Origin of the sequence: Klebsiella sp. X1-16S-Nf21 (assembly GCF_002837615.1) — a bacterium.
Taxonomy (GTDB): domain Bacteria; phylum Pseudomonadota; class Gammaproteobacteria; order Enterobacterales; family Enterobacteriaceae; genus Klebsiella; species Klebsiella variicola.
The window spans coordinates 1-112,113 of record NZ_PJDK01000001.1 but is presented as its reverse complement, the minus strand read 5'-3'; the positions used below and the strand labels follow the sequence as shown (position 1 = coordinate 112,113).

Below are 112,113 nucleotides of genomic sequence, written 5' to 3'. Positions count from 1 at the left end.
TTCTACCTGCTACGACAAAAACGATCCCCGTCTGGACGGTGCATTCACCATGTACTACATGTCCATCAACATCGGTTCGTTCTTCTCGATGCTGGCAACCCCGTGGCTGGCTGCTCGCTTCGGCTGGAGCGTGGCGTTTGCCCTCAGCGTGGTGGGGATGGTGATCACGATTATTAACTTTGCCTTCTGCCAGAAATGGGTAAAACAGTACGGTTCGAAACCGGACTTTGCCCCAGTGCACATGGGCAAACTGCTGGCGACCATCGCTGGCGTGGTGGTGCTGGTCGCCATCGCCACCTGGCTGCTGCACAACCAGGGCATCGCACGTATGGTGCTGGGCGTCGTCGCACTGGGTATCGTCGTGATTTTCGCCAAAGAAACCATCGGTCTGAAAGGTGCCGCGCGTCGTAAAATGATCGTCGCCTTCCTGCTGATGGTAGAAGCGATTGTCTTCTTCGTACTGTACAGCCAGATGCCGACCTCTCTGAACTTCTTCGCGATTCGTAACGTTGAGCACTCGATCCTCGGTATCGCCTTCGAACCGGAACAGTATCAGGCGCTGAACCCGTTCTGGATCATGATTGGTAGCCCTATTCTGGCAGCCATTTATAACAAGATGGGCGACCGCCTGCCGATGCCGCACAAGTTCGCTATCGGCATGGTACTGTGCTCCGGCGCGTTCCTCGTCCTGCCTTTAGGGGCGAAGTTCGCCAGCGACGCCGGCATCGTCTCGGTTAACTGGCTCATTCTGAGCTACGCGCTGCAGTCTATTGGTGAGCTGATGATTTCCGGCCTCGGCCTGGCGATGGTCGCTCAGCTGGTTCCGCAGCGTCTGATGGGCTTCATTATGGGCAGCTGGTTCCTCACTACCGCCGGCGCGGCGATCATCGCCGGGAAAATCGCCAACCTGATGGCGGTGCCGGAAAACGTCACCGATCCGCTGGTGTCGCTGGAAGTGTACGGCCACGTGTTCCTGCAGATTGGTATCGTCACCGCGGTTATCGCCGCCCTGATGCTGCTCACGGCGCCGAAGCTGAACCGTATGACTCAGGACGACAGCGCGGACCTGAAAGCACGCGAAACCGCGGCAGCCTGACGCCGCAGGGAAAACCAATTATTTTTAAGCCGCTAACGTTAGGTTAGCGGCTTTTTTTTTACCCCTGGCGGGACTAACATACAGAAAACTGCAGCCACGAGGAGTTACGCATGAAACTGTTCTACAAACCCGGCGCCTGTTCCCTGGCCTCGCATATCGCCCTGCGCGAAAGCGGCCTGGATTTCACGTTGCAGAGCGTGGACCTGGCCAAAAAACGGCTGGAAAACGGGGATGATTATCTGCTGATCAACCCGAAAGGTCAGGTGCCCGCGTTGCTGCTGGATGATGACATCCTGCTCACTGAGGGCGTGGCTATTATGCAGTACATCGCCGATCAGGTGCCGGACCGCCATCTGCTGGCGCCAGTGGGCTCCATTGCCCGCTACCAGACCCTGGAGTGGCTGAATTACGTGGCCACCGAGCTGCATAAAGGCTTTACCCCGCTGTTCCGCCCGGATACCCCGGAAGACTATAAGCCTGTCGCGCGGGCGTTGCTCGAGAAGAAACTGCAGTATGTTGATACGTCGCTGGAAGATAAACAGTGGCTGACCGGCCATCGCTTTACTATCGCCGATGGCTATCTGTTCACCGTGCTGCGCTGGGGCTATGGCATAAAACTGGATATGGCTGCCTATGGTCATATCGACAGCTGGATGGCGCAGGTGGCAGCGCGTCCGGCGGTGGCGGCCGCACTGGCGGCTGAAGGCTTAAAATAAGGCCTGAACCTGCCCGGCGGACCGTCGGGCAGGCCCGGGGAGTTACAGCCGGGTGGCGCTGAAGCAGTGCTCCGGTACGGCAATGCGATCCTGCGCCGCCACCACCTGCAGTTCATACTCTTGCATGTTTTTGGTGGTGAGCATGATCTCGTACACCGCGGCGGTAACGTGCTCAAGCGCATCGCGCAGGCTGGCACCCTGCAGCAGTTTCACCAGCAGCAGTCCACTGGTCACATCGCCGACGCCAACCGGCTGACGCAGGCCAAAATCCACCAGCGGCCGACTGATATGCCAGGCTTCTTCGGCCGTCACCAGCAGCATCTCAAAACGATCCATGCTCAGACCGGCGCGGGAAAGATGTTTAACCAACACCACCTCCGGCCCCTGGGCAATCAGCTCCCGCGCAGCAGCTACCGCTTCGCTGACGCTGGCGACCGGATGACCGCACAGGATCTCCAGCTCAACCAGATTCGGCGCAATAATATCGCTGGCCGGCAGCGCATAGCGCACGTGGAATTCCGCCACGCCGGGCGCGACGATACACCCTTTCTCCGGATGGCCCATCACCGGGTCACAAAAGTACTTCGCCGCCGGATTGGCCGCTTTCACCTGACGCACGATACCGAGGATATGCTCGCCCTGTTCAGCGGAACCGAGGTAGCCGCTCAGAACCGCATCGCAGGTCTGCAGCTTGTCGATGTCGGCAATGCCCTGGACGATCTCCGTCAGGTGTGAAGGCGGCATCACGCAACCGGTCCATTTACCGTATTGCGTATGGTTGGAGAACTGAACGGTATTCAGGGGCCAGACATTGGCGCCCAGACGGCGCATCGGAAACTCGGCGGCACTGTTGCCGGCGTGGCCAAACACAACGTGAGACTGAATGGCGAGGATGTTCTTCATTTTCTTACCACAACCCTAAAAAGAAAAAGGGCGTGGTTTCCCACGCCCTGGTTTTATTTTTTATTTCCAGCAGACCAGGCAGTAATTCTTTTTACCGCGACGCAGTAAGGTGTAGCGGCCGAACAGACGGTCGCTGTCGCTGAATACATATTCCGGGTCGGCCTGTTTTTCACCGTTGATGGTCACCGCGTTCGAGGCAACGGTTTTACGCGCCTGACCGCGGGACGGCTGCAGCTCGGAATCCACCAACGCCTGCAGGAGATCGGCGCCTTTTTCCATTTCGATCATCGGCACGCCATCCTGCGCCAGCTGTTCGAAATCTGCTTCGCTCAGGTCGCTCAGGTTACCGTTGAACAGGCTTTCGGTAATGCGCTTCGCCGCTTCCAGGCCTTCTTCGCCGTGGACCAGGCGCGTCACCTGCTCTGCCAGCACGTACTGGGCGCGCGGCGCTTTACCGCTGTTTTTGTCTTCTTCTTCCAGAGCATTGATCTCCGCCATGTCCATAAAGGTGAAGAACTTGAGGAAGCGATAGACATCAGCATCCGCGGTGTTGATCCAGAACTGGTAGAATTTGTACGGACTGGTTTTCTTCGGATCCAGCCACACGGCGCCGCCTTCGGTTTTACCGAATTTGGTGCCGTCTGCTTTGGTGATCAGCGGAACCGTCAGGCCAAACACCTGGTTCTGGTGCAGGCGACGGGTCAGATCGATACCGGAGGTGATGTTGCCCCACTGGTCGGAGCCGCCGATCTGCAGCGCTACGCCGTGCAGCTTGTTCAGGCAGGCAAAGTCGTACCCTTGCAGCAGGTTGTAGGAGAACTCGGTAAAGGAGATACCCTGATCGTCACGATTCAGACGCTGCTTCACCGCTTCTTTGTTGATCATCTGGTTAACAGAGAAGTGTTTGCCGATATCGCGCAGGAAGGTCAGCACGTTCATGCTGCCAAACCAGTCATAGTTGTTCGCCGCGATCGCCGAGTTGTCGCCACAGTCAAAATCAAGGAACGGGGCCACCTGTTTGCGGATTTTATCCACCCACTCCTGCACGGTATCCTCGGTATTTAGCTTACGCTCAGCGGCTTTAAAGCTTGGGTCGCCAATCAGACCGGTTGCGCCGCCCACCAGCGCTACAGGTTTATGACCTGCCTGCTGGAAGCGTTTCAGGCATAACAATGGAACAAGATGCCCCAAATGCAAGCTGTCAGCGGTAGGATCGAAGCCGCAATAGAGCGCGATCGGGCCTTGCGCCAGTCGCTCTGCTAACGCTTCCTCGTCCGTCACCTGGGCTACCAGCCCCCGCTCTTGCAATTGTTTAATCAAGTTACTGCTTGCCATCAAATTCTCCATGTATAAACGACTGCACCTCTGCCGGTACACGACTTTTCGCCAGATGCGAAAAGTACATAGAATAAAGCGCCGGCCCTTTCAGCGCCAGCGCTTCGATAACTAATTTCGGCGTTTACGGTGCCAGGCGGTCTATTTTCCAGGCGCCATTATCACGCTGGTATAAAAAGCGGTCATGCAGCCGATGTTCGCCCCCCTGCCAGAACTCCATCTGCTCGACGCTGACGCGGAATCCGCCCCAGAAACTCGGCAGCGGCACTTCCCCCTGCTGGAATTTCTGCTTCAGCTCGAGGAATTTGCTCTCCAGGATCCCGCGGGCGGAAATGCGACTGGACTGCTGGGAGACCCAGGCGCCGATTTGGCTATCGCGCGGGCGGCTGTGGAAATATTTGACCACCTCCAGCGTCGACAAGCGCTCCGCTTTGCCGATCACCATCACCTGGCGCTCCAGCATATGCCACGGAAACAGCAGGCTCACCTGGGGATTTTTTTCAATCTGATGGGCTTTGCGGCTGCCAAGGTTGGTATAAAACACCAGCCCTTTTTCATCGTAATGCTTCAGCAGCACAATACGCTGGTAAGGTTGGCCGCGCTCATCAACGGTAGCAACCACCATCGCGGTCGGGTCTGCGAGTTTCGCGTCACAGGCCTGACGCAGCCAGCGTTCAAACAGCGGCAGGGGTTCAGCAGGAAGATCGTGGCGACGCAAACCGCCACGGGTATATTCACGGCGCAAGTGCGCGATTTGCTGGAGTTCGTCGTTATCAGACATGGCCATTGAGGATGTAGTCATAAGGTGGCGTTATTGTGCGCCCCCCCGACAGAAATCTCAACGTTTGGCCGTCTGCAGCTGACAGTTATCGAGGATGATGCGATCGCGTTTATAGACGGTAGCGGTATCGCCCTTCGACCAGAAGACGTAGACGCCGTCGGTGTAGCGCGCCCCCGAAGCCGACAGCCCCTCAGCCAGGTTCAGTTGCTGATTATCATAGATAAAACTCACCTGCTGGCGGGTGTTATTGCGATGGACCGTTAACGGTTTCTGGTCGCATTGATACTCCAGCGTGTCCGTCTGCATCCGCTCGACAAACTGGTTGTAGTAGCTACAGCCCGCCAGCATAAAAGGTACAACTGCGATAAGAATTTTTTTCATTCGTTTGCCTTCGACTTTCCCGGTCACGGAGGGCACTCCGCCCTCCGCTTAATTTGTCCAGTTTACCGGTCGCGCCGTGTTTAAGATTTCAGTTAACTCCGATTCTGCGGCGGGTTAGCCGGGAAAATGGCGCCCAGCACCGTGGCTTCGCTGGCGCCGGTCACTGAGGGAAGATTACCCGGCAGCCCAGCCAGCGTGCGCCAGGCCAGCCAGGCAAAGGCCAGCGCCTCCATATCATCGCCGCTGATCCCCGCCTCATCGGTGGTGGAGACTTCGGTTCCCGGCAGCAGTGCCGCCAGGCGCGCCATTAACAAGGGGTTACGCGCGCCGCCGCCGCACACTAACAAACGCTCGCAGCCGCCGCTTAACAATACCTGCTCACTGATGGTCACAGCGGTTAATTCCGCCAGCGTGGCCTGCACATCCTGCCCACGCAGTCCCGAATAACGGGCCAGATGTTTTTCCAGCCAACCGTAATTGAAATATTCACGACCGGTGCTTTTCGGCGCCGGTAAAGCAAACCACGGATCGCTCAGCATGTCCTGCAGCAGCGGCAGCAGCACTTTACCTTCGCTGGCCCACTGGGCATCCTTATCATACGGTTTACCCTGCTGACGCCAGATCCAGGCGTCCAGCAACATATTTCCCGGCCCGGTATCATAGCCGCGCACCGGCTGCCCCGGCACCAGCAGCGACACGTTGGCGATGCCACCGATATTCAGCACCATCCGCCGTTCAATGGGATGCGCCAGCAGCGCATGATGAAATGCCGGGACCAACGGCGCCCCCTGCCCGCCAAGCGCCATATCACGCCGGCGAAAATCCCCCACCACCGTGACTCCGGTATGCGCGGCGATCTGGTTGTTGTCGCCGATTTGCAGCGTGTGCGGCGCGTCGCCTTGCGGTTCATGCCATACGGTCTGTCCATGGCAGCCGATAGCGATAACGTCGGTGGGCTTGAGATTTTCCTGGCGCATCAGCGCCAGTACGGCATCGGCAAACAGCCGCCCCAGACGAGTGTCCAGACGCCCCAGTTGTGAGAGGGTCAACGACTGGCCCTGGCAAATCGCGAGGATCTCTTCTTTTATTGGGTGTGGTATGGGCCAGGTGAGACTGGCCTGCTGCGCTACGATGTTTTCGTTGATGGCGGCCAATACGACATCGATACCATCAAGGCTGGTACCGGACATAACGCCAATAAAGCGACCCGATCTCATACGTTTTTCCTTCATTCCATGACCCTCGTATACGCCTCACTCCACCATAAAGCGCCCGCTAATGCTATGTTGTTATAATACTTTTTAACAATAGAGCGACATTTCAGAGAACACCGTAAAGAACCGGCGTTTAGTTTAGGTTGAAGCATCATTAATTATTATTTTTTGTATAGTCAGGGCGGAAGCTATGCCCGCCGGCGACTAAATGCCATATAATTAACCGTATGGACGTTCAATTGAACACCTTCGGTGAACAGGAGATTCATAAATGATTTTACGTGTTTTGGCTGTATCGATGATTGGTTTTACGCTCGCAGGCTGCGTGAGCAGCAGCGGCCTGTCCGGCGACGTTTATTCCGCATCTGAAGCCAAACAGGTGCAGAGCGTAACTTACGGTACGATTGTGCATACGCGCGCCGTGCAGATCCAGAGCGGCGACGACAGCAATGCCATCGGCGCCATTGGCGGTGCAGTGCTCGGCGGGTTCCTCGGCAACACCATCGGCGGCGGTACCGGACGCTCTCTTGCCACCGCGGCTGGCGCAGTCGCGGGCGGCGTCGCAGGCCAGGGCGTTCAGGGTGCAATGAACAAAACCCAGGGCGTAGAACTGGAAATCCGTAAGGATGATGGCAACACCATTCTGGTGGTGCAGAAACAGGGCAGCACGCCGTTCTCTGTGGGTCAGCGCGTCGCCATTGCCGGCAGCGGCAGCCAGGTCACCGTTTCTCCTCGATAACCCCCCTTGCGATGCGGCCCGTTGCGCCGCATCGTATTTTTCAGCCGCGGTTATTCCACCGTAATAGATTCGTATTAGCAATCAGATATATTATATTCAAGTAGTTCATCAATCATTGCGCCTGCGCAATATCTTATCTCACCGCCCCCACTACTCTCAGATTGTCATAATACTTTGTCGACTGAACGTCGCTGTTGCTTTTCTCTCTGGGATCTTGCCTATGCTCAAACATGTCAATCATGTTGCTAAACGTTTTATTATATATGTTTTTATTTGCTTACTGGCCGGGTTCGGCATTGCCGGAGTGACCGCTTTTTTTCATACCAGTTTCAGCACTACCTCATCAATATTATTTCCTCTACTGACCAGCTTTCTGATGGTCTTTCATATTACTATTGCCTGTTTTATGGGCATGAAATACTGGAGCAGCAAGCGCCGCCTGTACCTTACACCTGTTGCTTTCGGCTTTGCCTGTTCAGCGCTGCTGATGCTGGGCACCCTCAGCAGCTATCCGGACTGGCTTACCTGCAGCACGACCCCGGTCATTAATCAAAATGACGCCGTTATCTATTATTTCTTTCGCAATATAATGATGGCTGTATTATTCATGTCATCTATTGTTTTGTATTACTTCCGCCAGCGCATCATGCACTCGCTGAAAGCACACATAATTACATTCGCGGCATGTATCGTTTTTACATTAACAATTATTTTTTTATCGTGGGTGTACTCCAGCCACTCGCCGTGGCTGAGCGTCAATTTTATCGACGATCTTAGCCATACCTTCACGCCACTGTGGCAAAGTATTATCGGCTGGCTGCTGATGGCTATCTGGTTTATCACGCTTATTTTATTAATTAGCCTGAGTAAATTACGCAATATTTTCTGGTTTAGCGGCGCTTTTTTTTGCAGCGCTTATCTTTACACCCTCTTCCAGCTAGTCTCCACCGCCGGGGACCTCGATCAGACCTGGTACCAGGCGCGTTTTTTCGAAACGCTTTGTACCCTGTTCCTGATTCTGGTGCTGCTGGTCGACGTCTTTATGCTCTACCGTGAGTCTAACCATAAGTATATCAACTCGTACCAGAACTCGATTCGCGACCCGTTGACCCGGCTTTATAACCGCAGCTTCTTCTACGACACCCTGAACCAGCAGCTGGCGAAGGTAAACCCCCAGCATCCGCTGTCAGTGATTATCAGTGACCTCGATCATTTCAAACGCATCAATGATAACTATGGCCACGTCGCCGGCGACAAGGTGATCCAGTTTGCCGCCTCGGTACTGGAGAACCATTCGCGCGCGGATGACGCTGCTGCCCGCATTGGCGGTGAGGAGTTTGCCCTGCTGCTGGTCAACACCGCCGAGAAAGACGCCCTGGCGATCGCCGAGCGTATCCGCCAGGCCGTCAACGCTGAGCAAAACCATCTGCCGGAGCGAATGACCATCAGTATGGGGTTGTATACGACGCGCGATAGAAGCGTGAGCGCAGAAACGTGCGTCGAGCGCGCAGATGCGGCCATGTATGAAGCGAAAAACAGCGGGCGTAATCGGGTGGTGGTCTGGCGTCACCCTGGCGACTAAAAAAAACGGCCCGGGGCAACCCGGGCCGCAAAGGATTAATCTTTTGCCTGGAGATCGAGGATATTTTGTTCAAGTTTACGAATTAAGTGGAGCAACGTTTCCACTTCCTGCTTTGACACCCCCGACAGGATTTCATCGCGGGTCTTGCCTATCACCTCTTCCATCTCATTGATCAACGGTTCAGCTTTTTCAGTGAGCTTGATGCGTTTGGCCCGCCGGTCGCTTGAACAGGTCTGGCGAGAAATAAGCCCTTTCTCCTCCAGCTGATCGAGCGTGCGCACCAGCGACGGCTGTTCAATGCCGATGGCTTTCGCCAGCTGGATCTGCGACTGCTCAGGCGGCAGCTGATGGATGTTATGCAGCGTGACCCAGTGAGTCTGCGTTAACTCCAGAGGTTTCAGGCGATGGTCGATTAGCGCGCGCCAAACGCGGACTAAACGTGCCAGATCAGAACCAAGTGGCGATTCCAATTTCATCTCCTTATAATTAGCTTGCTAAGTTATTATACTGATTTTAGAATAGTGTGCAGCATTTGAATTATCAAAACAAATGAATTACTTGATTCAACAAAAACCAAAACAATGATTTACACTGTTATAGCGTAGCACGCTCTGAGGTTACCCCTGTAATGGCAAAGGATTTTTGCTTGTGAAACTGAGTCTTAACACATCCGGATTGCCGCTGCAGGACCTGGTGTTCGGCGCGTCCGTCTATTTCCCTCCGCTGTTCAAAGCCGTCTTATTAGGTTTTTTTATCTGGTTGTTTTTACATCGTCAGCTGCGTGACTGGATGTATGCCGGCGACATCTGGCATCCCCTGCTGATGGATCTCTCCCTGTTCGCGCTCTCGGTCTGTCTGGCCCTGGTGTTACTGATTGCCTGGTGATCTCCTTGCTATGAAAAAACTAAAATATCTGTCAACGCTGTTGGTTGCGGCCATCGCCCTGATCGCCGCATGGCTGTTATGGAATTTCTACACCCAGTCCCCCTGGACCCGCGACGGCAAAGTGCGTGCAGAGCAGGTCGGGATCACCCCTCAGGTCTCCGGTAGCATTCTGCAGTTGAACGTGACGGACAACCAACGGGTCAACGCCGGGGATGTTCTGTTCACTATCGACGACACCCCCTACCGTATCGCCGTGCTGAACGCCCAGGCGCAGCAGGCGAAAGCGCAAGCCGAGGTGGCGAAAGCGCAGGCTGAGCAAACGAAGGCCGCCAGCGAGGCACGTCGTCGTCACAACCTGTCGCAGAATGCGATCTCGGCTGAAGATCTTGAGAACGTCAACACCGCGCTGAATACGGCCACCACCAACCTGGCGGCCGCCAGAGCGGGACTGGGCGTCAGCGAAGCGATGCTGAAACATGCGCAATGGCAGCTAAGCCAAACAACGGTCAAAGCGCCAGTGGACGGCTGGGTGACCAACCTCTCCACCCGCGTCGGCGATTACGCCACTACCGGCCACCCGGTCTTTGCTCTGGTAGACAGCCACTCGTTTTACGTGCTGGGCTACTTTGAAGAGACCAAACTGCGTCATATCCGCATCGGCGATCCGGCGCAGATTATTCTCTACAGTAATCAGCAGACGCTGCACGGGCATGTCGCCAGCATCGGCCGGGCAATTGTCGATCAGAGCGTGGAACAGGGAACCGGGCTGGTGGCCAACATCAAACCGAATATCCCCTGGGTACGCCTCGCGCAGCGCGTTCCGGTGCGGATTGCCTTTAATGAGCTACCGGCGGACGTCACTCTGGTCTCCGGCACCACCTGCACTGTCTCGATCGGCGGGCAGTAATGAATCTGCAGGCCCTGTCGTGGCGCACACTGCCCTGGGTTAAAGCCACCCGTCCACAGTGGCGATACGCGTTGCGTAACGGCATCGCTATGTGTCTCGCGTTAAGCATCGCCTACGCGCTGGATCTCGATGAGCCGTACTGGGCGATGACCTCCGCGGCAGTGGTCAACTTTCCCACCGTCGGCGGCGTGATCAGTAAAAGCTTTGGCCGCATCGCCGGCAGCCTGCTCGGCGCCTGCGCCGCCCTGCTGCTGGCGGGCCATACGCTGAACGATCCCTGGCTGTTTCTGTTCAGTATTTCCGGCTGGCTGGCGCTGTGCACCTGGGCCTGCGCGCTGTTCACCAACAACGTGGCCTACGCCTTTCAGCTTGCCGGCTATACCTGCGCCATCATCGCGTTTCCGGTGATTAACATCAGCGACAGCTACGAACTTTGGGTGATCGCTCAGTCGCGCGTCTGCGAAGTCATCGTTGGGATCCTCTGCGGCGGACTCATGATGATGATCCTGCCCAGCACCTCCGACGGCAGCAACCTGCTGACGGCCCTGAAAACCATGCACGCCCGGCTGCTGGAGCACGCCAGCCTGCTGTGGGTGCCGGAGACGACGGATGCCATCCGCACCGCTCACGAAAGCGTGATTGGTCAGATCCTCACCATGAACCTGCTGCGCATCCAGGCCTTCTGGAGTCACTACCGCTTCCGTCGGCAGAATCCCCTGCTGAACTACCTGCTGCATCAGCAGCTCCGAATGACCAGCGTCATTTCCAGTCTGCGACGTATGTTGCTGAACTGGCCGGACGCGCCGGCGAACACTCGTCAGGTGCTGGAGTCGCTGCTTGCTGAACTCGCTGCTCCCCATGCTGACAGCTATCATGTCGCCCGCATTCTGGCGCCTCTGGCGCCGCCGCCGGATGCCGATTACCGTCATATCGCCTTTTGGGCGCGACTGCGCTATTTCTGTCGCATTTATCTGGAAAGCAGTCGCTGGATCCGCCGGGTAGAGAATGCGTCGGCGATCGCCGAGTTCAACGTACCTTCGGCGCCAGCCCTGGCCCGCCACACCGACCAGGCAGAGGCCTTGCTCAATGGCATCCGTACTTTTTGCGCGCTGGTGGCGATTGGCGCATGGGGGATCAGCACCCAGTGGACCAGCTGCGCGGCTGCCCTGACCCTGGCCTCCATCTGCTGCGTGCTCTATTCGGTCTCGGCTTCGCCGTTTCGATCGCTGACGCTGCTAATGCAGACCCTGGTGCTGCTGTCGCTGTTCAGTTTTGTGGTGAAGTTCGGCCTGATGGTGCAGATAACCGACCTGTGGCAGTTTCTGCTATTTCTGTTCCCGCTGCTGACCACCATGCAGTTGCTCAAGCTACAGTGGCCCAAATATGCCGGCCTGTGGGGACAGCTTATCGTGTTTATGGGCTCGTTTATCTCCGTCACCAATCCGCCGGTGTACGACTATGCGGCTTTTTTCAATGATAACTTAAGCAAGATTGTCGGCGTGGGCTTTGCCTGGCTGGCTTTTGCGGTGCTCAGTCCGGGATCGGATGCCCGCAAAGGGCGACGCCATATCAGAGCGTTACGGCGTCACTTTGTCGATCAGCTCAGCCGACATCCCCAGCACAGCGAACATGAATTTGAATCGCTGGTGTACCACCATGTCAGCCAGCTCAGTCAGAGTAAAGATGCCCTGGCACGGCGCTGGCTACTACGTTGGGGGGTGGTGCTGCTCAACTGCTCGCACGTCGTCTGGCAGCTTCGGGAATGGGAAACCCGCTCCGATCCCCTCGCCCAGGTGCGCGACCTGTGCATCAATTTGCTGCGCGATGTGATGAGCGAGCGCGGCGTGCAGCAGCGCCCGCTGGCCTCCACCCTGCAGGAGCTGCTGCGGATCTGCGACGTCCTGAACCACCATCATCAGCCAGCGGCCCGGGAGCTGGCCGCCGCAATCTGGCGACTGTATTGCGCCCTGTCACAGCTGGAACAGGCCCCGATCGCCGGCACGATTGGCGAAAAGACTACTTAATCACCCCGCAGGCAAACCGCTCGCCGCCGCCGCCCAGCGGCTGCGGGTTGTCGGCCATATTATCGCCGCCCACGTGGACCATCAGCGCTTTCCCCTTCACCTCATCCAGCGTTTTCAGACGTGGGGCAATAATTGGCTGGTCGGCCACGCCCGCGTCGTTGACCACCAGCAGAGGCAAATCGCCAAGATGCCCGGTGCCCAGCGGCCCTTCGTGTTTCCCGGTATGTTGCGGGTCATAATGTCCGCCCGCCGCCCCGGCGGCCACCGCTTTGCCCTCTTTCATCGCCGGCTGGCAGCTGCCTTCGGCATGAATATGAAAGCCGTGCTTGCCCGGCGGCAATGCCCGCAGTTCGGGGGCGAACTCTAGGCCGCGGTCGGTTTCGGTGATTTTTACACTGCCGATGGACTGCCCGACGCCCTGGGGGGTCACGAGATTAAGTTGAACATCTTCACTGACGGCCTGTGCGCCAGCGCAAAATGCGAGGGATAAGATCGCGAGAATACATCGTTGCATAACACCTCCGGATGGCTGTCTCCCTGTTAAGTGTAAACCAGGAACGCCTTTCCGGAGGCGAAATGCCCGTTACGGTACGTCGTAACCGAGCGCGGCTTTGCGGATACGGAACCACTGCTGACGGGTCATGCTAAGTTTTTCGGCCACGATCGCGGAACGCACGCGTTCGATTTTGCCCGAGCCGATAATCGGCAGCGGCTGCGAGGGCAGACGCAATATCCAGGCGTAGACCACCTGCTCGATGCTGTCGGCATTGAGCTCATGCGCTACCTGCGCCAGCTCATCGCGCAGCGGCTGGAAGCCCTCTTCATTGAACAGGCGTCCGCCGCCAAGGCAGGACCACGCCATCGGACGAATACGCAGCTGCTGCAGCTGATCGAGCGTGCCGTCGAGCAACAGCGGCTGATGCACCGGCGAGATTTCGACCTGATTGGTGGCCAGGGTAAACGGCAGGCGCGACTGCAGAAGAGTGAACTGGGCTGGGGTAAAGTTAGATACGCCAAAGTGGCGCACTTTTCCGCTGTGATGCAGCGCGAGGAACGCCTCAGCCACTTCATCGGCATTCATTAGCGGATCCGGCCGATGGATCAGCAGCAGATCGAGATGGTCCGTCGCCAGATTACGCAGCGATTGCTCAGCGCTCAGCACGATGTGGTCGCGGTCGGTGATATAGTGGCCGATGGTGTTTTCAGCCCGCGCCCGGGTGGCGATGCCGCATTTGCTGACAATTTCCATGCGATTACGCAGATGCGGCGCCAGCTTCAGCGCTTCGCCAAAGGCAGCCTCACACTGATAATCGCCATAGATATCGGCGTGATCGACAGTGGTTACGCCTAAATCAAGATGCTGTTCAATAAAGCTGACCAGCTCGCCTGGCGACATTTTCCAGTCCATCAGACGCCAGTAGCCCATCACAAAACGCGAAAATTCCGGCCCCTGGGGAGCCATAGCAATACGCTGAACCATAACCGCTTCCTCAATAAAAAAGTGTACTGAGTATACGTACTTTTTGGTTTAAAACAGTGAGGGTTGCTGCGGTTCTTCCGCCGGTTCCGGCTTGTTCGCGCGTATTTTGCGCAGCAGCCGTTGGCGGCAGAGACGCAACACCTCCTGTTTCTGCGCATCACTCATCGTTTGCCAGTTAAAACGTTCCTCACGGCTGCGGAAACAGCCGCGACAGTAGCCGCGCTCGTCGGTCTGACATATTCCCCGGCACGGGCTCTGCACCGGGAAAAACTCTAACTGCTCTGCCACCACACGTCTCCTGTCCCCTCGTCTCCTTTCATTGAAGACGTTTCCCCGCGCCGACGCAAATTTTGTTCACTACGTGCTGCGCCAGCTAACATTTTTCCGCCGACGCTTGCATTAGACCAATCGGTCTACTACAGTGTGCTCCATGAACAGACACAGCGAATGCGATACCCGAGAACATATCCTGGTCACCGGCGAGCAGCTCTGCATGCATCGCGGTTTTACCGGAATGGGCTTGAGCGAACTTCTGAAGACGGCGGAAGTGCCTAAGGGCTCTTTCTACCATTACTTTCGCTCTAAAGAAGCCTTCGGCGTCGCGCTGCTCGAACATCACTACACCGGATATCTGCAGCGCCTGGTCGACCACTTCGATCATGGCGACGGCAACTATCGTGACCGCCTGCTGGCTTATTATCAGCACACGCTGAATCAGTTCTGCCAGCAGGGGATTATTAGCGGCTGTCTTACCGTCAAGTTGTCGGCAGAGGTTTGCGACCTGTCGGAAGATATGCGTACCGCCATGGACCATGGTGCCAGTCAGATTATCGCCCTGCTGGGCGACGCGCTGGAGAAAGGACGTCAGGAAGGCAGTCTGGCGTTTGACGGCGAGGCCATGACCCTGTCGCAGGTGCTGTATTCCCTGTGGCTCGGGGCCAACCTGCAGGCCAAAATTACGCGTAGCGCAAGGCCGCTGGAAAGCGCCCTTGCCCACGCCAAACAGATTATTGCGGCGCCTGCGGTATAACAGGCGTTTTTATTTCATCAGTTACTAGACGACCGGTCTACTCAGGAGTCACTATGTCGGAAGCAAAATTATTCAGCCCGTTGAAAGTCGGTGCGGTCACCGTCCCTAATCGCGTATTTATGGCGCCGTTGACGCGTCTGCGCAGCATCGAGCCGGGCGATATCCCTACCCCGCTGATGGGCGAATACTACCGCCAGCGCGCCAGCTCCGGCCTGATCATCACCGAAGCGACGCAGATTTCTGCCCAGGCCAAAGGCTATGCCGGCGCGCCGGGCCTGCACAGCCCGGAGCAGATTGCCGCCTGGCAGAAAATCACCGCCGGTGTTCATGCGGAAAATGGCCGTATCGCCGTCCAGCTGTGGCACACCGGGCGTATTTCCCATAGCAGCCTGCAACCTGGCGGCGGCGCGCCGGTAGCGCCTTCCGCGCTGAGCGCCGGTACTCGCACCTCCCTGCGCGATGAAAACGGCCATGCTATTCGCGCCGACACCTCGATGCCGCGTGCCCTGGAAACCGAAGAGATCCCGGGGATCGTCGACGATTTCCGTCAGGCGGTCGGCAATGCCCGTGACGCTGGCTTCGATCTGGTTGAGTTGCACTCGGCCCACGGCTATCTGCTGCACCAGTTCCTCTCGCCGTCGGCGAACCAGCGTACCGATCAGTACGGCGGCAGCGTTGAGAACCGTGCCCGTCTGGTACTGGAAGTGGTCGACGCCGTGAGCAAAGAGTGGAGCGCTGACCGGATCGGCATCCGCGTGTCGCCGATTGGCAGCTTCCAGAATGTGGATAATGGCCCGAACGAAGAAGAAGACGCGCTGTATCTGATTAGCGAACTGGCAAAACGCGGTATCGCCTATCTGCACATGTCCGAGCCGGACTGGGCGGGCGGCAAGCCGTACAGCGAAGCCTTCCGTCAGAAAGTTCGCGACCGCTTCCCGGGCGTGATCATTGGCGCTGGCGCCTACACGGTAGAAAAAGCCAACGATCTTATCAATAAAGGGCTCATTGATGCTGTGGCCTTTGGCCGCGATTACATCGCCAACCCGGATCTGGTGGCCCGTCTGCAGAAAAAAGCGGCGCTCAACCCCCAGCGCCCGGAAACTTTCTATGGCGGCGGCGCGGAAGGCTACACCGACTACCCTACGCTGTAATCCCTCCATTGATAGCGGCGACGTATCGCCGCTATACTCAAGGTTCTGATCTATCAAATAAACTGCATAGGGGACATTATGCGCTTACTCCACACCATGCTGCGCGTTGGCGACCTGCAACGTTCTATCGACTTCTATACCAACGTGTTGGGCATGAAGCTGCTGCGCACCAGCGAAAACCCGGAGTACAAGTACTCCCTCGCCTTTGTCGGCTACGGCGAAGAGAGCGAAACCGCGGTGATCGAACTGACCTACAACTGGGGCGTGGACAGCTATGAGCTGGGCACCGCCTACGGCCATATCGCGCTGAGCGTCGACAACGCCGCCGAAGCCTGCGAACGGATCCGCCAGAACGGGGGCAACGTCACCCGTGAAGCCGGCCCGGTAAAAGGCGGCACCACCGTCATCGCCTTCGTGGAAGATCCGGACGGTTACAAAATCGAGCTCATTGAAGAGAAAGATGCCGGCAAAGGTCTGGGCAACTAACGCTTCCCGAGCCAGGCCTCTTTAATGCCATGGCTCGCCCGGGCGCTGCGGCGCCCGTTGTTTTCACCCCTGCCTGCTGCAAGCCGCGGCAAAATTTGCCATAATGCGCGCTACTTTTTTCCAGCTAAGAGAATCTGATGTCCGAGAATGCTCAACTGAATGGTCTGTGCGACCGTTTCCGCGGTTTTTATCCGGTGGTGATTGATGTTGAAACCGCAGGATTTAATGCCAAAACCGACGCTCTGCTGGAGATCGCCGCCATTACGTTGAAGATGGATGAGCAAGGCTGGCTGATGCCCGATGAAACGCTGCATTTTCATGTTGAACCTTTCGAGGGCGCCAATCTGCAGCCCGAAGCGCTGGCCTTTAACGGAATTAACCCGCACGACCCGGAGCGCGGCGCCGTCAGCGAATACGATGCCCTGCATGCCATCTTCAAAATGGTACGCAAAGGGATGAAAGAGAGCGACTGCAGCCGGGCGATCATGGTGGCGCACAATGCGACCTTTGACCACAGCTTCACCATGACCGCCGCCGAACGCGCGGGGCTTAAACGCAATCCGTTCCATCCGTTTGTTACCTTCGACACCGCCGCGCTGAGCGGGCTGGCGCTGGGCCAGACGGTGCTGTCGAAAGCCTGTATCGCCGCGGGTATGGCGTTCGATGGCGCGCAGGCCCACTCCGCCCTGTACGATACCGAGCAGACGGCGCAGCTGTTTTGTGAGATTGTGAACCGCTGGAAGCGTCTGGGCGGCTGGCCGCTGCCCGTGGCCACCCCGGAGTAATAAAAAAAGCGACTTCCAGGAAGTCGCTTTTTTACGGATGGCGGGAATTACTCCGCTTTCGGCTCGTCGGTGTGGTACTTCGCCGCCGTCTCTTTGATCAGCTGCTGCAGTTCACCGCGCTGGTACATTTCGATGACGATATCGCAGCCGCCCACCAGTTCACCGTCTACCCACAGCTGCGGGAAAGTCGGCCAGTTGGCGTATTTAGGCAGCTCGGCGCGGATATCCGGGTTCTGCAGGATATCAACGTAAGCAAAACGTTCGCCACAGGCGGACAGCGCCTGAACGGCCTGGGCAGAGAAACCGCAGCTTGGCAGCTTCGGCGACCCTTTCATGTACAACAGGATCGGGTTTTCAGCGATTTGGCGTTGGATCTTTTCTAAAGTCGAGCTCATTGTCGTGCTTCCTTAAACTTCTTTCTACGGCAGTAACTTGTCATTGTAGCGTCCTGTAGGCAGGACGGATAATAACATTTTTTTCACTATTCATATTTTATCTTCTGTTGCGCGAAGTTGCCTTAAAAATATCATTTTGCCGTCGCAGGCGGGCGCTCATTGCGCATTTTCTGTGCGAGACGGTCAATGTCTGACGCGTTTTCTTGCAATCGTTAACCAATCGACATTTTTGATACAAAAGAATATTAACTTTCCGGGTTTTTATGCTTTAGAATCATTCCGGTTTGTCATTCATCGTCAGGCATTTGTACATGTCTGTAATTAATCAGGGGATTGCTCAGTGGCGCGGCTAAACAAAATCGCGATATCGCTCTGTGCATTACTGTTCACATCTATCTCATTCACGCCACTGGCTCAGGCGTCAGGGCATACGCACGCCTCCGCTTCGCCAAAGGCGTTGCCCGCGAAAAGTGGCTCAGAGCGCAAGAAAAAAGCTACCAGTCAAAAAAGTAAAACCACCGCTAAAACCACCAGTAAAAAGTCCTCGAGCACCCGGCTCCCTTCCCGCACTACCGCAGCAAGCCAAACCGCACTTCATCGTCAGGCCGCCGGCGCGACGAAAAAATGCGTGCTGCGTAAAGGTTATAAAAAGCAGTGCGCGAAAACGGTCGCCGCCAGCGCCGAGCCGACCCTGGCGCTGAACAGCGTCAAAAGCAAATGCGTGGTGCGTAAGGGCTATAAAAAACGCTGTAAACCTGAGGCCAGCGATGCGAATTTAACGATCGCTGACGCCCATAAAGTCCGGGTGCAGAAAGCGCAAAGTACCGCCATGAACAAATTGATGGGCCAGTTGGGTAAACCCTATCGCTGGGGCGGCACCTCGCCACGTACCGGTTTTGACTGCAGCGGACTGGTTTATTACGCCTATAAGGACCTGGTCAAAATTCACATCCCGCGTACGGCTAATGAAATGTACCACCTGCGCGATGCGCGTCCGGTGGATCGTGATGAACTGCAGAGCGGCGATTTGGTCTTCTTCCGCACCCGCGGACGCGGTACTGCCGACCACGTTGGCGTCTACGTCGGCAACGGGAAATTTATTCAATCACCACGCACAGGTCGTGATATACAAATCACCTCCCTGAGCGAGGATTACTGGGTTCGCCATTATGTTGGCGCTCGTCGCGTCATGACGCCGAAAACCATTCGCTGATCCTGGTCTGCCGCTACGGCGGCAGACCGCCTCACCTGCGCGTCTTTCCCTTCTACCGTCAAAGGATACTGCATATTCATCTCCTTGCCCGGCGCTTCCCGACGATAGCGGGTGGGCGACATACCAAAGTGACGGTGAAAGGTCCGGCAGAAAGCGGCCTGTCCGTCGTATCCCAGGCACTGAGAAATACTCTGTATCGACGCTTGCGTCTGCGTTAAATAGATTGTCGCAATGGTCATTTTTCGCCGACTGACGTAGTTCGCCAGCGTGCAGCCGGTCACCATGGCGAACTGCCGCTGGAAATACCAGTGCGAATAACCGGACTTTTTCGCAATCGTGCTGACCGGCAGGGTGTCTAAAATATGGGCTTCGATCCAGTCAACGATCCCCTGCACAACCGGGATCATCTTCGGGCTCACCGCCTCACCTGTTTTTGCCATCGTAGCCATCCTGTGGGAAATTCATGTCGGCGGTCATATTTGTCATACAAATAGCAAAATAGACAATGAATTATTGGCATAGCGGCGATTGCCTGGGCGCATATTTTAATTAAACCATTAATTTTAAAGACATATCACCCTCAACCATGATGCGCGGCTGCGATCGTCAGAGAAAAACAGAAGACGTTAAACCTTCCCTGCGAGAGTCGGAAAAGCGCAGACGGCGTCTCCTTATACATTTTTGCAACATCTGCGAGCGGTTTGACGCCTCGCCCCGTAGAAAACGGTTAAGCCTTCATCAGTTGCGCCTGCGGCAATAGCCTTTATCGTTGTAAGGCTTTTCACTGCTTGCGGCAAATGTTAACATTCTCAATACAATAACAGCCCGTGACGCGACAGCGTCGGGTGGCCAGAACACGATTCAGGCGAAAGCCTCATCTTGTCAATGTGAGCTAAAACAAAAAGTTATAAGGAGAGTAGCAATGTCGTTTGAATTACCTGCATTACCATATGCAAAAGACGCCCTGGCGCCGCACATTTCCGCAGAAACCCTGGAATATCACTACGGTAAACACCACCAGGCGTATGTCACTAACCTCAACAACCTGATCAAAGGCACTGCGTTCGAAGGCAAATCTCTCGAAGAGATCGTCCGCACTTCTGAAGGCGGCGTATTCAACAACGCAGCCCAGGTCTGGAACCACACCTTCTACTGGAACTGCCTGGCGCCGAACGCCGGCGGCGAACCGGAAGGCGAGTTAGCGGCCGCGATTGCCAAATCCTTCGGCAGCTTTGCGGATTTTAAAGCCAAATTTACCGATGCCGCAGCGAAAAACTTCGGCGCGGGCTGGACCTGGCTGGTCAAAAATGCCGACGGCAGCCTGGCTATCGTCTCCACCAGCAACGCCGGTACCCCGCTGACCACCGACGCGAAGCCGCTGCTGACCGTTGACGTCTGGGAACACGCCTACTACATCGACTACCGCAATGCCCGTCCAAGCTACCTGGACCATTTCTGGGCGCTGGTTAACTGGAAGTTTGTTGCGGCCAACCTGGCGGCATAAACGACAAACCGCAGCAGGGTCTCCCCGGCTGCGGTTTTTTTTAGCCCTTCCCTACACTCGCGTTACTGGCGGGCAAAGGCCTCTTCCGGCTGCGCTCGTCCGCTGAACCAGACCAGCAGCAGCGCCAGACCGGCGATAATCGCCCCCATCACCGGCACAAACGCATAGCCCAGTCCGCCAGAGATCACCGCCCCACCGGCGGCGGCGCCCAGCGCGTTGCCGAGGTTGAACGCGCCGATATTCACCGAAGAAGAGAGCCCCGGCGCTTCATGCGCCACGCGCATGACCCGCATCTGCAGCGGCGGAACCACCGCAAAGGTGGCTGCGCCCCAGACAATCATGCTGATGGCCGCTCCGGCCTGGGATTGCGCCAGCAGCGGGATCGCCAACATGATCGCCATCAGCAGCAGCAGAAAGCCTTTCAGCGTGCCAGAGACCGACCGGTCGGCGAATTTGCCGCCCAGATAGTTGCCCAGCGAAAAACCAACGCCAATCAGCACCAGCATCGCGGTAATAAACAGCGATGAAGCGTGGGTCAGCGTATTGAGCACTGGCGAGATATAGGTATACAGCGTAAACATTGCCCCGGCACCGAGCACGGTAGTCAGCAAGGCGGAGAGTACCTGCGGGCGTAGCAGGACTGAAAGCTCTTTTTTGACATCCGGGCGCTCACCGGCGCTGCCCTTCGGCAGAGAGAACCACAGACTGACCATCGCCAGCAGGCCTAACCCTGCGGTGGCCAGGAAGGACATCCGCCAGCCGATGGTTTCGCCAAGCCAGGTCGCCGCCGGTACACCGCCGATGTTGGCGATAGTGAGCCCCATAAACATCGTGGCTACCGCGCTGGCCTGCTTATGCTTTGGCACGACGCTGGCTGCGACCACTGATCCCAGGCCAAAGAAAGCACCGTGGTTAAGGCTGGTAATAATGCGCGACAGCAGCAAGGTGGTGTAATCCGGCGCAATGGATGACAACAGGTTGCCGACGGTGAAGATCCCCATCAGAAAAATCAGCGCATTGCGCCGCGCGCGATGTGACAACAGCAGGGTCATCAACGGCGCGCCGACCATGACGCCGATGGCATACGCACTGATCAGCATTCCCGCCACTGGGATTGAGACGTCCACACCTTTCGCAATCACCGGCAGCAATCCCATTGGGGAGAACTCGGTGGTACCGATGCCAAAGGCGCCGATCGCCAGCGCAAGTAAAGGAAAGTTGATTTTCATTCAATGACTCCATCAGACCGTCAGAGAGGACGGCGTAACATCAGAAGTCAAAAGCATGACATCAATCACAAAAAAACAAAAGTGAACGAAATGACAAAAGATTTTTGCAGAATTGATAATAATGGCGGGATACGGGGAGGAGGCCGCGCTCCTCCCTCACTGGAACATTAGTGCAGTATGGCGGTCAGGCTGAAAGCGACGATCACGCCGAGGGCAATAACCGTGGTGATCAGCGAAAACTTTAAATTGGTATCCATCATTTTTCCCTCTTGTTATCCCCACACCAAAAGTGAGCTTGCTCATTTTTGCACAAAAAATCGCAAAAATCTTCCGGGATTTAGGGCGATGCACATTTTTGCTCTTCCACTTTGCCCCAAGATCGGACAAAATCCCACGCTAATTTAAAAGCGTATCGGCCATTGACCCCTTCCTGTCGTTCTGTGTCGTTTTCCCGACGTGATGCAATGTTGAAAATTGTATTCAGGGTGTGTGTAGGCAAACGTTTACGTATCGATGATCAGGCGATCAGGTCAAGGCATGGAGTGAGATGTAATGGCAACTATTAAAGATGTAGCGAAGCGCGCAAACGTTTCCACTACAACTGTATCACATGTAATTAACAAAACCCGTTTCGTTGCCGAAGAGACGCGCAATGCGGTGTGGGCGGCGATCAAAGAGCTGCACTACTCGCCGAGCGCCGTGGCCCGCAGCCTGAAAGTCAATCATACAAAATCGATTGGTCTGCTGGCGACCAGTAGCGAAGCCGCCTATTTTGCTGAAATTATTGAGTCTGTTGAAAAGAGCTGCTTCCAGAAGGGCTACACCCTGATCCTCGGCAACGCATGGAACGATCCGGAAAAACAGCGCGCCTATTTGTCGATGATGGCGCAGAAGCGTGTCGACGGCCTGCTGGTGATGTGTTCCGAATATCCGGATTCGGTATTGAGCATGCTGGAAGAGTATCGCCATATCCCGATGGTGGTGATGGACTGGGGCGAAGCAAAAGCCGACTTCACCGATGCGGTGATCGATAACGCCTTCCAGGGCGGCTATATCGCCGGACGCTACCTGATTGAACGTGGCCATCGTGAAATCGGCGTGATCCCGGGTCCGCTGGAGCGCAACACCGGCGCAGGCCGCCTGGCCGGCTTTATGCAGGCGATGAAAGAGGCGCATATCAGCGTGCCGGAAAACTGGATTGTGCAGGGCGACTTCGAGCCGGAGTCCGGCTACCGCGCTATGCAGCAGATCTTAAGCCAGCAGCACCGTCCGACGGCGGTGTTCTGCGGCGGCGATATCATGGCGATGGGCGCTATCTGCGCGGCGGATGAAATGGGGCTGCGGGTGCCGCAGGACATTTCGCTGATCGGTTATGATAATGTGCGTAACGCCCGCTATTTCAGCCCGGCGTTAACCACTATTCATCAGCCGAAAGATTCCCTGGGCGAAGCCGCATTTAACATGCTGTTGGATCGTATCGTTAATAAGCGTGAAGAGTCGCAGTCTATCGAAGTGCATCCTCGTCTGGTCGAACGCCGCTCCGTGGCGGATGGCCCGTTTGTCGATTATCGTCGGTAAGGCATCTGGCGGGCGCGGATCACTCCGGCGCCCGCAGCCATTCCCGATTCAGCGTGTCGCTGTCCCCCAGATAGTCGAGCATCCAGTTCAGCGCCGGTGAGGCATCACTCTGCTGCCAGGTCAGACAGCAGGCGGCATCCGGGAACGGATTCTCCAGCGCCAGCGCGGTCCACACGCCGCGATCTACCCATGGTCGGGCGAAATGGCTCGGCACCATGCCGACGCAGAGGCCCGCCGACAGACAGGTGGCCGACGATTCCCAGTCGGGGACCACCACCCTCTTCTGGTTATCCAGCAGCCAGGTTGTTCGTTTGGGCAGTGAACGTGACGTATCCTCCCGCACCAGCGACGGCCAGTTACGCAGGACATCATCGCTCAGGGGTCCCTCCATCTTCGCCAGCGGGTGATCGCTCGCCACCACGCAGTCCCAGCTCAGCATCCCCATATCGCGAAACGCATAGCGGCCCCCGACCGGAATAGATCGCGTTGCGCCAATCGCCAGTTCTACACGGCCGTCGGCCAGCGCATCCCATACGCCGTTGAACACTTCCTGGAAAACGATGAGCTCGACGTCGGGAAAATGGCGATAGAAATCGACGATCATCTGGCGCATCCGCGCCGGTTTCACAATATCATCCACCGCGATCGACAGCTGCCCGCGCCAGCCGTTGGCGATTTGCTGGCACTGCTGGCGGGTGATCTGCATTTTTTTGATAACAGAGCGCCCTTCCTGTAAGAACCAGACCCCTGCGGGCGTCAGCTCCACATCACGATGGCGGCGCTCAAACAAGGGAACGGCCAGCCACTCTTCAAGCTGACGCACGGTATAGCTGATGGCGGAGGGCACCCGGTGCAGCTCCTGCGCGGCCGCGCTGAAGCTGCCGTTGCGGGCTACGGCATCAACCACTTCCAGAGAGTATTCAGACCACATTTTCTGCCTGCAAAATTTTTGAATGCATGTGACAAATATTAGCGTTTCACAAGCCACAATGCACTCCCTACACTCTGCGGCATCGTACCTGTACTCCAAAAATGAGAACGTTATGTCACAACCTGGGAAAGGATTTTTAGTCTGGCTGGCCGGCCTGAGCGTGCTGGGCTTTCTGGCCACCGATATGTACCTGCCGGCGTTTGCCGCCATGCAGCAGGATCTCAATACCTCCGCTGCCTCCATCAGCGCCAGCCTGAGCCTGTTCCTCGCCGGCTTCGCGCTGGGGCAGCTGTTCTGGGGGCCGCTGTCGGACCGCTATGGGCGCAAACCGGTGCTGTTGAGCGGCCTGGCAATTTTCGCGGCCGGCTGTCTGGGGATGCTGTGGGTGCACAACGCTACCCTGATGCTGGCGCTGCGCTTTTTGCAGGCGATTGGCGTCTGTGCCGCGGCCGTTACCTGGCAGGCGATGGTCACCGATTACTATCCTGCCCAGCGCACGAACCGCATCTTCGCCACCATTATGCCGCTGGTAGGACTGTCGCCAGCGCTGGCCCCGCTGCTGGGTAGCTGGCTACTGGTGCACTTCGAGTGGCAAGCCATCTTCGCAACCCTGTTTGCCATCACTCTGCTGCTGATGCTGCCTGCCCTGCGCCTGAAGGCAGCCGCAAAGTCGGTAGCAGTGACGCAGCAGAAGATCACCTTTCTCGCGCTGCTGCGCTCCCGGGAATACAGCGGCAACGTCCTGATCTACGCCGCCTGCTCCGCCAGCTTCTTCGCCTGGCTTACCGGTTCACCTTTTATCCTGCACGAAATGGGCTATGGCCCAACCGCTATCGGCCTGAGCTATATCCCACAGACCATCGCCTTTCTGGTGGGCGGCTATGGTTGTCGCGCGCTGCTGCAAAAATGGTCAGGACAACAGATGCTGCCGTGGCTGCTGGTGGTCTTCGCCGTCAGCGTTGCCGCCACCTGGCTGGTCGGCCTGCAAACGCATGCCTCGCTGGTGGCGTTAATGATCCCGTTCTGCATGATGGCGGTGGTCAACGGCGGGATCTATCCCATTGTGGTCGCCCAGGCGCTGAAACCCTTCCCGCAGGCAACGGGCCGCGCGGCGGCGCTGCAGAATACGCTGCAGCTGGGATTGTGCTTCCTGACCAGTTTGCTGGTATCGGCGCTGATCGCCACGCCGCTGCTGACCACCACCAGCGTGATGCTGGTCTCGATTGGCTTAGCCGGAATCGGCTATCGCCTGCAGCAAACGCCGGAGCTGACCCCCCACTCTTCCCACGCGTAACGCCCATCGCCGTTGCCCGGACCAGTCGTTAGCATGCTAAGAAAATTTTATTGAAAGCCAGTACTTAGCGTCCTATACTGGATCCGGGTTCACATAAATAGAAAATAGTTAAATATTAACGGATGCAGGATGCCTCCGTTTCACCATGGAAGGCCTTTCGGCAAGGGTTATCTCCCTTCCTCTGTTCTACGTCGGATAGCGACTTCACGGATTATCCGTGAGATTTCTCACAAAGCCAAAAAAGCGTCTACGCTGTTTTAAGGTTCTGATCACTTGGGCGTGATGGAGAAGCTATGAGTTCATCGTGTATAGAAGAAGTAAGTGTACCAAATGATGACTGGTACCGGATTGCAGCTGAATTATTGGGCCGTGCGGGAATAGAAATCAATGGCTCCGCGCCGTCAGACCTGCGAATTAAAAACCCTCTTTTCTTTAAACGTGTCCTGCAGGAGGGGTCGCTGGGGTTAGGCGAAAGCTATATGGACGGCTGGTGGGACTGCGAGCGTCTGGATATATTCTTCCACAAAGTGCTTCGCGCCGGACTGGAAAAACAGCTCCCTCACCATTTCAAAGATACACTCCGCATCGCAGGCGCTCGCCTGTTCAATCTGCAAAGTAAAAAACGCGCCTGGATTGTTGGCAAAGAGCATTACGATCTCGGCAACGATCTCTTCAGCCGAATGCTTGACCCCTACATGCAGTATTCCTGCGGATACTGGAAAGAGGCGCAAACCCTCGAAGCGGCGCAGCAGGCTAAACTGGACCTCATCTGTCGTAAGCTGGAGCTTGAGCCGGGGATGCGGGTACTGGATATCGGCTGTGGATGGGGCGGGCTCGCCGAGTATATGGCGCGAAATTACCAGGTCAGCGTTGTCGGCGTGACCATCTCCGCCGAGCAGCAAAAGATGGCCCAGGCGCGCTGCGCTGATCTTGACGTGGAGATTCGGCTCCAGGACTATCGCGATCTGCACGACAGCTTTGACCGTATCGTCTCCGTCGGTATGTTCGAGCACGTGGGACCGAAAAATTACGCCACCTACTTTGAGGTCGCGGATCGTAATTTGAAACCCAACGGCCGTTTCTTACTGCACACCATCGGTTCCAAAGTCACCGACCATAACGTCGACCCGTGGATCGATAAATATATCTTCCCCAACGGCTGTCTGCCGTCGGTTCGGCAGATCGCCGATGCCAGCGAGAAGCACTTTGTGATGGAAGACTGGCATAACTTCGGCGCCGATTATGACACCACCCTGATGGCCTGGTATGAGCGTTTTCTCGCCAGCTGGCCGGAAATTGCCGATAACTATTCTGAACGTTTCAAACGGATGTTCAGCTATTATCTGAACGCCTGCGCCGGCGCCTTCCGCGCCCGTGACATTCAGCTCTGGCAGGTAGTGTTCTCGCGCGGCATTGAACATGGGCTACGCATCGCCCGCTAACAAAATCTCCCCCGCTCACCGGCGGGGGATTTTTTTCAGGCTTCATTCACCTTAGACGCAACGTCTTTCGCGGCCAGCACGCGTTCAACCGTATCGACAACCGCCTGAGTTTGCGGGTCAATCTCAATATTGACGCGGTCACCCAGCTTTTTCGCGCCCAGCGTGGTCCGCTGCAGCGTTTCCGGGATAAGATGCACGCAGAAGCGGGTTGCCGTCACCTCGCCCACCGTCAGGCTAATGCCATCAATACCGATGAAACCTTTATAAAGGATATATTTCATCAGCGTCGGATCCTGCACTTTAAACCAGATCTGACGGTTATTTTCGGAAGTGAGGATCTTCACGATTTCCGCGGTGGTCATAATATGGCCGGACATCAGATGCCCGCCGATTTCATCACTGAATTTCGCCGCCCGCTCGACGTTCACTTCATCCCCGATCTGAATATCGCCGAGGTTGGTAATCCGCAGCGTCTCTTTCATCAGATCGAAGCTGATGTGCGCGCCGTTTATTTCGGTCACCGTCAGGCAACAGCCGTTATTGGCTACCGAGGCGCCGGTTTCCAGCCCCTCCAGCATATGCGCCGGTAGCTCCACCACATGGGTGCGAAAATTGGGTTTATCATCAATGGATACCACTTTCGCGGTTCCCTGAACAATACCAGTAAACATGTTAGGCTCCTGTTGAAAATCATGACGGTATCATTACCGTTTTCGCTATCGGGAACAATAACAGGAGGGCAAAGCGGTTGCCAGCGCGCTTCGTGCCTCGACTCTTTTTTCACTGGCTTAATGGCTAATCCTCGCTACAATAGACTGGAAATTCCTCATTTTTATCCCCTTGCTGCCAGTTACGGCGGCTTTTTTAGTCTCAAAATAACAACAAAATAAAGGTGTTCACGTGCAGAAGTATTTCGTTGAAGCGCGTCAGTTATTAGCTCTGGCTATACCCGTCATCCTTGCGCAGGTGGCGCAGACAGCGATGGGTTTTGTCGATACCGTGATGGCGGGTGGCTACAGCGCCACGGATATGGCCGCCGTGGCCATCGGGACCTCCATCTGGCTGCCGGCGATCCTCTTTGGCCACGGGCTGCTGCTGGCGCTGACCCCGGTGGTGGCGCAGCTTAACGGCTCCGGACGGCGGGATCGCATCGCACAGCAGGTGCGTCAGGGCTTCTGGCTGGCCGGCTTTGTCTCGGTGCTGATTATGGTCGTGCTGTGGAACGCCGGCTATATCATCAGCTCCATGCATAATATCGACCCGCTGTTGGCTGAGAAGGCGGTTGGCTATCTGCGCGCGCTGCTGTGGGGCGCGCCGGGCTATCTGTTCTTCCAGGTTGCCCGTAATCAGTGTGAAGGGCTGGCGAAAACCAAACCCGGGATGGTCATGGGCTTTATCGGCTTACTGGTCAACATTCCGGTGAACTATATCTTTATCTATGGTCATTTCGGCATGCCCGAGCTGGGCGGTGTCGGCTGCGGGGTAGCGACTGCTTCGGTTTACTGGGTGATGTTCGCCAGCATGCTGTGGTGGGTGCGTCGGGCGCGTTCGATGCGGGATATCCGCTGCGCCGAGCACTTCAGCCGCCCCGATTTCGCCGTCCTGTTACGGCTGGTGCAGCTGGGGCTGCCCATTGCTCTGGCGCTGTTCTTTGAAGTCACGCTGTTTGCCGTCGTCGCGCTGCTGGTCTCCCCGCTGGGGATCATTGACGTCGCCGGTCACCAGATCGCGCTTAACTTCAGCTCATTGATGTTCGTTCTGCCGCTATCGCTGGCGGCGGCGGTCACCATTCGCGTCGGCTTCCGTCTCGGACAAGGTTCAACGATCGATGCCCAGGTTTCGGCCCGCACCGGCGTGGGCGTGGGCGTCTGTCTGGCGGTATTTACCGCTATCTTTACCGTGCTGATGCGTGAACAGATTGCCCTGCTGTATAACGATAATCCCGAGGTGGTGCTGCTGGCCTCACACCTGATGCTGCTGGCGGCTATCTATCAGATCTCCGACTCCATCCAGGTGATCGGCAGCGGCATTCTGCGCGGCTATAAAGATACCCGGTCTATCTTTTTTATTACCTTTACCGCGTACTGGGTGCTGGGTTTGCCGAGCGGCTATCTGCTGGCGTTGACCGATATGGTTGTGCCACGCATGGGGCCCGCCGGTTTCTGGTGTGGATTTATCATCGGCCTGACCTCCGCCGCCATCATGATGATGCTGCGGATGCGTTTTCTACAGCGCCAGCCCTCCAGCATCATCTTACAGCGCGCCGCGCGCTAGTCCCTGCAAAGCCCGCCCCTCCGGCGGGCTTTTTCGTTCTCCGGCATTGCGACCACGTTGTACATTCCGTTACTCCCCGACACCAAAGACTCACTGATGGCACTCCCCGAGACGCATATAGTGTGGTCAACAGCCCCGCAGTGGGGTTACTCAAGAAACCAATTCGAGGATTTCAGAATGAAAAAAGTATTAGCTCTGGTTGTTGCCGCTGCTATGGGTCTGTCATCAGTTGCTTTCGCTTCCGATGCCGCAAGCGCCACCCCGGCCGCAGCTGCCAGCCATACCACCGTTCACCATAAGAAACATCACAAAGCGGCCGCGAAACCGGCAGCCGAGCAGAAAGCCCAGGCGGCGAAGAAACACCACAAAGCCGCTGCAAAACCGGCTGCTGAGCAAAAAGCCCAGGCGGCGAAGAAACACCATAAAGCCGCTGCGAAACCGGCAGTAGCGCAGAAAGCCCAGGCGGCGAAGAAACACCATAAAGCCGCTGCGAAACCGGCAGTCGCGCAGAAAGCCCAGGCGGCGAAGAAACACCATAAAGCCGCTGCGAAACCGGCAGTCGCGCAGAAAGCGCAGGCTGCAAAGAAACATCATAAAGCGGCACACCACGCAGCTAAACCGGCGGTTAAACCGGCGGCATAATGGTCAGGGCGTTAAGGTGATAAACCGGCGCTGAACAGCGCCGGTTTTTTTTCAGGAGGACATCATGCTGCAACGCTATCGCTTCGAATTGCTGCTGTTACTGCTCATCGTCTGCGCGCTGTTTACCCTGCGCTTGATGTTTAAATAGCGGGCTGCTGAACCCATTTACGGGCCGGCGGCGTATAGTCGCGAAAACCGGCGATAATCTCGTCTGCCGAGGTAGCAAACGGCAGCATCTCCGCGTAGCGCGGGTGCATAAATCCTTCCCGTACCATGTTGTCGACCATCGCCTGAAGCGGATCGTAATAACCCTTGATATTCAGGAACGCGCACGGTTTCTCATGGATCCCCAGTTGCGCCCAGGTCCATTGTTCGAAAATCTCTTCGAGCGTCCCCGCCCCGCCCGGCAGGGCAATAAAGCCATCCGCCAGCGCCGCCATTTTGGTTTTCCGCTCGTGCATATCCTCGACCACATGCAGCTCCGTCAAGCCGCGGTGGGCAATTTCCCGCTCCACCAGGCCGCGCGGCATCACGCCGATCACCACACCACCGGCCTCCAGCGCCGCATCGGCGACCGCCCCCATCAGACCGACTTTGCCGCCGCCATAGACAAGCGCCAGCCCCTGCTGCGCCAGCGTACGTCCGACCAGACGGGCGGTGTCGAGATACAGCGGATGTTCGCCAGCTGAAGAACCGCAAAAAATACCAATCGATTTCATCTTCGTTATGACTCCTTCTCTTCTGGTGGCCGATAATTTAACACAACGGCAACCCTACCGCGCAGAGTTAGACGGGCAGAAAAAAGCGAGTCATGACGCTCGCTGGCGAAGAAATATCCTTGTGGTTCAGTAAAATATATCCGGAATGGGTAAAAGTTCCGCAATCGCATGCAATGTGCAAGAAAAGTGACGTTTACCTCTTGCCACATCCTCTCCCTGCCGCTAATATGCGTCCCCGTTGTCACCACAACATTGCGTTCGTAGCTCAGTTGGTTAGAGCACCACCTTGACATGGTGGGGGTCGTTGGTTCGAGTCCAATCGAACGCACCATAATGCGTTTATAGCTCAGTTGGTTAGAGCACCACCTTGACATGGTGGGGGTCGTTGGTTCGAGTCCAATTAAACGCACCATAATGCGTCTGTAGCTCAGTTGGTTAGAGCACCACCTTGACATGGTGGGGGTCGATGGTTCGAGTCCATTCAGACGCACCAATCAGTTATCCTTCTGTAATTTCTGTGTTTTATCACCTGCCCCCCGATGGTATTGCTGACTTAAAATGTTGTGTATTGGCAAAGATTTTTCCTTGCATATTCCACACTCGTGCAGGGGAAGCCAACCCTTTTAAGTACATTTTTGAGCACATCGAAATGGCGCTTTAAGCCACAAACGGTGGGGAATGTGTCATTGCAACAAGGCATTTTTTCCCGGCGGAAAACATTTCAGGCTTTAAAACTCCGGGCACTGACGTGACAGAATACTGCAGACAAAACAAAGGTGACGACTATGCCATTAACCGACACGGCCATTCGTAATGGCGGCTACTCCCCCAAATGACTCGCTGACCGATATGGATGGCCACTCCCTGTCTGTCAGCAAATCAGGAAGCAAAAATGGCAATTTCACTACTATCATAACGGAAAACAATGCAGCATAAGTTTCGGCCTCTAACCTGAAATTTCACTCAGTGTGGCCCGAATTTTACGTCATGAAGCCCGTTCACAAATTGCACAGGGTTTCGTTCCTCAGATTCAGACAAAATTAACGCTGGCAAAACGACACTTCAAGTATTTGAAAGGGCACCCATCACACTCATATTTTTACTCCACAGTCATGAGCATCAAAAATCGATCAACAGACCACGCCGTTTAATTTTTAATGATAATCATTCCATTCATCATAAATATATGCATATGAAAATCGATATATCAGATACCCCACCAGGAATTCCACAACTGAAAGTAAACCCCAGAGAAATTTATATTCATTTACTGAGAAAAAAAAAGACCAGCCAGCCAGCGCGATACCTGAAGTACCTAATCCCATACCTGCTCCCCTGATAACACGGGAAAGTATGATGAGTAATGTTCGTTTTATCTTCATAATCCACCAAAGAAATATTCCGTACTGAAAACTATTCCCTGGCGTAAAAAAGCGAGCGCGCGGTACAGCAGGGATGAAACCCTGCCATAGTAGAATAAAGAAAGTCCAGCCCCAACCGGGCCAGACTAACTTTTTAAGATTAACGCCCGAATTACATTGAGAATTTACATATAAAAGACCTGAGCCATTGATGATGTCATAATATGGCGGGCGGTTCGCACATATCCAGAATAAGCGGCGAAAACGCACCATGAAATACATTGCTTTTCTGATTTACATCAGTAAGCGCCGCCTGACCGTTATGTCGTATAACCCGCTAATATTATCCAGACGATACTGACAGGGATAATATTCCCCGGCCATAAAGCGCAGCGGCAGCTTGCGCACCTACCGTCTGACAGACAAGACCCGCATATTGTCTTCAGACACGGCGAAGACTGGCCTGCGCCATCGCCAGGGCATCTTCCCCTGCCGGCAGCCGCGAAGGGGCATCAGGATCGTGCACCATTCGCCAGACGGCCTGAGCCACATCCGTCGTCTGCGTCACGCTGGCGTTATCCTGCATGCTGTCGAAGATCTGCTGGCCGAGCGCCGCATAGCTCTCCGGGAGCTGGCCCATCGTTCGACGAGCGTTTTCCCCGAAGCGGGTCTGGGGAGCGCGTCCCGGCAGGATCAACCCGACGCGAATATTAAAAGCACGAAGCTCCAGCGCCAGCGACTCCGTGAAGGCATTCACCGCCGCCTTACTCGCGGTGTATACCGCCAGCAGGGGCATCGGTTGCAGGGTGACCGCCGAGGTAATATTAACGATCGTCCCGCTTCGGCGCGCTCTGAACCGGGGGATCACCGCCTGGGTCATGGCAATCGTTCCCAGGGTATTGGTGGCAAACAGGTCTGCTATCGCCTCGCGCGACGCGCCCTCCAGGGCATTAAGCATCCCCACCCCGGCGTTGTTAACCAGCACATCAATCTCTCCGGCTTCGGCAATGGCCTCTGCGATACTCTGCGCCGAAGTGACGTCAAGACGCACCAGCCGCAGACGGTCGCTGGCGGGCAACACACCTTCCTGCGGAGCGCGCATCGTGGCAATAACCTTCCAGCCTTGCTCGAGAAAATAACGCGCCGTCTCCAGGCCAAAACCCGATGAACAGCCGGTGATCATTATCGTTTGCATATCTCTGTCTCCGAATGGCTTCTTCCTTTTGATCATAGACAGGCCGTGTCGGACGATATAGGGTCAATAATCCATCATTCTTTAGCAGGAGTCCGGAAATGAGCGATCCGTTGGCGGAGGTTATTGCCATGCTAAATCTCAGAGCGGTGCTGACCAAAACCGTTGAGGGGGCGGGAGACTGGCGAGTGATACGCTCGGACCAGGGGTTGTCATTTTATGGCGTCGTGCTGGAAGGCGGCTGTCGGCTGGAAATAGACCAGCATGAGCCGCAGATCCTGCGCGCCGGGGATTTTATTCTGATCCCGGCGGCGTACCGCTTCGCGCTAACCAGCCTGACCCCGCCCCCTTCACCGGCGCTGGAGACCATCCCGGTGCAACTGGCGGAGGGACACTTTCGGCTTGGAGCCCTCGACAAGCCTGCGCAGATGCAGGCGCTGATTGGCCACTGCGCTTCCGGTTCAACGAACGCCAGCCTGCTGGCCTCGCTGTTGCCAGCCTTTGTGGTGGTCCGCAATCAACCGCGGCTGGCCACCTTTGTCGGGCTGCTGAAAGAGGAAGCGAAGGCGGATCGCGCGGGCAAATCTTTCGTTCTGGCGCGGATGGTTGAGCTACTTTTTATCGAGGCCATCCGTTCCTCCGGCACGCTCGCCACCCCCGGTCTGATGCGCGGGCTGAGCGACCCGCGGGTCGCCCAGGCAATCCGCCTGCTGCATCAGGCCCCCGCCAGACGCTGGACGGTCAACGCCCTGGCCGCCGACTGCGCGCTGTCTCGCTCGACGTTATTTGAACGCTTTACCGACCTGACCGGGATGACCCCGATGGGCTATCTGTTAGGCTGGCGAATGACCCTGGCCATGCAGTGGCTGAGCGAGACGGGCATCAGCATTGCGGATATCGCCGAGCGCATCGGCTATGGCTCGGCCAGCGCGTTCAGCGTAGCCTTTACCCGCTATACCGGGATATCGCCGGGGAAATATGCCCGCCAGCGGGCGACGCAGCCTCCCCCCGGGCCAGCCCTGACTTAACCGGCTGCAATCTCCGTCTGCAGCCAGCGCTCAAACACCTGCAGCGCCAGCTCTCCCTCCCCGCCACCGGGTTTGATCAGACAAAAGCGCTTGGCCAGCGTCGGGGAGCCCGGCCACGGAGCGACCAGCGTCCCGGCGCGCAGCTCGCTTTCCACATACATCTTCGGCACCAGCGCCACCCCCTGCTGACTCAGTACCGCGGCGATGGCCATCTCATGCAGATCGTAGCGCGGCCCCTGCGCCGGATTATCCAGCGCCAGCCCGCATTCCCGGGCATAGAGCAGCCAGGCGTCAGGGTTCTGCCGCCGGTGAATGCGCGGCAATCGGTTCAGTTGCCCGGGGAGATCGTCATTCGTCAGCAGCGCCGCATGACAGACCGGCAGCAGATACTCCTCGAACAAAAAGGTCACATCCATGCCAGTCCACGCCGGGTGATCAAAATGGATGGCGGCATCAAAACCGCTGCCCGGGAGGATGAAGGGATCGCTGCGGGCGGCAATATTGACCACGATATGCGGATGCTGCGCTGCAAAGCGTCCAAGCCGGGGAATTAACCAGCGGCTGGCAAAGGTGGGGAGCACGGCGATCTCCAGACTATGTCCATCGGAGGGCATCCCGCTGACGTCGTGGGTGTCCCGCTCCAGACGGGCGAGGATCTCGCGGACCTGGCGGGCATAGCGGGCGCCAGCCGGATTGAGCCGCACCCGGCTCCCCGTCCTGTCGAAGAGTTTACTGTCGAGGAGCGCTTCCAGACGGGCAATCTGCCGGCTGATGGCCCCTTCCGTTAACGCGAGTTCCGCCGCCGCGCGGGCAAAGTTGCCGTGACGGGCAGCGGCCTCAAAAGCCAGTAGCGCAGCGCTGCTGGGGATTTTACGACGCATAGCCAATGCTCCTTGTGCAGGCTCACCGAAAGTCAGTGACAGAATATCACTGACCATTGAATTAACATCGTTTTTCAGCGCCATTTTTAGCCGATAGGATGATGAAAAGTCACTAAAGCGCTTTGCGCGCTCAATCATCTGTCCATCGAGGTCACTATGCTCTATGTCGTCGAATGCGCCTACACCGATCCCCAAAGCGAAACAGCGTGGAATACCTTTTACAATCAGGAAAAACTGCCGGCGCTGGTCTCTGTGCCCGGTTTTTACGCCTCTCAGCGCTTCCGCGCCCTCAACGAGGAGTGCCCCCGCTACCTGGCGCTGCACGATATCCACGATGCTACCGTCATCGACAGCGACGCCTACCGCCGCAACGGTGGCGGCCATTTTGCCCGCTGGCAATCGGCGATCACCGACTGGCACCGCCACCTCTATGTTGCAGATAGCGGCGTGCGGGAGGTCCGGTCTGATGAGGTGCTCCTGCTGAGCGATACGCCTCAGACGCTACCCATCTCCCCGGCAATCGTCCTGCTGCCTGGCGGCCTGGCGACGCAACAAACCCGGTATGCCGCCATTGTCCCGCGTGACGATCTGCATCACCTGGCCACGGCTGCCGCCGTCTTTATCTATCAGCCCATCACCGCCCGGTTACGTAACCCGGCGCAACGCGCATGAGGTCACCATGACACCAGCTCCTTTTTATACGTTGACCGCAGGCGATCTGACGGTGACCGCCGTCAGTGATGGTCAGATGTCGGCGCCACTGTCCTTACTCTCGGGTATCACGCCTGAGGAGGCGGAGCGCCTGCAGCGGAACGCCGGGTTAGCCTCACCGGAGGCCATTGCGATCGGCGCCTACCTTATCCGCGGACGCGGGCACACCGTACTGGTGGATACCGGCACCGGGGGAGTCAATGGCGTCGGCGGTGCGCTTATCGCCACTCTGGCGCTGCTCGGCGTACGCCCTGAGGAGATTGACACCATCCTCCTCACCCACGCGCACCCGGATCACATCGGCGGGTTGCTGACGGCAACCGGCGCCCCGGCGTATCCCAACGCCACGGTGTTCCTGCCTTCGCGGGAACGCGCTTACTGGCTGGCGGCATCCACACTGGACAACGCCAGCGATCGCGGCCGGCGCAACGTGCTGCTCGTCCACCGCGTACTGGCAATCTGCGCGGCGCAAATTCGCGAAGTTGATGGTGAGGAGACGGTCGCCGGGATCCACCCGTGCCCTCTGCCCGGCCATACGCCCGGCCATACCGGGTATCGTCTCGAGGCGGGCGATACCTCGCTGCTGATCTGGGGGGATATTGTCCATTTCCCGACCATTCAGACCACCCGGCCGTCGGTGTCGGTCGCCTTCGACGTCGATTCTGAACAGGCCCGACAAACCCGGGAATGTCTGCTGCGCCAGGCCGCCAGCGAACAATGGCTGATCGCCGGCATGCATCTTGGTCTGCCCGGCTTTGCCAGGGTGGTGGAGACGCCTTCTGGTTATCTGTTGCAGTCGGTGTAAAGGTCGCAGAGGTAAGCCCTGCTTGTCCGCAGGAACAAGCAGGGCTTTATGTCAGGGGGTTGGGCAGGCCGCTAACTGCGGCTTTTCCAGGCTTTTTTGCTTTTGCAGCTGGCTTTGGTGGCGACCCACGGGTGGCGTAGCTGAGTCAACTGAAGATCCTGGGAGGCCGGGCTGGCCGACCAGCGTTTGTTACACAGAGGCTTACGAGTTGCAATGACCATAAAACGCTCCTGAAAAGTAATGAACAATTCCCTGGGTAGTTCCATAAGTTCAGAATCAGCTTATCATCGCGTAACGGAAGTTATTTCAATCTTTGTTTTACTATGTAAATGGTTAAAGCCTCCTGAAATGAGCAAAATTGATCTAGATCAATATAAGTGCATTTAGTTTTTCCTGACACCTATATATTCAACCGCTTACCAGCGGCTGACGTTTGTTTAAGACTTTTCCTATACCATACAATCCTGTAGAGCAATAATCATTTATCAGATTTTTATTCTACTTATGTATACAAACATGGTTATTTGTTTTGATTATTCTAACAAATAAAATTCACTTGGTCAGTCAGCAGCAGGCAGGTACTCTGCACCGGCAATAACTGGATTTGTCAGGGAGTGGTGGATGACTAAGGGCTATAAACTGCTTGGCTATAAGTTAGCAGATAATATTTTCTACTGCCTGCATCATCGGGAAATTATCGCGCTGCGAGGGACGCGAACGCAAGTTCAGCTACGCAGTACCATGGCCTGTTTACTGGAATATCTGTTGGCGCATGGCAGAGAACGGGTGGTCAGCGATGAAGAGTTGATGATTAACGTCTGGGAAAAAAATAACCTTCGCCCGTCTGCGCAGCGATTATGGCAGGTTATTCAGACGTTAAAATCCCGTCTTAGCCAGGCAGGCGTTGAAAGCGCATTAATTATTCGGGTCAAGTGCGCAGGGTATTATATTAACAATGCTGTCGTAGCCGAAATTTACTCATTCAAACCACCGGGCATGATGAATTATATTAATGCCTCGCCTGCTGATATGAATAAACTTCTGGTACGCAGCTAATCCCCTCTCCGCGCCGTTTACATCGCTTGTAACAGGGTTTATCCGTTGAATATTTTAATTCACAGCAATAATCTTTTTTTTAATATCGGCCTCGCCCAGTGTTTCAGAGATATTCAGGAGACCCTGCCCGGGCTGAACATTATTCATTCGCTGCCACTCAGCCATTTTCCCGATCCGGCTGGGCTGGATGTGATTATTTTATCGCTGGAAAACTTTCACGATTATCAGGCCGCCGCTGAATTAGCCCTGCGTTATCAGAGTCTGGTGGTCGGCTTTACCTCGGCCGGCAACGTGAGGCGCGGACGCGCCTTTTTCGCGGATACCCTCCTGTGGGTTAGCCAGCGGGAAAGCGTTCCGGAGGTTGGCCGCCTTTTGCGCAGGCTGGCCGATCGTCGCTGGCCTCTGGTGCCGCGTCATCAGCGTCAGAGTACCTCTTCCCGTCAGCGAGCGCCCCTCAACCTTCTGGAAAGGCGGATAATCGCCGCCACCATGAAGGGACAGTCGGTGAATCAACTGGCGGCCACGTTGGGGATCAATCGCAAGCGAGTCTATAACGGACTGGAACGGATTAAGGTTAATTTTCACCTGGTCAGCCATGCTCATTTTCATCATTTTATGATCTCCGGGCCAACGTTTAACCCGCTCTCACCCGACCTTGCCAGTTATACGCCAGGGGCAAAGCCTGCCCGACAGCGGCAGGCTGCGTTGCACGCGGCGAAAAATCATTCATATTATTTGAATAATATTCGCAAATTGTTTTGATTTTAGCCTGCAACATTCAAGCGTATTCTTTACCACATCAGGGCGAAAAGCCCTTTATCAGACACCAGATTAAGGAATACGACCATGAAATCCATCAAAACTTTCGTTGCAGTTGCGGCACTGTCTCTGTTCTCTTCTGTCAGCTTCGCCCAGAGCGTCAGCGCTACCGCCTCGACCCTGGACCGGGCTGAAGCAAAAATCGCCGCCCAGGCCGCGGAACAGGGTGCATCCTATAAAATCACCAGCGCCCAGTTTAATAATCGCGTCCACATGACGGCTGAACTGAGCAAATAAGCCTTTTAGCCGTTAGCGATAAATACAGCGCCGTTTTTAACGGCGCTGTATTTTTTTCCGCCTTTCCCTTTTCAGCGTTTTGCCGACAGGCATGCTGTGGCGCTCGCTCCATTCCCGACCAATACTGACTGTATCCTCCAGAAAAGAGAGCCTGATGATGAAAGCCTGGACAGTCAAAAAACCCGGTTCGCTTGAGAACCTGCTGCTTGTCGATCTTGCTGACCCCGGGGCGCCCGCTGCAGGAGAGATCCGGGTGGCGCTGCACGCCACCTCGCTGAACTACCATGATTTGCTGGTCGCAACGGGGGTAATTCCCACCGCCGATCGGCGGATCCTGATGGCGGATGGCGCCGGCGTGGTGGAAGCGGTTGGCGCCGGAGTGAACGAATTTCAGCCGGGTGACCGGGTGGTCGCTGGCTTTTTCCCGCAGTGGCTGGATGGCCGCCCCGGTCCGCTGGTGAGCGACTTCAGTCAGACCCCGGGCGATGGCGCGGAGGGGTTCGCCTGCCAGTATGTCGTCAGGCCGGCCAGCCATTTTACCCATGCGCCTGAGGGGTGGAGTTTCAGGGAGGCGGCAACCATCACCACCTCCGGTCTTACCGCCTGGCGTGCGCTGGTCGTCGAAGGACGGTTAAAAGCAGGCGATACGGTGCTGACGCTTGGTACCGGCGGCGTGTCGATAACCGCCCTGCAGCTGGCGAAAAGTATGGGCGCGCAGGTGATCGTCACCTCGTCGTCAGATGAAAAACTCGCCCGCGCTCGCGCCCTGGGGGCCGATCATCTCATCAATTACCGCACCACCCCGGCATGGGGCGCCGCGGTGCAGGATATCACCGGCCATCGCGGGGCCGATCTCATTCTGGAGCTGGGCGGTCCGGGCACCCTGGGGCAGTCGTTCGAGGCGGTCAGTGTTGGCGGACACATCGCCCTGATCGGCGTCCTGACCGGCTTCGAGGGCCATGTCCCCACCCATCTGCTGATGAGTAAACAGGCCCGACTGCAGGGGCTGGTGGTAGGTAATAGACGGCAACAACAGGACTACGTCAACGCCCTGAACCTGCAGGCGTCGCGGCCGGTTATCGATAAAGTGTTTGATTTTACAGCCTTACCGGATGCCTTTCGCTATCTGCAAAGCGGCGCCCATTTTGGCAAAATTTGCGTGGAGTGGTGAGGGGATGAACAGGGCCTCCGTGCCCTGAGAACGGCTTTATTCGAAGAAGACGTCCGGATTTTCCGACAGCGAAACAAAGGATTTCGTGTTTTTATCCAGCGCCTGAATGTCGCCGCTTTCAATGTCGTAGAACCAGCCGTGCAGGCGCAGGGTATGGTCGCGCAGACCGACCGCCACCGACGGATGGGTTTTGATGTTGTTCAACTGAGCGATGACGTTTTCCTGCACCATGCCGTTGACCTTATCGGTTTCGCTGGCCCAGGTTTTCTTTTCCACCACTGCTTTCGCGGCATCAGCATAGCGCAGCCAGTGGGACACCGCCGGCATCGGCTCAAGGCACTGGCAAGTGGCGATCGCTTTCATCGCGCCGCAGTTGGAGTGGCCGCAGATCACGATATCCGTCACGCCCAGCGCAACGACGGCATATTCGATGGTAGCAGAAACGCCACCTGGCTCCGGCCCGAAAGACGGCACGATATTCCCGGCGTTACGAATGACAAAGAGCTGTCCCGGCTCCTGCTGGGTTACCAGTTCAGGCACCAGACGGCTGTCTGAACAGGAGATGAAAAGCGCTTTGGGATTCTGGCTGGAGGCCAGGCTACGGAAGAGCTCTTTACGCTGGGGGAAGATCTCTTTCTGGAAGTTGAGGAAGCCCTCAATGATATGTTGCATAGCAGTGTCTCTTCTCTGTAGTTATTACGGTATGACAAAGATCACAGTTATTCAGTTTACCATTGATGACAAGAATGGGAATCGTTATTCAAACAGTTGCGCAGAAAACGCGCGCCGCCACCGCCCGCGCCGCCCTGCCTTATCCACACCTTTTTGACGTGATTTCCTGAACCAGTTTGCTACTCTGTCTACCCCAACCGTTCACAGGTTACCGACCGCCTGCCGGCGGCGGACATCACAGGAGTCGCTATGTTCTTATCCAGCCTGATGGCCATTGCCGCGGTGCTGATCATGGGCGTGATCAGTCCCGGCCCAAGCTTTATCTTTGTCGCGCGCAATGCCGTCGCTCGCTCGCGCGTGCACGGTCTGGTGACCGCCCTCGGTACTGGCGCCGGCGCCGCCATTTTTTCCATTATGGCGATGCTGGGCCTGCAGAAGGTGCTCACCGCGGTGCCGGAACTGTTTATTGGGCTGAAGGTGGCGGGCGGGATCTATCTGCTGTGGCTTGGTTATAAAATTTTCCGCGGGTCGGCGCAGCCGATGGACTTTTCCGCCAGCGGCATGGCTGGCAACCATTCGCTGCTGAAGACCTTCCGCGATGGGCTGTATACCCAGCTGAGCAATCCCAAAACCGCGCTGGTGTTCGCCTCAATTTTTACCGCTCTGCTGCCAGCGCAGATCCCCACCGCGTTTTACTACATCGTGCCGCTGATGAGCTTTCTGATTGACGTCAGCTGGTATTCGCTGGTGGCGCTGGTGCTGTCTGCCGATCGCCCGCGGCGCGTCTACCTGCGGCTGAAGCGGCGGATCGACATCGCCACCGCGACGGTGCTGGGGGCGCTGGGCCTGCGGCTTATCGCCACCTCCCTCACCCGCTAACGGGTTACACGGTATGGATGCGAATATCGTGCTGCTGAAAGGCAACGCGATATTCGCGACTGATGTTCTCTTCCACCACCAGCACATCGATATCGCTGCTCGCGGCCACCACAAACCGTGCCACTGCCGGAATTTTATCCGAGGTCAGGCCGACGATAATTTCGCTGCACTGCTTAATCACCGCTTTCTTGAACTCGCAGTCGGCGTAGTCAAAACCGGTCAGGCCCGACTCTGGCGCCATGGCGCAGCCGCCGATAAAACCCTGATCGAATAACATGCCCTGCACCTGAGCCACCGCCGCGGCGCCGACGCACCCGCCGCTCGCCCGCTGCACCTGGCCGCCGAGGATCACCACGTCATACAACGGTTTTTTCACCAGTACCGCGGCGATCTCCGGGGAGTTCGTTACCACCGTCAGCGCCAGCTCAGCGGGTAGCGCCTCGGCCATCGCCAGATTGGTGGTCCCGGTATCGACGAAAATCGTGCCGCCGGGCTTCACCAGCCTGGCACACTGTTGCGCGATCCTGACTTTTGTTGCTCGATTTTTATCTTTCCGTTCACTGTAGTCCCCGGCCTCCGGCAGGCTCAGCACCGCCCCGCCATACACCTTTTTACAGAACCCCTCGCGACTGAGCTCATGCAGATCGCGGCGGATGGTGTGCTCCGACACCTGAAGCCGCGCCGCCAGCTCCGCGCACACCACTCTGCCGTTTTCCTGCAGGATCTGGCAAATCAACGCTTGTCGCTGTTGGGGAAAAGCAGCATAATCGAGCACGATGACTCCTTAAATTATCAAAAACGAGCAACAGCAAGCATGATCGTCTGCGCTGCTTTGATTGTCAATGTTCCTGCCCGGAGGTTTACCATGAAAATTGCCCATTTCGCCCTGTGGACCCAACAGCTCGACGTCCAGGCCCGCTTCTGGGTGGAGTTCTTTGCCGCCAGCATCAATGAAAAATACCTCAGCCAGACCAACCCCGGCTTTGCCTCCTATTTTGTCACCATCGAGGACGAGGTGGTGATCGAGCTGATGACCAAGCCTGGCCTGCAGCCGGCCAGCGCGGATAATAACCATACCGGCTGGGCGCATCTGGCCCTCTCGGTGGGCGGGGCGGAACAGGTCGATGCCCTCGCCCAACGCGCCGAGGATGCGGGGATACTGGTTTCGCCGCCGCGTACCACCGGCGACGGCTATTATGAGGCGGTGATCGCCGATCCCGATGGCAACCTGATTGAAATCGTCGCATAGTCAGCAGACCGCCAGTATTCAGGAGGCATTCATGGCACGTTACCGAATTATCGACACCGCGACCTGGCCCCGCCGGGACCATTTCACCTTTTACCGACAATTTGCCAACCCCAGCTTTAACCTCTGTGTCCCGATAGCGGCGCAGCGCCTGTACGAATGTGCGAAGGACCGTCGGGTCTCGTTTTTTCAGCTCGCGCTCTATGCGCTACTGCGCGCGGCAAACGGAGTACCGCAGCTACGGCAGCGCGTGCGCAATGATGAGGTGATTGAATATGACAGCCTGGCGGTAATGACGCCGGTGATGACCGTCGAGGAAGGATTCCGCCAGGTATGGTGCGACAACGCCCCCGAGTTCACCACCTTCAGCGATGCGGCAACGCCGAAGATCGTCGCGGCAAGAGAGACAACGCCGGCGCCGCTCATCGTCGATGGCGAGCATTTTATCTGCGCCAGTTGTCTGCCGTGGCTCCACTTCACCTCGATGACCCATGCGGAATATGCCGTAGGCGCGGCGGTGCCCGCGCTTACCTGGGGGAAACTACAGAACGGCGTGATCCCGGTGGCCGGGCGGTTTAACCATGCCTTCGTCGACGGTCTCCACGCCAGCCGCTTTTTTGCTCTCGTGGAAGAGGGATTTAGCGACCCCGAGCGGCTCTGGCAACCGTTAACCGAGACCGCACCCTCACTGCTCGCCCCTGCGGCAAAGAAACGCTGAGGTCCTCGCCACGCTCACCGCCTGACAGCCTTCCTTCGGTCCGGCGGTCGCTTTCCTCTCCTGTTGCCTTTGCAACAGCCGGCGCAAAACGGCGCTGCATTTGCAGCAGTCCGCTCCATCAGCTGACATAGCCAACCCGCTTCCTATCACGACTGCGCCTTCCTCTCTCGCTGGCACGTGTTTTGCTTACCCACACATATAACCCACAGGCATTATGAATTATTTATTTATCTAATTTTTGCATAAGCTATTCACTGAATAAGAGAGAAGATGATGTCAGCCAGTTCACCCGCACAGCCTTACACCCAGTCCACGCCGCAGGCGCATATTATTGCCAGCGATGCGGAAGCCCTCGCCATCGCCCATGAGATCGCCGCCGTGCTCAAACCCGGCGCCGCCGAGCGCGACCGGACGGGCATTGTCCCGGCGGAGATCGTCAACACCTATTCCAACAGCGGACTGTGGGGCATCACGGTGCCGCGCCGCTTTGGCGGCGCCGAGGTCTCGGCCGCGACCCTCGCGCAGGTTATCGCCATTCTCTCTGCAGCGGATCCGTCGTTAGGCCAGATACCCCAGAACCACTACTGCCTGCTGGAGGATATTCGTCTGCAGGGTAGCGACGACCAGCAGGCGTTCTTTTTCGCCCAGGTATTACAGGGCTATCGCTTCGCCAATGCCCTGTCGGAAACCGGGGGGAAAACGGTCCTTGATATTCGTACCCGTATCGAGGAAGGCGCAGACGGTCTGCGGATCAATGGCCGTAAAGGCTACTGCACCGGCTCGCTGTACGCCCACTGGATTGGCATTCTGGCGCTGGACGCCGACGACCGCGCCCAGCTCGCTTTCGTCCCCCAGAACAGCCCGGGGCTGACGGTGGTCAACGACTGGGCGTGCCTCGGTCAGCGCACCACCGCCAGCGGCACCGTGCTGGCCGATAATCTTCCGGTTAATCCTTTCCACCTTTTCCCAACCTGGAAGTCCTACGCCAGCCCGACCCTTGCCGGCCCGTTCGCCCAGCTGACCACCGCGGCGATAGACGCCGGGATCGCCCGCGCGGCGCTGGACGATACCGTGGCGTTCGTACGCCACAGCGCCCGGCCGTGGATCGACGCCGGTGTGGCGCAGGCGAGCGACGATCCGCTGACTATCTACCATATCGGTCAACTGGACAGCCGCCTTGCCGCAGCCGACGCGCTGCTGGAGCGGGCGGGACGGGTGCTCGACCGCTATAAAAATGACCTCAGCGAGGAGCATGTCGCCGAGGCGTCGCTGGCCGTCGCCCGCGCCAAAATCTGGACCACCGAAGTGGCGCTGGAGGCCGCCAGCCGCCTGTTCGAGCTGGGGGGCACTCGCGCCACCGGTGAGTCGCTCAACCTCGACCGCCACTGGCGCAATGCCCGGGTGCACACCCTGCACGACCCGGTTCGCTGGAAGTATCAGCTGCTTGGCAACTGGGTGCTGAACGGCATTCGCCCGCAACGACATGACTGGAACTGATATGACGAGTCTGCTGGCGTTTTTCGCGGAAATCGACTGGAACGATGTGGCCCAGGCCGCCCTCGATACCCTTACCATGCTGGCCTGGTCGCTGGGATGGACCGTACTGCTGGGGCTTCCGCTGGGGATTGTGCTCTATCTCACCGGCGAGCCGCGTTTGCTGTACGCCCCGCGCCTTTACCGCCTGCTGTCATTGTGCGTCAACGTACTGCGATCCCTGCCGTTCATCATTTTGCTCATCGTGATGATCCCGGTGACCACGTTGCTGACCGGCACCTCGCTGGGGGTGGAAGGAACCATTCCGCCGCTGGTCGCCGGCTGCGCCCCGTTCTTCGCCCGGCTGGTGGAAACCGCCCTGCGCGAAGTGGAGCACGGCCTGGTGGAGGCCAGCTGGTCGATGGGCGGCAGCACCTGGCAGCTTATCTGGCACACGCTGCTGCCGGAGTCGCGGGCCGGGCTGATCGCCGCCGTGACCGTGACGGCCATTTTGCTGGTCGACTACACCTCGATGGCGGGGGTGATCGGCGGCGGCGGGCTGGGCGATCTGGCCATTCGTTTTGGTTATCAGCGCTTTCAGACTGACGTGATGGTGGTCACCGTCCTGATGCTGATTGCGCTGGTACAGCTTCTGCAAATGAGCGGCGACCGCCTGGTGCGCTACGTCAGCCGCAAATAACTTACCCTTCTCTGCTCAGGAAACCCTTATCATGAAAAAATCCATTATTGCCGCCGGACTGCTGGCCCTCTTCTCCACCGCAGCGCTGGCTAACGAGACGCTGATCGTCGGCGCCACGCCGGTGCCGCATGCGGAAATCCTTGAATTTGTGAAGCCGGTGCTGGCAAAGGAAGGCGTCGATTTACAGGTCAAGGTGTTTAACGATTTTATTCAGCCTAACCAGCAGTTGGCGGAGAAACACCTCGACGCCAACTACTACCAGTACCGGCCATTCCTCGATAACTACAACCAGACCCGCCACACCAACCTTGTACCGGTGGTGGGAGTGCATATCGAGCCCTTCGGCGCCTACTCCAGCAAATACACGACCCTCGCCGCGGTGCCTGACGGCGCCACGATCGCCATCCCTAACGATCCGGTGAACACCGGCCGCGCGCTGGTGATGTTAAGCAACGCCGGGCTGATTACCCTCAAGGATCCGCACAACCCGCAATCGGCAACCAAGGACATTACCAGCAACCCGCATCACTTTAAGATCCGCGAACTGGAGGGCGCCATGCTGGCGCGCGCGGTGAAGCAGGTCGACCTGGCCTTTATCTTTGCCAACTATGCGCTGGAGGCCGGTATCGACACCGATAAAGCGTTGCTGGTGGAAAAAGGCAGCGATCTGTACGTCGAATATCTGGTGGCGCGCCCGGACAATATTCAGGACCCGGGCATTCAGAAGCTGGCGCAAGCGCTGCATTCGGACGCAGTTCGTCAGTTCATTCTGACGCGTTATCAGGGCAAAATTTTACCTGGATTCTAATCACCGCGGGCAGCGGCGTCAGCCGCTGCCCGGGCTAACGGAGCGCATCATCGTGACGCATATCCCCGCCCCACCGACCCACATTGAGTTTGCTGGTATCAGCAAAGCCTATCCTAACGGCGTGCAGGCGCTACAGGACATTGACCTGACCATCCGTCAGGGCGAAATTTTCGGCATCATCGGCCGCAGCGGCGCCGGAAAATCCACCCTGCTGCGCCTGTTTAATCGTCTGGAAAATGCCGACAGCGGCGAGATGTTCATCCACGGCGAGTCAACCGTGCGCTACTCCACGCGCCAGCTGCGCGATCTGCGTCGGCGGGTGGCGATGATTTTTCAGCACTTTAACCTGATGGCCACCAAAACCGTGGCGCAGAACATCGCCTTGCCGCTGAAGATGGCTGGCGTCCCGGCCGGCGAACGCCAGCGTCGGGTCAGCGAGATGCTTGAGCTGGTGGGCCTCAGCGCGCTGCGCGACAGCTACCCGGCCCGCCTCTCCGGTGGCCAGAAACAGCGGACCGGCATCGCCCGGGCGCTGGTCACTCAGCCGGAAATTCTGCTGTGCGATGAGGCAACCTCAGCGCTGGATCCGGAAAACACCCTGTCGGTGCTAACCCTGCTCAAGGAGATTAACCAGCGCCTGGGCCTGACAATCGTGCTGATCACCCACGAAATGGAGGTCATTCGCACCCTCTGCGATCGGGTCAGCGTGCTTGAGGGCGGGCGCATTGTCGAACAGGGCGATGTCTGGCGCGTGTTTGGCAACCCGCAGCACCCGGTGACGCGCGCCATGCTCGGCCTGCAGCACCCCGATCGCCCGGAGGCCGGGCCAGCGCTGCGCGACGGCGAGCAGATCGTGACCTTACGTTTTGACGGCAGCAGCGGTCGCGAACCCAATCTGCAGCATATCGCCAGCCTGCTGGGAGGCGACGCCCGACTGCTGTACAGCAACTGCGAGCGCATTCAGGGCCGGGTGATCGGCCAGCTGCAGGTCCGGCTGAGCGGGCCGCTGGCCGCCAGCGCGCTGGCGCAGGATGGCTGGGTCGCAGACAGCATTCTGACCCACCATCATCAGACAGCGGAAACCACTGCTTCTTAGCCATCGAATGGGATTATATTCCCGATCCTTTGCTAAGGATAATTAGTTATAAATCATAGCGTTTCAGTGTTAGACAGGGCGAAGTGCGCCTCTTATCTTTCGTCATGAATTGTAAATAACCACGCAATTATTTGATGAGGTAGCACTTTTGTCCAGATTACAACAAGGATTAAAAACCCGAAAAACCCGCTTCGCCCTGGCGCTAAAAGTGGCCCTGCTCGGCGGCGTGGTAGCATTTTCTTCTGTTGCCCATGCGGAAGGGATCCTGAAAGAAGGCATCACCCCGGCCACCGACGCCAGCCAGATCCCGGCCAGCGCCAAACTGCGGAAAGACACGGTGGTGGCCGGGATCTCCGAGCCGCAGGGGATCTTTAACCCCTACTTTTTCGTCAACGGCTGGGATGAGAACGTGACTAACGTCATTTTTTCACGCCTGATTGACTGGGACAGTCAGGGTAAGCTGGTCCCGGGACTGGCGGAGAGCTGGACGGTCAGCCCGGACAGTAAAGTCTATACCATCAAATTGCGCCCTGGCCTGACCTTCAGCGACGGTTCACCGCTGACGGCGGAAGATGTCGCCTTTACCCTGACGGTCCTGCTCGACCCCAAATATGATGGCGATACCGACATCACCCTGGCCAATATCGCCGGCGGCGCGGACTACAAAGCCGGCAAAGCTGACAGCGTCAGCGGCCTGAAGGTCATCGACCCGCTCACCCTGCAGGTGACCACCACGCAGCCAGGCGCCACCACGCTGGCCAAAATTGGCGGGCCGGTGCTGTCGAAAGCCTGGTACGGCAAAGGATATCAGCGGGGAAATCTCGACTATCTGCGTTCACTGCACGGCAAGCCACTGGGCAACGGCCCTTACGTGTACGACAAATACATTCCCGGTCAGGAAATACGCTTCCATGCCAATAGCCATTTTTACCGCGGAACGCCGCCAACACCGCGCTTTATCTACCGCGTGACCAATCCGTCGACCAACTTCCAGCTGTTCCAGACCGGGGAGACCGACTATGACGCCTTTACCTCACGCCCCGACGATATTGAGCAGCTGAAAATGCTCGGCTTCGCCAACATTAATCTTTACGGCTCCAGCGACTACAGCCAGGTGGAGTTCAACGTGCATCGCCCGGCGCTGCAGGATAAGCGCGTGCGCCAGGCGCTGATTTACGGCCTGGATCGGCAGAAGCTGATCGACGTGGTCTATCAGGGGTACGGCAAAGTCGCCATCGAGCCGATCGCCCCGATCTCCTGGGCCTTTAACGCTGAAGGCGTCAACCCTTACCCTTACGATCCGGCACAGGCCAAAAAGCTGCTGGATGAGGCCGGCTGGAAACCTGGCGCCGACGGTATCCGCGCCAAAGACGGCCAGCGCCTGGAGCTGACCCTGCTGGTGAGCAAGAAGGTGCTCAACGACGCTCTGATCCCCATCGCCAAGGAGAACTGGCGGCAGATTGGCGTACTGCTGAAGCCGCAGGTGGTGGATTTCAATGCCCTGATGGCGCAGCGTAAAGCCGGAAATTACGATCTGGCCTCCTTTAGCACCAGCACCCTCAACGACCCGCACGACGGGGTATGGGATTTTTACAGCAGCGAAGCTAAAGAGTCCGGCTACCATAACGCGGAAGTCGATAAGCTGATTAACGCCGGCAACGCGGTGCTCGACATTGAACAGCGCAAGCCGATCTACCACCAGCTGTATAAAGTGCTGGCCGACGATCCGCCGGTGATCCTGCTTGGCTATCGCAACATTCTTTCCGCCAGCAGCGCCCGCGTCAGCGGCTTTAAGCCGGATATCTACAACGGCCTGACCGGCAGCCTGCCGGATGTAAAAATCGTCAAGTAAATCCCCCTGGCCGCCGGGTTAACCGGCGGCTGATGTGAGACCATCATGAAAAATTTCATCCTGAGGCGCTTGCTGCAAACGCTGCCGATGCTGCTGCTGGCCTCCTTCATTATTTTTATGCTGTTTGCCAAAACCCCCGGCGACTTTATCGATGGCAATATCACCCTGACCGCCGCCCGCGCCGCAGAGCTGAAGGCGATCTACGGCCTCGACCAGCCGCTGTTCACCCGCTACCTCCACTGGCTGGGACAGCTGCTGCGCGGTGATTTAGGCTTTTCACTGCAGTATCAGATCCCGGTCAGCCAGTTGCTCAACCAGTACATCTGGAACTCTTTTCTGCTGGCCAGCGTCGCGCTGGTCTTTTACTGGGGCATTGGCCTGGCGGTCGGCGTGGTTTCTGCCCTGCGACCCGGCTCCTGGTTTGATCATCTGGTGAGCGTCGCGGTGTTTGCCGCCATGTCGTTCCCCACCTTTTTCCTCTGCCTGCTGCTGATTAAATGGTTCGCCGTCGATCTCCACTGGCTACCGGTAGGCGGGATGACCAATACCGGCAGCGACGAGAGCGGCTGGCAGTATGTGCTGCAAGTGGCCGCCCACCTGGCGCTGCCGGTGCTGGCGCTGGTGATGCTGCAGGCGGGCAGCCTGACGCGCTATGTGCGCGCCAGTATGCTCGACGTGGTGAAAATGGATTTTATCCGTACCGCCCGCGCCAAGGGATTGCAGGAGCGCACGGTGATCCTCAAGCATGCCCTGCGCAACGCCCTGCTGCCGATTATCACCCTGCTGGGCTTCGAGCTGCCGGGGCTGTTCTCCGGGGCGATCATTACCGAAAAGGTGTTCAACTGGCCGGGGGCAGGCCACATCCATATCGACTCGCTGGCCGCCCGCGACTATCCGGTGCTGATGGGGTTTACCCTGTTTCTGGCGGTGCTGACGATCGTCGGGAATTTGCTCGCCGACGTGCTGTACGCCTGGGCCGATCCGCGTATTCGGGTGAGGTCATGATGATCCTGTCTTACTTTGCTTCCCGTCGCCGCCAGCGGCAGGCGGCTATCCCGGCGCTGGCGCATATTCCCCCCTCTCCCTGGCGCCAGGGATGGCGACAGCTGCGCCGTAAACGGCTGGCCATGTTCTGCCTGATCCTGCTGGCGGTGATGGCGGTATGGTGCGTGCTGGGGCCCGTCTGGTCGCCATGGAGAGATGATGCCACCGATGCCCTGAGCATCAACCAGCCGCCCGGGGCGGAACACTGGCTCGGGACCGATTTTCTTGGTCGCGATGTCTACACCCGCCTGCTGCTGGCCGGGCGCATCTCGCTGATTATCGGCCTGCTGACCATGGTGATGTCGGTGTGCCTCGGCTACCTGCTCGGCGCCCTCTCGGGTTATGTCGGCGGGTTAACCGACAAACTGATCATGCGGGTGGCCGACCTGGTGATGACTATCCCCGGGTTACCGCTGTTGATCGTCGCCGGGGCGATGCTTTCTGAGCTCGATTTTTCCCCGGACTCGCGCATTTATATGGTGGTGGTGATGCTCAGCCTGCTGGAGTGGCCCCGACTGGCGCGGCTGGTGCGCGGACAATGTCTCTCCCTGCGCGAACGCGATTTTATGCTGGCCACCCAGGTGCTGGGCCTGTCGGCGCGTCGCCGGCTGTTTGGCCACCTGCTGCCGAATACCATTCCGATTCTGGTGGTGATGGCGACCATGGCCGTCGCCAACGCCATTCTCAGTGAATCCGCGCTGAGCTATCTCGGCCTCGGCGTGGTACCGCCGACGCCGTCATGGGGCAATATGATGGATGCTGCCAACAGCCTGATCGATTTCCAGCGCCGCCCCTGGCTGTGGATGCCGCCGGGCATCGCCATCTTTATCACCGTGATCGCCATCAACGTGCTGGGCGACGGCCTGCGCGACGCCATGGATCCCAATATGAAACCGAGGCTGAAATGACCACGCCGTTAGTCTCCTTTAATCATCTCTCCGTCTCTTTCGCCGGCGAACGCACCCGCGTGCGCGCGGTGCAGGAGGTCTCTTTCACCATTCAGGCCGGACAAACCGTTGGCGTGGTGGGCGAATCCGGCTGCGGCAAAAGCGTCACCGCCATGGCGCTGATGGGTCTCCTGCCACCGCAGGCGGCGCGCATCGACGGCGGCGAGATCCGCTTCGCGGACCGCGATCTGCTGCGGCTGAAAGCCAGACAGATGGCCGACCTGCGCGGCCACCAACTGGCCATGATCTTTCAGGAACCGATGTCGGCCCTGAACCCGGTGTTGACCATCGGGGAGCAGCTGTGCGAACCACCGATCCGCCACCTCGGCGCCACGCCGAAAGCCGCCTGGCAGCAGGCCATCCAGCTGTTAAGCGAGGTCGGCCTGGCGCGCGGCGACAGCCTGATGACCCGCTATCCTCACCAGCTTTCCGGCGGCATGCTGCAGCGGGTAATGATCGCCATGGCGCTGAGCTGTCAGCCCAAACTGCTGATTGCCGACGAACCGACCACCGCGCTGGACGTCACCGTGCAGGCGCAAATCCTGCGCCTGCTGCGCGACCGGGCGCGGGCCAGCCAGATGGCGATGATGCTGATTACCCACGATCTTGGAGTGATCGCGCAGATGGCCGAGCAGGTAGTGGTGATGTATGCCGGACGGATCGTGGAACAGGGCGCCACCGCAGAGGTGCTACGGCATCCGCAACATCCTTACACGCGTGGGCTGATCGCCTCCCGCCCGGTGCCGGGTGAGCGGCGTCGGCGGCTGTACTCTATTCCCGGCCAGGTGCCGGATCTGGCCGCTCTGCCGGCGGGCTGCGCCTTTGCCGGGCGCTGCGAGCGGGCGACGGCGCGCTGTCGGGAGGCGATTCCGCCGCTGCTCGGTGAGCGCCAGCGGGCCGCCTGCTTTTACAGCGAATTTGCGGAGGCGACAGCATGAGCGAACGCTATGTTATTGAAGTGGATGGATTGAAAAAATATTTTCCGCTGCGCGACGGCCTGTTTGGCCAGCAGACCGGCGAGCTTCGCGCGGTGGACGGCGTCAGCTTTAACATCCGTCCGGGCACCATTTTTGGCCTGGTGGGCGAGTCCGGCAGTGGTAAAACCACCGTCGGCCGGACCCTGCTTGGCCTGTATGAGAAGAGTGCTGGCAGCGTGAAATTTCACGGTCAGGAGCTGGCCGACCTGACCGCGCCTGCCCTGCGCGCCATCCGGCCCAGAATGCAGCTGGTGTTTCAGGACCCCTATAGCTCGCTGAACCCGCGGCTGCGTATTGGCGACGCGATTGGCGAAGCCATGCTGCAGCACAAGCTGTGCACCCGCGATGAGCTGTATGACCGGGTGATCGCCGTGATGAAGATCTGTGGCCTGGCGCCGGAGCACTATGCCCGCTTCCCGCATCAGTTCTCCGGCGGCCAGCGCCAGCGGATCGGTATTGCCCGGGCGCTGATCCTCAATCCGGATTTTATCGTCGCCGATGAGCCCATCTCGGCCCTTGATGTGTCGATTCAGGCGCAGATCATCAATTTGTTTTCCGACCTGCGCGACGAGCGCGGCGTCACGTTCCTGTTTATCTCCCATGACCTCGGGGTGGTGGAACATTTATGTGATGATGTGGCGGTGATGTATCTGGGACAGCTGGTGGAAAGCGCCAGCCGCGATGCGCTGTTCAGCCGCCCCCTCCATCCCTATACCCGCGCCCTGCTGGCCGCGGTGCCCACCCTCGATCCGCACAGTGAACCGCAGGCGCTGGTGCAAGGTGAGATCCCGGATCCGGCCAATCCGCCCCCCGGCTGCCGCTTTTCATCCCGCTGCCCGCAGGTCAGCGAGCGGTGCAGGAGAGAAGCTCCGGCGCTGCGCGAGGTGGCCCCGGGCCATCGGGTCGCCTGCCATGGGGTCGCGTCCTGAGCACAGTCGATGGGGTTATTTATTTCTAAACAACCGTCCGATTGTGCGCGGCAGCGCCAGGATTTACTATCCGCCCCGTCTTGTGAGACGCGTTATGAATGAAGCGTAATATTTTTGTTCATTTTTGCCCGATGGCTTCGGGCATTTTTTTCTCTACGCCCGGGAGCGATCCTGTCGGCAACACATTTAGCGGGGCGCGGTCGCCCGTCTGTCAAAACGCAGCAATGGAATTGCCTGTCCGCGTCCCGCTATCCCTTTCCCTTTATCTTCCCCGCCGGTGATTAAAAACCGGCAAAAAATAAGAAATGATGAGATTGCCAGGGGTATAGCTTTCTCTTATGTTTTAAGCGTGTACTCCCCATTCAGGAAACAACATCATGCTTAAGCGTCGCACTCTCAAAACAGCACTGGCGGCGGTTATTTCTCTTGCCGTCATGGCCGCGCCGGCGTATGCCAATCCGGGTAATGGCAACGGTAATGGCGGTGGTAATCACGGGAACAGTGGTAACCATGGCAATAGCGGCAATCATGGCAATAATGGCGACCATGGTAATAAAGGCCAGAATAAAGGTCAGTCTGCTGACGAGCATGGCAACCGCAAAAACTACGGTAAACCCGACCACGTCGACAGCGATATTAGCTTCTCACGGGCGCGCTCCCTTGCCGTGAACTACGGTCTGGTCGGCTATCAGGCGCTGCCTCCGGGTATCGCCAAAAATGTTGCCCGCGGCAAACCGCTCCCTCCGGGTATCGCGAAAAAGACCCTGCCGGCTTCCATGATTAACGACCTGCCCTATTATCCAGGCTATGAATGGCGCGCGGTCGGCGATGACCTGGTGCTGGTCGCCCTGAGCACTGCCATCGTGACCGCCGTGATTAACGGTGTGTTTGACTAAATCACCAGCTTATTGAAAAGCCTCGCCCCGGCGAGGCTTTTTTGTGCCTGGCGCTGGAGAATGACAACTCACTGGCATAATCGCTAAGATAATGGCTCAACCAACCCGGGACAGACTATGGACAAAGACACAGTAGTGACGCTGTTGAAATACAAGCGCTGGATTGACCTTGCCACCTTACAGGCGATCCGCGCAATTGACGGTACGGTATATGGCGAAAAACGTCACCTGACCATCAGGCTGATGAACCATATCCATGTCGTTGACATGATTTTCCGGGCGAACCTGCGCGGCAGGCCGCACGGTTACACCGCGCTGAATACCCCCGAGACGCCAACCGTTGATGAGCTGGAAAAGGCCATGACCGCCTGTACGGACGAATACATTCAGTACGTCAGCGCCATGACCCCCGCCGATTTTCACGAACGTATCGCCTTCAAATTTGTTGACGGCGGTGACGGCAATATGACCGCGATGGAGATGCTGAACCACATGCTCTTTCACGGCGCCTATCACCGCGGGGCGGTGGGCTGGATGATTGGCGAATGCGGCGGCGTGCCGCCAAAAGAGGTGCTGACGGTTTTCCTGCGCGACCATCATTCCTGAGGATGCGAAACCATCAGCCGTGAATCGCGCGGAGGATCAGCAGAAGTTCTGCCTGATGACGAGTATGGGTTTTCCGGTACAGGGCGCTGAGGTGGGTTCTGATGGTGGCGATGGATACGCCCAGATGTAAGGCGCATTCATCCGGGGTCATGCCCCGCACCAGCAGCTCCGCCACCGCATTCTCGGCGGGCTTGACGTTAAACAGCTCCATCAAGGCGCTGCCGGTGAGAAACGGCTCGGGAATAATCACGCAGGCGACCCCGGCAAGACGGGCTGCCGGGATCACGAGGATCGGTTTCGGCTGACGCCCGGCGGTATAGCACAGCCCTGCCTTCGGCGGCTCTGCCGTCCGGGTGGCCTGCTCGATGGCGCGTTTCAGCTTTTTACTGTCGGTATCGAGGCACAGCGTATCGCCCCCGCTATACCAGGAGAGGCGGGCGTTGGCGCGCAGGTAGCGTTCGGCATGCGCGCTGGCGTAGAGAATTTTACCGCCATGATCCACCAGCCATACCGGGTAGATCCCGTTGTCCATCACCGCGCTCTGGTATTTTATAGTGTCCCGCAGCTGTTCAAAGCGGGCGTGAAGCTGGCAGGCGGTTTTTAACGCCGGGATCAGGCGCCTGAACAGTTCAAACTGCACCGGCTGCGGATAAGCCGCCGTATTGGCCGTCATCAGTGACAGATAGGTGGCATAGCCATTGATGGTGCACAGCTTGACGCTGGTGAGATTATTCAGGTCGTTGGGGTGATGAAATTCATTGTAATAGACGCTGCCGGCAATAAACTTATCGCCTAAATATTCCCGGTCCCGATATATTTGCCCGACCGGTAACGCGGTCAATATTTTTTCGGCGGGATCGATAGCCAGAAAGACGTCGCGATAGGCGGTAAAGATCTTCTCCTCGAGCAGGAATGAATCGGTCAACAGATGGGCGTTGCCTTTATCGTAAAACAGAAATGCCGCGTACTGATGACCGGTCAGTAACGCCAGTTTCTGCAATGCCGATTTCCACAAATCGGGATCCAGGGTGGCCATCAGCACCGTTTCCAGGATCTCGATGTAAATCAGTTCCGGATCAATCGCCATACCGCCACCTGTGAGTCACTGTTTCCGCTGCCGGGGCGGCGCATGTGGCCGCCCTAATCAGCATAGTTCCGCCAGTGAAACAATGACAGTTCAGGTTCGCTGAGCGGACCGGGAAGCGTGACGCCACCGCGCTATCAAGGGGGTTCAGGATCCACTGTCGCGGGTTTGGATAGCGCCCGCCTTCCGGCATAGCGTCCGCCAGACCATCAGGGCGCACACCAGGGTGACGACCGCCAGCCCGCTAAACAGTAGCGTATAAGCAGAGTCATAGCTCTCGCGCAGCGCCCGGAGGGAAAAGTCAGGCAAAAGCGCAGCCGCCTGCGGCATATTGCCAGCCCCCAGCCAGCCTGCGGCGCGGTCAATCACCTCAGGCGCATACCCGTGAACGCGACTTTGCAGGGTCAGGTTATTGCTTGCCGTTAATACCGCCGAAACGACCGCCAGGGCGATCCCCTCGCCGGCAACGCGAACGGTATTGAACAGGCCTGCCGCCATACCGGCTTTCGCCATCGGCACAGCGGAAATCGCCAGGCCGTCCATCAGCCCCCAGGGAAACGCCGCCCCAGCTCCACAGAGGATCAGCGCCAGCACCAGCTGCGGGAGATGGTGGCTGTGAAGAGCGTTCCCCAGCAACAGCAACCCGACGGAGGCCATCATCAGTCCCGCCGTGGACACGTGCCCCGGTGAAAACCAGCGGGTGAGCAGGGCCGCAACGGATGGGAAAACCAGCATCGGCGTGGTCAGCGCCATCAGATACAGTGCGCTCTGCGGCTCACTCATCCCCTCTCCGCCCATAAAATGCAGGGGAACAATAATCAGCAGGACAACGTAGCAACAGCAGGTGGCGACAGGCAGCAACAGTACGCCGACAAAACGCGGATGACGCAGCAGGGAGATGTCCAGCACCGGGTTGTTCACCCTCCGGCAGCGCACGACAAACGCCACGAACAGCCCCCCCGACGCGATGAGCAAGGCCAGCGTGGTCAGGGATAAAAAACCGCGGGCCGGAATGACCATGAGCGATGCAGTAAACAGCATCAGGGCCAGCGTAAACAGGAGTAAGCCGAGGTTGTCGGGTGTCCGCGGCTCGCTTTTTTCTGCCGCGGGCAGATACGCCAGTCCGATAAGCAGCACCCCTGCCGAAAGCAGCGCAAACAGGGCGTATACGCCGCGCCAGCCCACCGCGTCGGTCATGAAGCCGATCAGCAGCGGACCGAACGCCAGGCCAACGCCGAACACCGTGCCCAGGATGCTGAATGCCCGGGTCCGCTGAGCGCCATCATACAGCTGGGCCAGCGCCGCACTGCCGCTGGCTAAAATCATCGCCGCGGCCAGGCCCTGCAGAGCCCTCAACACGCCTGACAGGAAGAGATTGTGCGTCAGGCAAAACAGCAGGCTGCTCAGGCAAAACAGCGCGGCGCCGGCGATAAAAATACGTTTTCTGTCGATGGCATCCGCCGTCACCCCTGCGGCCAGCAAAAAGCTGCCGAAAGTCAGCATAAAGCCATTGGTCAGCCACGACAGCGCAGCGGGAGAGCCGCCCAGCGACTGCTGTATCGCGGGGGTGGTCATGACGCCGCCGGTAAAACTTAACGGCAGCAGCAAGGCCGCCATAAAGACAGAAAGCGCGGCCAGGGCGCTGGCGTATCGGGAAGGTGTTCTGGCGGTGAGTAACATCGGGCGGCCCTCATCAGTCGGCAAGGAATGAATAAACTGTCGCCATCCTATTGCGGATGTTAATGCCGATAAATAGACTGAAAATATCTTCTTAAGAGACATAAGGTTTATAATCGATGGACAGCCTCACCTCGCTGACGTCCTTTGTCCGCACCGCCGAAACGCTAAGCTTTGTTCAGGCCGCCAGGCTGCTGGGCATATCTGCCTCGGCGGTGGGTAAGAATGTCGCCCGGCTTGAGCATAAACTGGGGGTCCGGCTGTTCAACCGCAGCACCAGAAACGTCAGCCTGACGGCGGAGGGGGCCGCATTTCTGACGCGCTGCCAGAGTATCCTGGAGCAGATCCAGGAGGCCGAGTCAGAGCTGACCAGCAGTCTCTCACAGCCCACCGGCAAACTGAGGATTTCACTGCCCGTCATTGGCTACCGCCTGTTGCTCCCCGCCCTCACCGCCTTTACCCGTCTTTATCCGCAGGTTGAACTGGATCTCGACTTTAGTGACCGGCTGGTCAATCTGATCGATGAAGGATTTGATGTTGCTATCCGTAGCGGTGAATTAGCGGACTCCCGCTTGATCGCCAGAAAGCTGGGTGGCTTTCGTTTTGTGCTCTGCGCCAGTCCGGCCTATCTGGCGGAATACGGCGTCCCCGGCTCGCCAGCGGAATTAGCGGCGCACAAGTGCATTTTTTTCCGCTTCCCCTCGACGGGGCTGATCCAGCCCTGGGAACTGCGCGATATGCGGCTGACGGGAGATTTCAGGGCCACGGCCGTGATGACAGTCAATAACATTGAGGCCGCCATTCGCTTAAGCGCGGCGGGGATGGGCATCGCTTATGTGCCTGATTTTGTCGTGCGCGAGGCCATGGATGAGGGACAACTGCAGGAGGTGTTGCCCGGCTGTTGCGTCAAGGATGGGCATTTCTCCGTCCTGTGGCCCGCCAGCCGCTACCTGTCACCGAGAATACGCTGTTTTATCGATTTTATGGCTGCGGCAGAGATACCTTTGTCACCCGCATCGGCGCCCCCTCCCCTCTGAAAAGCCCTGCGCCGGATATCCTGCCGCCCGGCCAGCGAAAGCCGGCGGCAGGTGCGCATCATCAATCATCCGTCAGTACAATGCGTCCTATAACCCGGTACTTTTGCGCATCAAAGAGGTAAAACCAGACCGCGATGGCGGCGCCAAAGCAGAAGCAGGCCAACACGATCCACGGAATGGCATGATAAAAGGAGGAGCTGGCGGCAGCGCCCGCGGCAAACGCCATATTTTTGAATAACAGGTAGACGATATAGATCATCCCCATCCCCCCAAGCAACGGCGCAACGCCTGTTTTAAACCAGTGTCCTTTGCCAATATTTTCTTTATTGCCGTGGAAGTAAACGATCACCGCAAAGGCGCAAAGCGCCTGGACAATCATAATGCCCATCGTACCCAACAGCGCCAGCAGGGTGTAAATATCCGCGTAAGGATCTTTACCGGTGATAAAGAACAGCAACACAATCAGCGTGGCGATAACGGTCTGCACCGTAGAGGCAACATGGGGGGAGCCGTGGCGCGAGTGTGAACGACCCAACGTGCGCCCGGCAAACGGAAACAGATTTTCCCGCCCGAGCGCGTAGAGATAGCGCGCCGCGCAGTTATGAAACGCCATCCCGCAGGCAAAAGAGCCAGTGATCACCAGCAGCTTAAACACCCCGACCGCCCACTCCCCCAGATACTGGCGAGCCGGACCGTAGAAAATCTCTCCTGCGCGGTTAGGATCCTGCGCAAGGGCAATAGCCTGCTCCGGTCCCGTTCCGGCAATCGCCATCCACGAAATGAACACGTAGAACACGCCGATACCAATCACGCCCAGCAGGGTAGCCAGGGGAATGATCTTTTTCGGGTTCTTCGACTCTTCACCGTACATTGCCGATGACTCAAAGCCCACCCATGACCAGAAGGCGAAGAATAATCCAATTCCGGCACTGGCGCCGACCACCCCTTTCGCCGGGGTAAAGGCGTTCAGCGGGTTGATCGACTCGGGGACAAAACCCTGTGGCCCTCCGCCATGGATCAGCACCGCCACCGCGACGGCGGTGAGGATCAATATTTCCAGTACCAGGCACAGGCCGAGCACCCGGGAAGTGAGCGAAATATCGAAATAGCTCAGCACTCCGGTAGTCATTAGCATGGTGAAGGCGAAGATGAGCCAGGGGATATGTACGCTGAAGACCGTATTGATTAAATCCTCACAGAAAAAGGCGAAGATCCCGACCAGCGCAGCCTCAAAGACAATGTAGGTCATGGTCACCGTCACTCCTGACGCCATGCCAACGATCCGCCCAAGGCCGTGCGAAATAAAGCCATAAAATGCGCCGGTAGCGGTAATAAACCTGGCCATCTGCGCATAGCCGATGGCAAACAGGGCAAGGATAAGGGTGGCGACCATAAACCCCGCGGGCGCAAACTGACCATTACCACTACCCACCGCGATCGGCACATTGCCCAGCATCGCAGTGATCGGCGCTGCCGTGGCGATAGTCATAAACAGCACCCCGCCAAGGCCTACCGCATTTGGCCGCAGCCGCTGCACAACATGTTTTTCCGCCGCTGGCGCGGGATTGGCAAGAATTTCATTGCTCATGATGAACGCTCCGTTCAGTTCAGGCACGCGGCGGATTCAGGCAGGATCTGCCCACCGTCAACAATTAGCGACTGGCCGGTGATGTAGCCAGCCTGACGGGAGGCGAAGAACAGCGCTGCCGCAGCAATATCTTCCACCGTTCCGAGGCGTTTGAGCGGCACGGCGCTGGCCATCCCGGCGATATAGTCCTCGCCCATATCCCTCAGCCCTTCCGTGACGATATTCCCCGGCAGGACGGCATTGACGGTAATGTTGTCGCCGGCCAGTTCCAACGCCGCGCTACGCATAAAACCCAGCTGGGCCGCTTTGCTGGCGGCATAGTGAGCCCAGCCCGGATAGCCCGTTACCGGCCCGGTAATCGAAGAGGTGAGGATGATGCGACCATACTCTGCACGTTTCAGCCATGGCAGCGCCGCCTGAACAGTTAAAAAAGTCCCTTTACTGTTGATCGCCTGCACCTCATCCCACTGCTGTTCGCTCATGTCTGCCAGCGGCGCCGAAGGAAAAATCCCCGCGTTGCAGCAGACAATATCCAGACCACCCCACTGCTGTGCGGCTTCTGCCACACAGGCTTTTACCTCTTCGGCATGACTGACGTTGCAGGTCAGACCGCGTAGCGTTAATCCCTGCTCCGCCGCCTGGCCGATCGCGCTATCGATACGCGATGGTGTGCGGGCGGTAATGGTCACCTTCGCCCCGGCGCGGGCAAAGCCGAGTGCAATGCCAAGACCGATCCCACTACTCCCGCCGGTCACCAGCACATGTTTGTTCATAAAATCTGACATCATTTTTCCCCGTCTGTGAAAGTTCTGCGATCCCATCCGTTTGGCCTGGCCGTGCAGCGATCTCCGTCGCTGGCAGGAAAAGAATAATCACGTAAATGTTGAATGTTCAACATTTTAATGTGAGATTTCAGCATAAAAATAATGCGCTATGATTGGGCACAAGACTGGTGCAATAGACAGATTAATTTATTTATATACATCAATTAATTAATAAGAAATATCACGCTTTGATTACGCCTGAATGAGAAAAACACACATTATACGTTCCGTTATGGTGCAACCGGCTTAATCCAGCCAGCTAAATCAAACTAACTTACTGTAATTAAAATAATTAATAAACAAAAAGCATCATTCAAGCGCAACAGGAAACAAAAAAAACCTCACACATCTTGCAAATCCCGCGACCACAACATAAAAATGTGTTAAGCGTGTCATTTCAAATTGAGGACAGCATGTTTAACGACGAGTATTTAACAACACTTACCCTGAAGCTGCGGCCGCTCCTGCCCCGCTGGGGCCTCAGCGAAGGCGCAGAGATTGGCCTGCTGACGGTTTCAGAAAATGCCACGTTTCTGGTCAGCGATAAGATGACGCAGAGAAAGATCGTGCTGCGAGTGCATCGCCCAAACTACAGCTCAGCGGTGGAGATCCATTCTGAGCTGATGTGGCTAAACGCCCTGCATGCCCGGGGAGATATCAACATCGCCGTACCGCTTGTACTGGATGATGGGACCTGTATCGCCAGCCTCATCGACGGCGAAACGGTCACCCACGTCGTGGGATTCACCTTTGTTGCGGGCAGCGAACCTGATACCGGTAGCCATCTCACCGGCTGGTACCATGCCCTGGGACGGGTTGCGGGAGAACTGCACAGGCACAGCGAAGGCTGGGTAAAACCCGAGGGTTTTCATCGCAAGGTGTGGAACACCGAGACGATTATCGGACGTCATGCCTGGTGGGGCGACTGGCGGAAGATGACGCAACTGAGCGCCGACGATATTACGCTGCTGGAGGCGGTGGAGGCCACAGTGGTCGCCAAACTGGAAGCGTACGGACAGGGCGCCGACCGCTATGGGCTGGTGCACTGCGACATGCGGCTGGCCAACCTGCTGGTGAATGAGAATTCGCTGACGGTGATTGATTTTGACGACTGCGGCATCTGCTGGTTTGGCTGGGATTTTGCCACCGCCGTCAGTTTTATTGAAGACGACCCGGCCCTTGCGGACTACCGCGCTGCGTGGCTTGCGGGCTACCGTAGCGTCCGTCCCTTCAGTCAGAAGGACGAAGTGATGCTTCCGGTGCTGGTGATGCTGCGCCGCTTACAGCTGACGGCCTGGCTGGCCAGCCATAGTGAGACAGCCACCGCCCGTCGCTACAGCCCGCAATGGGGCGCCATCACCGTACGCCTGGCCCAGGCGTTTCTCCTCCAGGCGTCACCGCTTAGCGCTACCGTTAACTGCAAGGAATCTGCTGATGAACAATAAAACCCCCATTCTTCAACTGAACCGTTTTGACGCGCTGACCGGCGTGGCCGACGAAAACCTGAGCCGACAAATTGCCCGTCGCCACGCCACCCAGGGGACCGGTTCGGTGCTGTTTTATCCACAACCGATCGTCATGGCGTCGGCCTCCGGAGCCTGGATGGAGGACTCCGCCGGCAACCGTTATCTGGATATGTATAACAACGTGCCGGGCGTGGGGCATTGTCATCCGCATATTACCCAGGCGATGGTGCGCCAGGCCGGGTTACTGAACACCAACACCCGCTATCTGTTCCCGGTACTGGAGCAGTACGCGGACAGCCTGCTGGCGACGTTCCCCGCCGGGCTGTCGAATGTGATATTTACCTGCACCGGCAGCGAGAGCAACGACATCGCCCTGCGGATGGCCCGCTTTATCAGTGGTCGGGAGGGGATCATCGTCACCGAGAGTGCCTATCACGGCAATACAACGGCGGTGATGGAGGTCTCTCCCTCCGGGCACAAAGAGGCCCTCCTGCCTCCGTGGGTACATACCATTCCCGCCCCTGACCTGCGCAGGCTGTCAGCGGGCCAGACGCTGTCTGACCTCTTCGCCGCCGACGTTGAGCGCGCCATGGACGAGCTGGATGAGCGGGGCTACGGCTGCGCGGCGCTACTGGTGGATACCATTTTTTCCAGCGACGGCGTTTTCGCCGATCCGCCGGGATTTCTGGCCCAGGCGGTAGCCCGCGTACAGGCCCGGGGCGGACTGTTTATCGCCGATGAAGTCCAGCCGGGCTTTGGTCGGACAGGCTCTCATTTCTGGGGCTTCCAGCGTCACAGTGTGCAACCGGATATCGTCACGCTCGGCAAGCCAATGGGGAACGGTTTTCCCATGGCCGCGGTGATCACGCGTCCGGCTATTCTGCAGGCGTTCAGCGAAAAGACCGAGTACTTCAACACCTTTGGCGGTAACCCGGTGGCTGCCGCCGTGGGCCTCGCGGTACTGGAGGTGATTGAACAGGAGGCCCTGATGACCAACGCCCAGCGCAACGGGGACTATCTGCGTGCCGGACTGCGCCAGCTGGCCCAGGATTTCCCGGCCATCGCCGACATTCGCGGCGCCGGACTGTTCAACGCCATCGAGTTTGCCCGGCCAGACAGCGGAGAGCCGGATCCGCAGCTGACGAGTCGCGTTATCTATCACCTGAAGCTTGAGGGCGTGCTGATTGGCGCGGCCGGTCGCTTTGGCAACAGCCTGAAGATCCGTCCGCCGCTGTGCTTCAGTCGCGATGATGCAGATTTCTTCCTCGAACGGCTGGCGAAAGTCATTGGCCGCCTGAACGGATAGTCTAACCGACAGGGCAAACATCCAGTTTGTTTGCCCTCGGCGTGCAGGTATATTAACGGCATCAGCGACTTCAGGGAGAGTAACCAGCGTTCATGTCGAAGAGAAAAGAAGACCGTCAGCAACAGATCCTGCGCGAACTGGCTGAGACCCCGACCCTGCGGATTGGGGATATGGCGCGCACCCACGGTGTCTCTACCGAAACCATCCGTCGCGATCTCGACGAACTGACCCGCCGGGGCGTACTGAACCGAACTTACGGCGGTGCGGTGCGGGCCATGAACAGTGAACCGACGGTCACGGAGCGCCACCAGCTGTTTACCGAAGAGCGCGAGCGCATCGCCCGGGACGCCGTCCATTGTATGCGCGAGGGCAAAATATTTATGATCGGCTCCGGCGCCACCACGGTACATGTTGCCCGCCGGATGGCCAGCGAGCTGCGGGATATTACGGTCATCACCCACGCCTTCGGCGTCGCAACGGTGCTGTCGATGAATCCAACCATCCGGGTGATCGTCGCTCCCGGGGAGTACTGCGCTACCGAAGGGGCAATGACCGGTGCGCAGACGCTTCAGTTCCTCAATCAGTTCACGGCGGACTATACGTTACTGGGGGCCAGCGGTATCGCCGCCGATGGGCCAAGCGAGGCGTTAATCGACAGTGGAACGGTTTACCGGGCGATGATCCAGCGCGCCGCGAAAAGCATTGTCGTCGCCGACCACTCGAAGTTCGACCTCACCTATCCCTACCACTACGCGGGCTGGTCGGGCATCAGCCGTTTAATTACTGACCAGCCCCTGCCCGACCATCTCGCTACTGTACTCGGCCGGGAAAAGGTGGTCGTGGCGCGTGGTCATGCCGCTCCTGAACAGCAGTGACCCGCGCCGGTACGTTTACCCTTTGGCGAAATTCGCCTGGATCCGCTGCTGCAGATAATCCTCGGCGCTGATGGGCGGGTACTTTCTCTGCGGCCCAAGGATCTCGACATCTTTATTGGCCTGGCAGAAAAACGCCAGGCTGTAGCGCGGCCCCTGATATTCGTGGGGCAGCGGATTTCTCACCCGGTGGAAGTTAGACGGCAGCTGGTCGTCGCTCCAGCGCATCAGCATATCGCCGATATTGCAGGTGATCACCTCCTCGCGCGGCTCAATGCTGGTCCACTGCTGGCTTTCGCGGTCTTTACCGGGACAAACCTGCAGGCCGCCCTGGCCGGGGCGCTGGAACAGCAGCGTCAGACAGTCAAAATCGGTGTGCGCGCCGGCCCGCCACATCCCCTGCTGCGACTGCTCGGTCGCATAGTAATGCAGCATGCGCAAGGTGCTCTGGTAGGTGTCACGCTGCGGATCGTGCGCGGTGGTGAAAAACGATTCCGGAAAACCAAGCTTCAAAGCAAAGCAGGAGAGGATCTTCATCCCCAGCTGCCAGCACTGCGATTCAAACCCGAGCATCGTCTGCTTGAATGCTGGCAACTCCCGATCGCTGGGCCAGCGTCCGGCCATCAGCGGCCGGGTGATCTGATACGACTCTTTTTGATCCGGCGTGCGGGTCGATGGCCGAACCTGCGCTTTGCTTTCCCAGCCGGCGTTGCCGGCCAGCGGATACTGGCGCTTCACCTCGTCGGGCAGGTCGAAAAACGCCTCGGTCATGCTGAACGCCTGGCGGATATCCGCCAGCGGAATACCGTGGTGGCTGACCTGGAAGAAGCCAATCTCCACCGCCGCCTCCCACAGTTGTTCGGCAATGTCATTTTTTCTTTCGGCAAAGTTCGACAGGTCGATACAGCGCACTTCGCGGGCGAAGGTCTCTTCGCCCTGGGCGCCCATCAGCGCCTCTTTTTCCAGTTCCTGTAAGGCGTAGCGTTGATTCTGAGTGGTTGCGTTCATCGTCATTATCCTGTTATCAGTTAAACAGCGGCGCGCTGTTGGAGGGTACGGACGGCCGCCAGCGCGTCGTGGCGCATCGCGTCAAGGTCGAGACCGGGAATGGCGTCGTCTTCCACGATGGGGCGGCCATTGAGCAGCAGCGCCTTCAGCGCGGCGCGCCCACCGCAGGCCACCGGCCCAATAGCCATATCGTGCAGGCCGAAGTAGCGCGGATCGTCCAGCCGGTAAATGGCGAGGTCCGCCTGCATGCCGACCTGCAGAGTGCCGGTCTGCGCTAAGCCGAGGATCTGCGCGCCGCCGGCGCTGCCCCAGCGCACCACATCCTCCACCGTGGCCGCATCGGCTCCCCCCTCGAAGGTGCCCCCGGCGTAGCGCGGCTGCGCCAGCATCCCCTTGCGCGCGCGTTGCAGCAGCCATGCGGCATGGGCTTCGCTTTGCATATCCGCCGCTTCATTGGAGGCAGCGCCGTCCACCCCCAGCGAGACCGGGACCCCGGCCTGCTCCAGCGCCAGCAGATCGGCGATGCCGCTGCCCAGCCGGCCGTTGCTTTGCGGGCAGTGGGCGATGCCGGTTCCGGTGCGGCCCAGCAGGGCAATCTCCTCCGGCAGCAGCTTCACCAGATGGGCAAACCACACGTCATTTCCCAGCCAGTCGTGTTCCGCGCAGAACTGAACCGGCGTCATGGCGAATTTCTGCCGCGCGGCGTCGAGATAATCGACGGTTTCCGATAAATGGCTGTGCAACCGGATCCCCAGCTGGCGGGCCAGCTTCGCCATCTCCCGCAGCTGGGCGCCCGGCGCGGAGTGCAGGACGGTAGTGGGCGCCATCACCACCCGGCGCAGAGAATCGGGCCGGGGGTCGTGATAGCGGCTGACCAGCCGTTCGATATCCGCCATATAGCCGTCGAAGGTTTCCGGACGCAGCGCCACAGGCAGATCCTGTTCCACCGCCCGACCCTGGGTCGCCCCACCCCGGCACAGAACGATGCGCATCCCCAGCGCTTCCCCTTCGCTGAAGACAATCTCCGAGGTATCGAAAGGCATATCCGGCCAGTAAAGGTAGTTGTGATCCGCCACGCTGGCGCAGCCCGAGCGCAGAAGCTCCACCAGGCCGATGCGCACCGCCAGACGAAAGGTATGTTCATCGAAAGCCGCGCGAAAGCGGTACGGCGTAGCGCTCAGCCAGGCCGTCAGGCTCTGGTTCAGCCCCTGCGGCTCGCCCTTCAGCAGCGACTGAAAAAGATGGTGGTGCGTGTTCACCCATGCCGGATAGATCACGCAGTCGCGGGCATCGATCTGTCGCTCTTCCGGCAGCGGCGTCAGGCTGCCGATGGCGGCAATCTTGCCGTCGCGGATGCGAATATCCGGCCCGGCCAGCCGCGCCGCCTCTCCGGGCAGACCGCTGAGGATGGCATGGGCATTTTTAATCATTAATGACATGGCGTCGCTCCTCAGGGTTTAACCTGCATGGCCTGAACAAATTCGGTGGTGTAGGCCTGTTTCCAGTCGGTGGCCGCCGCCAGCAGACCGGTGCTGACCATAAAGTCGCGGGTCTTCTGCCAGCGCGCGTCGGTCATCGTCCCCCAGCCCTGGCTGGCGGCATCCCCGCCGTCGATCAGGTGATGCTCACGGATCTGGGTCACGCCCCAGGCGAGCAGATCGTCGGTCATTTTCGGATTGTCCTGCTTAATCAGCGCATTTCCCGGCGCCGGATCCTTGAGATAGCTCACCCAACCCTCCATTGAGGCGCGGACGAACTTCGCCATCGCCGCTTTCCGCTCGGCGATGGTGTCCGGGCGGGCGATAAGGATGCCGCCATACGGGGGATAGCCGTGCTCGGAAAAGAGGAAGAAGTTCGCCTTCACCCCGGCCTTCTGCACCTGGAACACCTCGGAGCTGACATAGGCCTGCTGGGCGACAGCGTCATCGACGACAAAGGGTTGAATATTGAAGGTATAGGGGCGAACCTGAGCGTCGCTCAGCTGGTATTGCGCCTTCAGCCACGGCCACCACGTCGCCTGACCGGAGCTGGAGACCAGAAGCGTTTTGTCTTTCAGCCCCTGCAGGGAGGTGACATCGGCGTGGGTCAGCAGCCCCTGGGGATCGTACTGAAAGGGCGCGGCAATGGCCTTTGCCTGGAAGCCGCGCTGAATGCCTTCCAGCAGTTGCAGATCGTAGCCGATGATCACATCGGCCCGCTTCGACAACAGCAACTGCATGCCGTTGACCTGGGGTCCGCCGGAGCGGATCTCGACGTCGAGACCATATTTTTTGTACAGCCCAGTGGCCTGGGCCTGATAATAACCCCCCTGCTCAGCCTGAGCGTACCAGGAGGTCAGCAGAACGATTTTCTCCTCGGCCTGAACGGCCAGCGAGACACCGCCGAGAGCCATCAGGCCCAGCCAGCGAAAGCCCCGGGGAAGGCGTGCACGACTTTTCATTATCCCTCTCCTCTTCATGCCGGGAGAGGGGCGAGCAAACCACGGCTCAGCCTCCCATCCCGGTCAACATTGAACCGCGACATGGTGACTGAGCAATGTCCCGTATGGATAACCCGTACTGACCGCTTCTACTCACTCTCAGCTATACAAAAACAATGCCAGATTTGATCGCCCGCGAGCGGCCGCGAGAAATCGCCTGCGCCGCCGCCCACGGGCATGCAACCTTTGATTCATGAACACCAAAAACGCACCATCATGGTGCATCAATGAATGATTTTAGTGCCTGCCCGGTCGCTCACAGCTGACTGAAGAGCATCTCCAGCTGGTTCAACATCATCGAGGCGGCGAGGGAAAGCTGGCGGGCGGGCGAGACGCACAGCGCCAGCGTGAAAGGCTTAAGCTGCGGATCGGTTAGCGGCACAAACGCCAGCTGGCCGGACTCGATCTCATCGAGAATATCCAGCCGGCACAGGATGCCGATGCCCATCTGCTCTTTGATCAGGGTGCGGATCATGTGAATGTTGTTCGACACCGCCACCTCCTTCACCTCGTTGCCGCTGATGTTCACCAGCGCCTCCACCGGCTCGCTGATCATCAACGGAGCGGACGGCAGGATAAACGGGTAGTCGATGCACTGACTAAAGCGCACCGCGCTGCGGCTGGCCAGCGGATGGCCGGTCGGCACCACGATACCCATATTCATCTCGGCAAACGCCCGCACCTGCAGTTCGCGGGAGGTCTGGGGATTGAGCATGATACCGAAATCCGCCTCGCCAGAGATCAGCGCCTGCTGAATGTGGATATTGTTGATGGTGGTCAATGTAAAAGAGATGTTGGGATAATGTTTATGCACCTCTTTGAGCATCGTCGAAAAAAAATGCCGGTTAATGGCATCGATGGTAGCGATACGCACATGCCCCCGCCGCAACCCGCGCAGGTCATCCAGCTGTTCGCAGACCCGGGTAAAGTCCTTTTTCCAGTTATTGGCCGCGTGCAGGAGCAGCTCCCCGGCGGCGGTCAGCCGCAGCCCGGTGGGGTGGCGCTCAAAGAGCGGCATCGCCAGCTCCTGTTCCACGCGCAAAATCTGACGGTCGATGGAAGACGCCGACACATGCAGCGCCTCTGACGCTTTACGAAACGATCCCTGACGGGCCACTTCGGTGAAATAGAGCAGAAATCGGGAGAAGGCAAACATGGTTTGGGTGCTCTCTTTTTTGCAACGGGTTGTGCGAATCAAAGCTCTGGACGCAACAGTTTTATCACAATACCGTAGCATTCATAGCGGAGAAACGATCGTTTCACCCATTTTTTGCACGCCGGACAGTTTACCGCGAAGGGGAGTTATCTCTTCGCCGACCCTGGCCGCCCTGCAGACAGCGGAATGAGGGAGAGTAAACGGTAATGCACAGCCACGATCTTATTTCGGTCTCGGTCGGGGAAATACGCCCCAATGGAGAGGGAAATCTATCATTAATATTGCAGGCGGCGGCCGGGGAAATATTACCGGCCTACTCCGCCGGGGCGCATATCGATATTATTATTCCCGGCTTCGGCTCCCGGCAGTATTCCCTGTGCGGCACGCCTGACCGCAGTAATACTTATGAAATTTGCGTCAGACTGACGGACGCGTCCACCGGCGGCTCACGCTATTTGCATCAGCAGCTCAAACCCGGCGATCGGCTTGCCATTTCGCCTCCGCGTAACCATTTTCCCCTGCCGGAGGCCGGGCGCTACCTGCTGTTTGCCGGCGGTATCGGCATCACGCCTTTGCTGGCGATGGCTGAAGCGATTGCCGCCAGAAAGGGAGCGCTGGAGCTGCATTATTATGTCGCCAGCTCGCGCCAGACGGCCTTCTCCCCGCGCCTGACCCAGCTGGCTGCGGGCGGCACGGTGGCGATCCACTGTAGCGAGGAAGGCGCGTCGTTTCGCCAGCGGATCCCCGCCTGCTTAACCACGCCCGATCCTGATACCGCAGTGGTCGCCTGCGGCCCGGAGGGTTTTATTCAGCGACTGCAGTCGGTCATGGAGGAATATCGCTGGTCGCCGTCGCAATTCGTCTTCGAGCGTTTTACTCCCGCGGCGGAAAATAATACTGCGGCGAAAAATGCGTTTTATATTGAGCTGGCCTCCAGCGGGCAGCGCCTGCAGGTCGCCGCGGATCAAACCATTGCTCAGGTATTACAGCACGCCGGGGTGGAGGTAATGCTCTCCTGCGAACAGGGAATGTGCGGCTCCTGTATTACCGGGGTCCTCGACGGGATCCCCGAACACCGGGACAGCGTGCTGACGGCGGAAGAGAAAGCGGGCAACGACCAGATCACGCTCTGCTGTTCGCGGGCGAAATCCCCGGTTCTGGTTTTGGATCTGTGAGGAGACTGACGATGACGTTCCCCTCCTCTTTCGCACCGCTCGCCGGGATCAGCCGCGCCCGACTCCCGGCCTGGGCGCTGCCCGACGGCTGGCCGACGCAGGCCAACGGTGAACCGCTGCTGGCGGACCTGGCCTTTCGCGACGGCCGGATTGCCGCATTGACCCCGACCGACCAGCCGACTCCCGGCCTGTGGGACCTGGCGGGGGCCCTGACGCTCCCCGGCCTGGTGGAACCTCATGCCCATCTGGACAAGACCTTTACCATTGAACGCTGCCGTCCGGCGCAGGCCGGGCTGCTGGCGGCGATCCACGCCATGCACGAGGATCGCCAGCACTGGACCGGGGCGGATATTCAACGTCGGGCGTCCGCCGCGCTGGCCCGGGCGGCAGCAAATGGTGTGACCTATTTGCGTAGCCATATCGACTGGTTTACCGCCGACGCACCGGACGCCTGGCAGGAGATCGCCCGCCTCGATACCGTCGGCATCACCCTGGAGCGGGTGGCGCTGGTCCCGCTGACCCTGTTTCGCGATCCGGCGGACGCCGGGGCCATTGCCCGAACGGTCGCCACCAGCGGGGAGGGCTGCCTGCTGGGCGGCTTCATCCACTCCTCCAACTGGGACGCCGCCGCCATGGCAAACCTGCTGGATAGCGCGGCCCGCTGGGATCTGGATCTGGATTTGCATATTGATGAGGAGCTCAGCGAAGTGTCTCAGGGGCTGACCTGGCTGGCGGACCATCTCTCCCGCCACCCTTTTCCCGGGCATATCTGCTGCAGCCACGGCTGCGCGCTGGCCGCCGGCAGCGACGAACAGGCGGCGCCGATCCTGCGCCAGCTGGCGGCGCACGGCGTCACCCTTATCGCTCTGCCGATGACCAACCTGCTGCTGCAGGATGCGACATTCGGTCGCACGCCGCGCCAGCGGGGGATCACCCTGCTGCACGAGGCGCAGGCCGCCGGCGTGGCCACCCTGCTCGGCTGCGACAACGTGCAGGACGCTTTTTGTCCGGCGGGAAGCTACGACCCGCTGGACACCCTGGCCTGCGGCCTGTTCAGCGCTCAGCTCAGCGACCTGTTCGACCGGCAGTCGCGGCTGATCTGCGATCGCGCGGCGCTAACCGGTTCGCCGGCAGACGCGGCGCCCTTTGCCATCGGCGCGGCGGCCAGCGTGGTGATTTTCCCGGGTAGCGACCGTTTTACCTGGCCTTTAAACAGCGCCGCCCGTCTGGTGGTTAACCACGGCAGGTTAACCCACCGGCGCGTGTGGCAAGAGGAGATGGCACATGAGTCTTGAAGCAGGCGCGGGGGCGCCGCTGGCGCGGTATGCCGCCTGGCGCAGAGCCGGCGATTTTATCTTTCTCTCCGGCATTATTCCGGTCAATCCCCTGAACGGCACCATCGTCAACGGCTTTCAGGATGTGCCTGAGTCGGTGCGAGAGCTGCTGGGGGCGACCGGCGAATTTTCAACCGATGCGAAACAGGGCCCGATCCTCGCCCAGAGCTGGTACGTCCTGGAAAGCATCCGCCGCACCGTGGAGTCCGCGGGAGGGCAGATGAGCGACGTTATCAAGCTGGTGCAGTACTTTCGCAACCTTGACCATTTTCCCTATTACAGCCGGGTCAGGAAGCTGTTTTATCCCGACCAGCCGCCCGTTTCCACCGTGGTCCAGGTCAGCGAAATGCTGCCCGACGCCACGGTATTGATTGAAGTTGAAGCGACCGTCTGGTTACCCCCGTCATTTAACTCCGAGGCTCCGCGATGATTAACGGTTACATTCCTGCAGCGCGCTTTCTCCCTTTTCTGAGCTGGACGGACGTGGCCGCCCTGCCGGATAAAAGCAACACGGTTATCGTCCTCCCCACCGGGGCGATCGAACAGCACGGCCCGCATCTGCCCTGCTCGGTGGACAGCGTGATCTCTTCCGGCGTGGCGGGCCATGCCCTCGCCCGGCTGCCGGCGGCGATCCCGGCCTACGCCATCCCGCCGATCGTCTACGGTAAGTCCGAGGAGCATCTGCATTTTCCCGGCACCCTGACCCTCAGCGGCGATACGCTGCTGCATACCCTGCTGGAGATCGCCGAATCCCTCTATCGGGCCGGTTTTCGCAAGCTGCTGATGATCAACGGCCACGGCGGCCAGCCGCAGATCCTGCAAATCGCCTGCCGGGAAATGCGCCTGCGCCACGGGGATTTCATCGCCATCCCGCACGATGTGTTCAACGTACCCAACTGCGAAAAACAGTTTCTCAGCCCGCATGAACAGCGGATGGCGATGCACGCCGGACATAGCGAAACGGCGCTGATGCTGGCGTTGGCCCCGGAGTGCGTTCATATGGAGCGGGCGGTCGCCAACTTCCCGCCGGAATTCCCCTGCCCGACCCTGTCGAAAGGCCGCCCGGCGGCGGCGTGGGCGTCGTATGACTTTGGCCCCAGCGGGGTGATTGGCGACCCGACCCCGGCGACGCGGGAGCAAGGCGAAGGGCTTCTCGACTCCCTCGCCGCCAGCTGGGCGCAAGCGATCATCGAGATCCACCGCATGGCCTGGGTCGAACGTCACGAACCGACCTGGGGCAAACAGCACTGGCACGGCTTTGTGCAGTCCCTACCCCCCTCTTTCGCTGCTGAATCCAAGGAGCCATGATGAATACCAGACCGACGCTCGTTTTTACCCTGCTGACCGTGGCCGCCCTCGCGACCTCAGCCTCCTGCTTCGCGGCGGAGAAGTTTACGTTTCTCACCAACTGGTATGCCCAGGCCGAGCACGGCGGGTTTTACCAGGCCCAGGCCACCGGGCTGTATCAGCACGCCGGTCTCGACGTCGAGATTAAAATGGGCGGCCCGCAGATCAACGTCATGCAGTTGATGGCGGCCGGCCAGGCCGATTGTACCCTTGGCGACAACGGTCAGGCGCTGGAGACCTGGCAGGCCGGGGTGCATGCGGTGACTGTCGCTACCGTGTTCCAGCACTCGCCGACGGTGTTTATCACCCATGACAAAGTGGAGAACCCGGCGGAGCTTAAAGACAAAACCTTCCTGCTCGCCACCGAGGCCTATACCTCTTTCTGGCCGTGGGCGAAGAGCGAGCTGGGTCTGGCTGGCAGCAAAGTGCGCCCCTATACCTTTAACGTCCAGCCGTTCCTCGCCGATAAAAACCTGGTGCAGCAGGGCTACGTGACCTCCGAGCCGTTCTCCGTCGCCAAAGGCGGGCAGCCGTTCTATGTCTATCCGCTCAGCGACTGGGGCTACCCGCCCTACGGCAACTCGATTATCTGTATGGCGGACACCATCCGCAAACGTCCGGCGGCGGTGGCGGCCTTCGTCAAAGCCTCCATGGAGGGCTGGAAAAGCTACCTGCAGGATCCCGCCCCCGGCAACAGTCTGATCGGTAAAGCAAATCCGCAAATGGGCGCCGAGCAGATCGCCTTTGGCATTGCCCAGATGAAGCAGTACCAGCTGGTGACCGGGGGCGATGCTAAGACCGGCGGCATCGGCATCATCACCGAGCCGCGGCTGAAGAAAACCTGGGACATGCTGGTGAAAAACAAGCTGATCGACGCCAGCAAGGTGCCGTTTGAGCAGACTTACACCCTGGAGATGGTCAAAGACGCCGGAGTGATGCCATGAATACCGCCCCGAAACTGACCGTGATGAGCGACACCCGCTTTATGCCCGCCTCTGCCACCCCGGCCATCGAGGTGCTGTCGGCGGAGAAGATCTACAGCAACGGTACCCGGGCGCTGCTGCCCGTCAACCTGACCATCAATCAGGGGGAGTTTATTACCCTGCTCGGCCCGTCCGGCTGCGGGAAGAGTACGCTGCTGAAGATGGTCGCCGGCCTGGTGGAGCCCAGCGACGGCAAGCTGATGCTGTGGCGGCGCGACAGCCGGGAGAAAGCCCAGCATCCGCTGTCGTTCGTCTTCCAGGAAGCCACCCTGATGCCGTGGAGCAGCGTGCGCAATAACGTCAGGCTGCCGCTGGATCTGGCCGGCGTGCCGCGCGCGGAAGGTAATACCCGGGTGAGTGAAGTCCTTGAACTGGTGGGGCTGGGCAAATTCGCCGACGTCCTGCCGCGCGAACTCTCCGGCGGCATGCAAATGCGCGTCTCCATCGCCCGCGGCCTGGTCACCCGGCCAAAGCTGCTGCTGATGGATGAGCCCTTCGGCGCGCTCGATGAAATTACGCGTAACAAACTCGACAGCGACCTGTTGCGTCTCTGGCAGGAGCAGAACCTGACGGTGGTGTTCGTCACCCACTCGATCCACGAAGCGGTGTTTCTCTCACAGCGGGTGATCATGATGGCGGCCCGTCCCGGACGGGTGGTCGAAGATATCGCCATCCGGGAGCCGTTCCCGCGCAGCGAGGCGTTCCGCGTCAGTCCGGCCTTTTCCCTGTATGCCCGTCAGCTGCAGGACAGTCTGTTGCAGGCCAGCCAGTCCGGTATGGAGTCATAATATGAAAAACACAACCTCAACGCCGTGGGTCCAGCATCCGCGTTTTCTCAAAATTCTCTATCCGACCCTCGTCGCGGTGGCGGTGGTGCTCCTGTGGCAGGGCGCGGTGAGCTATTTTCGCATCCCGGCCTTTCTGGTGCCGTCGCCGCTGGTGATGCTGGAAAGCCTGTGGACGCATCTCACGCCGCTGCTGCTGGCGCTGCTGTTCACCCTCAAGATCACCCTGATCTCGTTTCTGCTGTCGATTCTCATTGGCGCCGCGGTGGCGTTTATCCTGGTGCAGAACCGCTTTGTGGAAACCGCCCTGTTTCCCTACATCGTGTTTTTGCAGGTGACGCCGATTGTCGCCATCGCCCCACTGATCATCATCTGGGTGAAGGATGCCACGCTCTCGCTGGTGGTATGCGCCACCCTGATGGCGGTGTTTCCCATCATCTCCAATACCACTCAGGGACTGCGCAGCGTCTCCCCCGGCCTGCTGAGCTATTTTCGCCTCAATCACGCCAGCCGCTGGCAAACGCTGGTGCGGCTGCGTATCCCCTCGGCGCTGCCCTATTTCTTCGGCGCGCTGCGTATTTCCAGTGGGCTGTCGCTGATTGGCGCGGTGGTGGCGGAGTTTGTCGCCGGGACCGGCGGGACCAATACCGGTCTGGCCTATCAGATCCTGCAGGCTGGCTACCAGCTGGATATCCCGCTGATGTTTGCCGCGCTGCTGCTGATCTCTCTCGCCGGGATCGCGCTGTTTGGCGTGATGTCCTGGGTTTCGCGCCGGGCGCTCAGCGCCTGGCATGAAAGCGAAGCCGTGCAATCTCATTAATATTTTGCTGACGAACAGGAAGAAAAATGATGACTGATGAGCAGCGTCAACACGCGGTCGCGGCGATCCAGCAGGCACTCCCGACGCTGGAGTGGACCTTACAGCCGGCGAAGATCAAACGGCTTTCCCGCGATTTTCACTGGTTCAGTCCGGTACTCACTGAGCAACTGGCGGGGAAACAGGCGGACGCGGTGGTTCGCCCACGCGACGAAGAGGAGCTGCGCCAGCTGGTCGCCGCCTGCGCGCAGCACCAGCTGCCGCTGACGCTGCGCGGCAGCGCCACCGGCAACTATGGCCAACTGGTCCCCCTCGAAGGCGGGCTGCTGGTGGATATGACCGGACTCAACCAGATCGTCGCCCTCGGCAACGGCACGGTGCGCGCCCAGGCCGGCATTCGTCTGGCAGACATCGAAACCGCCGCCCGCCCAACGGGATGGGAGCTGCGCTGCATGCCGTCGACCTACCGCCTGGCGAGCCTGGGCGGCCTCTACGGCGGCGGGTTCGGCGGCATCGGCTCCATCAACTATGGGCCGCTGGCGGCGCCCGGCAATGTGCTCAGCGTCAAAGTGATGACCGTCGAGCCGGTCCCCCGCGTACTGACCATCCCGGCTCCCGAAGCGCTGCTGCTGCATCACGCCTACGGCACCAACGGCATTATCCTGGAGGTTGAGCTGGCGCTGGCGCCCGTGCACCAGTGGATTGAACGCCTGGACGTGTTTGACGATTTCGCCGATGCGCTGAACTATGCCAACGCCTGCGTCCGTTCGCCGGGGCTGGTAAAACGTCAGGTCGCGCTGCTGGCCACGCCGATCGCCGACTACTTTAGCCACCTCAACGATCGTTACCGCACCGGGCAGCATGCGGTTATCAGCCTGATCGCCGAGGAGAGCGAAGGACTCTGCGCCAGCCTGTTACAGCGCCATCGCGGGAGCAACGCCATCCGTCAGGCCAGCGACGAGGCCCGGACGCAAAACGCCTCGTTAATGGAATACTGCTGGAACCACACCACCCTGCATGCGCTCAAGGTGGACAATACGCTGACTTATCTCCAGACGGCGTTTGATCCGCTGCGCTATCCGCAGCAAATTTTACAGATGGAGCAGCACTTCGCCGGGGAGGTGATTTCCCATATTGAATTCCTGCGCGATATAGAGGGCAATCTCACCGCCAGCGGTCTGCAGCTGGTGCGCTATACCACGCCCGCGCGGCTCAACGCCATCATGCAGATATTTCGCGACAACGACGTCAAGATTAACAACCCCCACGTGCTGCAGGTTGAGGACGGCAAACAGGGCGTGATTCGCCCCGACGTCGTGGCGGTGAAACAGTCTCTCGACCCGGCGGGATTGCTTAACCCCGGCAAGCTGCGCGGCTGGGCGCTGCGCGACCAGCTGGAACTGGACAGCAACCCGCTGGCGCGAGCCACCCGCGAAAGCCCCACGACCTGAGCGTCCCATTCCGGGGCGCGCTAACCGGTCGCTGGCCCGTTTCTCTTCCTCCTGCCCGCGCGGCGAGTTTTTTTACGCCACTCATTCATATGAATGAGTGGCGTCTCTGTTTCCTCCGTTATACTCATCAAAAAAGCGACGATAAATTTATTATCACGGGTTAATTCCGCGGTTCAGTTTTCGTGTCGAATTAAATAGTTATTCCGAACACGCTCTGGCGGATTATTTATTACGCGCCCGACAAAAATAACCGTAAAATGAGTCGACATAAATTTGCCCTATGAATTAAGCACATGATAAAAACGTTGTAAATTATTTTTATTCAACACAGCAATAGTGAGGATAATATGAGCGATGCCATTTCTTCGCAACTTGAAAACATCATTACGATGCTGATCGCCATCAGTATCGCCTCGGAAAGACTGGTAGAGATAATCAAAGGGTATTTTCCCTGGCTTAATCTGGAAAATCAGGATCCGGTCATCGAAGGACGACGCAAATCTGCCCTGCAGATATTAGCGGTGGTTGCCGGTATTGTGACGGCGTTTTTGACCCAACCATTCGTCGCCGGCAGTTTCTCGGCCATTAAACATCCGGACCTGATGACATTATGTATTGGCCTGATGGCAAGCGGCGGATCGGCGTTCTGGAACGTCATTCTTAATTATCTGTTGCAAGTGAAAAACCTGAAAAAGCAACAAGTCAGCAGCGTGAAAGCAGACCCAGTAGCGGATGCAGTAGCCGATCCTGCCCCCCCTTCTCCGGTTTATCAGGACGTGGTTCATGGCGCAGAGCCGGTCAGCTCAAACCCCTGTTTCAATCCGGAGGGTAAATAACATGGTATGGCGTGTCGCAAAGAGTCTGCTGATACTCAGAGATCAGATTAATCAATATGCTCCGCATCGCAACACGGACAGCGATGGCACCATTGGTGATGAACATCATGCCCACACCAACTCGGATCATAATCCGCAGGTGATAGATGGAAATATTGGTGTGGTAACGGCTATCGATATTACCCACGATCCTCAACATAAATGTGATGCTCAGGCGATTGTCGATGCGTTGGTCGCCAGCAAAGACAAACGAATTAAATATATTATCTGGAACAAACGGATCATTAGCGCTTCTGTCCAGCCTTGGGTATGGCGGGATTACCATGGCGTCAGCCCGCACGATAAACATTTCCACTTATCCGTGGTGCCGGTGAAAGCGCTGTACGATTACACCTTACCGTGGCTGTTATTTAATCCACATAAAGAATGATCCAGTTTTTTTCCGATTACCGTGAGGCGAATATGACTCAACAAATCGACATTGAGAAAATAAAAGCGGCACTCAACGCCATTGAAGAACTCGAACAGATTGCCCGTTCAACGCAGCCGGCCGATATTAAAAATTTTTGTGTGGAATATAACAAAACATGGAAAAAGAAAGTGGATACCCTGCTGGCACTGATTATTGATGAACCCATCAGTTCGCTGTTAGTTAAACTGGTGCCTTACTTACCCACACTGCTGGTGATTATTAACATGCTAAAGGCGGGCGTTGAGCAATATTGTCAACTGCATCTCGCGGAGGAGCCTCCCGTAGATAAATAATTGCCACCCATCCGGCCAGGGCCTGCTCAGGCACTGGCCTCCCTCCCCACTACCCCATCTGTCCACGTTTCTCTCAGCCCAACGCCGACCTTATCCTGCGCCGGACAGTCCCGCCATATGGACGATAAGCCCTACCGCGGCGGCGGCGGCCAGTACCCAGGTCAGCTTCCACTTATAACGAAACAGCAGCCCGGCGGCGCCCAGGGCAATGGCCGCAGACCACGGGTCGAAACCGGATGGTCCCCAGACGCTATGCCAGATAAAAAACAGCGCCAGATTCAGGATAACGCCCACCACCGCGGCAGTGATGGCGGTCAACGGCGCGGTAAATCCCACCTTATTATGGGTCGTTTCAATAAACGGCCCGCCGGTGAGAATAAAGATGAACGAGGGCAAAAAGGTAAACCATGTCACCAGGCACGCCGCCGCGATGCCCCCCAGCAGCACATCATCGACGCCCAACACCGCTTTGGTGTAGCCGCCGACAAATCCGACAAAGGTTACCACCATGATCAACGGTCCGGGGGTCGATTCCCCAAGAGCGAGGCCGTCCATCATCTGCCCTGCCGTCAGCCAGCCATAGTGGGTCACCGCCCCCTGGTAAACATAAGGTAGGACGGCATATGCCCCGCCAAAGGTCATCAGCGCGGCTTTGGTAAAGAACCAGCTCATCTGGGTCAGCGGATGCGCCCAGCCCAGCATTAGCGTCAGGGCGGCCATCGGCACCAGCCACAGCAGCATCCCGGCGATCAGCACCTGAGAGGTGCGCCGCCAGCTGAAAATGGCATGGGCCGGGATCGGCGTCGTGTCATCAATGATGGCGGCTCCGCCAGGGTGACTCTGCGCACGGTGGGCGTCCGCTTTGCCGAATGTCGTCGGCGCCAGCCGTCCGCCGATAAAACCCACCAGTGCCGCGGCGAGGACGATCAGCGGAAAAGGAACGTTCAGCGCAAAAATAGCGACAAAGGCAGCGGCAGCGATAGCCCAGTAGGCACCATTTTTCAGCGCCCGCGAGCCGATGCGGTGCGCCGCCTGCAATACTATCGCCGCTACGGCGGGTTTGATGCCATAAAAGATCCCCGCCACCACGGCGACATCCCCCCAGACGAGGTAGATCCACGCCAGGGCGATAAGTAACACCAGCGAGGGCAAAATAAACAGCACCCCGGCGATGACGCCTCCCCAGGTTTTATGCATCAGCCAGCCGATGTAAGTCGCCAGCTGCTGGGCCTCCGGGCCGGGCAGGACCATACAAAAATTGAGCGCATGCAGGAATCGCCCTTCCGAGATCCAGCGTCGGTTATCCACCAGCTCCTGGTGCATCATGGCGATCTGCCCGGCAGGCCCGCCGAAGCTGATGAAGCCAAGCTTGAGCCAAAAGCGAAATGCCTGCCAGAAGGAGACGGAAGCGACGACGGAAGGACTGTCACTCTGCGGAAGAACGACCGTTTTGCTCATGATTGCCAGACCTCATTTCACAGGACCTCAGTAAGCCGTCGAACAGCGAGCAAGCTGCCGCCAGCAGTTGGTCATCGTCCGTAATGGTTTCCCGCAGCCCTGCAAGAATGCTTTCTACCCCCGCCGCCTCCGGGGTCGGTACCCCACCGACGTCCAGGAAGTGGATCAACCGTCCCAGACTGTCGGGGATCACCGCGTCCAGCGCAAAACGCCGGACCAGTACTTCGAAGGTCACCAGCGTGCCGACATGGCTGAATGGCGCGCCGTCAAAATCAAAACCGACCGCCGTCGCCGGACAGGTCTCGGGCGCGGCCAGCCACAGGAACCGCGCCTCGTCGTCAATAAAGCGCCGGATAAGCCAGGCGCTGGCCAGACGATCGACCCACGGGCGTCGGCGGGTGGCCCACAGCCGGCCGCGAAAGGCGCCTCTGTCCAGCAGGCTCAGTTCGCCCGCCACCGACTGCGGCTCGTTCGGCGATAGCCGCTGATTAATGACCTGCTCGATAGTGGCCAGTCGCTCAGCGGCTTGCTCCCGGGCGGCCCCCGGAAAGAAATCAATGGCCTCGATCCGCCGGTAGTCACGCTTAATTTTACGCAGTTGTTTGAGCTGAGCCGCCAGTTCGTCGTTGGATAACGTCCCCTGCAGCGCCTGCAGATCCTGCAACAGCGCGTCGTACTGTTCACGACGATCGAATAGCGGCCTGAGCGCCTCTTCTTCCGCCGCCTCAATCGTGAAAACATACCCGGTCCCCCCTTCCGCGCGGATCGCCTGGCAGGTGCTGAGGAAAGTGTCATAGCCCTGGCGCACGTCGGGCAGCAGATAGACCCCATCGCGCAGGACCGCTGCCCCGCTCTGCTTCAGGGTTCGCCAGACACGCATGCGCAGCGTGGCTTGAGACGTTGTCAGGTTAAGGATCAAGAGATGCATTGTCATGTTGTAGAGATTACTACAGCATGTAGCGTCTGTGACGTTTTTACGCGCAAGGAGTCAGATGAATTTCAGCAATGCATAGCTGAAAAAAGCAAAAGACGGCCTGCGCAGCGGCAGGCCAGGCGCTAAGCGCGGGATGGGGATAAGGGGCGCAGCAGCAGGGTCAACAACGCCACCGCAACCGGGACCAGGGAGCCCCACAGCACGGCGTTCCAGCCGAAGGCGTTGAGCAGAACCCCGGACGAAAACGACCCCACGATCATCACGCCGAAGACCAGAAAATCGTTGAGCGACTGAACCTGGGTCTTCTCTTCCGGGCGGTGGAAATCGATGATTTTCGCCGAGGCGCCGGTGAAGCCAAAGTTCCAGCCGATGCCGAGCAAAATCAGCGACAGCCAGTAATGATATACACCGAGACCGCTCAGGCCGACCGCCACCGACGCGGCGGTGATCAGCAATCCCGCCGCCGCCATTCGCACTGCGCCGAAGCGCTGGATCAGCCGGCCGGTGAAAAATCCCGGGCCGTACATCGCCATCACATGCCACTGGATCCCGAGGTTAGCGGCCTGCTGGGAAAGGCCGTGCATATGCATGGAGAGCGGCGCGGCGGTCATCAGAAAATTCATCACCATATAGGCCACCGCGCCGCTGAATACCGTGGTGGCAAAACCCGGCTGGCGGACAATCTCGCGCAGCGGCCGCCCACCGCGCACGCTGGTCGCGGTGGGCTCCGCCGGCGTCACCCCTCTCAACAGAAAGGCGGCCAGCACTGCAACCAGCGCCTGAGCGAGGAAGGTGACGGCGAAGGTATGTGCCGGCCAGAGGTGCATGGTGCCGGTGACCAGCATCGGGCCAATGATCCCGGCGGCCACACCGCCGCCCATCACCAGCGACAGCGCGCGAGCCCGGCGCGCCGGGGCGACGCCGTCGGTGGCGGCAAAACGAAAACTGAGCGCCACGGCGGCATAGGCGCCGCCGAGCATCGCGGCGAGACAAAACAGCAGAAAAGAATTCAGCACTACCGCCAGGGCGGCCGCCAGTCCGGTCACCATCCCGGCGCCGGTGCCGAGCCTGAACGCCGCTTTGCGGCCCCGCGTTCGCGCCAGCGCGCCGAAAGGCAGAATGGAGGCCGCCATCCCCAGCACAAACAGGGTGATCGGCAGCGTGGCCAGCGACGGGCTGGGGGCAATCGCGTTACCCACTATCGCGCCGGTAGCGTAGAAGACCACCGAGTTGGCGCCGGCCAGCGCCTGAGCGGCAGCCAGGCGAAGGATATTTTTGTTCTGCACCGCCAGCGGCAGCATGTGTTCTGTAGACATCCGTTGTTTTCACCGGTTTGAGAGTGGCGCCAGGCTGGCCGTCTGGCATCGCGCCCTGTTTGTTGGGTTCCCTGACCGTTACCTTAGCCGCAAAATACGCTTTTGCACCATAGCGAATCGCAATATTACCCGGCGATCTGGCCCCTCTTCTGCGTCAGATCGCCGGGCCGGGCTTCGCCGCCCGTTTTATTCCGGGGATCCGTCGCGCCGCGCGGCGGCAAATTTCGCCGCGATCATTGCGGCCGTCGGCTGGACGCCGCCCAGACTCCACTGCTCCGGGTCATGTTCGTCAATGCGGATCCAGACGGACTGACGGAACTGCGGATCGCCCTGCCCCTCAATCTCCACCAGCAGATCGGTCATCCGTCGCAGCAGCTCACTTTTCTGTTCCGCGGTCATGATCCCTTTAATGGTTTGCACGTTAACAAATGGCACGCTATTCTCCTTAGCATCTAGGTCTAAAATTCAAACTCAGAGTAGAAGGTCAATCTCGCGATGTCAAAAAATAAATCACTGCCCTACCTCGACCCGGCGCTGTGCGGCCTGGCGGAAGGGGCGAAAATCCTCGGCGACCGCTGGGTGCTGTTGATCCTCCGCGAGGCGTTTTACGGCGTGACGCGCTTTGAAACGGTGCTGTCGCACACCCATATTACCCGCCAGACGCTCACCACCCGGTTAAAAACCATGACCGAAACGGGATTGCTCAGCAAAGTGCCCTACCGGGAAGCCGGCTCCCGCGAACGGTATGAATATGTTCTGACTGATAAAAGCCGTAGCCTGGCGCTGGTGCTGTTCGCCCTGATGGAATGGGGCCATCAGCACGTGCTGCACAGTGCGCCGCATATAGCATTGGTGGACAGCGCCAGCGGCGAGGCTGTCCATCCGGGGTTTATTACTGCCAGCGGCACCGTGGCGAGCCCCGCCGCCCTGCAGATCGTCAAGGCAGACGAACGCTAATAGCGCCGCTACAGAACTTTCGTACGCCTCTGGCGAAAGCCGCCGCAAGCGGGTATGTTGCATAGCCACGGTACCCGACGAGCGCGGGACATTTTTGTTTCATCGAACTGTGCGATAAAGGATGAAGGTATCCGGTGACCATTCCGACGCGCAGATCGCGCATGCTAAAGGTAGAAAATGTCGCTTCGTTCTCTGCGGGCTTTATGTCTGACCAGCTTTTTTATTGCCGACGTGCGCGACGGCCTCGGCCCGTTTCTGGGGATCTTTCTCACCCAGCGTCACTGGCTGGCGGAGGACATTGGCCTGCTGATGTCCGTCGGCGGTATCGCCGGCCTGCTGGCGACCCTGCCCGCCGGCTTCATCACCGACAGCTCGCGGCATAAGCGCTTGCTGCTGGCCGGGGTCTGCCTGGTGATCACCCTCACCACCCTGCTGCTCTGGTTTAGTCAGAAGACCAGCGTGGTCGCCCTCTCGCAAGTCGCCAGCGGCATCTGCGCGGCCTTTGTCGGACCGCTGATCGCCGGGATTACCCTCGGTCTTGCCAGACAGCGCGGCTTTAGCGCCCAGATGGGGAAAAACGAAGCCTTCAACCACGCGGGAAATTTCTTCACCGCGCTAATGGCCGGGGCTATCGCCTGGTACTGGGGCATCGGCGGCATTTTCATTCTGATGGCCTGTACCACGCTGCTTACCCTGGTCGCCCTGCTGGCGATCCGCGGCGGCGATATCGACGATGACGCCGCCCGCGGCATCGAAGCGGCATCCACGCCCTCCCTGCCGGGGTTTGCCATCCTGTTCCGCCATACGCCGCTGCTGATCGCCGGCGTAACCCTGATGCTGTTCCATCTCGCCAATGCCGCACTGTTGCCGATGCTGAGCATGCGGATCGCCGCCGCGCCGGGACACCTCAATCCCGGACTGTTTGCCGCCGCCACGGTGATTATTTCGCAGGTGGTGATGATCCCGGTGGCCATCCGGGTCGCCGGCAGCATCGACAAATACGGTTACTGGCGATGCATCCTGCTGGCGCTGCTGATCATGCCCATCCGGGCGGCGCTGGCGGCGTCCAGCGACGCCCCGGCGATGATGGTCCCGGTGCAAATTCTTGATGGCCTGGCGGCAGGGATTTTGGGGGTGGCGGTGCCCAGCTTTATCGTCTCGCTGCTGCGCGGCAGCGGGCACGTTAACGCTGGACAGAGCGTGGTGATGCTGATGCAGGGCGCCGGGGCGGCAATGAGTCCGGCGTTAACGGGGTCTATCGCCGGGCACTACTCCTATGCCACCGCCTTCGGCGTGCTGAGCGTTATCGCGATTGTCGCCCTGATGGTATGGTGGCGCAGCGCTCCGCTGCTCACCGTCTCCGCGTCACCGCCAGTCGGCGAGAGCGGGCAGTAACCTACGGCACAGCGACCTGGGGAGAGAGGAAATCGCCAGCCGGGTAGCAGCCCCCTGCAGCCCGGCTGGCGTATGAGAGGCGTTAATTCACCCGTGCTTGCAACGTAATGTGCTGCAGGGCGTTCGCCATATCTATCTGAATCAGATCCTTGACACCTTCGCGCTTAATAAACTGGCTCCGGTGCTTACTTTTCACCTCTTCAATACTTTTTTTGATCTCTTGCGCCGGTAATTTATACCAGCCGCGAGCCTGTTTCTCACCACCCATTTCCAGCCACAGCGATGAATAACTGGCTTTCACCAGATCGCTTTTCACGTGGTAATCGGAATCGATCGCGTAGACCGTGGTGATGCTGAAATAACGCAGGAAACCATACAGCACGCTCATGATGATATTTTTCGGCCGCGCGCCATGCAGCTCTTTAGTCAGCACCTTCACTTCGTCATTGGTGATATCTTTTCCGCCCTGGATGCCGCCAATATAGGCGCGGCCATCGTCGGTACAGGAAAAACAGACGCTATAGACGCGCCGGTCACCGAGAAACAGCTGCAGCATCAGCTCGCCCTCCTCCTGAAACGGCGACGCCAACAGTTTAACGTCAAGATTATCGCCATTTTTCAAAGGAATAGAGAACATCGCGCGACCAAAATCCGCCACATTGTACAGCTGCGGCAGGACATCAGGGTGAAACGTTTTCTCAATAAAATTCAGTGAACCGTGGGCAATATCCAGCTTGCGTCGTTTTGACAGCCGTTTATTGAGATACGCTTTAAACGGTTTATCCTCAAAAGGCACCAGCCCTTTGGTCACGGCGGTCAACCGCGCACACTGATATTTTGCACAAAGTTCTTGATATTCTCTGTATTTACCTCCTGCGAGCGAGAGCTCTCTGCATTTTCGTAAAACTTTTTTATAGTTTATTTTGACCTGACCGATCACTTTATTATGTTTACGCCATTCTTTGATGGCGCCTGCAACAGTATGTTCCATTGATTAAGATCCATAGATTCATCCATAATCGCGGCCATATTAACATAAAAGCTTTTCGTCAACGCTTAATTACTCCTTCGTTGTCCTTTCATTTAATATATACACAGGAAATCATTCTGTATGGTGATTAACAAAGCCAACTCCCGCCTGTCAACGGTTATTTATGGTAGGGAAAGCCTGCCGCCCCGCGACTTAACGCTCTGTGCGTTCGGCGCGCAGAGCGGCTACATCCGCTGGCGGTTTTGCCCTATACTTGACGCTGATTAAAAACCAGCGACGATAGGTAACTTATGGAAATTGATCTCGACAACCTGGTCTTCAGCGGCCTGGATGAAGCGGAAGAACGCAACGCGGAGCGTCTGGAAGAAGCGGACAAAAAAGCGCAGGCGATCGTTGCCGATGACGATTGCGGCGACGCCTGCAAAATCTGATTGTCAAACCGGCCAGCAGGCCGGTTTTTTTTTGCCCCTCCCGCCTGCTCAGGTCGGCAAGAACCCTTTCAGCGTATCCAGCAGCGCCTGCGCCGCCTTCGACAGCGGCATATGCCCGGCATGGATCGCGCCGACGCACTTCTCAATCGGCGGATCGCTGAGCGGGATGCAGACGGCCCCCAGGGACGTCATCTGCGTTTTACACAGCGCCGGTACCGCGCTGCCCCCCAGGCCGCTGGCCACCATTCTCCCCACCGTCACCAGCTGGTGACTCTCCAGCGCTACGTCCAGCTGGCGACCGCTGCGCGCCAGCGCCTCCTCCAGCATCAGGCGTACCGCCGAGGGACGCTGCAGGGTAATAAAATCGAGGGTCAACAGCTCCTGCCAGGTGAGCTGCTTTTTCTTCGCCAGCGGGGATTGCCGGGGAACGATCGCCACGAAGCGGTCCACCGCCAGCGGGGTAAACAGCAGGTTGTGGGTGGGCGATGGCTCGAAGGCAATACCCATCTCCACTCGCCCCTCGCGCACCATCTCGATCACCTGCTCATTAATCACATCATGCACCGTGACGTTCACGCCGGCATAGCGGTCGCGAAAGGCCTTCAGCGCCTCCGGCAGGACGTTGGCCGCAAACGACGGCATCGCGGCCACCGAAATTTTACCCCGTTGCAGGGTAAAGCTCTGACGCATGGCCTCCTCGACGTTATCCCAGTCGGCCAGCAGCTGACGGGCCATCGGCAGAAAGAGTTCCCCCTCCTGGGTAAGGGTCACTTTGCGGGTGCTGCGCTGCAGCAGCGCGCCGCCCAGCGCCTCCTCTAACCCTTTGATGGTCAAACTGAGGGCTGGCTGCGACAAATTGAGCCTTTCGCTGGCGTGGGCGAAATTCAGAGTGTGAGCTACCGCTAAAAACGCGCGTAACTGTTTGACACTCATTCTCATTTTTCTTCCTGTTAACTAATTGAAAAAAATTAGTTAACAGGAAATTAATTAAAATTCCAAATGAGTGGGTCACAAATTCAAAATTATCAAATCAGTCTCCAGCGCCAATGATAAGGCTATCGCAAGGCAGGAGAGACAAGATGGCAGGACTGGATAAACGCGTCGCCAGCTATGAAGCGGCGCTGGAAGGGTTAACGGACGGCATGACGCTGCTCGCCGGCGGTTTCGGCCTGTGCGGCATTCCCGAGAATTTGATCGCCGAGGTGCAGCGTCGCCAGGTGCAGGGGCTGACGGTGGTCTCCAATAACTGCGGCGTCGACGGCTTCGGTCTCGGTATGCTGCTGGAGTCACGCCAGATCAGCAAGGTGGTGGCCTCTTACGTCGGGGAGAACGCGCTGTTTGAACAGCTGGTGCTGAGCGGTGAGCTGGCGGTTGAGCTCACTCCTCAGGGAACGCTGGCCGAAAAAATTCGCGCCGGCAGCGCCGGGATCCCCGGTTTTTACACCGCCACCGGCTATGGCACCCCGGTCGCCGAAGGCAAAGAGGTTCGCCAGTTCGCCGGCAGGCACTACATCCTTGAAGAGGCGATCCGCGGCGATTTCGCGCTGGTCAAAGGCTGGAAAGCCGACTGGTACGGCAATGTGGTATATCGCCATACCGCGCAGAATTTCAACCCGCTGATGGCCACCGCCGGGCGTATTACGGTGGTGGAGGTGGAAGAGATTGTACCGCCGGGCGAACTGCCGCCCTCCGCCATCCACACCCCGGGGATCTATGTCGACCGGCTGATCGTCGGGCAATTTGAAAAACGTATTGAGCAGCGCACCCTGCGTGCCGGAGGGAAGTGAGATGCTGACCCGTGAACAAATGGCGATGCGCGTCGCCCAGGAGCTGCGCGACGGCGACTACGTCAACCTCGGGATCGGTATCCCGACGCTGGTGGCCAATTACATTCCCGCCGGTATTGAGGTGATGCTCCAGTCGGAGAACGGCCTGCTGGGGATGGGCGAATTTCCAGACGAAGCCACGATCGACGCCGACATGATTAACGCCGGCAAGCAGACCGTCACCGCGCAAACCGGGGCGGCCATCTTCGACTCCGCTCAGTCGTTCGCCATGATCCGCGGCGGCCACGTTGACCTGACCGTTCTTGGCGCCTTTGAGGTCGACGTCGCGGGCAACATCGCCTCATGGATGATCCCTGGAAAAATGGTCAAGGGGATGGGCGGCGCCATGGACCTGGTAGCCGGCGCGCAGAACATCATCGTGGTGATGACCCACGCCTCAAAAAACGGCGAATCCAAACTGCTGCCGCAGTGCACCCTGCCGCTCACTGGCGTGGGCTGTATTCGCCGGGTGCTCACCGATCTGGCCCTGCTGGACATTGTCGACGGCGCGTTTGTCCTGCGCGAAGTGGCCCCGGGAGTGAGCCCCGACGAGGTGATGCGTAAAACGGCGGGACGACTGATCGTGGCCGACGATGTGCGCGAAATGCGCTTCAGCTAAGGAGAGACCATGACCGATATTGCCATTGTTGCTGCAGTACGCACCCCGGTCGGCAGCTTTCGCGGCGCCTTCGCCCCTCTTTCCGCCGTCGACCTCGGCGCCGCGGTGGTACGCAGCCTGCTTGAACGCGGCCAGTTGCCCGCCGCGGCGGTGGACGAACTGATTTTCGGCCAGGTGCTCACCGCCGGCTGCGGGCAGAACCCGGCGCGCCAGACCGCGCTGCGGGCCGGCCTGCCGGTGGACACCCCGGCGGTGACCGTCAATCTGGTGTGCGGCTCCGGGCTGAAAGCGGTTCAGCAGGCGGTGCAGGCGATCCGCTGCGGCGACGCCGAGATCGTCATCGCCGGCGGCCAGGAGAGCATGAGCAATGCCCCCTATCTGATGCACGGCGCACGCGAAGGCCTGCGTTTCGGCCATGCCAGCCTGCAGGACAGCATGATTCTGGACGGCCTGTGGGACGCCTTTAACGACTACCACATGGGCATTACCGCCGAGAATCTGGCTGATGCCTTCGACATCAGCCGTGAGCGCCAGGATGCCTTTGCCGCCGGGTCCCAGCGCAAAGCGGCGGCCGCCATCGCCGCCGGACGCTTTCGCGAGGAGATCGTCCCGGTCAGCGTCCCGCAGGGCAAAAAGCCGCCGCGTGTCGTGACTGACGACGAGCAACCGCGCCCGGAGACCAGCGAGCAGCAGCTGGCCCAGCTGCGCCCGGCGTTTCGTCCCGCTGACGGCAGCGTCACTGCCGGAAACGCCTCGTCGCTGAACGACGGCGCCGCGGCGGTCCTGCTGATGCGCGTCGATAAAGCGCACGAGCTCGGGCTACCGGTGCTGGCGCGCATTGTCAGCTCAGCGGTCGCCGGGGTCGACCCATCGGTGATGGGCATCGGCCCGGTGAGCGCCTGCCGTAAAGCGCTGCAGCGCGCCGGCTGGACGCTGGACGAGGTGGATCTTATCGAAGCTAACGAGGCTTTTGCCGTCCAGGCGCTGGCCGTCGGTCAGCTGCTTGAGTGGGATAGCGAGAAGGTCAACGTCAACGGCGGCGCCATCGCCCTTGGCCATCCCATCGGCGCCTCCGGCTGCCGGATCCTCGTCAGCCTGGTGCATGAGATGCAGCGCCGGGGCGCCAGCAAAGGGCTGGCAACCCTGTGCGTCGGCGGCGGCCAGGGCATCGCCATGACTCTACAACGTTAACAGGAGCCACTATGTTTACACCACGCCTGGCGGTACTCGGCGCGGGACTGATGGGCGTCGGCATCGCCTGCCATTTCGCCCGTCACGGTCACGTCGTCCGCCTGTATGACACCGACCCGCAACGTCTCGCCGAGGTTCCGGCGGTGGCCAGCGCTATCCTGCGCGAGCTGGAGGCGAGCGGCCAGCAGGATCCCGCCGACCGCGACGCTGTGCTGGCCCGTCTGACCCCCACCCCGGCGCTGAATGCCCTGGCCGATGCCACGCTGCTGATAGAAGCGATCCCCGAGCGGCTGGCGCTGAAGCACGCCCTGTATGCCGAACTGGAAACGCTGATCGCCGACGAGGCGATTATCGCCAGCAACACCAGCGGCCTGCCGCCGGACTCGCTGGCGCAGGGCATGCGCCACCCTGAACGGCTGCTGATCGCCCACTTCTGGCATCCGCCGCACCTGATCCCGCTGGTGGAAGTGGTGCCCGGGAGCGCCACACTGCCCCATCTGGCGCGCCAGGTGAGCGACTTTTGCGCCGCCTGCGCGCTGGAAGCGGTGGTGCTCAATCGCGCCGCGCCGGGCTTTGTCGGCAACCGGCTGCAGTTCGCCCTGCTGCGCGAAGCGCTGCATATCGTCCACAGAGGCATTGCCTCTGCCGAGGTGGTGGACCAAGTGATGCGCGCCTCGCTGGGCCGCCGCTATGCGATGGTCGGCCCGCTGGAGGCAGCGGACATGACCGGGCTGGCGACGGTCCAGGATATCTGCCAGCACCTGCTGCCGGAGCTGGCCAGCGGGAGCGAGATGATGTCGCTGGTGGCGGAAAAGGTGGCGCGAGGCGACACCGGCGCCCGCAGTGGACAAGGCTTTTACCGCTGGGATGAGGCGCGGCAACAGCGCATCCAGTCGCGCCGGGAACATCAGCTTCGCTACGCCCTGAAGCCCTAGTATCGCGTTCTGTACCCCTACAATAACAATGAGAGTGAGACGTCGTGATGAGTGTGATAATTGCCCTGGCCGCACTGGCGTTACTGATGCTGGCGGCCTACCGTGGATACAGCGTGATCCTCTTTGCGCCGATCGCCGCCCTCGGCGCGGTGCTGGTCACCGACCCGAGCGCGGTCGGCCCGGCCTTTACCGGCCTGTTTATGGAAAAAATGGTCGGCTTTGTGAAGCTCTATTTCCCGGTGTTTCTGCTGGGCGCCGTGTTCGGCAAGCTGATTGAGCTGTCGGGATTCTCGCGGTCGATTGTCGCCGCCGCCATCCGCATCCTCGGACGCCGCCACGCGATCCCGGTGATCGTGCTGGTGTGCGCCCTGCTGACCTACGGCGGGGTGTCGCTGTTTGTGGTGGCTTTTGCCGTCTACCCCTTCGCCGCCGAACTGTTTCGCCAGAGCGGGATCCCCAAACGGCTGATTCCGGCCACCGTCGCCCTCGGGGCATTCTCGTTTACCATGGACGCCCTGCCCGGCACGCCGCAGATCCAGAATATTATCCCCACCAGTTTCTTCGGCACCAACGCCTGGGCGGCCCCCTGGCTGGGGCTTATCGGCTCGCTGTTCATTATCATTTTTGGCTTGCTGTGGCTGGAGCGTCAGCGCCGCAAAGCGCAGGCCCGCGGCGAAGGCTATGGGACCGACCTGCAAAATGAGCCGGAGACCCCGGATGACATCGATCTGCCGCATCCGCTGATCGCTATCGCCCCGTTGCTGTTAGTGGGGGTGCTGAATCTGCTGTTTACCCACTGGATCCCGCAGTGGTACGGCGCCAGCCATGAGCTCACCCTGCCGGGTCTGGCGAAGCCTGTCGTCACCGAAGTAGGGAAAATCACCGCTATCTGGGCGGTGCAGGCGGCGCTGCTCTCCGGCATTGTGCTGGTGCTGGTCTGCGGCTATCGCAATATCCGCGGCCGGCTGGCGGAGGGGAGCCGAACGGCGGTGGGCGGGGCTATTCTCGCGGCGATGAACACCGCCTCTGAGTACGGATTCGGCGCGGTTATCGCCGCCCTGCCGGGTTTCCTGGTGCTGTCGAAAGCCCTCGCGGCCATTCCCAATCCGCTGTTAAACGAGGCGATCAGCGTCACGGTGCTGGCCGGGATCACCGGCTCGGCCTCCGGGGGGATGAGCATCGCGCTGGCGGCGATGTCCGAGACCTTTGTCGCCGCCGCCCACGCCGCCAATATTCCGCTCGAGGTCCTGCACCGTGTCGCCGCCATGGCCAGCGGCGGCATGGACACCCTACCGCATAACGGGGCGGTGATCACCCTGCTGGCGATCACCGGCCTGAGCCATCGCCAGGCCTACGGCGGTATTTTCGCCATCACGGTGATCAAAAGCCTCGCGGTACTGTTTGTCATTGTCACGTTCTATGTGACCGGCATTGTCTGATACCCGATTGAAGGAGTAATAAAATGAATTTGCACGGTAAAACAGCGCTGGTCACCGGCTCCACCAGCGGCATCGGTTTAGGGATCGCCAAAGTGCTGGCTCAGGCGGGCGCGCAGGTGATCCTCAATGGCTTCGGCGACAGCAGCCACGCCCGGGCTGAAGTCGCCGCGCTGGGTAAGATCCCCGGCTATCACGACGCCGACCTGCGCGACGTCGGGCAGATCGAGGCGATGATGCACTATGCCGAAAGCACCTTCGGCGGCGTCGATATCGTGATCAATAACGCCGGCATCCAGCACGTCGCCCCGGTGGAGCAGTTCCCGGTGGACAAATGGAACGACATCATCGCGATCAATCTCTCCAGCGTCTTCCACACCACCCGCCTGGCGCTGCCGGGCATGCGCCAGCGCAACTGGGGGCGCATCATCAACATAGCCTCAGTGCATGGCCTGGTGGCGTCGAAAGAGAAATCGGCCTACGTCGCCGCCAAGCACGCGGTGGTCGGGCTGACCAAAACCGTGGCCCTGGAAACCGCGCGCAGCGGCATCACCTGCAATGCCATCTGCCCGGGCTGGGTGCTGACCCCGCTGGTGCAGCAGCAGATCGATAAGCGCATCGCCGAGGGGGTCGACCCGGAGCAGGCCAGCGCCCAGCTTCTGGCGGAAAAACAGCCCTCCGGGGAGTTTGTCACCCCGCAGCAACTGGGCGAAATGGCGCTGTTTCTGTGCAGCGATGCCGCTGCCCAGGTGCGCGGCGCCGCATGGAATATGGATGGCGGCTGGGTGGCGCAGTAAGCCGCTGGCGCCGCGAAGATCAGAACATCGCCAGAAAGCGTTTCACCGTGCGTGAGCGCTCGAAGCGCCGCCAGGCGATGGCGATATCGGTCTTCAGCGGCGCCCCACTGAGCGGGTGATAGCTGACGTTCGGCTGTTGAATGCAGGTCATCGACTGCGGGACCAGCGCGAAGCCGAACCCGGCATTGACCATGCTCAGCGACGACGAAATCTGCGACGACTGCCAGGCACGCTCCATGTCGATCCCGGCGCGCAGGCAGCTGTTGTACACCAGCTCATACAGCCCGGGGGCCACCTCCCGCGGGAAGAGGATCGGCGCCACGTCGCACAGCTGTTCCAGGGCCAGGGTCGGCTGCGTCGCCAGCGGGTTATCGCGCGGCAGCGCGATGACCATCGGCTCCTCATCAATAATCCGCAGATTAAAGGCTTTACTGCTCTCGCACGGCAGACGGACGAAGGCGATATCCAGCTCGGCCTCGCTCAGGGCGGTCATCAGATTGGCCATATTGTCTTCCATCTGGTGCAGGGTCACCCCGGGGTGGTCGAGCTGAAAGCGGTGCAGCAACGTGAAGATTTGCGGATGGAAAGCATCAGAACTGGTAATGCCTAGCGACAGGCTGCCGTTCATCCCGCGCGCAATGCCCTTGGCCTTCTCCAGCGCCGCATCGCTCATGGCGAGGATCTGGCGGGCATCCTCATAGAACGACTCTCCCGCTTCCGTCAGCTCCACCCCGCGGGTTAAACGCCGAAACAGCGGGGTCCCCACCTCTCGTTCAAGTCGCTGAATTTGCTGACTTAACGGAGGTTGTGAAATACCCAGCTCCTTGGCGGCCTGGGTGAAGTGCCGCGTCCTGGCGACGGCGACAAAATAACGAAGATAACGAAGTTCCATATCGAAAACGTCTCAAACCAGCATGGTTTCTATATTGGAACTGTGAGCTGAATCGGGTCAACATTTATTTAACCTTTCTTATATTTGTTGAACGAGGAAGTGGTATATGAATCACTCTGCTGAATGCACCTGCGAAGAGAGTCTGTGCGAAACCCTACGGGCGTTTTCCGCGCAGCATCCCGAGAGCGTGCTCTATCAGACATCGCTAATGAGCGCCCTGCTGAGCGGGGTTTACGAAGGCAGCACCACCATCGCGGACCTGCTGAAACACGGCGATTTCGGCCTCGGCACCTTTAATGAGCTGGACGGGGAGCTGATCGCCTTCAGCAGTCAGGTCTATCAGCTGCGCGCCGACGGCAGCGCGCGCAAAGCCCAGCCGGAGCAGAAAACGCCGTTCGCGGTGATGACCTGGTTCCAGCCGCAGTACCGGAAAACTTTCGACCATCCGGTGAGCCGCCAACAACTGCACGACGTTATTGACCAGCAAATTCCCTCTGACAACCTGTTCTGCGCCCTGCGCATCGACGGCCATTTCCGCCATGCCCATACCCGCACCGTGCCGCGCCAGACGCCGCCGTACCGGGCGATGACCGACGTCCTCGACGATCAGCCGGTGTTCCGCTTTAACCAGCGCGAAGGGGTGCTGGTCGGCTTCCGTACCCCGCAGCATATGCAGGGGATCAATGTCGCCGGGTATCACGAGCACTTTATTACCGATGACCGCAAAGGCGGCGGTCACCTGCTGGATTACCAGCTCGATCACGGGGTGCTGACCTTCGGCGAAATTCACAAGCTGATGATCGACCTGCCCGCCGACAGCGCGTTCCTGCAGGCCAATCTGCATCCCGATAATCTCGATGCCGCCATCCGTTCCGTAGAAAGTTAAGGGGTTCACATGGACAAACAGTATCCGGTACGCCAGTGGGCGCACGGCGCCGATCTCGTCGTCAGCCAGCTGGAAGCGCAAGGCGTACGTCAGATCTTCGGTATCCCCGGCGCCAAAATCGACAAGGTGTTCGACTCACTGCTGGATTCCTCGATTCGCATTATTCCGGTACGTCACGAAGCCAACGCCGCGTTTATGGCCGCCGCGGTCGGACGCATTACCGGCAAAGCGGGCGTGGCGCTGGTCACCTCCGGTCCGGGTTGTTCCAACCTGATCACCGGCATGGCCACTGCGAACAGCGAAGGCGACCCGGTGGTGGCCCTGGGCGGGGCGGTGAAACGCGCCGATAAGGCGAAGCAGGTCCATCAGAGTATGGATACGGTGGCGATGTTCAGCCCGGTCACCAAATACGCCGTCGAGGTGACGGCGCCGGATGCGCTGGCGGAAGTGGTCTCTAACGCCTTCCGCGCCGCCGAGCAGGGCCGCCCGGGCAGCGCGTTCGTCAGCCTGCCGCAGGATGTGGTCGATGGCCCGGTCAGCGGTAAAGTACTGCCGGCCAGCCGGGCTCCGCAGATGGGCGCCGCGCCGGATGACGCCATCGACCAGGTGGCGAAGCTTATCGCTCAGGCGAAGAACCCGATCTTCCTGCTCGGCCTGATGGCCAGCCAGCCGGAAAACAGCGCGGCGCTGCGCCGTTTGCTGGAGGCCAGCCATATTCCGGTCACCAGCACCTATCAGGCCGCCGGGGCGGTGAATCAGGATAACTTCTCTCGCTTCGCCGGTCGGGTCGGGCTGTTTAACAACCAGGCCGGGGACCGTCTGCTGCAGCTCGCCGACCTGGTGATCTGCATCGGCTACAGCCCGGTGGAATATGAACCGGCGATGTGGAACAGCGGCAACGCGACGCTGGTGCATATCGACGTGCTGCCCGCCTATGAAGAGCGCAACTACACCCCGAATGTCGAGCTGGTGGGCGATATCGCCGGCACCCTCAACAAGCTGGCGCAAAATATCGATCACCGGCTGGTGCTCTCCCCGCAGGCGGCGGAGATCCTCCGCGACCGCCAGCACCAGCGCGAACTGCTGGACCGCCGCGGCGCGCAGCTGAATCAGTTTGCCCTGCATCCGCTGCGCATCGTTCGCGCCATGCAGGATATCGTCAACAGCGACGTCACGCTGACCGTGGACATGGGCAGTTTCCATATCTGGATCGCCCGCTACCTGTACAGCTTCCGCGCCCGTCAGGTGATGATCTCCAACGGCCAGCAGACCATGGGCGTCGCCCTGCCCTGGGCCATCGGCGCCTGGCTGGTCAATCCTGAGCGCAAAGTGGTCTCCGTCTCCGGCGACGGCGGCTTCCTGCAGTCGAGCATGGAGCTGGAGACCGCCGTCCGCCTCAAAGCCAACGTGCTGCATCTCATCTGGGTCGATAACGGCTACAACATGGTGGCCATCCAGGAAGAGAAAAAATACCAGCGCCTGTCCGGCGTCGAGTTCGGGCCGATGGATTTTAAAGCCTATGCCGAGTCCTTCGGCGCCAAAGGGTTTGCCGTGGAAAGCGCCGAGGCGCTGGAACCGACGCTGCGCGCGGCGATGGACGTCGACGGCCCGGCGGTGGTGGCCATCCCGGTGGATTATCGCGATAACCCGCTGCTGATGGGCCAGCTCCATCTGAGTCAGATTCTGTAAGTCATCACAATAAGGAAAGGAAAATGAAAAAAGTCGCACTTGTTACCGGCGCCGGCCAGGGGATTGGTAAAGCTATCGCCCTTCGTCTGGTGAAGGATGGATTTGCCGTGGCCATTGCCGATTATAACGATGCCACAGCCAAAGCGGTCGCCTCGGAAATCAACCAGGCCGGCGGACACGCCGTGGCGGTGAAAGTGGATGTTTCTGACCGCGACCAGGTATTTGCCGCCGTTGAACAGGCGCGCAAAACGCTGGGCGGCTTCGACGTCATCGTCAATAACGCCGGCGTGGCGCCGTCCACGCCGATCGAGTCCATTACCCCGGAGATTGTCGACAAAGTCTACAACATCAACGTCAAAGGGGTGATCTGGGGTATTCAGGCGGCGGTCGAGGCCTTTAAGAAAGAGGGTCACGGCGGGAAAATCATCAACGCCTGTTCCCAGGCCGGCCACGTCGGCAACCCGGAACTGGCGGTGTATAGCTCCAGTAAATTCGCGGTTCGCGGCTTAACCCAGACCGCCGCTCGCGACCTCGCGCCGCTGGGCATCACGGTCAACGGCTACTGCCCGGGGATTGTCAAAACGCCAATGTGGGCCGAAATTGACCGCCAGGTGTCCGAAGCCGCCGGTAAACCGCTGGGCTACGGTACCGCCGAGTTCGCCAAACGCATCACTCTCGGTCGTCTGTCCGAGCCGGAAGATGTCGCCGCCTGCGTCTCCTATCTTGCCAGCCCGGATTCTGATTACATGACCGGTCAGTCGTTGCTGATCGACGGCGGGATGGTATTTAACTAATAAAAAATAAGCTCTGACATGGCTTGCCCCTGCTTTCGCGCAGGGGCTTTTTTTTGGTTTGAGTGTAAGTGTAAGCATCCCGGGGAAACGAAGCATCAATACTTGAGGGCTTCTGGCGTTCCTACTTGCGCTTCTGGCACGACGTGGGCAATCTGACTGGGATGAAGGTCTGATTTGAGCGAGGAGCGGAAGTTCGGGAACGGGATAGCTCCATTGATGACTTTATGCTACGTGTTAAACCACAGGTAATGGAGTTGCTGCTGGAGAAAGTAGTATTCTTTAGACTGAGATCTTTTGAAAGGAACTGTAGTTGCTATAAAATTGAGGAACCAAATTTTTTAGCTTTTAAAAAATAAAATATTATCTCTTTTAGAAATTAGATAAGCAGGAGAAAAGCTATGATATCGGTAATAAAGGACCTATTTAGTAACCAAGTGGTTTCCGCAGTCATTCTTACTATCATTGGAGCGATTACAAAAAAGTATATTCAGTTTCATCGCAGAGACTTTTTTTCACGCTCACCCTCCGAGCAGATAAAAGCAGTCGAATGGCTTAGAACCTCTTCTGTACCCATCTCCGATCCGTTAGCAAAGGCGGAACAGCAGTTCCGCCTACAGTCGTTCGGACTGCATAGAGATTGGCATTTATCTTATAAAATCATATGCTTGAGCTCCGATTATGCACAGTCATTAATTCCGTCCTTGAAGGCAGTCTTGCGTTATCAGGGCATGTACACAATTACTAACGGGAATATATACCCTCATAAATTCCATAAGTGGATAATACCTTTTGTGTTAATATCGTTGCTATTATATATCGGTGCTGAGATATACAGAGGTTCTTCACAGAGTGATGGTATAGAGATTTTGAAATCTCTATACGTCGTTATTGTGGCTTTTATAGTATGGTGTTGGGTCGCTGCTTGTGCTCTGAGAGTATCAAGCATCAGTAAAAAGCTCAATGCCTATATCCCACCCGCAAACGATTTTAAATCCAAGACATACGATTTCAGTTCAATACTCAATAATAGATATCCCTAGCCTGGCTGATCTGCTTCCCGTAAATACTGATACCTGGCAGTAAGCGAGATCCGCTTCTGGCACGGCGCGAACTGTTAACTGAGCCAAAGGTCCGCCATGAGCGAGGAGCGGACATTTTTCTTCGTCCTCTACTTCGTCCATTCTTTATGCAGTAACGCATAGATGTATGTGTCGTCATACCTTTCTTTACCCTCCTCGTTTTCAAAGGAGACAAATTCTTTAAAACATCCTTCACGTCGCATAAGTAGTCGTTCGCATAGTTTTTGAGAGGAGTAATTATAATCTTCCACCCAGGCATACAAACGTCTGGCGCCTTTTACTTTAAATAAATAATCAAACAGTGCAGTAACTGACTCGCTTGCATATCCCTGATGTTCGTAACGTTGATTAAAATGCCAGCCTACTGACCAGGTATTGCTGTCTGGCTCGTTGCTATTGTCCGCAAAAAGATGTCCGATTAACGTATCGGTTTCATTTAGACAAACGGCAAACTGTGTTGGGTCAGAGGCTCGTTTAGCCACGTCGACCTCTGCCTCAGCGAGTGAATGTAACTTTTCATCCTTAAAGCAAGGAGTACGTGGTGAAGAGAGGTAATCGAAAAGAGCTGCCGCATCCTCTTCCTTAAAATGGCGAATGATTAATCTTTGAGTGGTAATGATGGTCATAATGTCCTTGATAATGTAATGCCAGCCAGTTCAGCAAGAAGTCTGCTTTAAACTGGCCGGAACACAGGGCAGAGATTAGCCGTTTCGGCTATTCCCCAGTCTGTATTTTCGCATGCCTGTAAATCGTGTGATCGTCACGAAAAATACCGGAACAAATAAAATGGCCAGTAGCGTTCCGCTAATCATCCCGCCGAATACACCGGTACCAATCGCGTGCTGCGTGCTGGCGCTGGCTCCACTGGCAAGCATCAGCGGAACAACACCTAATGTGAAAGCCAGAGAAGTCATCAGAATTGGCCGTAAGCGTAGCTTTGCAGCCGTCAATGTCGCGTCAATAAGGCTCTTTCCTTCTTTCATCAATTGTCTCGCGAACTCGATAATCAGAATCGCATTCTTGGCGGAAAGTCCAATCAGGGTTATCAGACCCACTTTGAAAAAGACGTCATTCGTCATATTTGTAACGGATACGGCCAGCACAGCGCCGAGCAGCCCCAGAGGAACAACGAGCATGACCGCGAAGGGAATGGACCAGCTTTCGTAAAGAGCAGCCAGCACCATGAATACCACCAGTACCGAGAGCACAATAAGACCCGGAAGCTGTGATGCAGACTCTTTTTCCTGTAACGAACTTCCCGCCCACTCACCGGCGAACCCCGGTGGTAAGTGCTTAGCCAGATTGTCCATTGCCGCCATTGCGGTACCTGACGATTTTCCCTGTGCGGAACTCCCGGTTATGCGTATGGCAGGATATCCCTGATAGCGTATCAGTTGCTGCGGTGCTACATTCCACGAAAGCGTCACAAAAGTGGATAATGGAAGCATCTGCCCCAGACGGTTTTTGACAGACAAAGCCAAAAGTTGTTCAGGCTGCATCCGGTATGGCGCATCCGCCTGGACGATAACCTGCTGAACTCGACCATTATTGGTATAGTCATTAACATAATTGGAACCTGCTGCAACCGAGATGGTTTGATTTATTTCATCAAACGAAACCCCCATGGCTTCCGCTTTTTCCCTGTCGACATGCAGGGAAAGGCTTGTTCCCTCACCAAGTCCATCAATATAGACATCGGTAAGGTGAGGATTATGATTTGCCTGTACAATAAGCTCATCGGCCGCCTTTTTGAGTGCCTGATAGCCTTTCCCCCCTCTGTCCTGTAAATAATAAGTGAACCCGGATGAGGTTCCCATATCAGAAATAGCCGGAGGCAGCAGACTCATTGTTACGGCGTCCGGCACGTTTGCCATTTGGGACTGAATATGGTCAGCTTCTTCCTGTGCCGTGGTTCCTTTGCGTTGTTTCCAGTCCTTGAGGGTGGTGAATGCCATGGCCGAATTTTGGCCTGACCCTGAAAAACCAAATCCCAGAATCATAATGTTACTTTCTACCGCCTGCCGATGGGCGATCTCCTCTTCAAATGTATCGACGACCTTAAGCGTCCGCTGCATCGTGGCATCAGAAGGAAGCTGGATTGAGGACATAAAATAACCCTGATCTTCATCGGGTATAAATGATGATGGTAAGGTGGACAGCCCGGCAAACAATGCCAAACATAATGCAGCGTAGATCATCATCATACGGCCAGTACGCTTCAGTACAAATCCCAGACCAGTGGCGTAAAACGAAGTCAGGCGATGAAAGTGAGCGTTAAACCACGCTGAAAATACGCTGCTTTTACCCTGATGAATACCATGTGGTTTGAGCAGGGTTGCACAAAGCGCAGGCGTTAACGTCAGCGCCAGGAATGCCGACAGTAAAATGGATATCGCCATCGAAATGCTGAACTGTCGATAAATAATACCCACAGAACCGCTGGTAAAGGCCATTGGTATAAACACCGCAGTGAGCACCAGCGTAATACCAATGATTGCCGGCGTAATTTCACGCATCGCTTCTCGCGTTGCATCCTGTGGAGACATTTTTTTGTCTTCCATCAGTCGTTCGACGTTCTCCACCACAACAATAGCATCGTCAACAATAATCCCGATGGCCAGTATCATTCCAAACATGGTTAAAATATTGATGGAATAACCACTTAATAGCATTACGGTAAATGTGCCGAGCAGCGCCACGGGTGCCACAATCGCAGGAATAAGCGTACAGCGTATCTTGTGAAGGAAAAGCAGCATCACGAAAAAGACCAGAACCATGGCTTCAACAAATGTCTCAACTACCTTCAATATCGATAGCTTTACAAATGGAGCCGTATCGAAAGGCACGGTGAATGTCATTCCCTCGGGAAGCACACCGGACAGTTCTGCTAACCGCGCGCGGATACCCGACGCAGTACTAATCGCATTTGCACCAGGAGACAACTGAATGGCGGCTGCCGTTGCAGGCACGCCATTTTCACGGATGCCAAATGCGTAACTTTGCAACCCGGATTCCACGCGGGCAACATCTGCCAGTGTCACCCGGGCGGCTGAGACCTGTGATTTAATCGTGATATTGCGAAATTCTTCAACCGAAGAGAGCTGCCCTTTTACCGTTATTGGATAGGTCACCTCTTGACTGCTCGTCGCGGGTTCATCTCCTGTTCTGCCCGGTGAAACAATCACGTTTTGTTGACTGATGGCGCTTAATACATCCGTAACAGAGAGCCCATAGCTGTGTAATTTCATCGGGTCCAGCCATATGCGGAGTGCCTTTTCTCCGCCAAAAAGCTGGACTTTACCTACACCAGGTACGCGACGGAGTTCATCAGTAACATTCCTTGCGAAATAATCGCTTAAGTCAGCTTCCTGATAGGCTCCGCTTGGCGATTTTAACCCCACCATCATTAAAAAACCGGAATTAGCTGCCTCAACATTTATCCCATTCTGTCTTACCGACTGCGGCAGGCGGGATTCTACAATTTTAATTTGGTTTTGCAGATCCATCTGGGCGAGTTTGATGTCGGTGCCGGGTTTGAAAGTTACCGTAATTGACGCCATCCCTGTCGTGTCACTGGAAGATTCAAAATAGAGTAAATTGTCAACACTCGCAATTTCACGCTCGATCAGAGACACGACGGATGTGTTCATCACTTCCGGGCTGGCTCCAGGGTAACTCACTGAAATGATAATACCGGGTGGCGCAACTTCAGGGTATTGCGCAACCGGTAAACGAGGTATGGACAACAGTCCCGTCAGAACAATAAACAGGGCAATAACCCATGCGAAGATGGGGCGCTCAATGAAAAAGTGCGGCATCAGGTGTACTTCCAGTCAACATACAAAGGGTAAAAGTTCAGCATGGTTTTCCTGATAAAGAGGTCTCATCGTCAGTCGAAACCCGTTTACCGATATCCCTGAGCTGGGAAAATTTCTCAAGAAGTTGTGGTGCGTCATCCAGGCTTGTTGCAAACATCCACATATAGGTCATGACGGAATAAATATGTCCGGCATTAATTCCGGATTCCATGCTCATCCTGATAATGGTCATGGAAAAGAGAGCAGAAACCAGAAGGCCTATTGATAAATATCCCCATGCCTCTCTGTCGGATAACACCACGCGCAGACGGGCAAGTGTGTCATAATGTCGCTTAAGAGCACCAAAAGACGCCTTATTAACATAATCGACCTCTTTCTCAAGGCGATTATTCAGCCGTCTGTAGAATGTCTCATTTTTGCTGGCATAGCTTGAGACAAAACACATCAGTATTGCCACGATGATCAAACAGGCTATACCTGTCCAGAATTCAATCCATAACAGCATAATTGCTGCGCCGAAAAGGGAAATGATCGAGGTGATCAATACGGGCAGGTGCAACTCGAAGAAATCTACAAATTCACGTGATAGAGTGACTCTCGCAGCAATAGTCGAGTGATTAAGTGAATATTTTCGCTGGGATAATACTACAGTCACAGCAAGACTTGCGTAGATACGTGCAAACGTTCGCGTATCGACACTACGTCTGGCGGCTCCCATGCACCACATGAACAGAACCATCAGGCCATAAAGGGCCGCATGTGACGTCTGTCCGCCCAGGATGGCATTTATCGCCATGCCTGCCAGAACGGGGTAGAGCAGGAATGCAACGTTTTCAGCAATAACCAGCATGAAAGTAATACACAATTTCTTTCTGTGCCGCCAGGCAAGTCTCTTAAGTGAGATAGCAACCCCGGGGGCCATAGGTTTGTCGTTGCCTTTATAAATCATGATAAATTATATTAAACATCTGTGTGTAAAGGGTTCTGCAGTTGGTTTATTATGTCAGCTAAGTGAAACGAGACAGCAGAAAAGAGCAGTCATAAATCCATGTGCTAAGTGTAACGTGATGATGTCAATCGTGAATGGATGTTTTATGGAGGATATGTGTACTCACTCCTGAGGTTATGTATCATGTTGACATTGCATAATATCAAACCATTCTTATACATAAACATAAAGGTAGTCCGCAAAAGAAAACCATTAAAAAAAATTCATAATAAAAAACAAAATCATAGATATCTGGAAAAGTATTCAAAAGCAGATGCAATACAATGATGGTGTGTATAAACAGTAAAATCAGACCGAATGTTATTACGATGAAATTTTTAAAAACTCCAGGTTTTTTCTGAATAATAAATGATAATGCTGTAATGATTATCAAAACACGAATCAGTAATGATGAGGGTAATGTGGATTCTACTTTTTCATTAATTGAATGCACAAGGTAAAGCCAGGTAGATAACAACCCATATGAAACGATGCAAAATAAAAGTGAGGCCATCAAATTCTCGCGCCGGAAAAAACATTTAGTCAACACCATAAAACTCCTAAGACAAAGTACATATTGCATGAAACACTTAACCTGGTTGTAGATTATCACTTAGCGATGTTGATTAATTATTTATAAAATGTGTAGTGAATATGGAGAGCATGGCTGGTAAAATTTAAGGATAATTTCCCGATGAACTTTTCCAAAAAATACCTGTCAAAACACATTAAATTGAAAATTAATGTTTGTAATTGAGTTAAAGAACTTTAAGCATGACGATAAAAGTGCTTTCAGGGTAAAATGCATGTTGTCATCAGCACTGTGGAAGAAAATATGAACAACAACAATCTGATTATCGTCGCAGAAGACGATGATGACATCGCTGCCATACTGACAGGCTATTTACGTAAGGCAGGTATGAAAACCTTAAGAGCCGAAGACGGTGAGCAGGCAATCAATCTTACCCGTCTGAACAAGCCTGATCTACTGCTATTGGACATCCACCTGCCCGTGTACGATGGCTGGAATGTTCTCACCACGTTAAGAAAGGAAACGAATGTACCGGTCATCATGGTGACAGCACTGGATCAAGACGTAGATAAACTGATGGGGCTACGACTCGGGGCTGACGATTATGTGATAAAACCCTTTAATCCATCTGAGGTTATTGCCCGGGTTGAAGCTGTGCTTCGCAGAACCAGACCGGTTGCAGAGTCTACACATTCACGGCCTTTAAGAACGCCTTTTTTAACGATTTATCCTGATGAGTTTTACGTTGAAATCACTGCACAAGGTGAGGTTTCCACGCCAGTATTAACCACCACTGAGTTTAAGCTTTTAACCTATCTGGCGAGAAACCCGAGAAAAGTCTGTTCACGTGAAGAGTTACTCGATGCGTGTTTACCTGAGGGAGACTCGCTGGATCGTACTGTAGACAGTCATATGAGTAAACTTCGGAAAAAGCTTGAACATGCCGGATTGAAGGGCATTCCGGAAAGCATCCGAGGATTAGGCTACCGGTTGGGTGACAAAAAATGAACAAAGAAACGATTCTGAGCCGTCAGATTTTGACATATATGTTGTTGTTAACGTTTTTTATTATTGCCATTGCAATACTCGGTTCCTACTTATTTTATAGTTTCCTGATTTATTACCTGCCGGGTGGAATGAACGAAGGCAGTGAAGATGCTATGACATTCCTTGACTGGATGTGGATTCTGATGGCGTCCGTTACCAGTCTGGTCGTTGCACTTTTCTTTACCGTAAAGCTGTCTGCAAGAATATTCAACCCACTCAATGACGTCGCATACAGCCTGAAACAAATCTCTCAGGGAAACCTTAGTGCCAGAGCATTTAACAGCAGTTCTAAGTTGGGAGAGATGAATAGGCTCGTCAATGACTTTAATGAGATGGCTGAAAAGTTACAGACGCTGGATGCGCAGCGAAATTTATGGAATGCTGCAATTGCTCATGAACTCCGGACGCCGGTGACTATCTTACGTGGGAGGCTTCAGGGACTGGTTGACGGCGTGTTCGAACCAGAACCGTCGTTATTCAGGAACCTTCTTAAACAAACTGAAGGTCTGACCAACTTAATTGAGGATCTCCGCGTCGTGAGTTCGTCAGGAGGCGCTGGGTACTCCTTGATGCTGAGTGAAGTCGATCTCAAGTCCACGATTTCAAATGCGCTTGATACCTTTTGGCCGGACTTTGATAAAAAGCATTTCAAAATTGTCACTGAGATTAACCATCAGTATTGCGTTTGCGATCCCTTACGCATTATTCAGTGCCTCACCGTTCTTTTTGACAATGCCTTAAAATATTCCACACCACAAACGCTGTTAATAAAGAATGGTATTGCAGGAAACGATAATTTTATTATCGTTCAGGACAAAGGACCTGGAATTCCTGAAGAACTCCAGAAGTCCTTATTCCAGCCTTTTCAGCGAGGAGAATACGCCAAAAATATTAATCCAGAGGGTTGTGGTTTAGGGTTGTCGGTAGTTAAAGCCATTATGTGCGCCCACGGCGGAGACGTTAGCTATAGTTTAACACCAGAAAATGGCTCACTTTTCAAACTCTCATGGCCTGTTTAAGGGCATGAATACACAGGCTCGATCGAACCTGTTTTAGCAAGAGAGATCCCACATACTGCCGAGTTTTGCGTCCCAAATTGATGGGGTGATTTTAAGTTTTCCTCTTTTGGGGCTTAATGTTATTTCGCTGAAATAGATGTCATCTCCTTTTAGCATAAGATCGACGCGGCAGTAGTCTATTTCTTTTGCTAAGTCCTGGGCGGCAATAACGGATTTATGAAATGATTCGGGTTCATCAACCGGCAATGGCGTGTTTGGGTACTCCATCTGAAAGGGTTGTAAATTCCACGCTCTGTCATAAACGTTAATGAATTCGTTTCCATCGCTGTCAGTAAAGTCGGCCTCGATAAAACATGCCACACCGTGAAAGCAATGTATTCTTATCATTTCCGGAGTTATATTTCGGTGTTTACTGGAAAATAGATCCAGATACATTTCGCATAGGATCACGGGTGGTATGTTTTTATACTGCCATTCTCGGGTCGTATAATACATATTCTTTTTAAGAGATAGTTTTAATTTGCTTTTAACCTTAGCGGGATCAATATTCGTTTTATCCGTGCATATGACCGCGCTACCACTATCATGATTGCATTTCAAAACAAATTTTGAGGGAAGTTTGTCGAAATCAATATCATCAACTCTGTTATAAACACCTACTAAAGGAATAAGCTTAATTAAATTAGTCCGTTTCTCAACATACTGCCTGACCAGAAGTTTATCAGCAAGCAATGTATAAAATGGGTTGTGGATAAATAAAATGCGATGGCAAATTTTCTCATTAAGCGTTACAGGGTTGAGTAAATCCGGATATGTGCCAGATATTTCTCTTAACCTGTCTGCATGAAATGAAATGTCATTAGTCAAAATTGTTCTGCATTTTCTCAACAAATATTCAATGTATTTGATTTGATAGTTTATTTTGTTCATAACGCCTCCGGTTCAGAAAGGAAATTCTGACAGAGGTTTGTTGATTTATTTTTTGCAAATTATGGAGAGTATATGGACCGACTTGCTTCTTTATTAACAGAAATTAATCCGGACCATTGTCCGCGCCTTGCACGAATCGGAAAAGTTAACTGCACTGAAGATCCGCTCTGAACGAAGAGCGGATCTTCAGTGCAAAAGAACAGCAAGGCCCGCCTTTATTATTAATAATGCCTTATCTACAACTGCTGAGTTACCCAGCTACCATTTTCAGCGAAAAATACCGTCGCATCGGCTCCATTGACCAGGGATATTTGAGGAGGTATGTGGCCAATATCAACATCATACAGTACGGGCACGGCAATATTCTCAAAAGCGGCTTTAAGGGCATCCAGATAATTATGTTTAGTCGGGTCGCTTACGTCGGGTGCAGCACTTCTGCCGATAAGAACACCATTTAAATTATCAAACCAACCCTGTAATCGTAAGCTAAATAATGCGCGTGTTAATTCACAGGGAGCCATTTCCACATTTTCAAAATAGAGGATTATTCCTTGAGGGCTATTGCTCGCCTTGAACAAGGGCACATTCCCGAATGGTGTACCTGCTAACCTGGATATTATTTCGAGGCAGCCGCCGATCAGTTTCCCGCTAAATGTCAGAGAAGATGTAACACCATCAAGGCATTTCCACTGTGTTTTTTGGGTCAGATTGAAACCTCCGTCTGACGCTGTTCCCCATTGATTTTCATCCGCTTGAAATGCTGTTGAAGAGTACTGTTTGATTACAGTTCCCCGATTCGATTCCAGAATTTCCCATACGGCCTGAGTGGTGGCATCTAACTTTTGAGCGCCAAGATCCATGAGGTTCGGCCCATGCAAAGTAGCCCAGCCCGATATCGTCGTCAGTGGGAAATGAAGTGTACTAAGATCTGAAAAGCCCACAAACCATTTTGGTTTAGACCGGGACAACAGATCAAAATCAATCAAATCAAGTAATTCCATCGCCAGATCACCGCCCCAAGGTGGCATAACAGCTTTTATATCTGGGTCAGTAAGATAAGACATTAATTCTTCAACGCGAGAAAATTTAGTGGCGCTTTTATTTTTGTGCTGCGAGCGTAAGCAGCGTCCTTCGCGGGCCTGGTAACCTCTTTTCTTTAGGTTTTTTATGGCGAGTTCCAGTCTGGGATGCAGATGTTCAGGTACGCCAGAAGAGGGAGCGGTTACACCAATAACATCTCCTGGAGCCAGCCTGGGTGGAAAGAGGACACTCATGGATAAATCCTTTTCAGAACATATAGAATTCCATAATCCATAATTAAAGCCAGGATGTAAAATTAACAGGCGAACACTCCGCTTGTTTTTTCTATGAGCCTTTAAAAGGTCTGCTCATGGCACCCAAGGGACTTTACCGGCGTAGATGATGCGTCAGGCAACTAATCCTCAAAAGTGCTTACTGCTTATTCGCGGGACCGCCGGCTGATTTGGGTTGGATCATGACGACTACTCTTTTAGCTATTCCCGGTTTCCCCTTTTCAAAGCGCCATTTACTCATCATTTTCTCGATGATTTTATGTTCAAACTCCGGAGTCGTTGTCGATTCCAGTATCTTAACATTCTGAACTCTGCCATCTGAATCAACATCATACTGAATCCGCAGAGCATTCGGCAGGAGGTTTCCGTTCTTATCATGAGTGGTAATTGCTGTGTTTGCAGAGGAAATGCTGCCTGAAGGTGTGCTGGCGCTGGCCGGTATACCGGCGCAGAGTGCCAGGAACAATGGCAGAATCAGGGTGAATAGTCTGATAGCTTGCATAAATCGTCCGAATTCCAAAATTAACCATGAATCTTCACGTTACCAACGGCGCGAGTGACAGGCTACCAGATGAAATGATCAGTGAATACCGCGTCTTCAGCGGCAATCCCTTTGACCTCCTTACCAGGCGCTTCGTACCACATCCATTCCCGGGGTCGTTTCGCTATCAGGACTAGTGGGAGCTGAGCGAGTGTATCAATGATTCCTTTTGCCAGCTGTCAGCTCGTCAGGGAACATGACCGAGCTAACACCCTTAAGTGATGAGAGACGACCATGGAGTTCGTCCGTAAAGGTAAAATGCGTCGTGCCCGGATTATCAGAGATACACACTGGTACAGACAGGTGCCGGGTAACGGCCTCGAAGCGTGAGAAGACTTCGTCGTCACGGAGTGACTGGTAGCTGACCGCCGGGAGTAACAGGACATTCGCGCCAGCTGCCTGGGCATCATCAGCCAGATGTAGAATGGCGTCGATACGGACCGATCCCACACAGACCATAACCGGGATGTCCCCGGCATGCTGTTTTGCCAGAGTGGCTACGCGCTTGCGCTGCTCCCGGGTCAGATAGGCGTAGCGTGCGGTTGACCCCAGGATGCCCATAGAATCAACCCGAGCATCTGTACGGCGGGAAAGCATATGGCTGAACCCCTTTTCATCCACGCCGCTGGCGGCTATTGGGGTTAATGGAAACGCCGATAACCGCTAAACATACCTGTTTCTCCTGAAGGATATTACTGCTGTTGTTCTTCGATGAGAGCAACGTCAAACCACAGGCCGGGCATCATTTTTTCCAGGCCGTCGGTCAGCATCTTCCCGGCTTCGTGCAGTTTTTCCAGCGGCATCTGCGGCAGGCTTTCCAGAATGAACCACATTTGCTGAGCGTCCACGCCCAGACGGGTTCTGATCCCCTGTCGCCAGTTCCAGCGGCGGCAGGTCACGCCGGTGTCATCACACCAGATAACCTCTCCTTGTGAAGGATATTCAACGGCCGTTTCACCCTCTTTGACGGTATCAAAAGGCTCTGTTCCGTTTGCCACAGCCAGACGTGGTGAACCCTGATAGGCAGAGATATTCTCCCCACCAACCGGTACGGCGTAGCGGAGACTCACGGCGTTATAAAGATCAACGATGGGATCGAGCGCGGGCATCGTTCCGTCACGTAATACGCGCTTACGTAACGCATCAGCTGAGCAAGGGGTGCGTTTAGGTTTAGCACCAAACTTTTGAAAAACGTCGGCCCAGGCTGCCAGATGAGATCCCGCCCATTCCGGTTCGCCGGCCAGAACGGCTTCACAGGCTTCCCGCAGCGCGATTTCTCCAGCGTCGGGATGAAGCACTGGCGCAGCTTTTACGCAGATACTGAGTGCCCGAAAACCTGGGGCAATACGATAAATTTCAGGGGCAATTGACGGAGAGACGGTTAACACGTGATAATCCTTTAATGACTAATTTATTCTATGATAATGACCGATGACCAAAAAAGTCAATTTAATGACCGATGCAAATGCTATCGTCAACACGGTGAATGAAGCCGTATCTCAGCGAATTAAACAGTATCGTAAGCAAAAGAAAATCTCCCTCGATGAACTCTCCCGTCGAGCCGGCGTCAGCAAGGGAGCGCTGGTTGAGATAGAAGGATGCCGGGCCAATCCCAGCATTGCTCTGTTATGCCGCCTGGCTACCGCGATGGGGGTTTCGGTGGCTGATTTTGTGGATGTCAGTTCCAAACCGACTGTGCATCTCATTGCTGAAGATGAGATCCCAGAATTGTGGGAAGGTGAAAAAGGCGGGAGAGCAAGACTGCTCGCAGGGTCGGGTGGGCCTGATATGACCGAGCTCTGGATGTGGGAAATGCAGCCGGGGGAAAAGTTTGCTTCACCGGGCCACACGGAAGGAACGCTTGAACTGTTTTATGTTCAGTCGGGCACGCTCACATTGGGGGTAAAGGACCATTTGTATCGGGTAAAAACCGGCTGTTCGGCAACGGCCAGAACGGACGTTCCTCATTTCTACGAAAACCAGGGGGAGAGCCCGCTGGTATTTATCATGACAGTACATGAGAAAACATCCTGAGTGTTTGCCCGGTATGCCTGTAGGGCTTGTCTCATCAAAGCAAGTTTGCAAGGAGTCGTTTAGTGGATAATCAGCATCTGCGTTTTACCCAAGGCCAGTTTACTGTCACAACCGATCCCGCCTTTTTTCAGCAGGAAGCCATTCACGATTACCTCTCGCAATCGTCCTGGGCGCCTGGCATTGATGCTGAAACGGTCAGAATATCAATCCAGAACAGCCTTTGTTTTGCGCTTCTGGATGGAACAAGACAAATCGGCTTCGCCCGTCTGGTCACCGACTATGCCACTTTTGGTTATTTGTGCGACGTCTACGTGCTGAACGAGTATCAGAAAAGTGGTCTTGGTCGTTGGCTGATTGAATGCTGTCACGCCCATCCCGTGATGTCACGCCTGCGACGGATAATGCTGGTAACCTCTAGCGCGCCCTGGCTATACCAGAAGCTGGGGTATAACCCATTGAACCAACCAGATTTTGTCTGGCAAATCAATCGACCCGATATTTATCGTAAACCCGGGCAAAAGTAAGACTATTTTTTGAGAGTAATGATAAATGTTAATCCGTAGGGCCCGTCCCTCTGATGCAGAAGAGCTTGCCATTTTAGCCGAACGCACCTTTAGAAAAACGTTTGAGGCGGGTAATACTCAGAAGGATATGGAGCTTCACTGCCAGGCAAGTTATTCAACAGATATTCAGTTGCAAGAAATCCTCAGAGAAGACTGGATTACATTAGTCTGCGAATACGAAAGCAAACTGATAGGGTATGCCCAACTGAGGTGGGAAGCATTTCCTCCCTGTGTAAATAGCATTCACGCCGGGGAAATCCTGTGTCTGTATATCGATGAACCTTATCATGGCAAAGGTTTTGCACAAGCGCTGATACACAAGTGCTTTGCTGAATTTGCGGCACAGGGATCGGATATTGTCTGGTTAGGTGTCTGGGAACATAACCCAAGGGCAATCTCTTTTTACCATAAGCTTGGGTTTACCGAGGTGGGTGAACATATCTTCCAGGTTGGGACAGATCCCCAGAGAGATATCATTATGAAACGCTCAACGGGTGTTAGCTGAACAAACATTACGACGTCCGCTCTGGCACACAGCAGGCGTGATCGACACCAGGAGACGTCACGCGCTAGCGGCTAAGCGTAGCGCCGGCTCGGAAAATCCCGGATGGCGGCGCGTGGCGCCTTATCCGGGCTACGCGGTTGTGCCACTCTTGTGCCGTTATTTTGCCGGGTGGCGGCTGCGCCTGACCCGGCCTACAAAAACAGGGCCGCCCGTACTCTTCTGGTGGCATGCCCCTGGCCCGCGCCTGCGCAGCGCCGCCGGGCTGTTACTGCGCCTGCTGCTGCGCTTGCGCCAGCTGGCGGACGATCGCCTCGCGCCGCGCATCCCCTTCCGGCAGCCGGGCCAGTAACGCCTGCAAGGCTGCCACGGCTTCGGGGTAATCTTCAT

General features: G+C 57.2%; 115 protein-coding genes, 3 tRNA genes and 5 pseudogenes (1 of these 123 only partly in view). 75 read left to right on the top strand and 48 right to left on the bottom strand.

Annotation, left to right across the window (positions count from 1 at the left end):
* Positions 1–1,096, top strand: partial view of a dipeptide/tripeptide permease DtpA gene (gene dtpA / locus CW267_RS00615; protein WP_008804640.1) — the 3' portion only. It extends 410 nt beyond the left edge of the window; only the last 1,096 of its 1,506 coding nucleotides appear in the window; the start codon falls outside the window, past its left edge; the stop codon is at positions 1,094–1,096.
* 110 nt (positions 1,097–1,206) lie between these two features.
* Positions 1,207–1,812, top strand: coding sequence for a glutathione transferase GstA (gene gstA, locus CW267_RS00610; RefSeq protein WP_008804639.1), 606 nt, complete (start codon positions 1,207–1,209; stop codon positions 1,810–1,812).
* A gap of 42 nt (positions 1,813–1,854) precedes the next feature.
* On the opposite strand, the gene pdxY is transcribed toward gstA, so the two are convergent.
* The 5 genes from pdxY to anmK form a co-directional block, all read right to left on the bottom strand.
* On the bottom strand, positions 1,855–2,715 hold the full coding sequence (gene pdxY / locus CW267_RS00605) for a pyridoxal kinase PdxY (RefSeq protein WP_008804638.1): 861 nt from the start codon (positions 2,713–2,715) through the stop codon (positions 1,855–1,857).
* A gap of 60 nt (positions 2,716–2,775) precedes the next feature.
* A complete protein-coding gene (gene tyrS / locus CW267_RS00600) occupies positions 2,776–4,050 on the bottom strand; it encodes a tyrosine--tRNA ligase (protein ID WP_012968045.1) in 1,275 nt (424 codons plus the stop codon).
* A gap of 124 nt (positions 4,051–4,174) precedes the next feature.
* Positions 4,175–4,831 carry a pyridoxamine 5'-phosphate oxidase gene (pdxH, locus tag CW267_RS00595; RefSeq protein ID WP_032731006.1) on the bottom strand — a complete coding sequence of 219 codons (657 nt, stop codon included), beginning with the start codon at positions 4,829–4,831 and terminating at the stop codon, positions 4,175–4,177.
* Between the two features lie 57 nt (positions 4,832–4,888).
* A complete protein-coding gene (mliC, locus tag CW267_RS00590; RefSeq protein ID WP_032691200.1) occupies positions 4,889–5,212 on the bottom strand; it encodes a C-type lysozyme inhibitor in 324 nt (107 codons plus the stop codon).
* A 92-nt stretch (positions 5,213–5,304) separates the two neighbouring features.
* A complete protein-coding gene (anmK, locus tag CW267_RS00585; protein ID WP_008804634.1) occupies positions 5,305–6,429 on the bottom strand; it encodes an anhydro-N-acetylmuramic acid kinase in 1,125 nt (374 codons plus the stop codon).
* A 268-nt stretch (positions 6,430–6,697) separates the two neighbouring features.
* On the opposite strand from anmK, the gene slyB reads away from it, so the two are divergent.
* Both slyB and CW267_RS00575 read left to right on the top strand, forming a co-directional pair.
* Positions 6,698–7,165 carry an outer membrane lipoprotein SlyB gene (gene slyB, locus CW267_RS00580; RefSeq protein ID WP_008804633.1) on the top strand — a complete coding sequence of 156 codons (468 nt, stop codon included), beginning with the start codon at positions 6,698–6,700 and terminating at the stop codon, positions 7,163–7,165.
* 220 nt (positions 7,166–7,385) lie between these two features.
* Entirely contained in the window at positions 7,386–8,747 is a 1,362-nt protein-coding gene (locus tag CW267_RS00575) for a GGDEF domain-containing protein (protein WP_100780909.1), read from the top strand.
* 35 nt (positions 8,748–8,782) lie between these two features.
* Here the strand turns inward: CW267_RS00575 and slyA are convergent, their stop codons facing one another.
* Positions 8,783–9,223: a transcriptional regulator SlyA gene (gene slyA / locus CW267_RS00570; RefSeq protein ID WP_008804631.1), complete on the bottom strand. Its 441-nt coding sequence runs from the start codon at positions 9,221–9,223 to the stop codon at positions 8,783–8,785.
* Between the two features lie 172 nt (positions 9,224–9,395).
* Here slyA and CW267_RS00565 point away from each other — a divergent pair, with 172 nt between their 5' ends.
* From CW267_RS00565 to CW267_RS00555, 3 genes are read left to right on the top strand one after another with little or no spacing between them, the layout of a single operon-like run.
* Positions 9,396–9,632: a DUF1656 domain-containing protein gene (locus CW267_RS00565; RefSeq protein WP_004143834.1), complete on the top strand. Its 237-nt coding sequence runs from the start codon at positions 9,396–9,398 to the stop codon at positions 9,630–9,632.
* Positions 9,633–9,642: 10 nt separating this feature from the next.
* Entirely contained in the window at positions 9,643–10,539 is an 897-nt protein-coding gene (locus tag CW267_RS00560; RefSeq protein ID WP_100780910.1) for an HlyD family secretion protein, read from the top strand.
* Entirely contained in the window at positions 10,539–12,563 is a 2,025-nt protein-coding gene (locus CW267_RS00555; RefSeq protein ID WP_100780911.1) for an FUSC family protein, read from the top strand. The genes CW267_RS00560 and CW267_RS00555 overlap by 1 nt, the downstream gene beginning before the upstream one ends.
* Here CW267_RS00555 and sodC read toward each other — a convergent pair.
* The 3 genes from sodC to CW267_RS00540 form a co-directional block, all read right to left on the bottom strand.
* Entirely contained in the window at positions 12,556–13,077 is a 522-nt protein-coding gene (sodC, locus tag CW267_RS00550) for a superoxide dismutase [Cu-Zn] SodC (RefSeq protein ID WP_008804628.1), read from the bottom strand. The genes CW267_RS00555 and sodC overlap by 8 nt on opposite strands.
* A gap of 69 nt (positions 13,078–13,146) precedes the next feature.
* Entirely contained in the window at positions 13,147–14,043 is an 897-nt protein-coding gene (locus CW267_RS00545; RefSeq protein ID WP_008804627.1) for an aldo/keto reductase, read from the bottom strand.
* 48 nt (positions 14,044–14,091) lie between these two features.
* Positions 14,092–14,334 carry a DUF1289 domain-containing protein gene (locus tag CW267_RS00540; protein WP_008804626.1) on the bottom strand — a complete coding sequence of 81 codons (243 nt, stop codon included), beginning with the start codon at positions 14,332–14,334 and terminating at the stop codon, positions 14,092–14,094.
* A 139-nt stretch (positions 14,335–14,473) separates the two neighbouring features.
* Here CW267_RS00540 and CW267_RS00535 point away from each other — a divergent pair, with 139 nt between their 5' ends.
* The 4 genes from CW267_RS00535 to rnt all read left to right on the top strand — a co-directional run bounded on the left by CW267_RS00535 (position 14,474) and on the right by rnt (position 17,495).
* Positions 14,474–15,073, top strand: a complete 600-nt coding sequence (locus CW267_RS00535; RefSeq protein WP_008804625.1) for a TetR/AcrR family transcriptional regulator — start codon at positions 14,474–14,476, stop codon at positions 15,071–15,073.
* A gap of 53 nt (positions 15,074–15,126) precedes the next feature.
* The gene (locus tag CW267_RS00530; protein ID WP_012968038.1) at positions 15,127–16,224 is read left to right on the top strand and encodes an alkene reductase; all 1,098 of its coding nucleotides are present in this window, start codon (positions 15,127–15,129) and stop codon (positions 16,222–16,224) included.
* Between the two features lie 78 nt (positions 16,225–16,302).
* Positions 16,303–16,710 (top strand): lactoylglutathione lyase, encoded by a 408-nt coding sequence (gene gloA / locus CW267_RS00525; RefSeq protein ID WP_002907764.1) that lies wholly within the window; start codon positions 16,303–16,305, stop codon positions 16,708–16,710.
* 137 nt (positions 16,711–16,847) lie between these two features.
* Positions 16,848–17,495, top strand: a complete 648-nt coding sequence (rnt, locus tag CW267_RS00520) for a ribonuclease T (RefSeq protein WP_008804623.1) — start codon at positions 16,848–16,850, stop codon at positions 17,493–17,495.
* 47 nt (positions 17,496–17,542) lie between these two features.
* Here the strand turns inward: rnt and CW267_RS00515 are convergent, their stop codons facing one another.
* Positions 17,543–17,890, bottom strand: coding sequence for a Grx4 family monothiol glutaredoxin (locus tag CW267_RS00515; RefSeq protein WP_002907768.1), 348 nt, complete (start codon positions 17,888–17,890; stop codon positions 17,543–17,545).
* Between the two features lie 340 nt (positions 17,891–18,230).
* Here CW267_RS00515 and CW267_RS00510 point away from each other — a divergent pair, with 340 nt between their 5' ends.
* Complete coding sequence (locus tag CW267_RS00510; RefSeq protein WP_012968037.1) at positions 18,231–19,103, top strand: C40 family peptidase; 873 nt, start codon at positions 18,231–18,233, stop codon at positions 19,101–19,103.
* On the opposite strand, the gene CW267_RS00505 is transcribed toward CW267_RS00510, so the two are convergent.
* A complete protein-coding gene (locus CW267_RS00505; protein WP_012541516.1) occupies positions 19,058–19,543 on the bottom strand; it encodes a helix-turn-helix domain-containing protein in 486 nt (161 codons plus the stop codon). The two genes, CW267_RS00510 and CW267_RS00505, sit on opposite strands and share 46 nt — an antisense overlap.
* Before the next feature lie 482 nt (positions 19,544–20,025).
* On the opposite strand from CW267_RS00505, the gene sodB reads away from it, so the two are divergent.
* Positions 20,026–20,607: a superoxide dismutase [Fe] gene (gene sodB / locus CW267_RS00500; RefSeq protein WP_002907771.1), complete on the top strand. Its 582-nt coding sequence runs from the start codon at positions 20,026–20,028 to the stop codon at positions 20,605–20,607.
* 62 nt (positions 20,608–20,669) lie between these two features.
* Here the strand turns inward: sodB and CW267_RS00495 are convergent, their stop codons facing one another.
* Together CW267_RS00495 and CW267_RS00490 are read right to left on the bottom strand one after the other, a co-directional pair.
* On the bottom strand, positions 20,670–21,836 hold the full coding sequence (locus CW267_RS00495) for an MFS transporter (protein ID WP_016161205.1): 1,167 nt from the start codon (positions 21,834–21,836) through the stop codon (positions 20,670–20,672).
* A gap of 167 nt (positions 21,837–22,003) precedes the next feature.
* Positions 22,004–22,096 (bottom strand): YnhF family membrane protein, encoded by a 93-nt coding sequence (locus CW267_RS00490; RefSeq protein ID WP_012968036.1) that lies wholly within the window; start codon positions 22,094–22,096, stop codon positions 22,004–22,006.
* 292 nt (positions 22,097–22,388) lie between these two features.
* On the opposite strand from CW267_RS00490, the gene purR reads away from it, so the two are divergent.
* The gene (gene purR, locus CW267_RS00485; protein WP_004202888.1) at positions 22,389–23,414 is read left to right on the top strand and encodes an HTH-type transcriptional repressor PurR; all 1,026 of its coding nucleotides are present in this window, start codon (positions 22,389–22,391) and stop codon (positions 23,412–23,414) included.
* Positions 23,415–23,433: 19 nt separating this feature from the next.
* Here the strand turns inward: purR and punR are convergent, their stop codons facing one another.
* Positions 23,434–24,345, bottom strand: coding sequence for a DNA-binding transcriptional activator PunR (gene punR / locus CW267_RS00480; protein ID WP_012541515.1), 912 nt, complete (start codon positions 24,343–24,345; stop codon positions 23,434–23,436).
* Positions 24,346–24,457: 112 nt separating this feature from the next.
* Between punR and punC the strand changes: the two genes are divergently transcribed.
* Both punC and cfa read left to right on the top strand, forming a co-directional pair.
* On the top strand, positions 24,458–25,639 hold the full coding sequence (gene punC / locus CW267_RS00475) for a purine nucleoside transporter PunC (protein ID WP_012541514.1): 1,182 nt from the start codon (positions 24,458–24,460) through the stop codon (positions 25,637–25,639).
* 293 nt (positions 25,640–25,932) lie between these two features.
* Positions 25,933–27,081: a cyclopropane fatty acyl phospholipid synthase gene (gene cfa, locus CW267_RS00470; RefSeq protein ID WP_008804616.1), complete on the top strand. Its 1,149-nt coding sequence runs from the start codon at positions 25,933–25,935 to the stop codon at positions 27,079–27,081.
* Between the two features lie 35 nt (positions 27,082–27,116).
* Here the strand turns inward: cfa and CW267_RS00465 are convergent, their stop codons facing one another.
* Complete coding sequence (locus CW267_RS00465; protein ID WP_012541513.1) at positions 27,117–27,752, bottom strand: riboflavin synthase; 636 nt, start codon at positions 27,750–27,752, stop codon at positions 27,117–27,119.
* 229 nt (positions 27,753–27,981) lie between these two features.
* Between CW267_RS00465 and mdtK the strand changes: the two genes are divergently transcribed.
* Together mdtK and asr are read left to right on the top strand one after the other, a co-directional pair.
* Complete coding sequence (gene mdtK / locus CW267_RS00460; RefSeq protein WP_016161206.1) at positions 27,982–29,355, top strand: MdtK family multidrug efflux MATE transporter; 1,374 nt, start codon at positions 27,982–27,984, stop codon at positions 29,353–29,355.
* A gap of 177 nt (positions 29,356–29,532) precedes the next feature.
* Positions 29,533–29,997 (top strand): acid resistance repetitive basic protein Asr, encoded by a 465-nt coding sequence (gene asr, locus CW267_RS00455; protein ID WP_100780912.1) that lies wholly within the window; start codon positions 29,533–29,535, stop codon positions 29,995–29,997.
* A gap of 140 nt (positions 29,998–30,137) precedes the next feature.
* Here the strand turns inward: asr and CW267_RS00450 are convergent, their stop codons facing one another.
* On the bottom strand, positions 30,138–30,716 hold the full coding sequence (locus CW267_RS00450; RefSeq protein ID WP_008804612.1) for a TIGR00730 family Rossman fold protein: 579 nt from the start codon (positions 30,714–30,716) through the stop codon (positions 30,138–30,140).
* 254 nt (positions 30,717–30,970) lie between these two features.
* On the opposite strand from CW267_RS00450, the gene CW267_RS00445 reads away from it, so the two are divergent.
* From CW267_RS00445 to CW267_RS00435, 3 genes are all read left to right on the top strand, one after another.
* Positions 30,971–31,047: transfer RNA gene (locus CW267_RS00445), tRNA-Val, on the top strand.
* 4 nt (positions 31,048–31,051) lie between these two features.
* Positions 31,052–31,128, top strand: a tRNA-Val gene (locus CW267_RS00440).
* A 4-nt stretch (positions 31,129–31,132) separates the two neighbouring features.
* Positions 31,133–31,209 (top strand) — tRNA-Val (locus CW267_RS00435).
* Positions 31,210–31,870: 661 nt separating this feature from the next.
* Here the strand turns inward: CW267_RS00435 and CW267_RS31155 are convergent.
* Both CW267_RS31155 and CW267_RS00425 read right to left on the bottom strand, forming a co-directional pair.
* On the bottom strand, positions 31,871–32,350 hold the full coding sequence (locus tag CW267_RS31155; RefSeq protein ID WP_133124732.1) for a hypothetical protein: 480 nt from the start codon (positions 32,348–32,350) through the stop codon (positions 31,871–31,873).
* A gap of 169 nt (positions 32,351–32,519) precedes the next feature.
* Positions 32,520–33,272: an SDR family oxidoreductase gene (locus tag CW267_RS00425; RefSeq protein WP_016161208.1), complete on the bottom strand. Its 753-nt coding sequence runs from the start codon at positions 33,270–33,272 to the stop codon at positions 32,520–32,522.
* Between the two features lie 98 nt (positions 33,273–33,370).
* On the opposite strand from CW267_RS00425, the gene CW267_RS00420 reads away from it, so the two are divergent.
* Positions 33,371–34,297 carry an AraC family transcriptional regulator gene (locus CW267_RS00420; RefSeq protein ID WP_032754554.1) on the top strand — a complete coding sequence of 309 codons (927 nt, stop codon included), beginning with the start codon at positions 33,371–33,373 and terminating at the stop codon, positions 34,295–34,297.
* Here CW267_RS00420 and CW267_RS00415 read toward each other — a convergent pair.
* The gene (locus CW267_RS00415) at positions 34,294–35,178 is read right to left on the bottom strand and encodes a LysR substrate-binding domain-containing protein (RefSeq protein WP_032700936.1); all 885 of its coding nucleotides are present in this window, start codon (positions 35,176–35,178) and stop codon (positions 34,294–34,296) included. The genes CW267_RS00420 and CW267_RS00415 overlap by 4 nt on opposite strands.
* A 156-nt stretch (positions 35,179–35,334) precedes the next feature.
* Between CW267_RS00415 and CW267_RS00410 the strand changes: the two genes are divergently transcribed.
* Positions 35,335–35,850 (top strand): hypothetical protein, encoded by a 516-nt coding sequence (locus CW267_RS00410; RefSeq protein WP_023340262.1) that lies wholly within the window; start codon positions 35,335–35,337, stop codon positions 35,848–35,850.
* A 7-nt stretch (positions 35,851–35,857) separates the two neighbouring features.
* The gene (locus tag CW267_RS00405; protein ID WP_100780913.1) at positions 35,858–36,694 is read left to right on the top strand and encodes an MBL fold metallo-hydrolase; all 837 of its coding nucleotides are present in this window, start codon (positions 35,858–35,860) and stop codon (positions 36,692–36,694) included.
* Positions 36,695–36,765: 71 nt separating this feature from the next.
* Here CW267_RS00405 and CW267_RS30235 read toward each other — a convergent pair whose 3' ends face one another.
* Positions 36,766–36,915 carry a hypothetical protein gene (locus tag CW267_RS30235; RefSeq protein ID WP_012541503.1) on the bottom strand — a complete coding sequence of 50 codons (150 nt, stop codon included), beginning with the start codon at positions 36,913–36,915 and terminating at the stop codon, positions 36,766–36,768.
* Between the two features lie 400 nt (positions 36,916–37,315).
* Between CW267_RS30235 and CW267_RS00400 the strand changes: the two genes are divergently transcribed.
* The 4 genes from CW267_RS00400 to CW267_RS00385 all read left to right on the top strand — a co-directional run bounded on the left by CW267_RS00400 (position 37,316) and on the right by CW267_RS00385 (position 39,977).
* A complete protein-coding gene (locus CW267_RS00400; protein ID WP_012968028.1) occupies positions 37,316–37,750 on the top strand; it encodes a winged helix-turn-helix domain-containing protein in 435 nt (144 codons plus the stop codon).
* Positions 37,751–37,795: 45 nt separating this feature from the next.
* A complete protein-coding gene (locus CW267_RS00395) occupies positions 37,796–38,512 on the top strand; it encodes a hypothetical protein (protein ID WP_100780914.1) in 717 nt (238 codons plus the stop codon).
* 84 nt (positions 38,513–38,596) lie between these two features.
* Positions 38,597–38,806 carry a YdgH/BhsA/McbA-like domain containing protein gene (locus CW267_RS00390; protein ID WP_004202908.1) on the top strand — a complete coding sequence of 70 codons (210 nt, stop codon included), beginning with the start codon at positions 38,597–38,599 and terminating at the stop codon, positions 38,804–38,806.
* A gap of 154 nt (positions 38,807–38,960) precedes the next feature.
* Positions 38,961–39,977, top strand: a complete 1,017-nt coding sequence (locus CW267_RS00385; RefSeq protein ID WP_206053234.1) for a zinc-dependent alcohol dehydrogenase family protein — start codon at positions 38,961–38,963, stop codon at positions 39,975–39,977.
* A gap of 36 nt (positions 39,978–40,013) precedes the next feature.
* Here CW267_RS00385 and CW267_RS00380 read toward each other — a convergent pair whose 3' ends face one another.
* On the bottom strand, positions 40,014–40,649 hold the full coding sequence (locus CW267_RS00380; protein ID WP_008804599.1) for a carbonic anhydrase: 636 nt from the start codon (positions 40,647–40,649) through the stop codon (positions 40,014–40,016).
* Positions 40,650–40,898: 249 nt separating this feature from the next.
* On the opposite strand from CW267_RS00380, the gene CW267_RS00375 reads away from it, so the two are divergent.
* Positions 40,899–41,528 (top strand): LysE family translocator, encoded by a 630-nt coding sequence (locus CW267_RS00375; RefSeq protein ID WP_023322746.1) that lies wholly within the window; start codon positions 40,899–40,901, stop codon positions 41,526–41,528.
* A gap of 4 nt (positions 41,529–41,532) precedes the next feature.
* Here the strand turns inward: CW267_RS00375 and CW267_RS00370 are convergent, their stop codons facing one another.
* Positions 41,533–42,303: a DeoR/GlpR family DNA-binding transcription regulator gene (locus CW267_RS00370; RefSeq protein ID WP_016161215.1), complete on the bottom strand. Its 771-nt coding sequence runs from the start codon at positions 42,301–42,303 to the stop codon at positions 41,533–41,535.
* A 90-nt stretch (positions 42,304–42,393) separates the two neighbouring features.
* Between CW267_RS00370 and CW267_RS00365 the strand changes: the two genes are divergently transcribed.
* The 13 genes from CW267_RS00365 to CW267_RS00305 all read left to right on the top strand — a co-directional run bounded on the left by CW267_RS00365 (position 42,394) and on the right by CW267_RS00305 (position 54,820).
* Positions 42,394–42,777, top strand: a complete 384-nt coding sequence (locus CW267_RS00365; RefSeq protein ID WP_022065487.1) for a VOC family protein — start codon at positions 42,394–42,396, stop codon at positions 42,775–42,777.
* A 31-nt stretch (positions 42,778–42,808) separates the two neighbouring features.
* Positions 42,809–43,492, top strand: a complete 684-nt coding sequence (locus tag CW267_RS00360) for a CatA-like O-acetyltransferase, family 1 (protein ID WP_012541497.1) — start codon at positions 42,809–42,811, stop codon at positions 43,490–43,492.
* A 270-nt stretch (positions 43,493–43,762) separates the two neighbouring features.
* Positions 43,763–44,989, top strand: coding sequence for an SfnB family sulfur acquisition oxidoreductase (locus CW267_RS00355; RefSeq protein WP_008804594.1), 1,227 nt, complete (start codon positions 43,763–43,765; stop codon positions 44,987–44,989).
* Position 44,990: 1 nt separating this feature from the next.
* Positions 44,991–45,665, top strand: coding sequence for a methionine ABC transporter permease (locus CW267_RS00350; protein ID WP_008804593.1), 675 nt, complete (start codon positions 44,991–44,993; stop codon positions 45,663–45,665).
* A 31-nt stretch (positions 45,666–45,696) separates the two neighbouring features.
* Positions 45,697–46,473, top strand: coding sequence for a MetQ/NlpA family ABC transporter substrate-binding protein (locus CW267_RS00345; RefSeq protein WP_008804592.1), 777 nt, complete (start codon positions 45,697–45,699; stop codon positions 46,471–46,473).
* A gap of 52 nt (positions 46,474–46,525) precedes the next feature.
* Positions 46,526–47,569 carry a methionine ABC transporter ATP-binding protein gene (locus tag CW267_RS00340; protein WP_032733145.1) on the top strand — a complete coding sequence of 348 codons (1,044 nt, stop codon included), beginning with the start codon at positions 46,526–46,528 and terminating at the stop codon, positions 47,567–47,569.
* Positions 47,570–47,717: 148 nt separating this feature from the next.
* Positions 47,718–49,421 (top strand): ABC transporter substrate-binding protein, encoded by a 1,704-nt coding sequence (locus tag CW267_RS00335; RefSeq protein ID WP_008804590.1) that lies wholly within the window; start codon positions 47,718–47,720, stop codon positions 49,419–49,421.
* Between the two features lie 45 nt (positions 49,422–49,466).
* Positions 49,467–50,426, top strand: a complete 960-nt coding sequence (locus CW267_RS00330) for an ABC transporter permease (protein WP_008804589.1) — start codon at positions 49,467–49,469, stop codon at positions 50,424–50,426.
* Entirely contained in the window at positions 50,423–51,373 is a 951-nt protein-coding gene (opp4C, locus tag CW267_RS00325) for an oligopeptide ABC transporter permease (protein WP_100780915.1), read from the top strand. The genes CW267_RS00330 and opp4C overlap by 4 nt, the downstream gene beginning before the upstream one ends.
* Positions 51,370–52,350 (top strand): ABC transporter ATP-binding protein, encoded by a 981-nt coding sequence (locus CW267_RS00320; RefSeq protein ID WP_032733146.1) that lies wholly within the window; start codon positions 51,370–51,372, stop codon positions 52,348–52,350. The genes opp4C and CW267_RS00320 overlap by 4 nt, the downstream gene beginning before the upstream one ends.
* On the top strand, positions 52,347–53,318 hold the full coding sequence (locus tag CW267_RS00315) for an ABC transporter ATP-binding protein (protein ID WP_012541493.1): 972 nt from the start codon (positions 52,347–52,349) through the stop codon (positions 53,316–53,318). Before CW267_RS00320 ends, CW267_RS00315 begins: the two co-directional genes overlap by 4 nt.
* 377 nt (positions 53,319–53,695) lie before the next feature.
* Complete coding sequence (locus CW267_RS00310; RefSeq protein WP_008804585.1) at positions 53,696–54,214, top strand: anti-virulence regulator CigR family protein; 519 nt, start codon at positions 53,696–53,698, stop codon at positions 54,212–54,214.
* A gap of 117 nt (positions 54,215–54,331) precedes the next feature.
* A complete protein-coding gene (locus tag CW267_RS00305; protein WP_008804584.1) occupies positions 54,332–54,820 on the top strand; it encodes a DinB family protein in 489 nt (162 codons plus the stop codon).
* Positions 54,821–54,856: 36 nt separating this feature from the next.
* Here CW267_RS00305 and CW267_RS31150 read toward each other — a convergent pair.
* The 3 genes and pseudogenes from CW267_RS31150 to CW267_RS00295 all read right to left on the bottom strand — a co-directional run bounded on the left by CW267_RS31150 (position 54,857) and on the right by CW267_RS00295 (position 57,584).
* Positions 54,857–55,112, bottom strand: a pseudogene (locus tag CW267_RS31150) (transcriptional regulator).
* A 681-nt stretch (positions 55,113–55,793) separates the two neighbouring features.
* Positions 55,794–55,907 (bottom strand): annotated as a pseudogene (locus CW267_RS31145) (LuxR family transcriptional regulator); the annotation flags it as partial.
* Positions 55,908–56,051: 144 nt separating this feature from the next.
* A complete protein-coding gene (locus tag CW267_RS00295; RefSeq protein WP_100780916.1) occupies positions 56,052–57,584 on the bottom strand; it encodes an MFS transporter in 1,533 nt (510 codons plus the stop codon).
* A 116-nt stretch (positions 57,585–57,700) separates the two neighbouring features.
* Between CW267_RS00295 and CW267_RS00290 the strand changes: the two genes are divergently transcribed.
* On the top strand, positions 57,701–58,618 hold the full coding sequence (locus CW267_RS00290) for a LysR family transcriptional regulator (protein WP_100780917.1): 918 nt from the start codon (positions 57,701–57,703) through the stop codon (positions 58,616–58,618).
* A 61-nt stretch (positions 58,619–58,679) separates the two neighbouring features.
* Here the strand turns inward: CW267_RS00290 and CW267_RS00285 are convergent, their stop codons facing one another.
* Positions 58,680–60,206, bottom strand: a complete 1,527-nt coding sequence (locus CW267_RS00285; protein ID WP_049140033.1) for an APC family permease — start codon at positions 60,204–60,206, stop codon at positions 58,680–58,682.
* Positions 60,207–60,220: 14 nt separating this feature from the next.
* Positions 60,221–60,991 (bottom strand): SDR family oxidoreductase, encoded by a 771-nt coding sequence (locus tag CW267_RS00280; RefSeq protein ID WP_004898667.1) that lies wholly within the window; start codon positions 60,989–60,991, stop codon positions 60,221–60,223.
* Positions 60,992–61,419: 428 nt separating this feature from the next.
* Here CW267_RS00280 and CW267_RS00275 point away from each other — a divergent pair, with 428 nt between their 5' ends.
* The 3 genes from CW267_RS00275 to CW267_RS00265 all read left to right on the top strand — a co-directional run bounded on the left by CW267_RS00275 (position 61,420) and on the right by CW267_RS00265 (position 64,677).
* Positions 61,420–62,475 carry a phosphotransferase enzyme family protein gene (locus tag CW267_RS00275; protein ID WP_227500880.1) on the top strand — a complete coding sequence of 352 codons (1,056 nt, stop codon included), beginning with the start codon at positions 61,420–61,422 and terminating at the stop codon, positions 62,473–62,475.
* A complete protein-coding gene (locus tag CW267_RS00270; RefSeq protein ID WP_012541487.1) occupies positions 62,465–63,802 on the top strand; it encodes an aspartate aminotransferase family protein in 1,338 nt (445 codons plus the stop codon). The genes CW267_RS00275 and CW267_RS00270 overlap by 11 nt, the downstream gene beginning before the upstream one ends.
* 92 nt (positions 63,803–63,894) lie before the next feature.
* The gene (locus CW267_RS00265; RefSeq protein ID WP_008804576.1) at positions 63,895–64,677 is read left to right on the top strand and encodes a DeoR/GlpR family DNA-binding transcription regulator; all 783 of its coding nucleotides are present in this window, start codon (positions 63,895–63,897) and stop codon (positions 64,675–64,677) included.
* Positions 64,678–64,692: 15 nt separating this feature from the next.
* On the opposite strand, the gene CW267_RS00260 is transcribed toward CW267_RS00265, so the two are convergent.
* The 4 genes from CW267_RS00260 to CW267_RS00245 all read right to left on the bottom strand — a co-directional run bounded on the left by CW267_RS00260 (position 64,693) and on the right by CW267_RS00245 (position 69,317).
* Positions 64,693–65,682 (bottom strand): isopenicillin N synthase family dioxygenase, encoded by a 990-nt coding sequence (locus CW267_RS00260; protein WP_023322760.1) that lies wholly within the window; start codon positions 65,680–65,682, stop codon positions 64,693–64,695.
* Between the two features lie 20 nt (positions 65,683–65,702).
* Positions 65,703–67,121, bottom strand: coding sequence for an amidohydrolase family protein (locus CW267_RS00255; RefSeq protein WP_008804574.1), 1,419 nt, complete (start codon positions 67,119–67,121; stop codon positions 65,703–65,705).
* Between the two features lie 11 nt (positions 67,122–67,132).
* Positions 67,133–68,122 (bottom strand): ABC transporter substrate-binding protein, encoded by a 990-nt coding sequence (locus CW267_RS00250; protein ID WP_022065085.1) that lies wholly within the window; start codon positions 68,120–68,122, stop codon positions 67,133–67,135.
* A gap of 295 nt (positions 68,123–68,417) precedes the next feature.
* Positions 68,418–69,317 (bottom strand): LysR family transcriptional regulator, encoded by a 900-nt coding sequence (locus CW267_RS00245; protein ID WP_004202952.1) that lies wholly within the window; start codon positions 69,315–69,317, stop codon positions 68,418–68,420.
* Positions 69,318–69,523: 206 nt separating this feature from the next.
* On the opposite strand from CW267_RS00245, the gene CW267_RS00235 reads away from it, so the two are divergent.
* From CW267_RS00235 to CW267_RS00185, 11 genes are all read left to right on the top strand, one after another.
* Positions 69,524–70,492: a PDR/VanB family oxidoreductase gene (locus CW267_RS00235; RefSeq protein WP_048330366.1), complete on the top strand. Its 969-nt coding sequence runs from the start codon at positions 69,524–69,526 to the stop codon at positions 70,490–70,492.
* Positions 70,493–70,503: 11 nt separating this feature from the next.
* A complete protein-coding gene (locus CW267_RS00230; RefSeq protein ID WP_072124715.1) occupies positions 70,504–71,787 on the top strand; it encodes an amidohydrolase family protein in 1,284 nt (427 codons plus the stop codon).
* Positions 71,777–72,256, top strand: a complete 480-nt coding sequence (locus CW267_RS00225; protein WP_032421426.1) for a RidA family protein — start codon at positions 71,777–71,779, stop codon at positions 72,254–72,256. The genes CW267_RS00230 and CW267_RS00225 overlap by 11 nt, the downstream gene beginning before the upstream one ends.
* A complete protein-coding gene (locus CW267_RS00220; RefSeq protein WP_016161231.1) occupies positions 72,253–73,134 on the top strand; it encodes a creatininase family protein in 882 nt (293 codons plus the stop codon). Before CW267_RS00225 ends, CW267_RS00220 begins: the two co-directional genes overlap by 4 nt.
* Positions 73,134–74,117, top strand: a complete 984-nt coding sequence (locus CW267_RS00215; protein WP_072124714.1) for an ABC transporter substrate-binding protein — start codon at positions 73,134–73,136, stop codon at positions 74,115–74,117. The genes CW267_RS00220 and CW267_RS00215 overlap by 1 nt, the downstream gene beginning before the upstream one ends.
* Entirely contained in the window at positions 74,114–74,944 is an 831-nt protein-coding gene (locus tag CW267_RS00210) for an ABC transporter ATP-binding protein (protein WP_008804567.1), read from the top strand. The genes CW267_RS00215 and CW267_RS00210 overlap by 4 nt, the downstream gene beginning before the upstream one ends.
* A 1-nt stretch (position 74,945) precedes the next feature.
* Positions 74,946–75,761 carry an ABC transporter permease gene (locus tag CW267_RS00205; protein ID WP_049162721.1) on the top strand — a complete coding sequence of 272 codons (816 nt, stop codon included), beginning with the start codon at positions 74,946–74,948 and terminating at the stop codon, positions 75,759–75,761.
* 26 nt (positions 75,762–75,787) lie between these two features.
* Positions 75,788–77,209: an FAD-binding oxidoreductase gene (locus tag CW267_RS00200; protein WP_043875164.1), complete on the top strand. Its 1,422-nt coding sequence runs from the start codon at positions 75,788–75,790 to the stop codon at positions 77,207–77,209.
* Positions 77,210–77,556: 347 nt separating this feature from the next.
* Positions 77,557–78,045 carry a hypothetical protein gene (locus CW267_RS00195; RefSeq protein WP_023322768.1) on the top strand — a complete coding sequence of 163 codons (489 nt, stop codon included), beginning with the start codon at positions 77,557–77,559 and terminating at the stop codon, positions 78,043–78,045.
* Position 78,046: 1 nt separating this feature from the next.
* Entirely contained in the window at positions 78,047–78,475 is a 429-nt protein-coding gene (locus CW267_RS00190; protein ID WP_015958548.1) for a hypothetical protein, read from the top strand.
* Positions 78,476–78,507: 32 nt separating this feature from the next.
* The gene (locus CW267_RS00185; RefSeq protein ID WP_051975541.1) at positions 78,508–78,810 is read left to right on the top strand and encodes a hypothetical protein; all 303 of its coding nucleotides are present in this window, start codon (positions 78,508–78,510) and stop codon (positions 78,808–78,810) included.
* Between the two features lie 90 nt (positions 78,811–78,900).
* Here the strand turns inward: CW267_RS00185 and chrA are convergent, their stop codons facing one another.
* The 4 genes from chrA to CW267_RS00165 all read right to left on the bottom strand — a co-directional run bounded on the left by chrA (position 78,901) and on the right by CW267_RS00165 (position 82,953).
* The gene (gene chrA / locus CW267_RS00180; RefSeq protein WP_048963791.1) at positions 78,901–80,268 is read right to left on the bottom strand and encodes a chromate efflux transporter; all 1,368 of its coding nucleotides are present in this window, start codon (positions 80,266–80,268) and stop codon (positions 78,901–78,903) included.
* Positions 80,237–81,196, bottom strand: a complete 960-nt coding sequence (locus tag CW267_RS00175; protein ID WP_100780919.1) for a chromate resistance protein ChrB domain-containing protein — start codon at positions 81,194–81,196, stop codon at positions 80,237–80,239. The genes chrA and CW267_RS00175 overlap by 32 nt, the downstream gene beginning before the upstream one ends.
* Positions 81,197–81,324: 128 nt before the next feature.
* On the bottom strand, positions 81,325–82,518 hold the full coding sequence (locus CW267_RS00170; RefSeq protein ID WP_227521827.1) for an MFS transporter: 1,194 nt from the start codon (positions 82,516–82,518) through the stop codon (positions 81,325–81,327).
* A gap of 186 nt (positions 82,519–82,704) precedes the next feature.
* Positions 82,705–82,953: a tautomerase family protein gene (locus CW267_RS00165; protein ID WP_004175772.1), complete on the bottom strand. Its 249-nt coding sequence runs from the start codon at positions 82,951–82,953 to the stop codon at positions 82,705–82,707.
* Between the two features lie 60 nt (positions 82,954–83,013).
* Between CW267_RS00165 and CW267_RS00160 the strand changes: the two genes are divergently transcribed.
* Positions 83,014–83,475 carry a winged helix-turn-helix transcriptional regulator gene (locus CW267_RS00160; RefSeq protein ID WP_100780920.1) on the top strand — a complete coding sequence of 154 codons (462 nt, stop codon included), beginning with the start codon at positions 83,014–83,016 and terminating at the stop codon, positions 83,473–83,475.
* A gap of 177 nt (positions 83,476–83,652) precedes the next feature.
* On the top strand, positions 83,653–84,870 hold the full coding sequence (locus CW267_RS00155; protein ID WP_100780921.1) for an MFS transporter: 1,218 nt from the start codon (positions 83,653–83,655) through the stop codon (positions 84,868–84,870).
* Between the two features lie 82 nt (positions 84,871–84,952).
* Here CW267_RS00155 and CW267_RS00150 read toward each other — a convergent pair whose 3' ends face one another.
* Positions 84,953–85,861, bottom strand: coding sequence for a DUF535 family protein (locus CW267_RS00150; RefSeq protein ID WP_016161239.1), 909 nt, complete (start codon positions 85,859–85,861; stop codon positions 84,953–84,955).
* A gap of 290 nt (positions 85,862–86,151) precedes the next feature.
* On the opposite strand from CW267_RS00150, the gene CW267_RS00145 reads away from it, so the two are divergent.
* Entirely contained in the window at positions 86,152–86,292 is a 141-nt protein-coding gene (locus CW267_RS00145) for a hypothetical protein (protein ID WP_002908189.1), read from the top strand.
* Positions 86,293–86,340: 48 nt separating this feature from the next.
* On the opposite strand, the gene CW267_RS00140 is transcribed toward CW267_RS00145, so the two are convergent.
* Positions 86,341–87,231 (bottom strand): LysR family transcriptional regulator, encoded by an 891-nt coding sequence (locus CW267_RS00140; RefSeq protein WP_012541468.1) that lies wholly within the window; start codon positions 87,229–87,231, stop codon positions 86,341–86,343.
* A gap of 140 nt (positions 87,232–87,371) precedes the next feature.
* On the opposite strand from CW267_RS00140, the gene CW267_RS00135 reads away from it, so the two are divergent.
* The 6 genes from CW267_RS00135 to CW267_RS00110 are packed head-to-tail and all read left to right on the top strand — an operon-like array spanning position 87,372 to position 93,096.
* Positions 87,372–88,079 (top strand): CoA transferase subunit A, encoded by a 708-nt coding sequence (locus tag CW267_RS00135; RefSeq protein WP_100780922.1) that lies wholly within the window; start codon positions 87,372–87,374, stop codon positions 88,077–88,079.
* Position 88,080: 1 nt separating this feature from the next.
* The gene (locus CW267_RS00130; protein ID WP_012541466.1) at positions 88,081–88,737 is read left to right on the top strand and encodes a CoA transferase subunit B; all 657 of its coding nucleotides are present in this window, start codon (positions 88,081–88,083) and stop codon (positions 88,735–88,737) included.
* Between the two features lie 9 nt (positions 88,738–88,746).
* On the top strand, positions 88,747–89,928 hold the full coding sequence (locus tag CW267_RS00125) for an acetyl-CoA C-acetyltransferase (protein ID WP_043875158.1): 1,182 nt from the start codon (positions 88,747–88,749) through the stop codon (positions 89,926–89,928).
* A gap of 11 nt (positions 89,929–89,939) precedes the next feature.
* Positions 89,940–90,863, top strand: a complete 924-nt coding sequence (locus CW267_RS00120) for a 3-hydroxyacyl-CoA dehydrogenase family protein (RefSeq protein ID WP_100780923.1) — start codon at positions 89,940–89,942, stop codon at positions 90,861–90,863.
* A gap of 44 nt (positions 90,864–90,907) precedes the next feature.
* On the top strand, positions 90,908–92,302 hold the full coding sequence (locus CW267_RS00115; RefSeq protein ID WP_206053235.1) for a GntP family permease: 1,395 nt from the start codon (positions 90,908–90,910) through the stop codon (positions 92,300–92,302).
* Between the two features lie 23 nt (positions 92,303–92,325).
* Complete coding sequence (locus tag CW267_RS00110; RefSeq protein ID WP_008804550.1) at positions 92,326–93,096, top strand: 3-hydroxybutyrate dehydrogenase; 771 nt, start codon at positions 92,326–92,328, stop codon at positions 93,094–93,096.
* Between the two features lie 19 nt (positions 93,097–93,115).
* On the opposite strand, the gene CW267_RS00105 is transcribed toward CW267_RS00110, so the two are convergent.
* Positions 93,116–93,988 (bottom strand): LysR family transcriptional regulator, encoded by an 873-nt coding sequence (locus CW267_RS00105; protein WP_008804549.1) that lies wholly within the window; start codon positions 93,986–93,988, stop codon positions 93,116–93,118.
* A gap of 106 nt (positions 93,989–94,094) precedes the next feature.
* Between CW267_RS00105 and budA the strand changes: the two genes are divergently transcribed.
* From budA to CW267_RS31140, 4 genes are all read left to right on the top strand, one after another.
* The gene (gene budA / locus CW267_RS00100; RefSeq protein WP_008804548.1) at positions 94,095–94,874 is read left to right on the top strand and encodes an acetolactate decarboxylase; all 780 of its coding nucleotides are present in this window, start codon (positions 94,095–94,097) and stop codon (positions 94,872–94,874) included.
* 9 nt (positions 94,875–94,883) lie between these two features.
* The gene (gene alsS / locus CW267_RS00095; RefSeq protein ID WP_060876476.1) at positions 94,884–96,563 is read left to right on the top strand and encodes an acetolactate synthase AlsS; all 1,680 of its coding nucleotides are present in this window, start codon (positions 94,884–94,886) and stop codon (positions 96,561–96,563) included.
* A gap of 23 nt (positions 96,564–96,586) precedes the next feature.
* A complete protein-coding gene (locus CW267_RS00090; protein ID WP_008804546.1) occupies positions 96,587–97,357 on the top strand; it encodes a (S)-acetoin forming diacetyl reductase in 771 nt (256 codons plus the stop codon).
* Between the two features lie 398 nt (positions 97,358–97,755).
* Positions 97,756–98,397: a hypothetical protein gene (locus tag CW267_RS31140; RefSeq protein WP_023322776.1), complete on the top strand. Its 642-nt coding sequence runs from the start codon at positions 97,756–97,758 to the stop codon at positions 98,395–98,397.
* Positions 98,398–98,525: 128 nt separating this feature from the next.
* Here CW267_RS31140 and CW267_RS00080 read toward each other — a convergent pair whose 3' ends face one another.
* The 4 genes from CW267_RS00080 to CW267_RS00060 form a co-directional block, all read right to left on the bottom strand.
* A complete protein-coding gene (locus CW267_RS00080; RefSeq protein ID WP_049163134.1) occupies positions 98,526–99,062 on the bottom strand; it encodes a GNAT family N-acetyltransferase in 537 nt (178 codons plus the stop codon).
* 75 nt (positions 99,063–99,137) lie between these two features.
* On the bottom strand, positions 99,138–102,254 hold the full coding sequence (gene kexD / locus CW267_RS00075) for a multidrug efflux RND transporter permease subunit KexD (RefSeq protein ID WP_100780925.1): 3,117 nt from the start codon (positions 102,252–102,254) through the stop codon (positions 99,138–99,140).
* Positions 102,255–102,291: 37 nt separating this feature from the next.
* The gene (locus CW267_RS00070) at positions 102,292–103,176 is read right to left on the bottom strand and encodes an ABC transporter six-transmembrane domain-containing protein (RefSeq protein WP_004151176.1); all 885 of its coding nucleotides are present in this window, start codon (positions 103,174–103,176) and stop codon (positions 102,292–102,294) included.
* Between the two features lie 229 nt (positions 103,177–103,405).
* Complete coding sequence (locus CW267_RS00060; protein WP_046620353.1) at positions 103,406–103,795, bottom strand: hypothetical protein; 390 nt, start codon at positions 103,793–103,795, stop codon at positions 103,406–103,408.
* Between the two features lie 282 nt (positions 103,796–104,077).
* On the opposite strand from CW267_RS00060, the gene CW267_RS00055 reads away from it, so the two are divergent.
* Together CW267_RS00055 and ccrB are read left to right on the top strand one after the other, a co-directional pair.
* On the top strand, positions 104,078–104,782 hold the full coding sequence (locus CW267_RS00055) for a response regulator (protein WP_004151175.1): 705 nt from the start codon (positions 104,078–104,080) through the stop codon (positions 104,780–104,782).
* Positions 104,779–105,840, top strand: a complete 1,062-nt coding sequence (gene ccrB, locus CW267_RS00050) for a HAMP domain-containing histidine kinase CrrB (RefSeq protein ID WP_100780926.1) — start codon at positions 104,779–104,781, stop codon at positions 105,838–105,840. The genes CW267_RS00055 and ccrB overlap by 4 nt, the downstream gene beginning before the upstream one ends.
* Here ccrB and CW267_RS00045 read toward each other — a convergent pair.
* The 5 genes and pseudogenes from CW267_RS00045 to CW267_RS00025 form a co-directional block, all read right to left on the bottom strand.
* Positions 105,837–106,770: pseudogene (locus tag CW267_RS00045) on the bottom strand (ATP-grasp fold amidoligase family protein). The gene ccrB and the pseudogene CW267_RS00045 overlap by 4 nt on opposite strands.
* Before the next feature lie 236 nt (positions 106,771–107,006).
* On the bottom strand, positions 107,007–108,044 hold the full coding sequence (locus CW267_RS00040; RefSeq protein WP_100780927.1) for a S66 peptidase family protein: 1,038 nt from the start codon (positions 108,042–108,044) through the stop codon (positions 107,007–107,009).
* Positions 108,045–108,222: 178 nt separating this feature from the next.
* On the bottom strand, positions 108,223–108,585 hold the full coding sequence (locus CW267_RS00035; protein ID WP_023318491.1) for a TonB family protein: 363 nt from the start codon (positions 108,583–108,585) through the stop codon (positions 108,223–108,225).
* Between the two features lie 228 nt (positions 108,586–108,813).
* Positions 108,814–109,284, bottom strand: a pseudogene (locus CW267_RS00030) (dihydrodipicolinate synthase family protein); the annotation flags it as partial.
* Between the two features lie 32 nt (positions 109,285–109,316).
* Complete coding sequence (locus CW267_RS00025) at positions 109,317–110,012, bottom strand: B3/4 domain-containing protein (protein ID WP_012967971.1); 696 nt, start codon at positions 110,010–110,012, stop codon at positions 109,317–109,319.
* 43 nt (positions 110,013–110,055) lie between these two features.
* Here CW267_RS00025 and CW267_RS00020 point away from each other — a divergent pair, with 43 nt between their 5' ends.
* The 3 genes from CW267_RS00020 to CW267_RS00010 all read left to right on the top strand — a co-directional run bounded on the left by CW267_RS00020 (position 110,056) and on the right by CW267_RS00010 (position 111,726).
* Positions 110,056–110,658 carry a helix-turn-helix domain-containing protein gene (locus CW267_RS00020; RefSeq protein WP_004175741.1) on the top strand — a complete coding sequence of 201 codons (603 nt, stop codon included), beginning with the start codon at positions 110,056–110,058 and terminating at the stop codon, positions 110,656–110,658.
* A gap of 62 nt (positions 110,659–110,720) precedes the next feature.
* Entirely contained in the window at positions 110,721–111,182 is a 462-nt protein-coding gene (locus CW267_RS00015) for a GNAT family N-acetyltransferase (protein WP_023322784.1), read from the top strand.
* Between the two features lie 25 nt (positions 111,183–111,207).
* On the top strand, positions 111,208–111,726 hold the full coding sequence (locus CW267_RS00010; protein ID WP_032735827.1) for a GNAT family N-acetyltransferase: 519 nt from the start codon (positions 111,208–111,210) through the stop codon (positions 111,724–111,726).
* 265 nt (positions 111,727–111,991) lie between these two features.
* On the opposite strand, the pseudogene CW267_RS00005 reads toward CW267_RS00010, so the two are convergent.
* Positions 111,992–112,113: pseudogene (locus CW267_RS00005) on the bottom strand (c-type cytochrome biogenesis protein CcmI); the annotation flags it as partial.

Excerpts from the sequence above, each read along its gene's own strand:
- gstA (WP_008804639.1), top strand. The coding sequence starts at position 1,207 with ATGAAACTGTTCTACAAACCCGGCGCCTGTTCCCTGGCCTCGCATATC.
- pdxY (WP_008804638.1), bottom strand. The coding sequence starts at position 2,715 with ATGAAGAACATCCTCGCCATTCAGTCTCACGTTGTGTTTGGCCACGCC.
- tyrS (WP_012968045.1), bottom strand. The coding sequence starts at position 4,050 with ATGGCAAGCAGTAACTTGATTAAACAATTGCAAGAGCGGGGGCTGGTA.
- pdxH (WP_032731006.1), bottom strand. The coding sequence starts at position 4,831 with ATGTCTGATAACGACGAACTCCAGCAAATCGCGCACTTGCGCCGTGAA.
- mliC (WP_032691200.1), bottom strand. The coding sequence starts at position 5,212 with ATGAAAAAAATTCTTATCGCAGTTGTACCTTTTATGCTGGCGGGCTGT.
- anmK (WP_008804634.1), bottom strand. The coding sequence starts at position 6,429 with ATGAGATCGGGTCGCTTTATTGGCGTTATGTCCGGTACCAGCCTTGAT.
- slyB (WP_008804633.1), top strand. The coding sequence starts at position 6,698 with ATGATTTTACGTGTTTTGGCTGTATCGATGATTGGTTTTACGCTCGCA.
- CW267_RS00575 (WP_100780909.1), top strand. The coding sequence starts at position 7,386 with ATGCTCAAACATGTCAATCATGTTGCTAAACGTTTTATTATATATGTT.
- slyA (WP_008804631.1), bottom strand. The coding sequence starts at position 9,223 with ATGAAATTGGAATCGCCACTTGGTTCTGATCTGGCACGTTTAGTCCGC.
- CW267_RS00560 (WP_100780910.1), top strand. The coding sequence starts at position 9,643 with ATGAAAAAACTAAAATATCTGTCAACGCTGTTGGTTGCGGCCATCGCC.
- CW267_RS00555 (WP_100780911.1), top strand. The coding sequence starts at position 10,539 with ATGAATCTGCAGGCCCTGTCGTGGCGCACACTGCCCTGGGTTAAAGCC.
- sodC (WP_008804628.1), bottom strand. The coding sequence starts at position 13,077 with ATGCAACGATGTATTCTCGCGATCTTATCCCTCGCATTTTGCGCTGGC.
- CW267_RS00545 (WP_008804627.1), bottom strand. The coding sequence starts at position 14,043 with ATGGTTCAGCGTATTGCTATGGCTCCCCAGGGGCCGGAATTTTCGCGT.
- CW267_RS00535 (WP_008804625.1), top strand. The coding sequence starts at position 14,474 with ATGAACAGACACAGCGAATGCGATACCCGAGAACATATCCTGGTCACC.
- CW267_RS00530 (WP_012968038.1), top strand. The coding sequence starts at position 15,127 with ATGTCGGAAGCAAAATTATTCAGCCCGTTGAAAGTCGGTGCGGTCACC.
- gloA (WP_002907764.1), top strand. The coding sequence starts at position 16,303 with ATGCGCTTACTCCACACCATGCTGCGCGTTGGCGACCTGCAACGTTCT.
- rnt (WP_008804623.1), top strand. The coding sequence starts at position 16,848 with ATGTCCGAGAATGCTCAACTGAATGGTCTGTGCGACCGTTTCCGCGGT.
- CW267_RS00515 (WP_002907768.1), bottom strand. The coding sequence starts at position 17,890 with ATGAGCTCGACTTTAGAAAAGATCCAACGCCAAATCGCTGAAAACCCG.
- CW267_RS00505 (WP_012541516.1), bottom strand. The coding sequence starts at position 19,543 with ATGGCAAAAACAGGTGAGGCGGTGAGCCCGAAGATGATCCCGGTTGTG.
- sodB (WP_002907771.1), top strand. The coding sequence starts at position 20,026 with ATGTCGTTTGAATTACCTGCATTACCATATGCAAAAGACGCCCTGGCG.
- CW267_RS00495 (WP_016161205.1), bottom strand. The coding sequence starts at position 21,836 with ATGAAAATCAACTTTCCTTTACTTGCGCTGGCGATCGGCGCCTTTGGC.
- CW267_RS00490 (WP_012968036.1), bottom strand. The coding sequence starts at position 22,096 with ATGATGGATACCAATTTAAAGTTTTCGCTGATCACCACGGTTATTGCC.
- purR (WP_004202888.1), top strand. The coding sequence starts at position 22,389 with ATGGCAACTATTAAAGATGTAGCGAAGCGCGCAAACGTTTCCACTACA.
- punR (WP_012541515.1), bottom strand. The coding sequence starts at position 24,345 with ATGTGGTCTGAATACTCTCTGGAAGTGGTTGATGCCGTAGCCCGCAAC.
- punC (WP_012541514.1), top strand. The coding sequence starts at position 24,458 with ATGTCACAACCTGGGAAAGGATTTTTAGTCTGGCTGGCCGGCCTGAGC.
- cfa (WP_008804616.1), top strand. The coding sequence starts at position 25,933 with ATGAGTTCATCGTGTATAGAAGAAGTAAGTGTACCAAATGATGACTGG.
- CW267_RS00465 (WP_012541513.1), bottom strand. The coding sequence starts at position 27,752 with ATGTTTACTGGTATTGTTCAGGGAACCGCGAAAGTGGTATCCATTGAT.
- asr (WP_100780912.1), top strand. The coding sequence starts at position 29,533 with ATGAAAAAAGTATTAGCTCTGGTTGTTGCCGCTGCTATGGGTCTGTCA.
- CW267_RS00450 (WP_008804612.1), bottom strand. The coding sequence starts at position 30,716 with ATGAAATCGATTGGTATTTTTTGCGGTTCTTCAGCTGGCGAACATCCG.
- CW267_RS31155 (WP_133124732.1), bottom strand. The coding sequence starts at position 32,350 with ATGGTGCGTTTTCGCCGCTTATTCTGGATATGTGCGAACCGCCCGCCA.
- CW267_RS00425 (WP_016161208.1), bottom strand. The coding sequence starts at position 33,272 with ATGCAAACGATAATGATCACCGGCTGTTCATCGGGTTTTGGCCTGGAG.
- CW267_RS00420 (WP_032754554.1), top strand. The coding sequence starts at position 33,371 with ATGAGCGATCCGTTGGCGGAGGTTATTGCCATGCTAAATCTCAGAGCG.
- CW267_RS00415 (WP_032700936.1), bottom strand. The coding sequence starts at position 35,178 with ATGCGTCGTAAAATCCCCAGCAGCGCTGCGCTACTGGCTTTTGAGGCC.
- CW267_RS00410 (WP_023340262.1), top strand. The coding sequence starts at position 35,335 with ATGCTCTATGTCGTCGAATGCGCCTACACCGATCCCCAAAGCGAAACA.
- CW267_RS00405 (WP_100780913.1), top strand. The coding sequence starts at position 35,858 with ATGACACCAGCTCCTTTTTATACGTTGACCGCAGGCGATCTGACGGTG.
- CW267_RS30235 (WP_012541503.1), bottom strand. The coding sequence starts at position 36,915 with ATGGTCATTGCAACTCGTAAGCCTCTGTGTAACAAACGCTGGTCGGCC.
- CW267_RS00400 (WP_012968028.1), top strand. The coding sequence starts at position 37,316 with ATGACTAAGGGCTATAAACTGCTTGGCTATAAGTTAGCAGATAATATT.
- CW267_RS00390 (WP_004202908.1), top strand. The coding sequence starts at position 38,597 with ATGAAATCCATCAAAACTTTCGTTGCAGTTGCGGCACTGTCTCTGTTC.
- CW267_RS00385 (WP_206053234.1), top strand. The coding sequence starts at position 38,961 with ATGATGAAAGCCTGGACAGTCAAAAAACCCGGTTCGCTTGAGAACCTG.
- CW267_RS00380 (WP_008804599.1), bottom strand. The coding sequence starts at position 40,649 with ATGCAACATATCATTGAGGGCTTCCTCAACTTCCAGAAAGAGATCTTC.
- CW267_RS00375 (WP_023322746.1), top strand. The coding sequence starts at position 40,899 with ATGTTCTTATCCAGCCTGATGGCCATTGCCGCGGTGCTGATCATGGGC.
- CW267_RS00365 (WP_022065487.1), top strand. The coding sequence starts at position 42,394 with ATGAAAATTGCCCATTTCGCCCTGTGGACCCAACAGCTCGACGTCCAG.
- CW267_RS00360 (WP_012541497.1), top strand. The coding sequence starts at position 42,809 with ATGGCACGTTACCGAATTATCGACACCGCGACCTGGCCCCGCCGGGAC.
- CW267_RS00355 (WP_008804594.1), top strand. The coding sequence starts at position 43,763 with ATGATGTCAGCCAGTTCACCCGCACAGCCTTACACCCAGTCCACGCCG.
- CW267_RS00350 (WP_008804593.1), top strand. The coding sequence starts at position 44,991 with ATGACGAGTCTGCTGGCGTTTTTCGCGGAAATCGACTGGAACGATGTG.
- CW267_RS00345 (WP_008804592.1), top strand. The coding sequence starts at position 45,697 with ATGAAAAAATCCATTATTGCCGCCGGACTGCTGGCCCTCTTCTCCACC.
- CW267_RS00330 (WP_008804589.1), top strand. The coding sequence starts at position 49,467 with ATGAAAAATTTCATCCTGAGGCGCTTGCTGCAAACGCTGCCGATGCTG.
- opp4C (WP_100780915.1), top strand. The coding sequence starts at position 50,423 with ATGATGATCCTGTCTTACTTTGCTTCCCGTCGCCGCCAGCGGCAGGCG.
- CW267_RS00320 (WP_032733146.1), top strand. The coding sequence starts at position 51,370 with ATGACCACGCCGTTAGTCTCCTTTAATCATCTCTCCGTCTCTTTCGCC.
- CW267_RS00315 (WP_012541493.1), top strand. The coding sequence starts at position 52,347 with ATGAGCGAACGCTATGTTATTGAAGTGGATGGATTGAAAAAATATTTT.
- CW267_RS00310 (WP_008804585.1), top strand. The coding sequence starts at position 53,696 with ATGCTTAAGCGTCGCACTCTCAAAACAGCACTGGCGGCGGTTATTTCT.
- CW267_RS00305 (WP_008804584.1), top strand. The coding sequence starts at position 54,332 with ATGGACAAAGACACAGTAGTGACGCTGTTGAAATACAAGCGCTGGATT.
- CW267_RS00295 (WP_100780916.1), bottom strand. The coding sequence starts at position 57,584 with ATGTTACTCACCGCCAGAACACCTTCCCGATACGCCAGCGCCCTGGCC.
- CW267_RS00290 (WP_100780917.1), top strand. The coding sequence starts at position 57,701 with ATGGACAGCCTCACCTCGCTGACGTCCTTTGTCCGCACCGCCGAAACG.
- CW267_RS00285 (WP_049140033.1), bottom strand. The coding sequence starts at position 60,206 with ATGAGCAATGAAATTCTTGCCAATCCCGCGCCAGCGGCGGAAAAACAT.
- CW267_RS00280 (WP_004898667.1), bottom strand. The coding sequence starts at position 60,991 with ATGTCAGATTTTATGAACAAACATGTGCTGGTGACCGGCGGGAGTAGT.
- CW267_RS00270 (WP_012541487.1), top strand. The coding sequence starts at position 62,465 with ATGAACAATAAAACCCCCATTCTTCAACTGAACCGTTTTGACGCGCTG.
- CW267_RS00265 (WP_008804576.1), top strand. The coding sequence starts at position 63,895 with ATGTCGAAGAGAAAAGAAGACCGTCAGCAACAGATCCTGCGCGAACTG.
- CW267_RS00260 (WP_023322760.1), bottom strand. The coding sequence starts at position 65,682 with ATGAACGCAACCACTCAGAATCAACGCTACGCCTTACAGGAACTGGAA.
- CW267_RS00255 (WP_008804574.1), bottom strand. The coding sequence starts at position 67,121 with ATGTCATTAATGATTAAAAATGCCCATGCCATCCTCAGCGGTCTGCCC.
- CW267_RS00250 (WP_022065085.1), bottom strand. The coding sequence starts at position 68,122 with ATGAAAAGTCGTGCACGCCTTCCCCGGGGCTTTCGCTGGCTGGGCCTG.
- CW267_RS00245 (WP_004202952.1), bottom strand. The coding sequence starts at position 69,317 with ATGTTTGCCTTCTCCCGATTTCTGCTCTATTTCACCGAAGTGGCCCGT.
- CW267_RS00235 (WP_048330366.1), top strand. The coding sequence starts at position 69,524 with ATGCACAGCCACGATCTTATTTCGGTCTCGGTCGGGGAAATACGCCCC.
- CW267_RS00230 (WP_072124715.1), top strand. The coding sequence starts at position 70,504 with ATGACGTTCCCCTCCTCTTTCGCACCGCTCGCCGGGATCAGCCGCGCC.
- CW267_RS00225 (WP_032421426.1), top strand. The coding sequence starts at position 71,777 with ATGAGTCTTGAAGCAGGCGCGGGGGCGCCGCTGGCGCGGTATGCCGCC.
- CW267_RS00220 (WP_016161231.1), top strand. The coding sequence starts at position 72,253 with ATGATTAACGGTTACATTCCTGCAGCGCGCTTTCTCCCTTTTCTGAGC.
- CW267_RS00215 (WP_072124714.1), top strand. The coding sequence starts at position 73,134 with ATGAATACCAGACCGACGCTCGTTTTTACCCTGCTGACCGTGGCCGCC.
- CW267_RS00210 (WP_008804567.1), top strand. The coding sequence starts at position 74,114 with ATGAATACCGCCCCGAAACTGACCGTGATGAGCGACACCCGCTTTATG.
- CW267_RS00205 (WP_049162721.1), top strand. The coding sequence starts at position 74,946 with ATGAAAAACACAACCTCAACGCCGTGGGTCCAGCATCCGCGTTTTCTC.
- CW267_RS00200 (WP_043875164.1), top strand. The coding sequence starts at position 75,788 with ATGATGACTGATGAGCAGCGTCAACACGCGGTCGCGGCGATCCAGCAG.
- CW267_RS00195 (WP_023322768.1), top strand. The coding sequence starts at position 77,557 with ATGAGCGATGCCATTTCTTCGCAACTTGAAAACATCATTACGATGCTG.
- CW267_RS00190 (WP_015958548.1), top strand. The coding sequence starts at position 78,047 with ATGGTATGGCGTGTCGCAAAGAGTCTGCTGATACTCAGAGATCAGATT.
- CW267_RS00185 (WP_051975541.1), top strand. The coding sequence starts at position 78,508 with ATGACTCAACAAATCGACATTGAGAAAATAAAAGCGGCACTCAACGCC.
- chrA (WP_048963791.1), bottom strand. The coding sequence starts at position 80,268 with ATGAGCAAAACGGTCGTTCTTCCGCAGAGTGACAGTCCTTCCGTCGTC.
- CW267_RS00175 (WP_100780919.1), bottom strand. The coding sequence starts at position 81,196 with ATGCATCTCTTGATCCTTAACCTGACAACGTCTCAAGCCACGCTGCGC.
- CW267_RS00170 (WP_227521827.1), bottom strand. The coding sequence starts at position 82,518 with ATGTCTACAGAACACATGCTGCCGCTGGCGGTGCAGAACAAAAATATC.
- CW267_RS00160 (WP_100780920.1), top strand. The coding sequence starts at position 83,014 with ATGTCAAAAAATAAATCACTGCCCTACCTCGACCCGGCGCTGTGCGGC.
- CW267_RS00155 (WP_100780921.1), top strand. The coding sequence starts at position 83,653 with ATGTCGCTTCGTTCTCTGCGGGCTTTATGTCTGACCAGCTTTTTTATT.
- CW267_RS00150 (WP_016161239.1), bottom strand. The coding sequence starts at position 85,861 with ATGGAACATACTGTTGCAGGCGCCATCAAAGAATGGCGTAAACATAAT.
- CW267_RS00145 (WP_002908189.1), top strand. The coding sequence starts at position 86,152 with ATGGAAATTGATCTCGACAACCTGGTCTTCAGCGGCCTGGATGAAGCG.
- CW267_RS00140 (WP_012541468.1), bottom strand. The coding sequence starts at position 87,231 with ATGAGAATGAGTGTCAAACAGTTACGCGCGTTTTTAGCGGTAGCTCAC.
- CW267_RS00135 (WP_100780922.1), top strand. The coding sequence starts at position 87,372 with ATGGCAGGACTGGATAAACGCGTCGCCAGCTATGAAGCGGCGCTGGAA.
- CW267_RS00130 (WP_012541466.1), top strand. The coding sequence starts at position 88,081 with ATGCTGACCCGTGAACAAATGGCGATGCGCGTCGCCCAGGAGCTGCGC.
- CW267_RS00125 (WP_043875158.1), top strand. The coding sequence starts at position 88,747 with ATGACCGATATTGCCATTGTTGCTGCAGTACGCACCCCGGTCGGCAGC.
- CW267_RS00120 (WP_100780923.1), top strand. The coding sequence starts at position 89,940 with ATGTTTACACCACGCCTGGCGGTACTCGGCGCGGGACTGATGGGCGTC.
- CW267_RS00110 (WP_008804550.1), top strand. The coding sequence starts at position 92,326 with ATGAATTTGCACGGTAAAACAGCGCTGGTCACCGGCTCCACCAGCGGC.
- CW267_RS00105 (WP_008804549.1), bottom strand. The coding sequence starts at position 93,988 with ATGGAACTTCGTTATCTTCGTTATTTTGTCGCCGTCGCCAGGACGCGG.
- budA (WP_008804548.1), top strand. The coding sequence starts at position 94,095 with ATGAATCACTCTGCTGAATGCACCTGCGAAGAGAGTCTGTGCGAAACC.
- alsS (WP_060876476.1), top strand. The coding sequence starts at position 94,884 with ATGGACAAACAGTATCCGGTACGCCAGTGGGCGCACGGCGCCGATCTC.
- CW267_RS00090 (WP_008804546.1), top strand. The coding sequence starts at position 96,587 with ATGAAAAAAGTCGCACTTGTTACCGGCGCCGGCCAGGGGATTGGTAAA.
- CW267_RS31140 (WP_023322776.1), top strand. The coding sequence starts at position 97,756 with ATGATATCGGTAATAAAGGACCTATTTAGTAACCAAGTGGTTTCCGCA.
- CW267_RS00080 (WP_049163134.1), bottom strand. The coding sequence starts at position 99,062 with ATGACCATCATTACCACTCAAAGATTAATCATTCGCCATTTTAAGGAA.
- kexD (WP_100780925.1), bottom strand. The coding sequence starts at position 102,254 with ATGCCGCACTTTTTCATTGAGCGCCCCATCTTCGCATGGGTTATTGCC.
- CW267_RS00070 (WP_004151176.1), bottom strand. The coding sequence starts at position 103,176 with ATGGCCCCCGGGGTTGCTATCTCACTTAAGAGACTTGCCTGGCGGCAC.
- CW267_RS00060 (WP_046620353.1), bottom strand. The coding sequence starts at position 103,795 with ATGGTGTTGACTAAATGTTTTTTCCGGCGCGAGAATTTGATGGCCTCA.
- CW267_RS00055 (WP_004151175.1), top strand. The coding sequence starts at position 104,078 with ATGAACAACAACAATCTGATTATCGTCGCAGAAGACGATGATGACATC.
- ccrB (WP_100780926.1), top strand. The coding sequence starts at position 104,779 with ATGAACAAAGAAACGATTCTGAGCCGTCAGATTTTGACATATATGTTG.
- CW267_RS00040 (WP_100780927.1), bottom strand. The coding sequence starts at position 108,044 with ATGAGTGTCCTCTTTCCACCCAGGCTGGCTCCAGGAGATGTTATTGGT.
- CW267_RS00035 (WP_023318491.1), bottom strand. The coding sequence starts at position 108,585 with ATGCAAGCTATCAGACTATTCACCCTGATTCTGCCATTGTTCCTGGCA.
- CW267_RS00020 (WP_004175741.1), top strand. The coding sequence starts at position 110,056 with ATGACCAAAAAAGTCAATTTAATGACCGATGCAAATGCTATCGTCAAC.
- CW267_RS00010 (WP_032735827.1), top strand. The coding sequence starts at position 111,208 with ATGTTAATCCGTAGGGCCCGTCCCTCTGATGCAGAAGAGCTTGCCATT.